The organism is Novosphingobium sp., from assembly GCF_032093395.1.
GTDB lineage: Bacteria > Pseudomonadota > Alphaproteobacteria > Sphingomonadales > Sphingomonadaceae > Novosphingobium.
Genome location: NZ_DAMDBA010000010.1, coordinates 1 through 98013, shown reverse-complemented (window position 1 = coordinate 98013; position 98013 = coordinate 1). Strand labels below are relative to the sequence as shown.

General features: G+C 65.2%; 80 protein-coding genes. 35 read left to right on the top strand and 45 right to left on the bottom strand.

Annotated elements, in window-relative coordinates; genetic code table 11:
- The 6 genes from RT424_RS05950 to RT424_RS05925 all read right to left on the bottom strand — a co-directional run.
- Positions 1-544 (bottom strand): TonB-dependent receptor plug domain-containing protein (locus tag RT424_RS05950; RefSeq protein ID WP_313435284.1); only part of this gene is annotated, 544 nt, incomplete at its 3' end.
- A 60-nt stretch (positions 545-604) separates the two neighbouring features.
- Entirely contained in the window at positions 605-1438 is an 834-nt protein-coding gene (locus RT424_RS05945; protein ID WP_313435282.1) for a fumarylacetoacetate hydrolase family protein, read from the bottom strand.
- Between the two features lie 48 nt (positions 1439-1486).
- Positions 1487-2371, bottom strand: a complete 885-nt coding sequence (locus tag RT424_RS05940; protein WP_313435280.1) for a VOC family protein — start codon at positions 2369-2371, stop codon at positions 1487-1489.
- A complete protein-coding gene (locus RT424_RS05935; protein WP_313435278.1) occupies positions 2368-2799 on the bottom strand; it encodes a heme-binding protein in 432 nt (143 codons plus the stop codon). Before RT424_RS05935 ends, RT424_RS05940 begins: the two co-directional genes overlap by 4 nt.
- Positions 2796-4319 carry a bifunctional 3-(3-hydroxy-phenyl)propionate/3-hydroxycinnamic acid hydroxylase gene (locus RT424_RS05930; protein ID WP_313435276.1) on the bottom strand — a complete coding sequence of 508 codons (1524 nt, stop codon included), beginning with the start codon at positions 4317-4319 and terminating at the stop codon, positions 2796-2798. Before RT424_RS05930 ends, RT424_RS05935 begins: the two co-directional genes overlap by 4 nt.
- A 27-nt stretch (positions 4320-4346) precedes the next feature.
- Positions 4347-5579 (bottom strand): amidohydrolase family protein, encoded by a 1233-nt coding sequence (locus tag RT424_RS05925; protein WP_313435274.1) that lies wholly within the window; start codon positions 5577-5579, stop codon positions 4347-4349.
- A 160-nt stretch (positions 5580-5739) separates the two neighbouring features.
- Here RT424_RS05925 and RT424_RS05920 point away from each other — a divergent pair, with 160 nt between their 5' ends.
- Positions 5740-6333 carry a TetR/AcrR family transcriptional regulator gene (locus RT424_RS05920; protein ID WP_313435272.1) on the top strand — a complete coding sequence of 198 codons (594 nt, stop codon included), beginning with the start codon at positions 5740-5742 and terminating at the stop codon, positions 6331-6333.
- A 92-nt stretch (positions 6334-6425) separates the two neighbouring features.
- Here RT424_RS05920 and RT424_RS05915 read toward each other — a convergent pair whose 3' ends face one another.
- From RT424_RS05915 to RT424_RS05905, 3 genes are all read right to left on the bottom strand, one after another.
- Positions 6426-8924: a TonB-dependent receptor gene (locus RT424_RS05915; RefSeq protein ID WP_313435270.1), complete on the bottom strand. Its 2499-nt coding sequence runs from the start codon at positions 8922-8924 to the stop codon at positions 6426-6428.
- Positions 8925-9113: 189 nt separating this feature from the next.
- Entirely contained in the window at positions 9114-10697 is a 1584-nt protein-coding gene (locus RT424_RS05910) for a cytochrome P450 (protein WP_313435268.1), read from the bottom strand.
- Between the two features lie 49 nt (positions 10698-10746).
- Entirely contained in the window at positions 10747-11067 is a 321-nt protein-coding gene (locus RT424_RS05905; RefSeq protein ID WP_313435266.1) for a 2Fe-2S iron-sulfur cluster-binding protein, read from the bottom strand.
- A gap of 473 nt (positions 11068-11540) precedes the next feature.
- Here RT424_RS05905 and RT424_RS05900 point away from each other — a divergent pair, with 473 nt between their 5' ends.
- From RT424_RS05900 to RT424_RS05885, 4 genes are read left to right on the top strand one after another with little or no spacing between them, the layout of a single operon-like run.
- The gene (locus RT424_RS05900; protein ID WP_313435264.1) at positions 11541-15035 is read left to right on the top strand and encodes a glycosyl hydrolase; all 3495 of its coding nucleotides are present in this window, start codon (positions 11541-11543) and stop codon (positions 15033-15035) included.
- Between the two features lie 46 nt (positions 15036-15081).
- Positions 15082-17763, top strand: coding sequence for a glycoside hydrolase family 2 TIM barrel-domain containing protein (locus tag RT424_RS05895; protein WP_313435262.1), 2682 nt, complete (start codon positions 15082-15084; stop codon positions 17761-17763).
- A gap of 36 nt (positions 17764-17799) precedes the next feature.
- Positions 17800-19320 (top strand): GH39 family glycosyl hydrolase, encoded by a 1521-nt coding sequence (locus RT424_RS05890; RefSeq protein WP_313435260.1) that lies wholly within the window; start codon positions 17800-17802, stop codon positions 19318-19320.
- Positions 19321-19355: 35 nt separating this feature from the next.
- Positions 19356-20126 (top strand): FadR/GntR family transcriptional regulator, encoded by a 771-nt coding sequence (locus RT424_RS05885; RefSeq protein WP_409521445.1) that lies wholly within the window; start codon positions 19356-19358, stop codon positions 20124-20126.
- A gap of 68 nt (positions 20127-20194) precedes the next feature.
- On the opposite strand, the gene RT424_RS05880 is transcribed toward RT424_RS05885, so the two are convergent.
- On the bottom strand, positions 20195-21007 hold the full coding sequence (locus tag RT424_RS05880) for an SDR family NAD(P)-dependent oxidoreductase (RefSeq protein WP_313435256.1): 813 nt from the start codon (positions 21005-21007) through the stop codon (positions 20195-20197).
- A gap of 151 nt (positions 21008-21158) precedes the next feature.
- On the opposite strand from RT424_RS05880, the gene RT424_RS05875 reads away from it, so the two are divergent.
- Entirely contained in the window at positions 21159-21911 is a 753-nt protein-coding gene (locus RT424_RS05875) for an SDR family NAD(P)-dependent oxidoreductase (protein ID WP_313435254.1), read from the top strand.
- Positions 21912-22192: 281 nt separating this feature from the next.
- On the opposite strand, the gene RT424_RS05870 is transcribed toward RT424_RS05875, so the two are convergent.
- The 4 genes from RT424_RS05870 to RT424_RS05855 form a co-directional block, all read right to left on the bottom strand.
- On the bottom strand, positions 22193-22537 hold the full coding sequence (locus tag RT424_RS05870) for a DUF2322 family protein (RefSeq protein WP_313435252.1): 345 nt from the start codon (positions 22535-22537) through the stop codon (positions 22193-22195).
- Positions 22538-22615: 78 nt separating this feature from the next.
- Positions 22616-24127 (bottom strand): S10 family serine carboxypeptidase-like protein, encoded by a 1512-nt coding sequence (locus RT424_RS05865; RefSeq protein WP_313435250.1) that lies wholly within the window; start codon positions 24125-24127, stop codon positions 22616-22618.
- Between the two features lie 31 nt (positions 24128-24158).
- The gene (locus RT424_RS05860; RefSeq protein WP_313435248.1) at positions 24159-25448 is read right to left on the bottom strand and encodes an aminotransferase class V-fold PLP-dependent enzyme; all 1290 of its coding nucleotides are present in this window, start codon (positions 25446-25448) and stop codon (positions 24159-24161) included.
- A 9-nt stretch (positions 25449-25457) separates the two neighbouring features.
- Positions 25458-25622: a hypothetical protein gene (locus tag RT424_RS05855; protein ID WP_313435246.1), complete on the bottom strand. Its 165-nt coding sequence runs from the start codon at positions 25620-25622 to the stop codon at positions 25458-25460.
- On the opposite strand from RT424_RS05855, the gene RT424_RS05850 reads away from it, so the two are divergent.
- The 5 genes from RT424_RS05850 (at position 25621) to RT424_RS05830 (ending at position 34303) form a co-directional block, all read left to right on the top strand.
- Positions 25621-27072 carry a S10 family serine carboxypeptidase-like protein gene (locus tag RT424_RS05850; protein ID WP_313435244.1) on the top strand — a complete coding sequence of 484 codons (1452 nt, stop codon included), beginning with the start codon at positions 25621-25623 and terminating at the stop codon, positions 27070-27072. The two genes, RT424_RS05855 and RT424_RS05850, sit on opposite strands and share 2 nt — an antisense overlap.
- Positions 27073-27221: 149 nt before the next feature.
- Positions 27222-30230, top strand: a complete 3009-nt coding sequence (locus tag RT424_RS05845) for a TonB-dependent receptor domain-containing protein (RefSeq protein WP_313435242.1) — start codon at positions 27222-27224, stop codon at positions 30228-30230.
- 85 nt (positions 30231-30315) lie between these two features.
- A complete protein-coding gene (locus RT424_RS05840) occupies positions 30316-31485 on the top strand; it encodes a pyridoxal phosphate-dependent aminotransferase (RefSeq protein WP_313435240.1) in 1170 nt (389 codons plus the stop codon).
- Positions 31482-33011 (top strand): S10 family serine carboxypeptidase-like protein, encoded by a 1530-nt coding sequence (locus RT424_RS05835; protein ID WP_313435238.1) that lies wholly within the window; start codon positions 31482-31484, stop codon positions 33009-33011. The genes RT424_RS05840 and RT424_RS05835 overlap by 4 nt, the downstream gene beginning before the upstream one ends.
- The gene (locus RT424_RS05830) at positions 33008-34303 is read left to right on the top strand and encodes an amino acid permease (RefSeq protein ID WP_313435236.1); all 1296 of its coding nucleotides are present in this window, start codon (positions 33008-33010) and stop codon (positions 34301-34303) included. The genes RT424_RS05835 and RT424_RS05830 overlap by 4 nt, the downstream gene beginning before the upstream one ends.
- 40 nt (positions 34304-34343) lie before the next feature.
- Here RT424_RS05830 and RT424_RS05825 read toward each other — a convergent pair whose 3' ends face one another.
- A complete protein-coding gene (locus tag RT424_RS05825; protein WP_313435234.1) occupies positions 34344-36428 on the bottom strand; it encodes an amidohydrolase family protein in 2085 nt (694 codons plus the stop codon).
- 2 nt (positions 36429-36430) lie between these two features.
- On the bottom strand, positions 36431-37396 hold the full coding sequence (locus RT424_RS05820; protein WP_313435232.1) for an ornithine cyclodeaminase family protein: 966 nt from the start codon (positions 37394-37396) through the stop codon (positions 36431-36433).
- A 145-nt stretch (positions 37397-37541) separates the two neighbouring features.
- On the opposite strand from RT424_RS05820, the gene RT424_RS05815 reads away from it, so the two are divergent.
- The 3 genes from RT424_RS05815 (at position 37542) to RT424_RS05805 (ending at position 40203) form a co-directional block, all read left to right on the top strand.
- Positions 37542-38021, top strand: a complete 480-nt coding sequence (locus RT424_RS05815) for an Lrp/AsnC family transcriptional regulator (RefSeq protein WP_313435230.1) — start codon at positions 37542-37544, stop codon at positions 38019-38021.
- Between the two features lie 89 nt (positions 38022-38110).
- Positions 38111-39820 (top strand): peptidase M61, encoded by a 1710-nt coding sequence (locus RT424_RS05810; protein WP_313435228.1) that lies wholly within the window; start codon positions 38111-38113, stop codon positions 39818-39820.
- A 128-nt stretch (positions 39821-39948) separates the two neighbouring features.
- On the top strand, positions 39949-40203 hold the full coding sequence (locus RT424_RS05805; RefSeq protein ID WP_313435226.1) for a hypothetical protein: 255 nt from the start codon (positions 39949-39951) through the stop codon (positions 40201-40203).
- Positions 40204-40207: 4 nt separating this feature from the next.
- Here RT424_RS05805 and RT424_RS05800 read toward each other — a convergent pair whose 3' ends face one another.
- Positions 40208-41137, bottom strand: a complete 930-nt coding sequence (locus RT424_RS05800) for a sensor domain-containing diguanylate cyclase (protein ID WP_313435224.1) — start codon at positions 41135-41137, stop codon at positions 40208-40210.
- Between the two features lie 250 nt (positions 41138-41387).
- On the bottom strand, positions 41388-42089 hold the full coding sequence (locus RT424_RS05795; protein ID WP_313435222.1) for a helix-turn-helix domain-containing protein: 702 nt from the start codon (positions 42087-42089) through the stop codon (positions 41388-41390).
- Positions 42090-42293: 204 nt separating this feature from the next.
- On the opposite strand from RT424_RS05795, the gene RT424_RS05790 reads away from it, so the two are divergent.
- The 7 genes from RT424_RS05790 to RT424_RS05760 all read left to right on the top strand — a co-directional run bounded on the left by RT424_RS05790 (position 42294) and on the right by RT424_RS05760 (position 50538).
- Positions 42294-45107, top strand: coding sequence for an EAL domain-containing protein (locus RT424_RS05790; RefSeq protein WP_313435220.1), 2814 nt, complete (start codon positions 42294-42296; stop codon positions 45105-45107).
- A gap of 130 nt (positions 45108-45237) precedes the next feature.
- The gene (gene cobA / locus RT424_RS05785; protein WP_313435218.1) at positions 45238-46008 is read left to right on the top strand and encodes a uroporphyrinogen-III C-methyltransferase; all 771 of its coding nucleotides are present in this window, start codon (positions 45238-45240) and stop codon (positions 46006-46008) included.
- Positions 46005-46301 (top strand): DUF2849 domain-containing protein, encoded by a 297-nt coding sequence (locus RT424_RS05780; RefSeq protein WP_313435216.1) that lies wholly within the window; start codon positions 46005-46007, stop codon positions 46299-46301. The genes cobA and RT424_RS05780 overlap by 4 nt, the downstream gene beginning before the upstream one ends.
- Positions 46301-47935: a nitrite/sulfite reductase gene (locus RT424_RS05775; protein ID WP_313435214.1), complete on the top strand. Its 1635-nt coding sequence runs from the start codon at positions 46301-46303 to the stop codon at positions 47933-47935. Before RT424_RS05780 ends, RT424_RS05775 begins: the two co-directional genes overlap by 1 nt.
- Positions 47928-48362: a DUF934 domain-containing protein gene (locus RT424_RS05770; protein WP_313435212.1), complete on the top strand. Its 435-nt coding sequence runs from the start codon at positions 47928-47930 to the stop codon at positions 48360-48362. Before RT424_RS05775 ends, RT424_RS05770 begins: the two co-directional genes overlap by 8 nt.
- Before the next feature lie 23 nt (positions 48363-48385).
- Positions 48386-49186, top strand: coding sequence for a phosphoadenylyl-sulfate reductase (locus RT424_RS05765; RefSeq protein WP_313435210.1), 801 nt, complete (start codon positions 48386-48388; stop codon positions 49184-49186).
- A gap of 143 nt (positions 49187-49329) precedes the next feature.
- Positions 49330-50538 (top strand): MFS transporter, encoded by a 1209-nt coding sequence (locus RT424_RS05760; protein ID WP_313435208.1) that lies wholly within the window; start codon positions 49330-49332, stop codon positions 50536-50538.
- Positions 50539-50596: 58 nt separating this feature from the next.
- Here RT424_RS05760 and putA read toward each other — a convergent pair whose 3' ends face one another.
- Positions 50597-54190 carry a trifunctional transcriptional regulator/proline dehydrogenase/L-glutamate gamma-semialdehyde dehydrogenase gene (putA, locus tag RT424_RS05755; RefSeq protein ID WP_313435206.1) on the bottom strand — a complete coding sequence of 1198 codons (3594 nt, stop codon included), beginning with the start codon at positions 54188-54190 and terminating at the stop codon, positions 50597-50599.
- 98 nt (positions 54191-54288) lie between these two features.
- On the opposite strand from putA, the gene RT424_RS05750 reads away from it, so the two are divergent.
- Positions 54289-54759 (top strand): Lrp/AsnC family transcriptional regulator, encoded by a 471-nt coding sequence (locus RT424_RS05750; RefSeq protein ID WP_313435204.1) that lies wholly within the window; start codon positions 54289-54291, stop codon positions 54757-54759.
- A gap of 165 nt (positions 54760-54924) precedes the next feature.
- Here RT424_RS05750 and RT424_RS05745 read toward each other — a convergent pair whose 3' ends face one another.
- Genes RT424_RS05745 through RT424_RS05730 form a run of 4 tightly spaced genes read right to left on the bottom strand, consistent with a single transcriptional unit; the run spans position 54925 to position 59754 of the window.
- Positions 54925-57651 (bottom strand): xanthine dehydrogenase family protein molybdopterin-binding subunit, encoded by a 2727-nt coding sequence (locus RT424_RS05745; protein ID WP_313435202.1) that lies wholly within the window; start codon positions 57649-57651, stop codon positions 54925-54927.
- Positions 57648-58136, bottom strand: coding sequence for a (2Fe-2S)-binding protein (locus RT424_RS05740; RefSeq protein ID WP_313435200.1), 489 nt, complete (start codon positions 58134-58136; stop codon positions 57648-57650). The genes RT424_RS05745 and RT424_RS05740 overlap by 4 nt, the downstream gene beginning before the upstream one ends.
- Positions 58133-59002 carry a xanthine dehydrogenase family protein subunit M gene (locus RT424_RS05735; protein WP_313435198.1) on the bottom strand — a complete coding sequence of 290 codons (870 nt, stop codon included), beginning with the start codon at positions 59000-59002 and terminating at the stop codon, positions 58133-58135. The genes RT424_RS05740 and RT424_RS05735 overlap by 4 nt, the downstream gene beginning before the upstream one ends.
- Complete coding sequence (locus RT424_RS05730) at positions 58999-59754, bottom strand: carbon monoxide dehydrogenase subunit G (RefSeq protein ID WP_313435290.1); 756 nt, start codon at positions 59752-59754, stop codon at positions 58999-59001. The genes RT424_RS05735 and RT424_RS05730 overlap by 4 nt, the downstream gene beginning before the upstream one ends.
- Before the next feature lie 102 nt (positions 59755-59856).
- Here RT424_RS05730 and RT424_RS05725 point away from each other — a divergent pair, with 102 nt between their 5' ends.
- The gene (locus tag RT424_RS05725) at positions 59857-60756 is read left to right on the top strand and encodes an SDR family oxidoreductase (protein ID WP_313435196.1); all 900 of its coding nucleotides are present in this window, start codon (positions 59857-59859) and stop codon (positions 60754-60756) included.
- Positions 60757-60789: 33 nt separating this feature from the next.
- On the opposite strand, the gene RT424_RS05720 is transcribed toward RT424_RS05725, so the two are convergent.
- From RT424_RS05720 to RT424_RS05665, 12 genes are all read right to left on the bottom strand, one after another.
- Positions 60790-61164 carry an EthD domain-containing protein gene (locus tag RT424_RS05720; protein WP_313435194.1) on the bottom strand — a complete coding sequence of 125 codons (375 nt, stop codon included), beginning with the start codon at positions 61162-61164 and terminating at the stop codon, positions 60790-60792.
- A gap of 126 nt (positions 61165-61290) precedes the next feature.
- Positions 61291-62013, bottom strand: a complete 723-nt coding sequence (locus RT424_RS05715; protein ID WP_313435192.1) for a hypothetical protein — start codon at positions 62011-62013, stop codon at positions 61291-61293.
- Positions 62014-62018: 5 nt separating this feature from the next.
- Entirely contained in the window at positions 62019-63233 is a 1215-nt protein-coding gene (locus RT424_RS05710; RefSeq protein ID WP_313435190.1) for a toxic anion resistance protein, read from the bottom strand.
- 90 nt (positions 63234-63323) lie between these two features.
- Positions 63324-64160, bottom strand: a complete 837-nt coding sequence (gene fdhD / locus RT424_RS05705) for a formate dehydrogenase accessory sulfurtransferase FdhD (RefSeq protein ID WP_313435188.1) — start codon at positions 64158-64160, stop codon at positions 63324-63326.
- A 38-nt stretch (positions 64161-64198) separates the two neighbouring features.
- Positions 64199-65128, bottom strand: a complete 930-nt coding sequence (locus RT424_RS05700; RefSeq protein WP_313435186.1) for a formate/nitrite transporter family protein — start codon at positions 65126-65128, stop codon at positions 64199-64201.
- Positions 65129-65179: 51 nt separating this feature from the next.
- Entirely contained in the window at positions 65180-66169 is a 990-nt protein-coding gene (locus RT424_RS05695; RefSeq protein WP_313435184.1) for an aldo/keto reductase, read from the bottom strand.
- A 2-nt stretch (positions 66170-66171) separates the two neighbouring features.
- Positions 66172-67128 (bottom strand): Gfo/Idh/MocA family oxidoreductase, encoded by a 957-nt coding sequence (locus tag RT424_RS05690; protein ID WP_313435182.1) that lies wholly within the window; start codon positions 67126-67128, stop codon positions 66172-66174.
- Positions 67129-67198: 70 nt separating this feature from the next.
- Complete coding sequence (locus RT424_RS05685) at positions 67199-68104, bottom strand: class III extradiol dioxygenase subunit beta (protein WP_313435180.1); 906 nt, start codon at positions 68102-68104, stop codon at positions 67199-67201.
- Position 68105: 1 nt separating this feature from the next.
- Entirely contained in the window at positions 68106-68531 is a 426-nt protein-coding gene (ligA, locus tag RT424_RS05680) for a protocatechuate 4,5-dioxygenase subunit alpha (protein WP_313435178.1), read from the bottom strand.
- Positions 68528-69553 carry an amidohydrolase family protein gene (locus RT424_RS05675; RefSeq protein ID WP_313435176.1) on the bottom strand — a complete coding sequence of 342 codons (1026 nt, stop codon included), beginning with the start codon at positions 69551-69553 and terminating at the stop codon, positions 68528-68530. Before RT424_RS05675 ends, ligA begins: the two co-directional genes overlap by 4 nt.
- Before the next feature lie 2 nt (positions 69554-69555).
- A complete protein-coding gene (locus RT424_RS05670; protein ID WP_313435174.1) occupies positions 69556-70419 on the bottom strand; it encodes a DUF1932 domain-containing protein in 864 nt (287 codons plus the stop codon).
- Positions 70420-70574: 155 nt separating this feature from the next.
- Entirely contained in the window at positions 70575-71729 is a 1155-nt protein-coding gene (locus tag RT424_RS05665; RefSeq protein ID WP_313435172.1) for a LysR family transcriptional regulator, read from the bottom strand.
- A 101-nt stretch (positions 71730-71830) separates the two neighbouring features.
- On the opposite strand from RT424_RS05665, the gene RT424_RS05660 reads away from it, so the two are divergent.
- From RT424_RS05660 to RT424_RS05645, 4 genes are all read left to right on the top strand, one after another.
- A complete protein-coding gene (locus tag RT424_RS05660; protein ID WP_313435170.1) occupies positions 71831-72904 on the top strand; it encodes a 4-oxalomesaconate tautomerase in 1074 nt (357 codons plus the stop codon).
- A 115-nt stretch (positions 72905-73019) separates the two neighbouring features.
- Positions 73020-73529, top strand: coding sequence for a cytochrome c (locus tag RT424_RS05655; RefSeq protein WP_313435168.1), 510 nt, complete (start codon positions 73020-73022; stop codon positions 73527-73529).
- Positions 73526-74197 carry a cytochrome b/b6 domain-containing protein gene (locus RT424_RS05650; RefSeq protein ID WP_313435166.1) on the top strand — a complete coding sequence of 224 codons (672 nt, stop codon included), beginning with the start codon at positions 73526-73528 and terminating at the stop codon, positions 74195-74197. The genes RT424_RS05655 and RT424_RS05650 overlap by 4 nt, the downstream gene beginning before the upstream one ends.
- A gap of 155 nt (positions 74198-74352) precedes the next feature.
- Positions 74353-74652, top strand: coding sequence for a GIY-YIG nuclease family protein (locus RT424_RS05645; RefSeq protein WP_313435165.1), 300 nt, complete (start codon positions 74353-74355; stop codon positions 74650-74652).
- 94 nt (positions 74653-74746) lie between these two features.
- On the opposite strand, the gene RT424_RS05640 is transcribed toward RT424_RS05645, so the two are convergent.
- Genes RT424_RS05640 through RT424_RS05630 form a run of 3 tightly spaced genes read right to left on the bottom strand, consistent with a single transcriptional unit; the run spans position 74747 to position 80056 of the window.
- On the bottom strand, positions 74747-76537 hold the full coding sequence (locus tag RT424_RS05640; protein ID WP_313435163.1) for an acyl-CoA dehydrogenase C-terminal domain-containing protein: 1791 nt from the start codon (positions 76535-76537) through the stop codon (positions 74747-74749).
- Positions 76538-76592: 55 nt separating this feature from the next.
- Entirely contained in the window at positions 76593-78923 is a 2331-nt protein-coding gene (locus RT424_RS05635; RefSeq protein WP_313435161.1) for a 3-hydroxyacyl-CoA dehydrogenase NAD-binding domain-containing protein, read from the bottom strand.
- The gene (locus RT424_RS05630) at positions 78920-80056 is read right to left on the bottom strand and encodes a thiolase family protein (protein WP_313435159.1); all 1137 of its coding nucleotides are present in this window, start codon (positions 80054-80056) and stop codon (positions 78920-78922) included. Before RT424_RS05630 ends, RT424_RS05635 begins: the two co-directional genes overlap by 4 nt.
- A gap of 186 nt (positions 80057-80242) precedes the next feature.
- Here RT424_RS05630 and RT424_RS05625 point away from each other — a divergent pair, with 186 nt between their 5' ends.
- The 5 genes from RT424_RS05625 (at position 80243) to RT424_RS05605 (ending at position 85079) form a co-directional block, all read left to right on the top strand.
- Complete coding sequence (locus RT424_RS05625) at positions 80243-80677, top strand: DUF2147 domain-containing protein (protein WP_313435157.1); 435 nt, start codon at positions 80243-80245, stop codon at positions 80675-80677.
- Positions 80678-80736: 59 nt separating this feature from the next.
- Positions 80737-82035 (top strand): porin, encoded by a 1299-nt coding sequence (locus RT424_RS05620; RefSeq protein WP_313435155.1) that lies wholly within the window; start codon positions 80737-80739, stop codon positions 82033-82035.
- The gene (locus RT424_RS05615; RefSeq protein ID WP_313435153.1) at positions 82035-83744 is read left to right on the top strand and encodes a long-chain fatty acid--CoA ligase; all 1710 of its coding nucleotides are present in this window, start codon (positions 82035-82037) and stop codon (positions 83742-83744) included. Before RT424_RS05620 ends, RT424_RS05615 begins: the two co-directional genes overlap by 1 nt.
- Positions 83745-83806: 62 nt before the next feature.
- Positions 83807-84214 (top strand): MerR family DNA-binding transcriptional regulator, encoded by a 408-nt coding sequence (locus RT424_RS05610; protein ID WP_313435288.1) that lies wholly within the window; start codon positions 83807-83809, stop codon positions 84212-84214.
- Complete coding sequence (locus RT424_RS05605; RefSeq protein ID WP_313435151.1) at positions 84207-85079, top strand: acyl-CoA thioesterase domain-containing protein; 873 nt, start codon at positions 84207-84209, stop codon at positions 85077-85079. Before RT424_RS05610 ends, RT424_RS05605 begins: the two co-directional genes overlap by 8 nt.
- A gap of 10 nt (positions 85080-85089) precedes the next feature.
- On the opposite strand, the gene RT424_RS05600 is transcribed toward RT424_RS05605, so the two are convergent.
- Both RT424_RS05600 and RT424_RS05595 read right to left on the bottom strand, forming a co-directional pair.
- A complete protein-coding gene (locus tag RT424_RS05600; RefSeq protein WP_313435149.1) occupies positions 85090-85491 on the bottom strand; it encodes a cupin domain-containing protein in 402 nt (133 codons plus the stop codon).
- Positions 85488-86786, bottom strand: a complete 1299-nt coding sequence (locus RT424_RS05595; RefSeq protein ID WP_313435286.1) for a pectate lyase — start codon at positions 86784-86786, stop codon at positions 85488-85490. The genes RT424_RS05600 and RT424_RS05595 overlap by 4 nt, the downstream gene beginning before the upstream one ends.
- A gap of 369 nt (positions 86787-87155) precedes the next feature.
- On the opposite strand from RT424_RS05595, the gene RT424_RS05590 reads away from it, so the two are divergent.
- The 3 genes from RT424_RS05590 to RT424_RS05580 are packed head-to-tail and all read left to right on the top strand — an operon-like array spanning position 87156 to position 92771.
- A complete protein-coding gene (locus RT424_RS05590; protein WP_313435148.1) occupies positions 87156-90044 on the top strand; it encodes a TonB-dependent receptor in 2889 nt (962 codons plus the stop codon).
- Between the two features lie 58 nt (positions 90045-90102).
- The gene (locus RT424_RS05585; RefSeq protein WP_313435146.1) at positions 90103-91104 is read left to right on the top strand and encodes an alpha/beta hydrolase; all 1002 of its coding nucleotides are present in this window, start codon (positions 90103-90105) and stop codon (positions 91102-91104) included.
- A gap of 23 nt (positions 91105-91127) precedes the next feature.
- Entirely contained in the window at positions 91128-92771 is a 1644-nt protein-coding gene (locus RT424_RS05580; protein ID WP_313435144.1) for a family 43 glycosylhydrolase, read from the top strand.
- 15 nt (positions 92772-92786) lie between these two features.
- Here the strand turns inward: RT424_RS05580 and RT424_RS05575 are convergent, their stop codons facing one another.
- From RT424_RS05575 to RT424_RS05555, 5 genes are all read right to left on the bottom strand, one after another.
- Positions 92787-93551, bottom strand: a complete 765-nt coding sequence (locus tag RT424_RS05575; protein WP_313435142.1) for a proteasome-type protease — start codon at positions 93549-93551, stop codon at positions 92787-92789.
- A gap of 72 nt (positions 93552-93623) precedes the next feature.
- A complete protein-coding gene (locus RT424_RS05570; RefSeq protein ID WP_313435140.1) occupies positions 93624-94475 on the bottom strand; it encodes a transglutaminase family protein in 852 nt (283 codons plus the stop codon).
- A 27-nt stretch (positions 94476-94502) separates the two neighbouring features.
- Complete coding sequence (locus RT424_RS05565; protein WP_313435138.1) at positions 94503-95450, bottom strand: alpha-E domain-containing protein; 948 nt, start codon at positions 95448-95450, stop codon at positions 94503-94505.
- Between the two features lie 28 nt (positions 95451-95478).
- The gene (locus tag RT424_RS05560) at positions 95479-96915 is read right to left on the bottom strand and encodes a circularly permuted type 2 ATP-grasp protein (RefSeq protein WP_313435136.1); all 1437 of its coding nucleotides are present in this window, start codon (positions 96913-96915) and stop codon (positions 95479-95481) included.
- Between the two features lie 326 nt (positions 96916-97241).
- Entirely contained in the window at positions 97242-97886 is a 645-nt protein-coding gene (locus RT424_RS05555; RefSeq protein WP_313435134.1) for an HAD-IA family hydrolase, read from the bottom strand.
- Between the last annotated feature and the right edge of the window lie 127 nt (positions 97887-98013).

The following is a 98013-nucleotide window of genomic DNA, read 5'->3' as shown; positions in this document are numbered from 1 at the left end:
CATAGCTCAGGAATGCCTTGCCGAAGAAGCGCGAGGCGTCCGGCTTCTTGGTGGTGATGTTGATCACGCCGGAAGAAGCGTTCTTGCCGAACTGCGTGCCCTGCGGGCCTTTCAGCACTTCCACGCGCTCCAGATCGCCCAGGCTGTTGATCGGGTTGCCGAAGGGAATGACCACGTTGTCGACCACGGTGCCGACGTTCTGCTCCGACGAACTGGAGAAGCCGCCCGCCGAACCGACACCGCGCAGACGGAAGCCGGAATCATTGGGTGAGGAACCGAACTGCACGCCCGAGAACTGATACTGGATATCGGTCAGCTTCTGGAAGCCGCTTTCGGTAAGCTGGTCTCCGGTGATGGCGGAAACCGCGATCGGCACGTCCTGGAGACGCTCGGCCCGGCGCGAGGCGGTGACGATGATATCGGTACCCGAAACCGACTGCGTTTCAGGCGCCGGCGACGGCGCCGCCTCCTGGGCCATGGCAGGCGCGCTGAAAGCGCCGAGGGCGATGCCGGAAAGCAGAGTGAACTTGCTGATGGTGTTCATGTTGATCTCTCCCCAAGTTGATTGTCTTTGCCGTTTTTTATGGCTGGTTATTGCGACCCGTCAGGCTTCGTCGATGACGGGGTTGGAAAGGGTGCCGATCGTGCCGATGGAGACTTCCACGGTATCTCCGGCCTTGAGGTAAAGCGGCGGCTTGCGCTTGTCGCCGACACCGCCAGGCGTGCCGCTGGCGATCACGTCGCCGGGCTTGAGGTCGGTGAAGGTAGAGCAGTAGGCGATCACGCTCGGGATATCCCAGATCATGTCCGAGACCGGCTGATCCTGCACCAATTCGCCGTTCACGCGGGTTTGCACGCGCTGCGAGGAAAGGTCTTCGACCTCCGAAGCGACGACCATCGACGGGCCGAAGCCGCCGGTGCCGGGCCAGGTCTTGCCCGGCGTGAACTGAATGTTGTGGCGCTGCCAGTCGCGGATCGAGCCGTCGTTGAAAGGCGCGAACCCCGCGACATGGTCCCAGGCGTCCTCGGGCGCGATGCGGCGACCGGGCTTGCCGATGATGACGGCGAGTTCGCCCTCGTAGTCGAAGCGCTCGCTTTCGGGCGGGCGGACCATGGGCGCGCCGTCGGCGATCAGGCTATCGGCCCAGCGGGTGAAGATCGCCGGGTGTTCCTTCTGCTCGCGGCCGGTCTCGGCAACGTGGGTGGCATAGTTGAGGCCGACGCAGAGGATCTTTTCCGGGTTCGGAACGACCGGCAGCAGCGTGACGGCATCGGCGGCGAACTCGCCCGTCGAGGGCAGCGCGGCAAGGTCGCCCGCCAACACGTCCTTCAGCCATGCATCCGCGCCGGATGCGCCGAGATCGATCACCTTGTCCTCTTCGAGGCGGCCGAAGCTCTTGCTGCCATCGGGACGTTCAAAGCTGATATAACGGTTCATGCGTAGTCTCCCCTGCCCCCCGCGTGTCGCGCGGTGGCGGTCAAATGGTCAAAACGGCGCGGCGTCCCAGTCGCGGCGGAAGCGGAAGCGTTCCTCGGCGCGGCGCAGGCCATCGAAATCCTTGTCGGAGATGCCCCACTGGTCGATGCGGCCCGCAGGCCAGGTCCAATCGTCCGGCGCGCCGACCTTGTAGTCGTCCGGCACTTTCTCCACGGCGGTCGAGAATTCGATCACCGGGCCGAACGGCGCGATGAAGTAGGCGTAGACGTTGGCACCGGGACCGTGACGGCCGGGGCCCCAGGCAGGTACCAGCGCATGGTCGCGCAACCGGCCGATGCCGCGCATCACCGCGTCCATGTCTTCCATCTCGAAGGCGACATGATTGAGCGAGGCGAAACCGGCACGGGCGAAGGCGGTGGAGTGGTGGCTGTCGTTGCAGCGCACGAAGACCATGCCCTTCGTCCGGTCGGACACGCGGAAGCCCAGCACATCTTCCACGGCATTGCCGCAGGCTTCGGCATCGGCCGCATTGAAGACGACATGGGTGAGCTTCACGGGCAGATCGCGCCCGGTAATCGGTTCGACTTCGGTGGCATCGACGAGGAAGCGCAGGATCGTGCCTTCGGGCAGTTCGACCAGCACACCCTGCCCGCCGCCGAGGTCGCGGCTGACGGTCGGGCTGGCGGTCCAGCCTGCGGTCGCTACACGCGCCTTCAAGGCTGCCAATTCCTCCGCCGTGCAGACGAAGGTGGTCGAGCGGACGAATTCGTCGTCCGACTTCTCGAAGGCGACGAGGTAGGGGAACGCGCCGGAACCGCGCAGGTAGTGCGTTTCCCCTTCGACGCCAGCGTCGGCCATGCCCCAGATTTCGGTCATGAACGCGGCGGCGGCGGCCGGATCGGGCAGCGCCAGTTCGATGCTGCGCAGTTTCATGGCTCTTGCTCCTGAAGAAGTCCCGCCGCGCGGATACCCGCTCGGGCGCAGTCGGCGTCGCACTCGCCGGTGTCACCGCTGACGCCGACGGCGCCGATCAGAGTGCCGGCGGCATCGCGGATCACCACCCCACCCGGTGAAAACGCGATGCGTCCGCCGACGGCAGCGGCAACGCTTTGAAAGAACACGGGGTTGCCCTTGGCCCGCTCGGCCAGGACGGCGCTATCCGCGTCCATGCCCACGGCGCCCTCGGCCTTGGCCCTGGCGATGTCGAAGCGATAGAGGCTGGCGCCGTCCTCGCGCGCGAAGGCAACCGGATGCGCGCCCGCGTCGAGCACGATCACTGCCAGCCTCTTTGCATCGCGGGCGCGCGCTTCGGCGAGAGTGCCGATGATTATGGTCTGGGCCTGAGCCAGAGTGAGAGTCATGCGGCAAGCTCCTGATGGCTGAAAAGCTGGGCCGCGCGGGCCGCAAGCAAATCCTCGGCGCTGTGACTGGCGGTGCCGAAAACGTAGTGGTCGGGGCGAACCAGCACGGCATCGACGCCATGCTCGTCCAGCCATGCGGTGATCGCGCCATCGTCCGGCAGGGTGTCTGCACCGATCCGGGGCACGCCTTCGGTGCTGCCCGGAACGGCGTCGTCGCGAACGAACAGGCGCCAGCCGCCGCCGGTCAGGTCGTCCAGCTTGCGGCCATCGCCCAGCACCGGCTGCACGAAGCGAACGCCCGCGCCGGAGGTGCCGGACAAGACCACGCCCTCGACGATCGCCGGGATCAGATCATGCGCGGTTTCGCCGGACTTCTGGCGCGCTTCCTCACGGATGCGGGCATCGCGCACGGCGGCTTCGGCAGGATCCAGTTCGCAGATATAGCGACCTGCGGCCACGGCGGCGCCGATCACGGCGCGGACGTGCGGGTCGCGCTCGGGTTGGTAGGTGCCCAGCACCGCAGCATCGGCGCCGTGGTTGGCCACCGCGTCCATCTTCCACGCCAGATTGGCGACATCGCGCAACCCATGGCACATGCCCTGCCCGAAGAACGGCGGCGTCTGGTGCGCGGCGTCTCCCGCCAGGAACACGTTGCCGACCTGCCACCGGTGGGCGACGAGACCGTGAAAGCGATAAGTCGCGGCGCGCACGATCCTGTGCGGTACCTCCGCCATCCACGCGCCAACCAGTTCGGCCACCTTCTCGGGCGCCGACATCGCGACATCGTCCTCTCCGGGAAGCAGCATGAACTCCCACCGGCGATGATCGCGGCGGCCGGGGACCACGGTGGCGGGCCGCGAGGGATCGCACATCATGACCGACAGGCGCTGGAGGTCGGCTCCCTCGGGCACGCCGGAGAGCGGCGGAAAGGCAACCGGTCCCTCGACTTCGGCATCGACTACCAGCCAGGGCTCCTCGAAATCGAGATCGTCCAGTTCGACGCCGAGCGCCTTGCGCACGCCGCTGCGCGCGCCGTCGCAGGCGATGACCCATCGGGCCCGCGCGGTGCGGGGTTCGTCCTGATCCAGATAATCGACCGTCACGCCGTCCGCGTCCTGCGTCAGCCCGGTGAAGCTGGCGCCCCGTTTCAGCGCGACGTTCGGCATCGCGGCAAAGCCTTCGCGCAAGTGCGCTTCGAGTTCGGGCTGGTAGAAGAAGTAGTCGTTGGCCCAACCGAACGGGCGCGGCTTGCCCACGGTGCCCATGTAGCGGATCACGCCATGGTCGGCGCCGACATGCAGGTGGCCGTCGGTGGCGATCATGTCGCCCTCCACCCGATCGATCACCCCGGCGGACTGGAACAGGCGCATCATCTCATGATCGAGATGGACCGCGCGCGGCAGCGGATAGTGTTCCAGTTCCCGTTCGAGAACCAGCACCTTGAGCCCTTTCAGGCCGAGAAGGTTCGCGGCCAGCGCGCCCACCGGGCCGCAGCCTACGACAACCACGTCGCACGACATCGATTTAGCCCCTAAAAAACCTGATCATTAACTCGGTTCGATTTCGGCCGGCGCCTTGTAGAGCGCGCCGCCCTTCATGATCATCTTCAGCCGATCCTTGTCCTGAAGGATCGCAACGTCCGCCGTGGGATCGCCGTCGACCAGCAGGAGGTCGGCCAACCAGCCTTCCTTCACCAGCCCGACTTCCAGCCCCATCAGCTCACCACCGTATTGGGTGGCCGAGCGCAGTGCCTCTGCGGGCGTGAAGCCGTAGTACTGAACGAAATGCTCCAGATCGCGGGCGTTGCGTCCGTGCGGATTGAACGGAAAGCCATAGTCGCCGCCGGTCAGGACGCGCACGCCGCGCGCCTTCAGTTCGGGCACCAGCTTGCCTTCCAATCCCATGCGGACATTGGCGCTGGCCTTCATGTGCGTCATGTCGATATGCGGCGGCGGACTGGCCTCGATCGCGGCGATCGATACGCCGGGGCCGGGCGCGTAGAAGAACTTGTCCCTGTCCGCCGCCATGCGCTCCACCGTCGCGTCGTCGGCGAAGGAACAGTGGTAGAGGATGCGCGCTCCGGCATCGAGGGCAAGGCCGATAGCTTCCGGCGAATAGGTATGCGCGGCGATCCACATCCCCGCCTCGCGCGTGGCTTCGCCGGCCGCGAGCATTTCCTCGCGGGTATAAAGCACATCCATCGCGGAATTCGGCTTCAGCGCATCCTCGCCGGAAACCACCAGCTTGATCGACTGGACGCCCTCGTCCCTGCAATAGGACACGAACTGGCGCATCGCATCCGGCCCGCGACCGTTGAACACGTCGCCGGTATCGACGCCTTCGTCGCCTTCCGGGCTGCGTTCCAGCGTGGAGGGCACCATGCGCGGCCCCGGCGTCTCGCCCGACGCAATGGCCTGAGCGAGTTCCGGCTCGATCATGTCGCCCAGCGCGCCGGCCGAGTAGATCGAGGTGAAACCATGGTCCAGCAGCACCCGCGCATTGCGCCAGGCGGCAATCTTCAGTTCTTCGGGAGGGAGGATGAACTGGTGGTAGATCTTCTCTACCGACGAGCCCCAGGTCAGGTGGGTATGCGCGTCCACGAGGCCGGGCATCAATGTCATGCCACGCCCTTCGATCACCACATCCGCATTCTCGCCGTCCAGCGCGTCTCCGCCGAAGGCGACGCGGACGATGCGCTCTCCCTCCACCAGGACCGCTCCGGCTTGCCGGGGGGAACCGCTACCATCGAAAATGGAAACCTGACGGATCAGGGTCCGCATCGCTCTCTCTCCCGCGCTCTATCGTTCGGCTTGAGTGCGATTTAACGCAGAACGGCATCATTCGTAAAATAATGATTATTGGATTTGCCATAGCCTCAACCTATGGACGTTCGACTATGAAGCCTTGCGATGGAAGGGGTTCCTGCGTCACATTGTCGCGATGACCGATACCGCCTTGCCTATCACGTCACCGCCAGCCTCGGCCGGATCGAAACATGCGCGCGCGCTCCGCTCCGCGCAGGCGCTTCAGGAAGCGATGTTGACGCTTCTGCAGAAAAAGCCGTTCGATCAGATCACCGTTCGCGACATCTGTGCGGAGGCGAAAGTGCATTACGCCACTTTCTTCCGGCATCATCAGACCAAGGAAGCCTTGCTGAACGCGATCGCCAAGGATGAAATCGCGCATCTCAACCGCTTGACCTTGTCCATTCGCCACGCCGAGGACTACGAGAGCGGCTTCCGTGCCCTCTGCCGGTACGTCGAAGACCACCGGCGGCTCTGGTCGATCCTTCTCAACGGTGGCGCCGGGGGAGCCATGCGCGAGGAATGGTTGCGCATTTCCATGATCGTGGCGCAGTCCGAAACACCGCTCAACGAATGGCTTCCGCGAGATCTGGGCACGATCTGCGCGGCAACGCTCATTGCGGAAACGCTGGCCTGGTGGGTTGGGCAGCCGGAAGGTGCCTATAGCGTGTCGGACGTCGCCAAGATCCTGTTCCGCCTGATTTCGACGTCGATCATGGCGCCTGATTGAGATTGCTCATTCCAAAAAAAGGGGTTGCAGGCGCCGGGCACCTGCAACCCTTCAGGTTCGGAGTTCTTCGGGGCACGCCCTAGGATCAGGCCCTAGCGCGAACCGATCGCCACGCGGAACGTCACGCCGAATTCGCGCGGAGCGGTGGCCGTCACACCGGCGTAGCGGCTGTTGTAAACGGTAGACCCGATACCCGTGACGCTGAAGGTCGGCGGCGCCAGGAACACATCGGTAACCGACGTGAACTGGGCCACATCGTCCTGGCTGAGCAGCTTGGTCGTCTCGAACAGGTTCTTGGCGTAAAGCGTGAACTCCCACGCGCCCGATGCCGAGCGCAGGCCACCGTAGAGATTGAAGAGGCCATAGGCGCCCACGTCGTCGAACCGATTGTTGGGATCGGTCTTGGACTTGCCCCGCCAACTGAACAGCCCGCGCAAGTAGGCATCCATGTCGTTTCCGACCGGCTGGTTGTATTCCGCACGCAGGACGCCGGTCCAGTTGGGCTGGAATGTCGCGCTCTGGCCGCCGCCGGGACACACGGCCAGACGCTCGTCGCCATAGGCCTGCTCCATCTGCCCAAGCGTGGGGGTGACGGTATCGGGTATGCCGTCCGAACCGACCGCGCCGGTCTGGTTGTTCAAGGCATCGGTACAGGCCAGCGACGCATTGCCGATGGTGCTCTTCGCGTAGTTGACGGTCGCACCGAAGCTCAGGCGGGGGGTTGGATTGAAGGCAAGCTCGGCCTCCACACCGTTTACCTTGACCGGCACGGCGCTCACGAAATTGAAGCTGCCCACGGTGGGCGCGCCGGCCGAATTGATGTTAATGTACGTGATGCCGGCACCGCCCGCACGGTAGGGATAGTTCTTGTATTTCTGGTGATAGGCGGTGAGATTGAGCGTCAGCTTATGATCGAACCAGTCCGACTTCACGCCGATTTCGTATGACTTCGAACTTTCGGAAGGCAGCGCGATATGGGCGACTTCGTTCGGCGTATAGGGGGCATTCGTGAAGTTGCCGACCGCGACCACGGGCGGTCGCCAGGAACTGCCGGTAGCCGCATAGACCATGAGCCCCGGCGTGAAGCGGTGCTTGATGCTGGCGCTGTAGATTGTGGTGTTTTCCTTGACGTCCGACTGCGTGCCATTCTGCCGCCGGCACGATCCGGCCTGGTACATGTCCGGCGTGCAGCCGATGAACAGGCCGTCGCGGAAGTCCGTGAAGTGGATGCGCCGCAAGCCTCCGGACAGTTCCGTCGCGTCGCCAAGATGCAGCGTCACGTTTCCGAAGACCGATTCCTCCTTGGGCGTGCCCTTGGGAAGATAGATCGGCGTGTCGGTCACGCTGGGGGCGGCGATCGGAATCCCCAACCCCGCCAGCCGCAACTGGGTGATGCTGCTGTCGTTCAGGATCGTGCGGGACGGAACCGCATACTGGAAATAGCCGACGACATAATCGAACAGACCGGCAATGCGGTCCTGGTTCTGCAGTCGAACCTCATGGCTGGACGTGGTTCCGCGCGTATCGGCTTCCTGTCCGATCGCCAGGGCGGGGAAGAAGTTGGCGAGATCGCGTACGCCGAAGCTATGATACTTCTGCGACGTGCGCGACCCGACATAGACGAGACGCTGCCCCAGAACATCCGCTTCGACATTCCAGTTGTAGAACTGAAACTTCTGCGAGACGGTGCTCGGCCTTGACTGCACCGACAGGTAGTCGTCCAGCCCGATCTCTCCGTAATCCGGCGCATTCGCCGAAGGTGTATAGGCGGGATTGTAGTCGCTTACGGAACGAACCTGGTCAAACCGCAGCGCTTTGCTCTGCATGCCTTCGTAGAGGAAGCCGAAGCGCAGCCATTGCGCCGGTTCGAAGCGAACCGTCGCGCGGATCGCATCGGTCTCGCTGCGCGGCTTCACATCGCTGTTGATGCTCGTCACGCGGTTGAGCCGGTCGAACTTATGCAATCCGGCTACCCGGATGCCCAGCACATCCTCCACGATCGGAATGTTCAGCGCGCCGTTGAGGTTCGAAGCCGACCCCGATCCGAAAGTGCCCGTTATGTAACCTCCGGGCTGGACCAGGTCGGGGAGCCGCGTGGTCGCGGTGATCGAGCCGGACGGTGTCGATCGACCACGCAGCGTGCCCTGCGGCCCGCGCAGCACTTCGATCTGACCGACATCGTACATGGTCTGGAAAACGAAGTTGGACGGTACAGGAGCGTCGTTGCGATAATACTGGATCGTGCCGTTCTCGGCACTGACGTTGACATCATGGTTGACGCCGCGGATCGACGATGAGGTTCCGATCCCGTTCGCGTTGGGCGTCAGTTGCAGGCCCGGCACGACTGAACCGATCTCGGTAAAGTTGCGAATGTTGAGCTTGTCGATCGTATCCGCCGTCACCGCATTGACGACCAGCGGCACGTCCTGAAGGCTTTCGTCACGACGACGCGCCTGGACGATGATCTCATTGGCGATCGATGCCTCTGTGCCCGCCGCGACCACAGGCGCCGCTTGCTCGGCCTGTTGGGCGTGAGCCGGTACCGACATGGCCGTCATACTGACCCCGGCAAGCACAAGACCCCTCTTCATGCGCATCGATTCCCCTTCCCGTGACTATTTTTTACACGCTTTTAATGCGACACTGTATCGCATTGGTCAAGCCGATCCCGCTTCGATCGGCTTGACCCTTCGCCCCGGCGAATTCTTTAGCTGGTTGGAGATCGGCACCGCCTCGCTTTGCGAACGGTGCCGGTCGTCGTGCCGAACTACAGTTCGCCTTTACTCGACGGGCAGGCCCGCCAGATCGCTGTCGACCGCGTCGAGCGCTTCGTTGGTGAACTGGCCGGGGGCAAACTTCTGGATCGCCCGCAAGGTCATCGATTTTGCCATGCCGATGCGCTTGTCCGTGGTGATGCCGGGGAAGTGCCTGTCGAGCACTTCCTTCGCCGCCGCGTCCTTGAGCAGGACGGCCAGCTTCGTTGCTGCGGTCGAATAGCCAGCAGAGGGTGCAGCGGCCGGCGACGAAGGCGGCACGGGCGCTTCGCTCTTCTGGATGATAGAAGGCCCGGTGGAGGCAAGATCGACGCCCTCGCCCGGGGTCAGCCTGAGGTGGAGTTCAGCAAGCCCACGGATGATGAAGCTCGGCTCGAAGACGAGCTTGCGGGCGCCGCGCGGTCCGTGGACGGCGGGATCGAGGTCGATGTCCGAGGTATACTTGAGCAGCTTTTCCAGGATCACCCGCACTTCCACGCGGGCCAGCGGCGCCCCCGCGCAGGTGTGGGCACTGCGACCGAAAGCGACATGTTCCCGGATCTTCGGACGATCGAGCTTGAAAGCCTTGGGATCTTCCCAACGCCGGGGGTCGCGATTGGCCGCCGCGATCGCCAGCATGATCTTCGTGCCGGCCTTGATCTCCAGATCGCCGATCCGGGTATCCCTGCGCGCCAGGCGGGCGGTTTGCTTGGTCGAGCCTTCGAGACGCAGGACTTCCTCGATCAAGGCCGGGATCAGCGACGGATCGGCGCGAAGGCGATCCTGCAATCCAGGCTGGTCGACGATGTAGCGCATCGCATTGCCCAGCAGTTTCGCGCTGGTATCCTGACCCGCGCCGAACATGAACATGCCGAGCTTGACGATAGCCATCTCGTCCGGAAGCGTGCCGTCCGGGTAGCGCGCGTTGGCCAGTTCAGAGAGGATGTCCTGCGTCGGGTTGGCGCGCCGATCCGCGACATATTGCGCGAAGTAGCCGCCCATAATCATGAAGGGGTGGTCTTCGGCGTCGAGATCGAGTTCGCCATCGAGGTTGCCGGGCGGCGGCGCGTTCTGGATGATGTCCATGAACTTCTGGCGATCCTCCGCCGGAATGCCCAGGAGATCGGCGATGACCAGGGTCACGAACGGCGTCGCGATCTGGCCGACGAGTTCGACGCCGCCGCTGGCAACCGCTTCGCGCGCCAGTTCGTCCGAATAGGCCTGGATGAATTCCTCGTTCGCCTTGAGCCGTGACGGCGTGAACAGCCGGTTGACCAGCGAACGAAGCTGGAGGTGCGCGTTGTCGTCCAGATTGACGAGCAGATCGCCGCCATGGAATTCATCGCGATGAGCTTCGATCTCGGCCGTGATATCGCCGCCCTGCGCTGCGAACGGCAGCGGAGCAGAGGCACCCTGAAGACCGATGATGGCCGAGAAATCTTCCGAGTTGCGCATGATTTCAAGGGTTTCCTCGAAACCCATGACCATCAGATAGTCCTTGCCCTTAGGCTGATAGATCGCGCCCTTTTCGCGCACGGCCTCGAAGTAGGCATAAGGATCCACCAGGATCTCATGGTCGGTGAAGTAATCCCGATCCGCCAGTTCAGTCATTGTTCCTGCTCCTTGCTGCCCCCAGCTTCCCGCAGGGGCTTGGTGTCTCTCAATCTTCGGGCGCGATCCTGACGCGCAGCCCGTCGAGCGCATCGGTGATCTGCAACTGGCACGAGAGGCGCGACCGGCCGTCCCGATGGTTGGACGAATCCAGCAGATCGTTTTCGTCGTCGCTCATCGCGCCCAGATCGAGCGCGCCCTGTCCCTCCTCGACATGGACATGACAGGTGGCGCAGGAGCAGCAGCCCCCGCACAGCGCCAGCAATTCATCGAAACCCGCGTCCCTTATGACTTCCATGACGGTCTGACCGGGCCTGGCCTCAACGGCCGTTTCCCCTCCGGACGCGCCCACAACGATAATCGATGCCATCTTCCAGACCCTCTCCTGCTCATGGTTCAGTTCTTGTCGCGGCTCGGCATCGGCGTGTCCGCCGCATTGCCGGTCGCGAGAAGCCGAGCCTCACTTTACGCGATACACTATCGCATACTTCTTGTCAGAGCGGTGCGTCAAGACTCACGCAAGAACGGCGTGCGATCTCAGCGACGAAAAACGCGCTGCCGGGCGGATGCGAAGCGCTGCTTCGACGCCTCTTCGTCCTGCATGATCGTGGAGACGCTATCTTGCCTGGCTAGCGGTTCCGCGCACCGTGAAACCTCAAATCCGTTGGACAGAGCCTGCTTTGCCGCCCCAAGCTGCCGGAGTGCGGCAGATCGCCGAGAGAAAGTGGCCGACCAAAATCGAGCATTGGATTGACAGGTCTGGAAGCAATATTTAAGCGCCAGTGAGTCGCACAAAGATGCGATTTGGGAGAAAGCGCGTGAGTGCCTGCGCAAGCGGCAGCCATGTCGCCCGAGGCATGCGAGGCAGGCATCACGATGATGGAAGCGACGTTCCGGCTCGATGGCAGTAACGTGAACCGGGCAATACTGCTTTCGGCTGCCCTATGCGCCGTGCCTGCGCTGGGTCAGGATGCCGCCCCGACCAGGCATGAGGCTCCCAAGCCGGAAATCTCGGACAATCTGAAAGAGGCGTTCACCAACCCTCCCATGGAGGCACGGCCGCGCGTCTGGTGGCATTGGATCAACGGCAATATAACCGAAGACGGTCTTCTCAAGGATCTCGCCTGGATGAAGCAGGTCGGGATCGGCGGTGCCCAGACTTTCGACGTCAACCTGCAAAGCCCCCAGATCGTCGACCAGCGGCTGGTCTACATGACCCCGGCCTGGAAAACGGCCTTCAGGTCTGCGGCCAGAGAAGCCGACCGGCTGGGCATCGAACTGGCGATCGCCTCTTCGCCGGGATGGTCGGAAACCGGCGGCCCTTGGGTACCCCCCGCGGACGGGATGAAGAAACTGGTCTGGAGCGAAGCCACGATCGAGGGCGGCAGTGCGTCCTTGCACAAGCTCCCGTCGCCGCCGTCCGTAACCGGCCCGTTTCAATCGATCGCCGCGATGTCCGGCACCAACTCCACGATCAACGAAAAGGCGCCGCCGGTTCCATCGCCGTTCTATCGGGACGTCGCGGTGCTTGCCTTTCCCGCTGACGGAAGAGGCAACCCGTCGTCGCCATCCTACGTCGATGCAACCGGCCAGACCATCGCGGGCGAGCCGCTCACGGACGGAAACCTGGAATCCGTCGTGGAGCTTCCCAAGGCAGCAAAGGGCACGACCTTCCTGCAAATGGACTATGCGCGCCCGCGCACCATGCGTTCGCTGACACTGTTCGTGCCCGATGGCGCGGGCAAGTTCATCGGCGCCAATCTCAAGGCAAGGCTGGAAGCGAAAACCCGCCATGCTGAGTGGACATCCATATCCGAAATCCCGCTGGCACGGGTGCCTACGACGGTGGCCTTCCAGCCGGTTACGGCCAGCAGCTTCCGTATCGCATTTCAGGAATCGAGCAGCCTTCCGAACATCGCACCTCCTCCGCCCGGCGTCGATCTCTCCGCGCTGGCCGCGGGGTTTTCCGGGAGCAAGCCGGCAAAGACCATCCGCATCGGCGAACTGGCCCTTTCCGAGGTCGATCGCGTCAACCGCGCCGAGGCCAAGGCGGGCTTCGACATCGTTCCCGATTACTACACCCTCGACAAGGGCCTCGCGGACGTGGCGGGTACGCCTCCAGGCAGGATCCTGGACCTGACCGGACGCCTTCTCGCCGACGGCACGCTCGACTGGTCCGCACCGAAAGGGCGATGGCATGTCATCCGCTTCGGCTATTCCCTTGTCGGCACGATGAACCACCCCGCCCCGTTGGAAGCGACGGGGCTCGAAGTGGACAAGTACGATTCCGCCGCGGTGCGGCGCTACATGGATCACTATCTCGCCACCTATCGGGAGACGGTCGGTCAGGAACTGACGGGGGCGAGAGGGATTCGCGCCATCCTGACCGACAGCATAGAGGTGGGCGCCGCGAACTGGACGCCGGGCATGATCGAGCGCTTCACCCGTTTGCGCGGATATGACCCCCTCCCCTGGTTGCCCGCTCTCACCGGCTGGATCGTGGGATCGCGCAGCCAGAGCGAACGCTTCCTCTACGATTTTCGCCGGACCCTGGCGGACCTGCTCGCCAGCGACCATTACGGCACGATCGCGAAGGCGGCCCATGACAACGGCCTCATCGTCTATGGCGAGGCCCTGGAGGATCATCGCCCGCAACTTGGCGACGACATGGCCATGCGCAAATCGGCCGATGTTCCGATGGCTGCCATGTGGTCCTTTCCGCGCGCCGGCGGACCCAAGCCGAGCTATCTCGCCGACATGAAGGGGGCTGCCTCGGTCGCGCATATCTATGGCCGAAAGTTCGTAGCGGCAGAGTCCCTGACGTCGATGCTCTCGCCCTGGTCCTACGGTCCGGCGGAACTCAAGCGGATGATCGACCTGGAGTTCGCAACCGGCATCAATCGCCCGGTGATCCATACTTCGGTCCACGTCCCGGTGGACGATCGCAAGCCGGGGCTGCGCCTGTCGATCTTCGGGCAGGACTTCAATCGCAACGAAGCCTGGGGCGCTCTCGCGCGTCCTTGGATGGACTATATCGCCCGCAACGCGCTCCTCTTGCAGCAGGGCAGGAACCTTGCCGACATCGCCTATTTCCATGGTGAGGAAGCACCGCTGACCGGCCTGTTCGGAGACAAGGTCGTATCCGGCATTCCCGCCGGCTATGCCTTCGACTTCGTCAACGCCGACGCGCTTCGGGAAGCGCTGGACAACGACGGCGCGGATATCGTCAGCTCCGGCGGCGCGCGCTACCGGGTGCTGTTCCTGGGCGGCTCATCCAGCCGCATGAGCCTGGCCGTGCTCGAAAAGATCGCCAGCCTGGTGGAACGGGGCGCCACCGTCATCGGCCGGCGTCCCAGCGGCGACCCCGGCATTGCAGCGAACCCCGAACGCTACACCGAGCTGCTGGACCTGCTCTGGCCGGGATCGTCCGACACCGGGGCGGGGCCTGCTCGCGTCGGAAAGGGCCGCGTCATCGCCACGGACGATCTGGCATCGGCATTGGCGCAGATCGGTTTGGACCCAGACCTCCGCATCACCGGCGCGCAGGCAGACAGCGAGCTCCCCTTCGTTCATCGCAAATTGCCCGATGGAAACCTCTACTTCATCTCCAACCAGAAGGACCGCGCCGAGACGATCGAGGCAAGCTTCCGGATGTCCGGCAAGATCCCGGAACTCTGGCACGCGGAGACGGGGCGGTCCGAACCGGTCAGCTATGAAATGCGGGGCGGCAGGACGCATGTTCCACTTACGTTGGCACCGGACGAATCCGTTCACGTCGTCTTCCGGAAAGACACCGCCGAGACGCACGGGAACATCGCCCCCGTCCAGCTCGTCGAGCAAGCCGTTCTGGCAGGGCCGTGGGATGTCGCGTTCGAACCGGGGCGCGGGGCGCCGGCCACGACGCGCCTGCCCCGGCTTGCCCCCCTCAATGACAATCCCGACCCGGCCATTCGCTACTTCTCGGGGCTGGCAACCTACACCAAGGACATCGACGTCCCGCGCGGCTGGAAGAAGGGTTCGCCGCTCTACCTGGACCTTGGCGACGCCCGCGAGATAGCGGAAGTCAGCATCAACGGGCAGCTTGCCGGCTATGCCTGGCACCGCCCCTATCTCGTCGATATCGGCGCCGTGGCGAAGCCGGGCGGGAACCGGCTGCAAATCCGCGTCGCCAATCTCTGGGTCAATCGCCTGATCGGCGACGCGCAAGCCGATGCAAGTGCCGGGACGCCGAAAGTGACGTGGACAGCCACACCTACCTATCGAAAGGACGCGCCCTTGCGCCCGTCCGGGCTGATCGGCCCTGTCCGTCTGCTGCTGACACGGCGGACCGGTGAATGACCAAACCAGTCCGCAGACGGATGCAAGGTATTCGGGAGAGCAAGAGATGAGCGAATTCAAACGGGCAGCCGCGGCCATCCTCTGCGCGGCGATGGCGGGAAGCGTGCTCGGAGCCGCGCCGGTGGCGGCCGCGCCTGCCGAAACCAACGCCAGGCCGGACTCCACGCGCGCGACGATGGACCTGTCGCAAGGCTGGCGGTTCCGCTTCGGAGACGAGAGCTTGCAGGTGACCGACGCTGCTTTCGACGACAGCGCCTGGGACAAAGTCTCCGTCCCCCACAGCTGGAACCACATCGGCGCCTACGCGCTGAGCCGCGGCGACGAGACCGACAATCGCCAAGGCGTGGGCTGGTATCGCCTCTGGGTCCAGGCCCCGAAATCGCGGACCGGGGACAGGCAGTATCTGGATTTCGCGGCCGTCGGCAAGATCGCCGAAGTGTGGGTCAATGGCCGTCAGGTCGGCACGCACAAGGGCGCGTTCTCGCGCTTCCGTCTCGACGTGACCGATGCCTGGAAGCCGGGCGAGCGCAATCTCGTGGTGGTCCGCGCGGACAATTCCAAACCCGAACCGGGCAGTAGCACCTCCGAGGTCATTCCGCTTTCGGGGGACTTCTTCGTGCATGGCGGCATCTACCGCGAGGTATCGCTGCTCCAACTGCCCGCGGCATCGATCGACCCCCTCGATTTCGGCGGACCCGGCGTCTACGCGCGGGCAACCGAGATCACCGACAGACAGGCGACCGTCGAAGTGCTGACGCGGCTGCGCAATGCCGGAGCCGCGCGGGGCCGCCTATCGCTATCCACCGAGATCAGGGACGCCAACGGCAAGATCGTTGCCCGTACGAAGCAGCCGGTAGCGCTGGCATCCGGCACCGGCGAAGCGAAAGCACGGCTTGCCATCGCCCGCCCGCACCGCTGGGACGGACGAACCGATCCCTACCTCTATTCCGTGACGGCCACCCTTGCAGACGGAAAGACGATCCTCGATCGCGTCTCGCAGCCGCTCGGGCTGCGCACGTTCCGCTTCGATGCCGATGCCGGCTTCTCGCTCAACGGCCGCCACGTCAAACTGCGCGGGGTATCGCGCCATCAGGATGCGCTTGGCTCGGGCTGGGCGCTCACGCCGGCGCAACATGCGCAGGACATGGCCCTGATCGAGGAACTCGGCGCGAACACCATCCGGCAGGCGCACTACCAGCATGCCGATCAATGGTCCGATCTGGCCGACAGGGCCGGGATGGTGGTCTGGGCGGAACTGCCTTACGTCACCGCGCCCAGTCTTTCCGGCGGGCAGGGCTCGCCTAGCCTCTGGGCCAATGCCGAACAGCAGCTTCGCGAGCAGATCCGCCAGAGCTACAACCACCCGGCCATCCTGATGTGGTCGGTGGGCAATGAAGTGGATTCCGCCAAGGGATTCGGCGTCAAAGGCAATCCACCCAAGCCGCTCGCCCTGCTCCGGCACCTCAATGCGATCGCCAAGCAGGAAGACCCCGATAGGCCCACCACTTTCGCGGACTGCTGCGAAGGCCTCAGCCTGGTGCAGACCGCCGGCGAGAAGCTGGCCGGAACCACCGACCTGATCGGCTACAATCGCTATTACGGCTGGTACTATCCCAATCCGCTGGAAGCGCGGAAGGATCTTGGCGACACGCTCGACACGTTCCACAAGGCGCACCCCGCCCTGCCACTATCGCTGACCGAATATGGCGCGGGCGGAGCGATCAGCCAGCATAGCGACGACGTGCTGAACGGTTTCGTCAACTTCGTCGGCCGCCCGCACCCGGAGGAATACCAGGCCTGGGTGCATGAGCAGGTCTGGCCCTCCATCGATAGCCGCAACTTCGTCTTCGCGAGCTGGGTCTGGGCCATGTTCGACTTCTCCAGCGACCTGCGCGACGAAGGCGATGCCGTGGACCTCAACGACAAGGGCCTGGTCACGGCCGACCGCAAGACGCGCAAGGACGCATTCTGGTTCTACAAGGTCGCCTGGGGAGACAAGCCCGCCATCCGTTTCGCCGGCACCCGCTATGCCGATCGCGCCTACCCGGTGATGGACGTGAAGGCCTATTCCACGGCCCCCGCCGCCACCCTCACCATGAATGGCAAGACCATCGGCGAGACGCCTTGCCCGCAGTTCGTCTGCGAGTGGAGGAACGTGGCGCTGCGCCCCGGTGCCAATGCCGCGACGGTTTCGGCCGATGTGGCCGGCCAGACCGTTCGCGACGAAACCTCGTGGAACGGGCCGGACCCGGATCGCACGGGTCTGCGCATCAATGCCGGCAGCCTTGCCGGGCTCGAACTCGGCGCACGGCATTTCGGATCGGATACTTTCGTGAAGGGCGGCAAGCCGGTGGTGCTCAACCTCGTCGGCTTCGGCGGACGCTCTATGGCCCCGATCCGCAAGGTGGAGGCCACCGATCCGGCGCTGTTCGAATATTGGCGCGACGGCAGCGCCTATGCCTACGACATCCCGCTGCCGAACGGCCGCTGGACCGTGACGCTGCGCCTGTTCGAACCGCGAAAGACGCCCTCGCCCGAACAGGCGCTGACCGTCACTGCCAACGGCCAGGTGGCGATCGCGGGCATCAACCTGCTGAAGGCAGCGGGCGTACCGCTCAAGGAAGTGGTGCGCAGTTTCCCGGTTATCGTGACGGACGGACGGCTCAAGCTCGATTTCGCCAGCGTTTCCGGCAACGCCGCGCTGGCGGCCATCGAAATCGCACACTGATCCATCCGCGCCTCGGGCAAATTCCTGGAGAAAACCATGTTCGATCGACGCACGTTCCTTGCATCGGGCGCTGCCGCAGCAGCCCTTTCCACCGGCAGCCTACGTGCCGCCGCCGTTGCTGCGGAAACGGTTCGGGTCGACACCCGCGTCGTCATGGGCGCCCTTCCCCACGTCTGGGAGGAATCGGTCGGCTCGGACCGTGCCGCGATCACCATGCGCGAGGAATGGCGACAGGACATGCGGATCGGCCTTGCCGAGGCGGGCTTCAAGCGGGCGCGCTTCCACGGCATCTTCAACGACGAGCTTGGCGTGTTCGGCAAGAGCATCCTGGAAATGCGGCGCAATGGCGGGCCGAACTGGCTCAACGTCCACCGCGTCTATGACGGCCTGCTCGACATCGGCGTCAGCCCCTATGTCGAGCTGAGCTTCATGCCGGGCAGGCTGGCTTCCGGCAAGACGCAGTTCGGGTTCTACGGCGGCAACATCACCCCGCCCACCTCCGATGCCGAATTCGCGGGCTTTCTCAAGTCGTTCACGGCCGCCATGGTCGATCGCTACGGCATCGACACCGTCCGCACCTGGCCGTTCGAAGTCTGGAACGAGCCCAATCTCTCGTTCTTCTGGACGGCGGACAAACAGCGCTACTTCGACATGTACAAGGCCGCCGCAGTGGCCATCAAGTCGGTCGACCCGCGTATCCAGGTCGGCGGCCCGGCAACTTCGAAGACGGCGTGGATCGGCGATTTCGCGGAGTGGTGTGCGGCGAACAACGCCCCGGTCGATTTCTTCGCGACCCACGTCTACGCCGGTGACGACCAGAGCGAGGTGTTCGGCAAGGACGCGCCGCGCCGCAACGTCAACGACGTGATCCCCGATGCCCTGGCCAATGCGCGCCGGACCATCGATTCGGGTCCGCAGGCCGGCAAGCCGATGTGGCTGTCCGAATGGTCGTCGGACAGTCCGGCGATGATCGCCCATGTCATCGCGCAGGGCATGGCGCATTGCGCGGGCATGTCGCAATGGACGCTCAGCGGCATGTACGAGGAGCTGGGCGTGGACGACTACATGCTCAAGGAAGGCTCGATGGGCTGGAGCATGATGATCGACGGTATCGCGAAGCCCTCGTTCAACGCCTATCGGCTGCTGCACCGTCTCGGCACCGAGCGTCTCGCCGCGCAAGGCCCCGCGCTGGCGTCGCGCGACAAGGCAGGGCGCATTTCCGTGCTCGTGTGGAACCTTGCGGAAGTGGACCAGCCCGGCGGCATTCCGGGCATGACCGCCGAGCGCAAGATACGCGGCGCATCGAAGCGCATCACGCTGGCGCTGGACGGCATCAAGGGCCGTAGGAGCGCGGAGGTGCGCTATGTCGACTGGGAGCGCGGCTCGCCCATGCCGGCCTGGCGCGCAATGGGCTCGCCCCAGTATCCCTCTCGCGCGCAAGTGGCGCAATTGCGCAAGGCTTCGCTTCCCGTGGTAGAGCGACGGCGCCTCGAAAGCGACGGCACGCTGACGCTCGACCTCCCGCCGGAAGGCTTGGCGCTGGTCGAAGTGATCTGAAGTTGGTCAGGGAACAGGGCAAAGGCGTGGACATCATCGGCGCGAAAGACTCCAGCCCCCATGACTTCGCGGCCGATGAATCGCGGCTATACAGACGCGTGGCCCGCGCCCTGATCGACGACCTGCAATCCGGCACCTACACCGTCGGAGATCGCATGCCTGCGGAGCGCGATATCGCTGCCCGGCTGGGCGTGAGCCGCCCGGTCGTGCGCGAAGCGATGCTCGCGATGGAAGTGCTCGGTCTGGTGGAAGCCCGGCTGGGATCGGGAACTTTCGTGATCCGGCTGCCCGGCGACCGGGAGGAACCTGCGTTCACGGTCAGTCCGTTTGAACTGGTGGAGGCGCGGCTGCTGTTCGAGGGCGAAGCCGTGGCCCTGGCGGCCCAGCACATCAGCGATGACGAGGTTCAGCGCCTGGAACGTCTGGTATCCGCCATGCAGCATGAGAATGCGAAGGAAGACGGCGAAGAGAACGCCGACATGGCTTTTCACATGACGATCGCGCGGGCAAGCCGGAACGCCGCCGTGGAACGGACCATCGAGCAACTCTGGCTGCTGCGCTCGACCTCGCCCGAGTGCCGCCTGCTTCTGGAAAAGGCGCGGACCGCGAACGTGCGCCCGGTCGTCGAGGAACATGCGGCTATAGTCGCAGCGCTGAAAATGCGCGATCCCGCCGCGGCCAAAGCGGCCATGCACGCGCATTTGGGCGCCGTGCTACAACACCTGCTGTTCGCGTTGGAAGAAGAAGCCGTGGCTGCGGCACGCCAGTCGGTCGAGGCCACCCGGCAGCGCTTCCAGCGTCCATAGATGGGCAACGCCCAGGGGGCGTGGACCAGACGGCACACGCCCCCTCCCCCTGTCTATCAGGGCGTCGATCAGGCGGCGATGCCGCCATCGAGAAGCAAGGTGCTGCCCGTCATGAACATCGACAGGTCCGAGGCGCAGAACAGGATCGCGCGGGCGATATCGTCGGCCACGCCAACCCGGCCCAGCCGGCTCGCGCCGATGCCGGGAATGGGGCAGTTCCTGATCGTCTCCTCATCCCACTCCGCGATGAACATCGTCTTTTCCGTCAGCGAGAATCCCGGCGCCACGCCCAGGACGCGAATGCCGTGCCCGCCCAGTTCGATGGCAAGCTGCTTCGTAAGCCCGACGACGCCATGCTTGGATGAGCAATAGGCCGCCTGCCCTTCGGAAATGCCCATGACGCCGGCGAGCGAGGCGACGTTGACGATCACCCCGCCCTGATCCGCGGCGATCATACGGCGAGCCGCTTCGCGCGCGCCAACGAACGCTCCGCGAAGATTGATCGCCAGGACGTTGTCGAACTCTTCCTCGTCCAGGTCGAGCAGCGGGGTGAACGAAGGGATGCCCGCATTGTTCACCCAGATGTCCAGCTTGCCGAACTTGCTCTCGGCAAGGTCCGCCACCGCAACGATGGAACCGCTGTCCCCGGCATCGAGCCGCGTGGATGAGACATCGGCGGAATAGCGTTCGGCAAGCTCCCGGGCGGTCGTGGCAGCGGCCTCTTCGTCGATATCGGCCACGATCACGGCGGCGCCTGCTTCGGCCAGGCGCCTGGCGGTGGCTTTCCCAAGGCCCCAGGCCGCCCCGGTCACGACCGCGCTCCTGCCCGCAAGGGAAATCAGCTCGCTTATGGAGCGGCTGGAGACGTCCGGAACTGGCATTTTCACTCTCCCATATCGGTCGCGCGATCCGAATCGCGCGCTTGCCCCCTGCCTATCCAGACGCTGGACACGGCGCAAGTTATGCGCCACATAATCGCACAAATGACAAGCCCGGGCAAAGCGACGGGCCAAGGAAAATGGGAGAGTGCAAATGGTTGCCAATCGCGTGGTCGTGGTCACGGGCGGAGCTTCGGGTATCGGCCTGGGCGTGTGTCAGCTGTTCGCCCGCAAGGGACATCCCGTTGCGATGCTGGACATCCAGGAAGAAGCGCTGGAGCGGGAAAGCGCCGCGCTGCGATCCGAGGGCGCTCGGGTAATGGCGCGCCGGGTCGACGTTTCCGATCGGGACGACGTGGAGGCCGTCTACTCGGCGATCCGGTCCGAACTGGGGCCTATCGCCATCGTCGTGGCCAACGCGGGCATATCCGAAGGAATCCGCTTTCTCGACGTCACCCTTCCGGTCTGGCAGCGCATGATCGACATCAACCTGAGCGGAGTCTTCCATACCGTGCAGGCCGCCTTGCCGGACATGGTCGCGGCGAAATGGGGGCGCGTGATCACGATCTCCTCTCAAGCGGCGCAATCGGGCGCCACCGATCGCGCCCACTATGCGGCGGCCAAAGGCGGCGTGATCGGCCTGACCCGCGCGCTGGCCCGAGAGTTCGCGGCAGACGGCATCACCGTCAACACGATCCCGCCCTCGGTCGTGGCCACGCCAATGGCCGATCAGGGGATAGCGGCCGGAACCTTCCCGCCTCTGGACGTGATCGCCCAGCATATACCGATCCCGCGTGCCGGCACCCCCGAGGATATTGCCGCCGCCTGCGAGTACCTTGCATCGGATGGCGCCAGCTACGTCACCGGCCAGGTTCTGGCCGTAAACGGCGGCATGTTCATCGGCTGATCAGCTCAACCGCCGGATGCGCGGATGCTCCGGGGATACGCACCACGGCATGCCCTGAACTTTCACGCCGTGGATGGCCGGCACCGGCCATCGCCGCGCCCCGCCTTCCAAGCGCCGCCAATGCCCAAAAAAAAGCCAGCCACGGGGGCCGGCTGGGATAGGTTTTGGGAGAGGATGCCTGAAAGGCAAGGGCGATATGGTTCTACCGAGCCGCCGATGCAATTGTGGATTTTGCAACAACAATTGCCTTTTCGGTGCCGATTCCCATGCGCCCGGCGCAATCAGGATTGCAGCGCAACGATTTCCAGCCGCAGCGAAAGCGCGCCCCCGGCAATGGCCAGCAGACGATCGATGTTCGGATGTGCCCCCGGGCGCTGCCGTGCATCCGCCGTATGCTCTGCGAACACCAGAAGACCATGCTCGGCCGCTTCCCGGTCCAATACGCCAAAGCTCTGTTGCAGATACTGGTAGACCGCCAGCGAGCCTTGCTTGCCGGGCTGATTCTCGATGCTGTCGATCACCGTGCCCTCCGCGTCGATCAGGTGAAGGCGTTCGATGCCTTCGATGGTGGGCAATTGCTGGAGATTGTCCTTGAACGTGGGCAGCGGCAGAATCTTGGCGAGCATGTCTCGAAATCCCGTGTGAATGACGGGGCGCCGCGTAACACTTGCCGCAGCGCAGGCAAAGATGGCAGCGCGGCCTGTTCAGTGGCGCAGTTGCCCTGCCCATTCCCGCATGTCCGCCGCAAAGCGCGCCAGCTGGCTTTCGTCCTCGAAAACCGAATGCCCGGCTGCGTAGGTTTTCGAAGTCCGTCGGTCCGGCCCGATCCCGGCATGGTCCAGCGCGAACTGTCCCGCCGCGACCGGCGTGGTGATGTCGTAGTAGCCGCCCACCGTCATCAGCTTCATGCCGGGCTTGTCGGCCATGGCCTTGGCCAGGAACGGCGCGAAGCGAACGGTGCGATAGACCTCGCCGCGGCCCCAGTCCCACTTGAAGTTGATGCCGAGATTGAGCGTGCGGTAGGGGCTGGGCAAGGCATAGCCCAGATCCTTGCCGATGTAGTCTGCAATGAGATGGCCGGTCTCTCCGCCCAGCGTCATCGAAGGATCGTCGAACGGAGGATGCATGTTCGATTCCTTGATCGCGCGGGTCGCGCGCCCATCGAGTTGCCCCGTCCGCAGGCCCTTGCCCGATAGCAGGCCCAGCATGAAGGCCTGCCGGTCGAGTTGCAGCCCGTCCTTCTCCAGTTCCGTCGCCAGGAGACCGATCAACTCGCTCATGCGCGCCGCTACCCTGGCCCGCTCGTCTGCGGAAAGCGAAGCGCCGGCAATCAGCGCGCGGGCGTAGTCGCTCTCGGCAAAAGCGCGCGCTTCGGCAAAGTGCTGCTCGACGGATTTGCCCTTGCGGTCGATAGCCTGATGATACCACGCGACGGCGGCCAGAGTGGGCAGCAGCGAGACATCCGAGATAACCGGTCCGTCGCTGTCGCCCAGCGAGAGCGAGAACAGCGCCACCCCAGCAGGCAGCGGCAGCTTCGCCTTGCTTTCGGCATCGAGCATGGCGGCGGCCCGCGCCGTGCCATAGCTTTCGCCCACCAGCGCGAAAGGCGCATCGTCGCGGCCATTGGTCCGGCGCCAGCGCTGCACCACTTCCGCCACCGCCGCCGCGTCTCCCGAGACCGAGAACAGCCCGGATGCGTCGGCGCCCTTGATCGGCATCGACGCCCCCGTTCCCGGAGGATCGATGAATACCAGATCGGCCACGTCGAGCAGGCTGTGGGGGTTGTTTTCCAGCCGTGCGGCATCGCCCTTGCCGACGATGCGGCACGGGCCGAAAGCGTTCATGTGCAGCGGCGAGGAAGAGGCGCCCGGCCCGCCGTTGAAGAAGAACAGCACGGGCCGGCTGGCTCCACCCGGAACACGGGCGACATAACCGTAAGTGACCACGACCGCTGCCGCCTGCCCCTTGGCGTCGGCAACCGGGGTCTCGGTGACGATGGCATCATAGGCCAGCCTCTTGCCGCCGAAGGTGCCCTTGTGGTGCGTCAGCACGACCTTGTCGCTGGCGGCCGCGCGCTCCACCATCGGCTCCATGGCCTTGAGGAACACCGGCGGCATCGGCAGGCTGTCATCCTGGGCCAGCAGCGGCGCCACAGGCAGGAGAGCGGCAAGGGCGAGCAGGCTGGAACGTGCGAAAACGGTCTTCTTGGCGGACATTGCGTCTGTTTCCGATCAGGAGGAGGCAGGCTCAGGATAAAGCGGGAAGGGCAGCGATCAGGCGCTCGATATCGTCCATCGCGTTGAACCATGAAGGGCAGATGCGGAAGCGGTTGCGGCTGAGCGTGATCGCCACGCCCGCCCGGTTCAGCGGTTCGGACAATTTCTTGTGCGCATCCGGAAGGACGCAAGTCAGCAATGGAGTGCGAGAATCCGGCGGCGTCACCACCTCGTAGCCCTTAGCGCGCAAAGCCTCATGCAGCCGGCGCAGCATCGGCTGCCGATGCGCCATGATGTTGTCGATGCCGAGTTCCAGCAACTTCGCCAGCGACCAGTCGAGTTGCGCCATCACCGCGTGGGAATGGGTGCCCATGGCGAACATCCCCTCCGCATCGGCGCGCGGGTCCATGTCGGCTATGGTGTCTCCCGGCGCGTCGTAGGGATAGACGTGCGGCCTGAAGCCTTCGAGCTGATAATAGCCGAAGCGCTTGCGCTTGAGCCGCGCCAGCCGATCGGGGCGGACATAGAGAAAGCCCAGTCCGAAATCCCCCATGAGCCACTTGTAGCTGGCCGTTGCGGCGAAATCGACGCCGCTGGCCTGGACGTCGATCGGCACGGTGCCGGCTGCATGGATGATGTCGGCATAGACCAGCGCCCCGCGCGCATGGGCGATCTCGCAGATGCGCGTCAGGTCATGCTCGAAACCGTTGTAGGTGGAGACCAGCGAGAGGCTGACCAGACGCGTGTCGGGACCGATCGCCTTTTCGTAGGCGTCGGGATCGATGCGCCCTTCCGTCGGGCGGATCCAGCGCACGTCCACGCCCTGCTTGCCGAGTTGATCGTAGAGCCAGAACGAGCCGAAGAAATGCAGCGTATCGGTGACGACGCTGCCCTTCGCGGCAGGCAGATCCAGCGCATCGACGATCGACTGTTCGCCGGCGGTCGTGCTCTGGACAAAGGCAAGATCCTTCGGCGCGGCATTGATCAGGCGGCCGAACGCGGCCTTGATCCGCATCTCGGTGTCATGGCTGGACCATTCGCGCATTTCCGCCCGCGACTGGTAATAGGCATCGACCGCCGCCTTGGCGGGCAGGGGCACCGGATGCATCGTGCCAGAATCGAGGTAGACCTTGCCCATCGGCGCGAAGTCACCGGGCCGCGCCAGCGATGACGCCTGCCACGCCAGCGATGCATTCGCAGCCGGGGAAGCGGCGAGCGCCTCTCCCGCGATGGCCGGAGCCAGCGGCAGAAGGGCCGATCCGCGCAGCAGGGTGCGGCGGGAGAGTGCAGGTTTCAAGGGCGAATCATGTCGCTGGTTCATTTACGCATCCTAGGCAAAGGCTTGCGCATAAGAATTGCGCATTTTCAGCTCGAGCGCCTCGATGGCGAGTTCGGCAGCGAACGCCGCGCGCGCTTCCGGCTTCTTTCGCGCATAAACTTGCCTCTGCAACTCGGCTAGGGTGGTGGAAACGCAGACCCAGGAAAGACCGCCCATGCCCCCGAAGTTTACGCGCCTGCTTGGAGCCGCGCTGACTCTCGCCGCGCTCGCTGCTTGCCCGCAGGCGCTGGCGCAAGCCGCGCAAGGGCTCTGCACGCCGGACGAAGCCGCCGTTTCGGCCCGGCTGGGCGAACTGGACTACGCCGCCTGCGCCGGTACACTGCCGATCAGCGACGACCAAGGCGCCAGGCTGGCTGATCTTTTCTACACGGCCTACTTCGCCCATACCGCGCATTCCGGAACGCGGCCCATCGCCTTCGTCTGGAACGGCGGTCCGGGCGCGGACTCCCGCCTGCTCCAGTTCCGCGCCCTCGGTCCGAGGACGCTGCACGGAGGCGAACTGGGGGACAACGCCAACAGTGCCTTGCCCGCCGCCGATCTGGTGTTTCTCGACCCCGCCGGAACCGGCTTCAGCCGTGCGGCGACAGAAGCGGCGGCGAAGAAGCTCTACTCAACGACCGGCGATCTTGCCGCGACGGCAACCTTCATCCGGAACTTCCTCAAGAGCCGTGGACGGGAAGCTTCTCCCCTCTACCTGGTCGGCGAGAGCTTCGGAACCTGGCGCGCGGCCGGCGTGGCGGAAGCCTTGATCGAGGCCGGGCAACCGGTGGCGGGCATCGTGCTCATCTCGGGCGGAATTCCGATGGGCGAGGAGCGCGACCGAGCCCTGGCGCGCGCGCTGACCCTGCCCAATCGCACGGCGACGGCACTAGCGCTCGGCAAGCTTGCCCCCACTCTCTCGGCGAATTCAGCCCAGACCCTTGCCGACGCCGAGGCATGGGCGCGCAAGGTGTGGTATCCCGCGCTCTCCCACCCGGACGCTCTCGACGACAAGGCCCGTGCCCGCGCGGTGACCGGGCTAGCTCGCTACACCGGCCTTGCACCTGCCGCGATCGATGCCAAAACGCTCTGGGTTTCCCCCCGCGACTTCCGCACCAAACTGCTCGCTTCGGAGGGCAAGACGCTCGGCATCTTCGACATGCGCCGCACCGCGCAGCCTGCCGACGAGAAGGCTGGGGATGCCGCCGTCCTGCACTTCTACCGCTCCACACTGGGCTATCGCGCGGGACAGTACGCCGGGATCGAGATTCCGGATCTGTCCGTGGGCAACGACTGGCAATACGACCAGTCACCGATCACCCCGGAATCGCTGGCCCGTGCGATGGCCGGCGAAGGGCCGCCCAGCGCCTCGCAGCCCTGGGTCATGCGCGCCATGGAAAAGGCGCCGGCGATGCGGGTCATGGTGGCCACCGGGCTCTATGATTCCCTCAACGGCTGCGCCGCGATGCGGCAGGCTGCAGCGGACTTTCCGCAGGCACTCTCGCAGCGGATCACCACGCATTGCTACAGGGGCGGACACATGATGTACGAGGAGCCCGCCGAAGCTACGCAATTCGCCAAAGACCTTTCCAACTTCTTCGACAATTCGCCAACTCGGAAGCCGTGAGGCTAAAAATTCCACCGTCTGGCGGAATTGTGAAATTTCAATTCAATCGCGGCTTGTGACGCCCGTCACAACGCAACCCTCTTCCAGCCTGTCTGCGCTACCTTCTCCTCAGGGATTGAAAACGTAGACAGAACATGAGGGGTAGTTCGATGATCCAGTCACGCATGGAGAGGGCCGGCCTGGCGGCTCTCATGGTTTCCACGGCTGCCGCTGCACTGCTGGCCACGCCGGCCCTGGCACAGGACAGCGCACCCGCCGCCGATGACAGCGCCGCCGCGGTGGACATCGTGGTAACCGGATCGCGTATCCGCCGTGATGCTTCGGACGAGACCGCCCCGCTCAATGTCGTGGACAGCCAGACGATCTCGGATCGCGGCTATATCAGCGCCTCGGACGCGCTGAACCAGCTCACTTCGAATAGCCCGATGCTGAATCAGGCAGACGGCAGCGGCGAAGGCAGCGGCTCCGGCCAGCAGTTTCCCAACCTCTTCGGCCTTGGTGCCGGTCGCACGCTGACCCTGCTCAACGGCCGCCGCATGGTGACGAGTTCGTCGGGCCTGGGCGATGCGCAAGTCGATGCCAACATCATCCCGCTAGGGCTGCTGGACCGGGTGGAAGTGGTTCAGGGCGGCGGCGCGGCGGTCTACGGTTCGGACGCCATCGCCGGTGTGGTCAACTACGTGCTCAAGGAAAGCTTCGAAGGCCTCGAACTCGACGGCCAGAACGGCATCTCCTCGCGCGGCGACTACCACACCTACAGCCTGCGCGGCACGGCGGGGAAGAACTTCGCGGACGGCCGCGGCAATGTCGCCATCGACCTCAACTACGCCAAGTCACCGACGCTGATGTTCGCCGCGCGCCCGCTGTCGGCGCTCGGCCGCCTGACCGTCAGCAATCCGGACGACACCGGGCCGAACGACGGCATCCCCTCGGTGAAGGAACTGTTTGACGCGCACTTCTGGGAGTTCAACTCCAACGGCGTGCTGTTCAACACGCCCGCGCCTTTCACGCGCTTCCTCACCCAGTCGAACGGAGTGCCGCTTCAGTTCGATCCCAGCGGCAATGTCGTGTCCTACGATCCCGGCACCCAGGTCGGCATTCCTTTCTCCAGCGGCGGCCAGGGCTTCGCCTATCGCGACCTGGCCGGCCTGCGCACCGGACTTGAGCGCTTCACCGGCAACCTGATCGCGCATTACGACCTGACCGACGCGATCACCCTGCGCACCGAACTGCTCTATGCCCATACCGAGGGCACCGAGATTCCGCAGGGCCAGAGCCGCACGATCCTGAACTTCGGCACTTATGCGGGTCCGGTGATCTTCACGATCGACAACCCCTACCTCACCGACCAGGCCAAGGCCGCGCTTTCCGCCGCGCGTCCCGCCTTTGCCGCCGGCGCGCCGCTGTTCCTGTCGAAGTACTTCAACGACCTGACGCCGGACAATCTTCAGCGCTACAAGACGGACACCTACCGTGCGCTCCTCGGCGTCGACGGCGATTTCTCGGCGGGCAGCCGCAACTTCTACTGGTCGGTTTCGGGCAGCTATGCCCGCGTCGAAGGCTCGCAGCGCCGCTGGGAAGTGGACAACGCCAAGTACGCGAACGCCATCGACGCCGTGCTCTCCGGCAACCAGATCGTCTGCGGCATCAATGCCGACGCCGATGCCACGAACGACGATGCTTCCTGCGCGCCGATCAATCCCTTCGGCAACGGCAATGTCTCCAGCGCCGCGCAGAAGTATGTCAGCGTCCGCGCCGGATTGGACTATCGCAACGAGCAGACCGACTTCCTGGCCACGATCGGCGGAGACGTGGTCCAGCTGCCCGGTGGCACCGTCAAGTTCAGCCTCGCCTACGAGCACCGCGACGAGCAGGTGTCCTACACCCCGCTCGCGGCCAACCGGCAGGGTCTGTTCGGCGGCGGTACGCTGGAAGTGGCGCAGTCGGCCGGTTACAACACCGATGAACTTTCCGGCGAACTGCTGATCCCGCTGATCGACAGCGCGATGAACGTGCCGATCGTGCGGATGCTGGAAGCCAGCGCGGCAGGCCGCCTGGTCGATAACTCGATTGCCGGCAAGGAGCAGGTCTGGGATCTCGGCCTGCGCTGGCAGCCGGTGGACGGCGTGACCCTGCGCGCCAGCCGCAGCCGCAACTTCCGTGCTCCGACACTGGCGATGCTGTTCGCCCCGACGACGACCTCGCTCGGTTCGGTGGGCTACGACCCCTGCGATGCCGACCGCATCAACAGCGGCGCCAACCCTTCGGTCCGCTATGCCAACTGCCTGGCAGCCTTCACCGCGAATGCGAACTACGGCGTCGAAGCGGACGGCACCAATGCCGGGCTCAGCCCCGCCGAACGCCTCGCCCGTTTCCAGGATCCGGCCGAAAACTTCGAGCGCGCCACCATCACTACGGGCGGCAACCCGAACCTGCGCAACGAGATCTCGGATACCTTCACTTACGGTATCGTTATCCAGCCGAAGTTCATCCCCGGCCTGACGATCAGCGCAGACCGCATCGAAATCGACCTCAAGGACGGCCTCTCGGCCTTCACCACCGAGGACTTCACCGCCACCTGCTACGACAATACCAACCCGGATCCGGCGGTCTGCAATGCTTTTTCGCGCATCGCCTCCTCGGACGGCGTGAGCCCCGGCGGCACGATCCTGGCGGGGACGACGACGACCTTCAACGCCGGTGTCGTCAAGTATCGCGGCGAAGTCTACGCTATCGACTACAGCTTCGAGCCGGGCCGCATCGGCGCGTTCCATGTCGGCGTGAACGCCACGCACAACACGCTGCTGACCACCTCGGTCACCGGCGAGAACTACATCCGCACCGACAACACTTACGAGAAGCCCACCTGGGAAGGCCGCTTCAACCTGGACTGGACCAAGGGCCCGGTGCGGGTGAGCTACCAGGCCTATTATCTCGACAAGACCCGTGCCGCCTATGACGCCACGATCGAAACCAACCCCAACCCCATGCTGGACAGCAACCTGACGCACTCGATCTCGGCCCAGGTCGAAGCGGGCGCCATCACATTCCGCGCCGGCATCGACAACTTCACCGACGAAGCACCTTCCTACCCGCAGATCGCCTATGGCGACATCCTCGGCCGCCGGTTCTGGATCGGCGCCAAGCTGAAGATGTGACGGGGTACGGCGGCGCCGGGAAACATTCCCTTCCCGGTGCCGCCGCCACCCACCGCACTCGGCACAATCCGGCAGATACGAGACAATGGCTTCCCGCCCAGACGACCAGACTTCGAAGTCCTATGCCCAATGGGTAAGGCGCTCGATCCTCCGGAACAGCAATTCCCGCAGCCTCCTCGTCAGCCTGTTCGAAAGCTCGGTGCCCGAGCCGCAAGACCTGCTTCGCGAGGTGCTCATGGAGGGCTTCGCGGACGGGGTGACATCCCGCTACGCCAGCACGTTCGTGAAGGGCAATCCCTACCTCGTCGCCGCGCTGGCCCGTGACTACGGCGTGGGCGAGGAACAGATCCTCACCACCACCGGCGCCACCGGCGCGCTTTCTCTGATCTACCGCGCCCTCCTTTCGCCGGGAGACCGCGTGCTGGTGGAGAACCCCAGCTTCGAACTGTTCGCCAGCCTGGCGCAGGCCAGCGGTGTCGGCGTGGACACCTTCGAACGCCCGGCTCCGCGCTTCACGATCGATCCCGCGAAGGTGGAAGCGAGCCTCCGCCCCGAGACCCGGATGATCGTGATTTCCAACCTCCACAACCCGTCCGGCATGGCGGTGGACGATGCCACGATCGTCGCCCTGGGCGAAATCGCCGACCGGCACGACGTGATCGTCGTCGTCGACGAGGTCTATGCGCCCTACGCCGGCGACCGCCTTCGCCCGGCGGCCTCGCTGGGCGCCTCCAAACGGCTCGTCTCGGTCAACAGCCTGACCAAGATCTTCGGCCTGAGCACCTTGCGGTGCGGCTGGATCGTCGGTGACGAAAGCGTGGTCACGCCGGTCCGCGAACTGGCGCAGGAGGTGGATTTCGCGATCTCCAACCTCGCCCATGCGGTGTCCGCGCTGATCGTCGAGAACCCCGCGCGTTTTCGGGAGAACACCTTCTCCGTGCTCACAAAGGCGCGCCCGATCATCGAATCCTACCACGCCTACTGGCTTGCCGAAGGACTGGTCGAAGGCGATCTGCCAGATAGCGGCTGCATCGCTTTTCCCCGTCTGGTCGGAATTGGGGATACCGAGCGTTTCTCCGGCTGGCTTTCCGATCGCTGCGGCGTACTGGTGGCGCCGGGGGAATACTTCGGCGCGCCCGGACATGTCCGCCTCGGCTTCGCGATGGAGCCGTCGCGCCTCGATTACGGCCTTCAGGCCCTGACCGACGGTCTCCTTACCTATCGGGAAAACCACAGGAAGCTGGAAACCTCATGACTTTCACGCCGCTGCAGCCCTTCGGTCGCAAACAGAAGTCCTCGCTGCGCCTAAGGGTGCTGACGGGGATCGCGCTTGTCGCGGCGTCAACCGGGCCCCTTCAGACACGTGCGGGCGAACCGCCGGCAGAACGGGTGCTCATCGATGTGCGGGTTTCGAAACCCGATCCCGCGCATCCTGTCCGCGCCGAGCTGGGGCTTGTCCCTGTCTCGGCCGGCGCGGACAGTCCTCCGGCCAATGCCGGCTATCTTTCCTACACCCGCAAGAACGCGGCCCCCGACCGGCCGGTGATCTTCGCCTTCAACGGCGGCCCCGGCGCCTCGGCCGCCTACCTGCACATGGGCTTGCTCGGCCCCGAGCTTGCCCATGTGGCGCAGGATCCGGCCGACACGGGCGGCAAGAGCAGCTCCATTCCCGGCCCCCGCCGGATCTACGATCTTGCCGACGTGGTCTTCATCGATCCGCCGGGCACCGGCTTTTCCCAGCGCCCGACAGGCCCGGAAGCCGCCGCCTACAGCACCGTCGGTGGCGACGCGAACGCAGCCGCCGATCTCGTCCGCCAGTGGCTCTCCGTCCACAAGCGACTTGCCGCGCCCGTCTACATCCTGGGAGAGAGCTACGGCACGATCCGCGCCGTAGCCATGCTCGATGCGCTGGAGAAGCAGGGCCTGGCCGCGAACGTGCGTGGGGTCGTCCTGCTCGGGCAGGCGCTCAACATGATCGAGACGTCGCAGCGGCCGGACAATGTGGTGACGTACGCCGTCTCGCTGCCCACGCTGGCGGCCATCGCCTGCTATCACGGCATGGTGAAGGCGCCCTGCACTGCCGAAAGCGTGACCGAGGAAGCCGCTAGCTTCGCCCGCGAGGACTATCTTCCCGCCCTCTATCGGGGCCGCGACCTGTCCTTGTCAGAGCGCACGCGTCTCGCCGCGCGCCTTGCGGAACTGACCGGCATCCCCGCCGCATTCTACCTCGCCAACGACCTGCGCATTTCCAAGGAGCGGTTCCGCGTCGAGCTGCTGCGCGAAAAGGGCAAGGTCATGGGCCGCTACGACGCGCGCTACCTGGCCGACCGGCCCGCGAACGTCACGACCATGATGCCCGGCGATCCGTCCTCCTCGATCTCCGACGCGTTCGGCAAGGCGATGACCGGATATCTCGCAAACACGCTCAAGGCTCCGAACGCCGACGCTTACAAGGTGATCGCGCGCTTCGAAGGCGGCTGGAGCTATGGCAGCGAAGACTCTCCCTTCGCCGACTGGCCCTTCATGGCAACCGTCGAGCGTCACGCGGCCGCCAACGCCTGCCTGCGCCTGTTCGTCGGCACCGGGATTTACGATACGACGACCACCATCGGCGCTGCCGACTACCTGTTCGCGCAGTCGAATCTGCCAAGGGACCGTTACCGCAACGAACGCTATGTGGGCGGCCACGTCTTCTACTCCGACGACGGCAGCCGCGCGCGGTTCCAGTCGGATCTCGTCGATTTCATCAAGGCGGACAGCTGCCAGGGGGCAAGCAAGTGAGCGATGCGGAACAGGCCCTGCGCAAGGGCATCGGCCTTTGGGGCGTCATCTCGCTGGGCCTCGGCACGGCGGTGGGCGTCTCGATCTTCTCGGCAGTATCGCCCGCCACCGCCCTGGCCGGGCCGGGAATGCTGCTCTCGGTCGTGATCGCAGCGCTGCCGATGTACCTCATTGCCGTAAGCTACGCCTACCTCGGCTCGGCCGATCCGGTGTCTGGCGCCAGCTTCGTCTGGCCTTCGCGCTACCTGCACCCAACCTTGGGCTTCTTCATCGCCTGGATGCGCATCATCGCCAACATGGGCGCGATGGTGGTGCTGGCGCTGGTGCTGGTCCGCTACGTCTCCATGCTGGTGCCGCTGCCGGTCAAGCCGACGATGTTCGCCGTGCTGCTGCTGGCGCTGCTTGCCAATCTCGTGGGCGTGGGCGTGGCCGCCCGCGCGCAGACGGCGATGGTCGCCGCGCTGATCCTGCTGTTCGGCCTCTTCGTGATCTGGGGCGGCGCCACCGTATCGGAACCGGCGCGTCTCGAACCCTTCCTGCCCAAGGGCCTTCACGGCGCCCTTGCCGCAGCCCCGCTGCTGATGGGCCTGTTCTTCGGCATCGAGGCGGCGACGGAGGCGGGCGGCGAAGTGGCGAACAGCCGGCGGAACATTCCGGTGGGCATAGCGGTCGCCATCGGCTCGGCCACCGTTCTTTACGTCGCCGTGGCCTTCGTGGCGCTCACCGTGCTCGGTCCGGAGGCTTTGGCCGGTAGCGAGGCGCCCATACTCGATACCGCGAAGCGCTTCATGGGGCCGCTTGCCGTGCCGGTGATCGTGCTTGCCGCCATCGCCGCCATCGGCACCAGCCTCAACTCGATCTTCACGATGTTCAGCCGCAGCCTCTTTGCCATGGCCGAGGCAGGCGTGCTGCCCCGGTTCATCGCGCGCGTCCACCCGCGCTCGCACGTCCCGCACATGGCTCTGTTCACGGTCTTCGGCATCGGCTGCGTGGGTCTACTGATGCCCATGGAACTGACGTTCCTGTTCCTGGCCGTGAACATCCCCAACCTCGTGAAGTACGGCAGCATCTGCCTCTCCGCCGCAAGGGTTGCCCATGGCCATCCGCAGCTCCACGAAGGCGCGGGCTTCCGCCCCGCCCGCGCGACGATGATCACGCTGGGCATTGCCGGAGCGATCTGCGCGATCGGCCTGATCGCGCTGGGGCTTGAGGCGGACTGGCGCCCTTATGTGCTGCTGCTGGTCTGGGGCAGCCTGGGCGCGGTCTGGTACTTCGTCCGCCGTCGCCCGTAAACGAACGGGGCAGGAGCCCGACGCCCCTGCCCCTTTTCACTCAGAAGGCGAAGTCCTCGTGCGCCTCGGCGCCCGAACCGCCCGTCAGCGCCACCGGCTTCGGCCCGACTTTCGGCACCACGACCTCCGGCGCCTTCGCGAAGGGCTTCACGCCCACTTCGCTCCAGATCTCCGAGGGGAAGTAGACCGTTCCGCCCTTCACCACCATCGCCATGCGGTGGAGCGCGGTCATGTCCTCCAGCGGGTTGCCGTCAAGCAGTACGAAGTCGGCATACTTGCCCTTTTCGACCGAACCGTAGGACTGGTCGCGGTGCATGTAGCGCTCCGGTCCGAGCGTGCCGATCTTCAGCACATCCGCCTTGGGCAGCCCGGCCTCGGCATAGATCTGCAACTCGCGGTGGACCGAGAGGCCGGTGGCGTCGTCGGTTCCGGGCAGCAGGGTGATGCCGCGCTTGTTCATGTCCAGCAGCAGCGCCTTGATCGTGGCGAAAGCGCCGTCATAGCCCGCTGCATCCTCGGGTGTCTTGATCGGCGCGATGCCCTGGCGGCGGTTGCGCTGCACGCCGACCGGCAGATGGTCGAAATATCCCGCCACCGCCGGGCTGATCCTGCCGTCGCGGCTCATCATCAACAGTTCGAGGGTCACCGCCGTGGGATCCAGCGCGATGTGCTTCGTCTGCATCGTATCGAGCGTGGCCGCGACGCGCGGCGCGGCGAGGTCCAGCCCGGCGGTGCGGCGCATGGCGGTGAGGCGCAGCGGAGTGCGAGTATCTTCCTTGGGATCGAGCACCCAGCCCAGCATCAGCTGGTTGATATGCGTCACTTCGTCGTAACCCGCCGCGATCATGGCATCGGCATTGGTGAAGGCGGGAATATGCCCGGTCACGCCCATGCCCAGCCGCTTGGCCTCCCGGACCACGCCCGGCACCCACGCAGGATTGAAGCTGTTGTAGATCTTCACCTGCCAATAGCCACGCGCGCCGTACCAGCGCACCGCGTCCAGCGCTTCCGCCTCGCTGTCGGCGATGAAGCCATTGCGTGAGCTGTACGGGCTGCGGCCTTCGAGGAACCCGTTGCGCACGATACGCGGCCCGGCCACCTCGCCCGCGTCGATGCGGCGGGTCAGGTCGATCAGGAAGGCGTTCTCGTTGCCCATGTCGCGCACGCTGGTCACGCCCGAGGCGATGTAGAGCAACGCGGACTGGAGCGAGACGTGCGCGTGCATGTCATGCAGGCCGGGAATGACCACCCGGCCCGCGCCGTCCACGGTCACTTCGCCGGGTGAGGCCGGGCTGTCCAGCGGCTCGACCGAGGCGATCCTGTCCGCAAAGACGACCACGGACACCGGATCGCCCAACGTCCCGCTCCCCGGGTCGAATACCCGCACGTTGCGGATGCGGATCGGCAAGTCGTAATTGTGCGCGACCTTCTTTTGGATCGCGGCGAACCGCTCCGCCGAGCGGGTCGCGGCGATCCCGGCCAGTTCGCCGGCGTGGGAGGCCAGATCCTCGCGGACCGTGGCATTGGTCGGCGAATAGGCCGCGACCAGGGCCCCCTTGTCATCGAGCAGGATCGCGCTCGGCGTCAGGCCGATACCCTTGACGAGGAAGGCGCGGTAAGCCGTGCCGCCCAGTGTGACCGGGGCTTCCTCTTCCAGCGACAACGTGCCGCCCGGCGCTGCCGCCAGCACATGGTCCGCATCGGCCAACAAGGCGCGCGCATAGATCCCGAGCGAGAACGGGCTGCCTTCCTGCGCCACGTAGAGCGTCGCCGCCTTGGCCTGCATCGCGCCCTTGCCGGTCGTATCGACCCAGGATAGCCGCTTGCCCTTGGCCGTGAACCGTTCGTCCACCTTGTTGCCGAAAGTAGAGGTGCCTTGCAGCGTCCAGCTCGTCGGCAGGCCCTGGTTACCCAGCACGATCGTCTCGCGCATGGTCGGGCCGCGGCCGTTGCTCTTCACGTCGTGATCGATCGAGACGGTATCGCCCTGTACGTCGACATAGACGTGGCCGACGTTCTCGCCGTTATCGATCACCGCGAAGCGCTGGCTTTCAGCGTGAAGCGTGGCGGCGGACAGGGCAAGCGCCGAACAGGCGATCCAGCGCAGGGCTGCGGTTCTCTTCATCGTCATCCGTTCCGGGCCTTATGCGTTTCGTAGATATGGGCGGCCGAGGCGAGATCCTGCACCGCGTGACCGAGCGACTTGTAGGCGGTGATCTCCTCGGCGCTGCAGCGGCCGGGGATGCGGCCCAGCAGGACCTCCCCGATCTCTGCCACGATATGATCGTCGCCCACGACGCCCGCCGCCTTGGCAACCAGGAATTCGGCTGCCGCATCGAGAGCGGAAGCCTTGCTGTCGGCAATGAAGCGGGAGGCGAGCACCAGCGCGTTGTCCACTTCCACCGGCCCCGGACCGCTGGAACCGACGATATTGACGTGGGTTCCCGGATTCAGCCACGCGCCGAACAGGATCGGCTGGCGCGCACCGGTAAGCGTGCAGATCACGTCCGCCTCGCTCACCGCAGCCTGAGCATCGGGCGCGGCTTCCACCGGAAGACGATCCCGCCAGGCTTCCACCACCTCGCGCACCTTGGCGGGATCGCGACCCCATATCAAGATCCGCTCGAAGCGGCGGACCAACGGCAGGGCTTCAAGGTGCGAATGCACCTGCCCGCCGGTTCCCATCAGCAGCAGGACCCGCGCGTCCTGGCGGGCCAGCGCATCGGTAGCGACGGCCGTGGCGGCGGCGGTGCGAATGTGGGTGATTTCCTCGGCATCGGCCACGCAGACGGGGCGCCCTTCCACCGGCTCGAACAGGGAGACGATGCCGCGATGGCGGCGCACGCCGGGATTATCGGGCTCCGCGAAGACGCTGATCATCTTGGCGCCGAACATGCCCCGGTCGGAGAGGGCACCGGGCATCTGCGCGAAAGTCCGCCCCTCCCCCATGTGGATCATCGTGCGCAGCAATTGCCGCGTCTCGCCCAGCGAAAGCGCCTTCATCGCCTCGCGCACGACGGCGATGCAGGAAGGATAGTCAAGCAGCGCGCGCACGTCCTCCGCGTCGAACACCGCCAGTTCGCTTCGTTTCATATGCCGACCCGTCCCTGTTGCCGTTCATGGGTTTTCTTCGAGCATCGGTGATAGCGCCCTATGGCAAAATATCTCCGCCTTTGTTGCGCGCTGTCGCTTCGTTGTGGCATGTTCAAACCAACAAACCATAACAGGGAGCATAATCTTGCCCGCCGAATTGGACCGGCTCGACATGAAGATCCTCGATCGCCTCCAGATCGACGCCTCGGAATCCTCCAGCGAAATCGCCGACCGCGTCGGCCTGTCGCAGTCGCCCTGCTGGCGGCGGATGCAGCGCCTGAAGGAGGAGGGATACGTGCGCCACACCGTGGCCGTTCTCGACCGCGAGAAGTTCGGGGAGAGCATGTTCATCTTCGCGCAGCTCAAGATGTCGCGCCTGTCCGACCAGGAGCGCGACCGCTTCGTCCACGCCGTGGAGGCGACGCCGGAAATCCTGGAGGCCTACACGCTGTTCGGTGAAATGGATGTAATGCTCAAGGTACTCGCGCCGAACATCGCCTGGTATCAGAACTTCACGTTCCGCACGCTGCTGCGCCTGCCAGGGGTAGAGGACGTACGATCCACCGCGACCCTGTCCGAACTGAAGTGCACGCATCGGCTGCCGCTGCCCTCGCTCCCGGCCTGATCGGCCCGAGCATATTTCATGCGCGCCGCCCGCTTCCCGCGCGGTTCTTTGCACAATCTCCTTCGAAACGGACTGTTAGCCTTCCGATCATGACATCGCATCGCACCGCCTTGCTCGCCGCGCTTCTTGCCGCGGTTCCGGCAACCGCCGCCCATGCGGCCGAGACGCCGGACATTTCCGTCGCCCTCGCGCCGGTGGCGGACGCAGGCGGAGCGCTCACCCGACTGAACGTCGCGGTCCGCTTCGAGGCGCCGCCGCAAGGGGATGTCCTTGCCGCAATGGCGGTGACCTCGAACACGGTCGAGACTTCGGCCAGGAGCATGGAAGCACTGGTGTTTTCCGACGCCAAGGGCGTGCTGCCGGTGAAGGCTGAAGACAAGGCCAGGGACGGAGACAATCTGGAGCGGACGTGGAAGCCGCTGCGCGCGGTGGAAGGCCCGGTAACCGTGGCCTATCGCGTGTCGATCGACCCGGCCCAACCGGAACAGGCCAAGCCCCAGTACGAACTGCGCGCCAGCGACGGCGGCCTCTCCGGCGCGGGCAACGCCTTCCTCGTCCTGCCGGCCGACGAACTGCCCCGCGACCTCTCGGTCCATTGGGATCTCGCGCGCGCCGGAAGCGAGGCGCGCGGCGTTTCCAGCATCGGCGCAGGAGATCGCCGCAGCAGCCGCCCCCTGCGCGCCAACCAGATCGGCGGCAGCTACTTCATGGCGGGGCGGGTCGGAACCTACACCAAGGGCACTTTCTTCGGCACCTGGCAGGGCCGCTTCGGCTTCGACGGGCCGGAACTGATGGACTGGGCCGCCCGCCTTCAGAGCTTCTACGGCACCTTCTTCGACCAGCGTCCGGCCAGCTTCGGTGTCTTCGCCCGCACCAACCACCTCAATCCGGGCAGCGGCATCGGCCTCACCGACAGCTTCGCCTTCACCTTCAGCGAAAAGACGCCCATCGCCGACCTGCAAAGCCTGTTGGCGCACGAGATGGTTCATGCCTGGATCAACTCGCTGAGCGATTCCATGGACGCGCCCGGCGGGCTGGGGCTGTCGTGGTTCGGAGAGGGGCTGGCGGTCCACTACCAGCGCATGCTGCCCTGGCGCGCGGGCCTGATCTCTCAGCAGGCCTTTCTGGACGATCTCAACGCCACGGCCGGCCGCTATTACACCAATGCCATGATCGCGACGCCGAACGACCGGATCGCGGAAGGGTTCTGGAAGGACACCCGCATCCGCGTGCTCCCCTATGATCGGGGATCGCTCTACTTCGCCACGGTGGATGCCCGGATTCGCGCGGCTTCGCAGGGCAAGCGCTCTTTGGACGATCTGGTCCGGCGGATGCTGGCGGAGCGCCGCGCGGGCCACCCGATGGACTTGCCGCTCTGGAAAGCGCTCTTGGGCAAAGAACTCGGCGCGCAAGGTCTGGCGGATTTCGACACGATGTTGGCCGGCGGCACGGTCCTGCCGCCTTCCGATGCTTTCGGCCCCTGCTTCCAGCGAGTGGTCAAGCCGCTGAAGCGCTTCGATCTTGGCTTCGATCCGCTCATCCTCGTGACGCCCGACCGCATCGTCAAAGGGCTGAAGCCCGGTTCCGCTGCCGAAGCGGCGGGCTTGCGCAACGGCGACCGCGTGCTCAACCGCTTTCCGCAGGATGCCTTGCAGGGAGATCAGAACGCCCTCGTGAAACTCGAAGTGGACCGGGGCGGTCAGAGGCTGAACCTCACCTACAAGCCGCGCGGCGCGACGGTCGATGCCTATCAATGGCAGGCCGTCACGCAAGAGAAAGCCTGCGGAAAAAGCCGATAGCGGCGCAAACGGGATCCCTGCCGACGTTCGCAAGGGTTCATCAAGAATTCAGTGGGATAAGCACTCGGACTTGAAGGCCGAAATCGCCGCGTCGCGCGGGGATCACGCCATCGTGAAAGGTTTGAGCGATGCCCACATTGCAGGACAAGCGGCAGGATTTTCTCTGGCTCGTCCAGCTCTGGATGCAGCGGGAGCGCGACATTGCCGGCTGGACGGCAACGTGCGGCGATGCCATCGCCGCCAGTTACCGTATTCCCGAAGACATGACGGCGCGCGACGCCGCATGGGACTTCCTGTCGTTCAACAGCGAAGCCTTTCGCGGCGAAAGCGAGAACAAGTGCCCTGAATGGATGCGCAACCTTCAGGAACCCTGCTACGAATAGCTCCTTACACCGGGAGACGGCGGGGTTTTTCCATCTCCAGCCGATTGCGGCCCTTGGCCTTGGCGCAGAACAGCGCCAGTTCGGCCCGCTCTATCGTTTCGTCCATACTCTGCGCGATGCGGGCGACACTGCCGCTGGTGGTGACCGCCACGCGGCTGTCGCCCACCTTCTGGCGCAAGTCCGCCATGGTCGTGACCACGCGGGCGCAGATCGCCTGGGCCTGCTCGGGCGTGGTGCGCGGCAGCAGAACCGCGAAGCGTTCCGAACCGATGCGCGAGATGATGTCATCGGACCTCAGCATTTCGCGCAGGAGATCCGCAAAGACGCGTAGCACGTCGTCCCCGGCGGTCTGCCCGTACTTCATGTTGATCGTACGGAAGAAATCGATGCTGAACATGGCCAGGCAGCCTTCCATGCCTTGTGCGATCATGTGTTCCAGCATGGAAATGAAAGCGGCGCGGTTGGTGAGCTGCGTCAGGGGATCGGTGTAGGTAGCGGCGAACAGCTGCTCGCGCAGGCTGCGCCGATCGTCGATCGTGCGCATCAACGCCAGCGAGCCGTAGACCGCCCCGCCCTCATCCGTCAGCGGCCGGATGCGGATCTCGAACCAGCTCTCGCGCGCGTCGGTGGTGATGGCGGGAAATTCGACCCATTGCGCACCGGACTGCCCGCCCAGCGCGGCGTCCAGCGCTGTCGCTACGGCCGCACGGCCCGGTGCCGCCACGAGATCGAGCAGATGCGGTCCGGCTTTCGTCTGCACCTGCACGCCCAGCCTCCGAATACCGGGCGAGGCATGGACGATACGGCCTTCCAGGTCAGTCTTGACGATGACGTCTGAGGAAGTCTCCGCCAGCAGCCCGTATAGCGCGGAGCTTTCCTGAACGGTGAAATTCATGCCCATCTTGGTAATGCCCCGAATCAGAGTGATCGCCATGCGATCCGACGAGTAACCGGTGCTCGATTCGAAATGCGTTAGCAGACACATGATCGCTCATGGACGATAGCCAAGCATTGCAACTTCCGATTTCCGGCAACCCTAACAGTAACCACGATCAAGATTAATTAGCCCTGTTATCTAACAATCTTGACCGCAAGTTATTGTTATTAATGTGTTTACCATCGCCAATTTGAGTCGTGAAGAGGATTTGCCGGCAACACCCCGATAGAAGCGCATACCGTGTCTTTTAAAGCTCGATCATGATCCTGATCTTGTCGGGGCTCGTTTCCACGGCTGCGGCGATCTGGTCGCGGCAGCGGGCGATGAGTTCCGGCAGTCCGGCCACGGTCCGCCCGGGGCGAAGTTCCGCCGCCGTGACGCCCAGCTCCTCCGCGATCGCGTCCAGCCGTTCCTCGATCGGCCTGGCGCGGCCCTGCTCCCAGGCCCAGACCGTCGGCTTGCTGACACCGAGGCGCGAGGCAAGTTCGCCCTGGGTCAATCCTCGTAGCTTGCGGAGACGATGGAGGCGCTCTCCGAAACTTTCACCGCCGATCGCGGCAGGCGCGGCGACGGCAGGAGCAGGCGCCAGGTCCACCTCCTGAACGACGCTGCGCAGCTGCGCGGCGCTGAGAACGGCGGGATGAAGCGGGGTTTCGAAGGCGCAGCCGTAAAGCAGACCGCTGGCCCATACCACGCGGGCACGGGTAGGACCGGCCTCGGGAAGCTCGACGTCGAGCGTTTCCCCGATCTCCATGTCCACCCGCGTCTCCAGCAGGATGCCCGTTTCGGAGAAATTGTGGATCGTCACAGGCGCCTCGACGCCGGAAGGCAGCGAGCCCTGCGTCTGGATCATCAGCCGCCTGCGCGCAGCGCGGGGCTTATCGGCCGACAAGTCGGCGGCATGCCCGTTCTGACCGGGCTTTTCTTCAAAGTGTGCCGCAATCGGCATGGCGCAACCTCCAGGAGAATCGCACCCTGTCCCACAGGGATTAAGAATCGGTTAGCATGTCGGCTAATTTTGCCCGCCGCACTATTCGCAAAAACCCTCATGGGGAGCGTAACATCTTCCCATCCCGAAATCACAATGAAATCGCCGTTAATCACTTTCTAACCCATTTATCCGTAGCTTTCCGGAGCATTATACGGGGCCGCAGTGTTCGACATCTATCTTTGCATTCGCGACGGGCATGACCTGAAGTTCGTCCTGCTCGCCGGATTGATCTGTCTGCTTTCTTCGCTGACGGCACTGGCGTTGTTGCGGCAGGCGACCGCTTCCCGCGGGGCGACGAGGCGGCGCTGGTGGTTCACCGCCGGTGCCGGCGCGGGTTTCGGCATATGGGCCACCCATTTCGTGGCGATGCTCGGCTATGCGCCCGGTGTCGTGGTAGGCTTCGAGCCCGGCCTGACGCTCGCCTCTCTCCTCATCCCGATCGTGGCGCTGACCGTCGCCTTCGGTGTAGCCGTGGAAGGTCGTGGACGTGCCGCGCTGGTGCTTGCCGCCGTTCTGGCCGCGGGCGGCATCTCGGCCATGCATTATACCGGCATGAAGGCGCTGGAGGTGCCCGCCGATCTCCACTGGCGGATCGGCTTCATTGCCGCCTCGGTCATCCTGGCGTTCCTTCCGCTCTATCCCGCTTTCACGCTGGCGCTGCGATCGCGACGCCTGCGGACCCTTCTGTACGCGAGCGGCCTGCTGACCGCATCGGTCGTTGCGCTGCACTTCACCGGCATGACCGGCCTCACGCTTACCCCCGACCGTCTCGATGCGCCCGAACAGCTGATTTCTCCGCGCGAAATGGCCGTTGCCGTTAGCGCCGTCACTTTCCTGCTGATCGCCCTCTCCACCATTTCGCTGGTGATCACCCGCCGCACCGCCGCCACGGTGGCCATGAGCGAGCGCAACTTCTCTTTCCTCGTGCGCGGGATTTCCGATTGCGCGATCTACATGCTCGACCTCGAAGGCCGGGTGGTAAACTGGAACGCCGGCGCTCAGCGCCTCAAGGGCTATGCCGAAAGCGAAGCGCTGGGGCTTCACGTATCGAGTTTCTACACCCCGGAGGACCGAGAGGCCGAGCGCGATCGCAGAGCGCTGGAAACCGCAAGGACCGAGGGCCGCTACTACGGCGAAGGCTGGCGTGTGCGTCGGGACGGCACGCGGTTCTGGGCCCACATCACGATGGAGCCCATGCTGGACGAGCAGGAGCAACCTATCGGGTTCGCCAAGATCACCCGCGACATGTCGCGCTTCAAGGAAGCGCAGGATCGCATCGCCGAGGCCAGCCGCCAGCGTGACGCCGCCCTTGGCCACATGCACCAGGGCCTGTGCCTGTTCGATGCCGACGAGCGGCTGGTGCTCTCCAATCCGCGCTATCTGGAGATGTATGGGCTGGCCCCGGATGCGCTCACGCCGGGGATGCCGCTTGCCGAAGTGATCCGCCGCAGCAATGCGCGACGTTTTGCGCCGGACGTGATCGACGAGCGCGTCCGGACCTCGCAGCAGGCGATCCGCGACAACCTGGCGACCGCCTCCCACCCGCCGATCCTGGCCGAGTACCCGGACGGAAAGGTCGTTTCCATCGCCAGCCGCCCGATGGCCGAAGGCGGCTGGGTATCGACCTTCGACGACATCACCCGCCAGCGCGAAAGCGATGCGCGCATCGCGCACATGGCGATGCATGACGGGCTGACCGGCCTGCCCAACCGCACGCGCTTCAACCTCTGGATCGACGAGATGCTCGACCAGGCCTGCCGCAACGGCAAGCGCCTGGGCGTGACCGCCATCGATCTCGACCGGTTCAAGGAGATCAACGACACCTACGGCCACTCCTGGGGAGACGTGGTGCTGGCGGAACTCGCCGACCGGCTCCAGGACATCATCGGAGAGGACGAAATCGCCGCGCGTCTCGGCGGAGACGAGTTCGGGATCGCCAAGCTGTTCGAAACCGAGGACCAGCTTGCCGACTTCCTGGCGCGAGTCGAAGCCTGCTTCCACATGCCGGTGATGCACCAGGGGCAGAAGCTCAGCTTCGGCGCCAGCCTGGGCGTCGCCGCCTTCCCCAACGACGGCAGCGACCGCGAGACCCTGCTCAACAATGCCGACCTCGCCATGTACCGCGCCAAGACCCAGATCGGCGAGCGCATCTGCTACTACGAGCCCGGCATGGACGAGACCGCCCGTGCCCGCCGCCAGCTTGCCAACGACTTGCGCCTGGCGATCGAGCGGAGCGAACTGGTGCTGCTCTATCAGCCCCAACGCCACCTGCGCAGCGGCGAGCTTTCGGGCTACGAGGCGCTGGTGCGCTGGAATCATCCGGTGCACGGCCTGGTCCCGCCCGACCAGTTCATTCCCATCGCCGAGGAATCCGGCGCGATTCTCCCCATCGGCGAGTGGGTGCTGGAACAGGCCTGCCGCGAAGCGGTGAACTGGCACATCGACCAGCGCGTGGCGGTGAACGTGTCCCCGATCCAGCTCGTGCAGCAGGATCTCGCGCCGATGGTGGCGCGCATCCTGCGCGATACCGGCCTCGCCGCTGGCCGTTTGGAACTGGAGATCACCGAAAGCGCCATCATCAGCGACAAGGGCCGCGCCTTGCAGAACCTGCGCCAGCTCAAGGCGCTGGGCGTGGCGATCGCCATGGACGACTTCGGCACCGGCTATTCCTCGCTCGACACGCTGCATTCCTTCCCGTTCGACAAGATCAAGATCGACAAGTCGTTCCTGCTCGAATCGGACGGCAACGAGCAGGCGCGCGCGATCATCCGCGCCGTACTGGCGCTTGGGCAGTCGCTGCGGATTCCGGTCCTTGCGGAAGGCGTGGAGACGGAGAGCCAGTTCGATCTGCTGATCCGCGAAGGCTGCGAGGAAGCGCAAGGGTATTTCCTCGGACGTCCGGACCAGGCCCCCAGCACTAAAGCAAGCAGCACGAAGGCGGGCAGCAACGAAAGGCGTCAGGAGGAACTTGCCTGACCGAGAGAACGCGTGGGCGCCGCCAAAGTCGCCCGAAGCGGCTTTCAGGACCGACCGCTAAAGCCTCCCTTGCCCCGGACAAAGCCAATATCGCTGGCAATCCGGGGCCCGGAGGATCATTTGCGCCATCATGCAAGCGAATCCCGCCTCTCCTGGCCGAGTCTATCTGGTCGGTGCCGGTCCCGGCGATCCCGATCTTCTGACCCTGCGCGCCGCGCGGCTGCTGATGAATGCCGCACTTATCGTGCATGACGGGCTGGTCGATCCGGCTATTTTGTCCATGGCAAAGCCTTCGGCGCGCCTGGTCTCGGTGGCCAAGAGCCGCGCTCGTCACACGCTGAAGCAGGAAGAGATCAACGCCCTCCTCGTGCGCGAGGCTCTGGCGGGCCATGACGTGGTGCGCCTGAAAGGCGGCGATCCCTTCGTGTTCGGCCGTGGCGGCGAGGAAGCCGAAGCCTGCCATGCCGCCGGCGTTCCCGTGGACGTGGTGCCGGGCATTTCCTCGGCATTGGGCGCCTCTGCCGCCGCGCAGATTCCCCTCACCCACCGCGACCATGCCTCGATCGTCACCTTCGTGGCGGGCCAGTGCAAGGGGCTGACCGACCAGGACTGGTCGGGTCTCGCCGGCAAGGGCCGCACCCTGGTGATCTTCATGGGCATCGCCACCGCCGCCCAGATCGCGGAAAAGCTGATGGCCGACGGCCTCGCGCCCGATGTGCCGGTGGCGGTGATCGAGAACGCCACGCGTTCGGCCATGCGCGTGCTGCGCGGGCCGCTCGCCGGACTTGCAGACCTTATCGCGGATGCGAAGGTGCAAAGTCCCGCGCTTATCGTTATCGGGCAGGTCACCGCAGAACCCGACAACACCATTCGCGCCCTGGCGCTGGAGGCAACAAAGTGAAGATCCTGACGGGCAACGACCTGAAGACCGGAGCGGTCATCTGGTGGACCGGCGTGGGCTGGTCGCTCGACGTCAACGAATCCGCAGACGTGGGCGAGCATGGCGCCGCCCTGGTGGCGCGCGAGGAAGGCGCCCAGCACGTCGTCGCCGCCTATGTCGTCGACGGCGAGAAAACCTCGGAAGGCATCCGTCCGGCCCATATCAAGGAGCGCATCCGCGCCCTTGGGCCGACGGTGCGCCTCGACCTGACGCCGAAAGCCTCCGACCCCGCAGCCGCAGACTGGGTGATCTGATGTACAAGTACGACGAATACGACCAGGAGATGGTCGACACGCGCGTCGCGGAATTCCGCGACCAGGTCCGTCGCCGCCTTGCGGGCGACCTGACCGAGGACCAGTTCAAGCCGCTGCGCCTGCAGAACGGCCTCTACCTCCAGCTTCACGCCTACATGCTGCGCGTCGCGGTGCCTTATGGCACGCTGAATTCGGCGCAGATGACGCTGCTGGGCGACATCGCGGACAAGTACGACCGCGGCTACGGCCACTTCACCACGCGCCAGAACATCCAGTACAACTGGATCAAGCTGGAAGACACGCCCGACATCCTGGCCGAACTCGCCAAGGTGGAGATGCATGCCATCCAGACCAGCGGCAACTGCATCCGCAACATCAGCTCCGACCAGTTCGCCGGTGCCGCTGCCGACGAGATCGTCGATCCGCGTCCTTATGCGGAACTGCTGCGCCAGTGGTCGAGCTTCCACCCGGAATTCCTGGTGCTGCCGCGCAAGTTCAAGATCGCCGTCATCGCATCGGAAACCGACCGCGCGGCGATGCGCCTGCACGATATCGGCATCAAGATGGTCCGTAACGACGCCGGCGAGATCGGTGCCCAGTTCTACGCCGGTGGCGGCATGGGCCGCACCCCGATGATCGCCCCGCTGATCCGCGAATTCGTGCCGCTGGACCAGCTGATCACCTTCTCGGAAGCGTGCCTGCGCGTCTACAACCGCTACGGCCGCCGCGACAACAAGTACAAGGCGCGCATCAAGATCCTCGTCCACGAACTGGGCCGCGACGAATATGTCCGCCAGGTCGAGGAAGAGTTCGCGCACCTGCTGACCCAGCCGATCGAGCCGCCGCTGGCCGAGCTGGAGCGCATCAAGGCGCACTTCGTCGATCCCGGCTTCGATGCGAACGCTTCGGACGATCTGGACCTGACCGACCCCGACTTCCGCCTCTGGGTGGAGCGCAACACGCACGCCCACAAGCAGGCCGGCTACGTGATCGCGACCGTCAGCCTCAAGCCCGTGGGCGGCATCCCCGGTGACGCCACCGCCGACCAGATCCGCCTGATGGCGCAGCTGGCAAAGGACTACAGCTTCGACGAACTGCGCGTCACCCACGCCCAGAACATCGTCTTCCCGCATATCCGCAAGGCCGACCTCTACACCGTGTGGAAAGCGCTGGACGATGCCGGCCTCGCCACCGCCAATCTCGACACCGTGGGTGACATCATCGCCTGCCCCGGCCTCGACTATTGCAGCCTTGCCAATGCTCGCTCGATCCCGGTCGCGCAGAAGATCTCCGAGCGGTTCGGCAGCGCCCAGCGCCAGGCCGAGATCGGTGAGCTGAAGCTGAAGATCTCGGGCTGCATCAATGCCTGCGGCCACCACCACGCCGGCCACATCGGCATCCTTGGCGTCGACAAGAAGGGCCTGGAAAACTACCAGCTCCTGTTCGGCGGCAGCGAAGGCGCGGATACCTCGCTCGCGAAGATCATCGGCCCCGGCTTCACCGAGGACGGCGTCGTCGACGCGATCGAAAAGGCCACCGAAGTCTATCTCGCCAACAAGCAGGGCGAGGAACGCTTCCTCGACACCTATCGCCGTATCGGCATGGACCCGTTCAAGGAGGCCATCTATGGTTGACGTCCAGTTCCGCTTCCGTGACGACGAAACCGTCAACGACCCGGCCGTCACGGTGGATTCGTTCTCCGAACAGTCCAACGCCACTGCCGTCCGCCTCGAGCCGGGCGACGATGCCCGCGACCTTCTGCCCTATCTCGACCGGCTCTCGCTGGTGGAAGTGAGCTTTCCGGCCTGGACCGACGGGCGCGGCTATTCCTCGGCCCGGATCCTGCGCGAAGCAGGCTACCAGGGCGAGATGCGCGCCGTGGGCGATCTCGTGATCGACATGCTCCACCACCTGCGGCGCAGCGGCTTCGATGCCTTCGCGCCGGAAAAGGCCCTCAACGAAGAGGACGCGCGCAATGCGTTCGCTCGCTGGGAAAACGTCTACCAGGCCACCGTCGTCGACGGGCGCCCGGCGATCTGGGCGAAGCGCCACCCGGCGTAAGCGTCCACCGGAAGGGAATAGAAATGCCCCATACCGAAGCTGCACGTATCCGCGACCTGATCGACACCGGCCCTCGTTTCGACGAGGCCGATGCCGTGCGCCTGAACCGCCTGTTCCGCGGCACCGAAACGAGCGAGATGCTCGAAACGGTGCTCAAGGAACGCATGGTGGGCGATATCGCGATCGTGTCCAGCTTCGGTGCGGAATCGGCGGTGCTGCTGCACCTCGTCAGCCGCGTCGATGCGAACGTGCCGGTGCTGTTCCTCGACACCGGCAAGCATTTTCCCGAGACGCTGGACTACCGCGACCTGCTGGTGAAGCAGCTTGGCCTCACCAACCTTATCAATCTCGTGCCCGAAGCCGAGGAATTGGCGAAGAAGGACGAGAATGGCCTGCGCTGGTCCTACGACCCGGACGGCTGCTGTGAGATCCGCAAGGTGAAGCCGTTGGAAAAGGCGCTGCTGGGCTACGACGCCTCGTTCAGCGGCCGCAAGGCGTTCCAGGCCGCGACGCGCGCCACCCTGCCTCGTTTCGAGGTGGATACCGCCGACGCGCAAGGCCGCCTCAAGGTCAATCCGCTGATCGACTGGTCGCCGGAGCGCATCGCGGCCTATATCGCGGAGCACGACCTGCCGGCGCATCCGCTGGTCGCGCAAGGTTATCCCTCGATCGGTTGCATGCCCTGCACCAGCAAGGTCGCGGAAGGCGAAGACCCGCGCTCGGGCCGCTGGCGCGGTTGGAACAAGACCGAATGCGGCATCCACGTCGCCACCCACTCCGACTACACCACCAAGAACGCGCCGGAGTTCGATCCGGGGCTTTAAGCAGACGTTGATTTAACGTCGGGTCTTAATCAGCCACGCATTGCAACAAACAAGACCGCGAGTGCAATTATTGCACCTTCCGACGGGTTGGCATGGCGCAGTGGTCCACTAGATCGCAAGTGCCCCCAATATTGCAGTGCAACATGACCGATCAGCAAAAAGCCCATACCCATCCCGCGCTCGTCATCCTCGCCTTGGCGATGGGTGCCTTCGCCATCGGTACGACCGAATTCGCCGCGATGAGCCTTGTGCCCTATTTCGCGCGCGACCTCGGCCTGACCGAGCCCGAGGCGGGCCATGCCATCAGCACTTATGCGCTGGGCGTGGTGGTCGGCGCGCCGATCATCGCCGTTCTGGCGGCCAAGCTGCCAAGGCGGGCCTTGCTGATCGGCCTCATGGCGCTGTTCGCAGTCGGCAATGCCCTTTCGGCCATGGCGCCGACATATCCGCTGCTCTTGCTGTTCCGCTTCATCAGCGGCCTGCCCCACGGCGCCTACTTCGGCATCGCCGCGCTGGTCGCCGCTTCGATGGTGCCTGCGAACAAGCGGGCGCAGTCGGTGGCGTTGGTCATGTCGGGCCTGACCGTGGCGACGATCATCGGCGTGCCGCTGGCCAACTGGCTGGGACAGGCGTTCGGCTGGCGCACCGGTTTCGCGATCGTCTCGGTGCTCGCGGTGATCACCATGGCGCTCGTCGCGCTCTATGCCCCGCACCAGAAGGCAGCCGAAGGGGCCAGCCCGATGCGCGAACTGGGCGCGCTGCGCCGTCCGCAAGTGCTGCTCACCCTGCTCACCGGCGCCATCGGCTTCGGCGGCCTCTTCGCAGTCTATACCTATATCGCCTCGACCATGATCGAAGTGACCAAGGTTTCCGAGCATCTCGTGCCGGTGGTCCTGGCGGTCTTCGGCGTGGGCATGACGGTGGGCAACCTGTTCTGGGCTTGGGCGGCGGACCGCTCGCTGAACAAGGCCGCGATCGGCGCGCTGCTGTTCAGCGCCTTCGCCCTTGCGCTGTTCCCGATGGCAGCCAGCAACGTCTGGACGCTGAGCGTGGTGGTGGTGATGATCGGTTTTGCCGGCGGCCTCGGCACGATCCTCCAGACCCGCCTGATGGACGTGGCGGGCGACGCGCAGGCACTGGCGGCGGCGGCGCACCACAGCGCCTTCAACATGGCCAATGCGCTCGGCCCCTGGCTCGGCGGTCTCGCCATCTCGGCAGGCTACGGCCTGACCTCGACCGGCTGGATCGGCATGTGCCTCTCGCTGGGCGGTCTGGCGATCTTCCTGGTAACGCTGAACCTGCACAAGCGTGAAGACGAATTGAGCGGAACGGCGGTTCCCGCCTGCGGCTGACGTTTCGAACAGCCAAGCAAAAAGGCCCGCGAGTTCGTCACTCGCGGGCCTTTTCGTATCAGCCGATCATCATCAGGCTGGCATTGCCGCCCGCCGCCGTGGTGTTGATCGAAGTCGAGACTTCTTCCAGCAGCCAGACCAGGTTCGGCCCGGCCGTGACGTGGACCGGCACGATCGGCCCCGGCAGGTCCGCCACCGCCTTGCAGGCCGCGCGCACCGCCTCGGCATCGCCTTCGACGAGACAGGCCGCGAAATGCTCGCCCGCATCGGGCGCGAAGCGTGCCGCCACGGCGTCGGGCAGTCCGGCCGGAAGCGCCATGCCCTCGACCGTCGCGGTATTGCCGCTGGCCAGCACCGCCGCCATCTGTCCGTAAAGCCCTTCACGGGTCGCCGGACGCAGCAGCACCCGGCCCCGTGGATGGAGGGCGTAAAGGTTCGTTTCGCCCACCGGACCCGGCAGGGCGAGTTCGAGGCCCAGGCCCGAACTCGCGGCCATGGCCCGTGCCGCCGCCGCCGAGGCGGCATCGCCCTGCCCGCTCAGCCAGTTCGCGAAAGCCTCTACCAGAGGCGCGACCTTGGCGGGGGCATCGAGCACTTGCGGTGACTTTCGTGCCAGACGGCCGAGATAGAGCGGACCGCCCGCCTTTGGCCCCGTCCCCGAAAGCCCGCGCCCGCCGAAGGGCTGGACGCCGACGATCGCACCGATCGTGTTGCGGTTGACGTAGAGATTGCCCGCACGGATCGCCGACGTCACCTGCTCCACCGTGGCGTCGAGCCGGGTGTGAAGGCCGAACGTCAGGCCATAGCCGGTGGCGTTGATAGCCTCGATCAGATCGGGCAGTTCGTCGCGCTTGAAGCGCACGACATGGAGAACCGGGCCGAATACCTCGCGTTCGAGCTGCGCGATCGTCGCGATCTCGACGATCGTGGGCGCCACGAACGTGCCCGCTTCACAGGCCGCGGGGATCGCCACTTGCTCCACCTTGCAGCCGCGCGACTTCATGCGGGCGACGTGGCCGTCGATCATGCCCTTGGCCTCGGCGGTGATGACCGGGCCGATGTCCACCGCGAGTTCCTGGGTATTGCCCACGCGCAGTTCGGCCAGCGCGCCCTTGAGCATCGTCAGGGTGCGATCGGCCACGTCTTCCTGAAGGCAGAGTACGCGTAACGCCGAGCAGCGCTGTCCCGCCGAATCGAAGGCCGAGGCGATCACATCCGCCACCACCTGCTCCGCCAGCGCGGAGGAATCGACGATCATGGCGTTCTGGCCGCCGGTTTCGGCGATGAACGGGATCGCGTGATCATCGGCCGAGACGCGGCCCGCAAGCTGCTTCTGGATCAGGCGCGCCACTTCGGTGGAGCCGGTGAACATCACGGCGGCCACTTGCGGCGCGGCGACCAGCGCGGCGCCGAGCCTGCCCTCTCCCGGCAACAGTTGGAGCGCATCCTTGGGCACGCCCGCCTCGTGAAGCAGACGCACGGCCTCGGCGGCGATCAGCGGGGTTTCCTCGGCGGGCTTGGCCAGCACCGGGTTGCCCGCCACCAGCGCAGCGGCGACCTGCCCGGCGAAGATCGCGAGCGGGAAGTTCCAGGGGCTGATGCAGACCACCGGCCCCAGCGGCACCTGATCGGCACCGAAAGTCTCGCGCGCCTGCTTCGCGTAATAGCGCAGGAAGTCGATCGCCTCGCGCACTTCGGCAATGGCATTGGCGGCGGACTTGCCCGCCTCGCGGATGACGAGGCCCATGAGCAGGCCGATCCGCGCCTGCATGGCATCGGCAGCGGCATCGAGCATGGCCGCGCGCTCGGCCACCGGCACCTGGCTCCAGCGGCTGATCGCGGCGCGGGCGACCGCAACGGAAGCGGCTTCGGGCGCGACTTCGATCACCCGCCCCACGATGTCCTCATGGTCCGCCGGGTTCAGCACGGCGCGCGCCTCGCCCTGCGCATTGGCCGGCATGGCGAACCATTCGCGCGCGGCCGAGCGGCGCAGGTCCTCCGAGAGCACGGCCAGCGCCGTCTCGTCGGCCATGTCGATGCCGTCGGAGTTGCGGCGGCCGGGATAGAGGTCCGCAGCCAGCGGGATCAGGTCGTGGCGGGCGCCGGGGTTGGGCATGGCCCGCACGACATCGACGGGATCGGCCACCATCTCCTCCACCGGCACGGCGGGATCGGCGATGCGGTTCACGAACGAAGAATTCGCGCCGTTTTCCAGCAGGCGGCGCACCAGATAGGCCAGCAGCGTCTCATGGGTGCCGACCGGTGCGTAGATGCGGCAGGGACGGTCGAGCTTGTCCTTTCCAACGACCTGCGAATAGAGCGGCTCGCCCATGCCGTGAAGGCACTGGAACTCGTAGCGGCCCACGGCGAAATCCGGCCCGGCCAGATGATAGATCGTCGCCAGGCTCTGCGCGTTGTGCGTGGCGAACTGCGGGAACACCGCGTCCGGCGCCGCCAGCAGCTTCTTCGCGCAAGCGATGTAGGACACGTCGGTGTGGACCTTGCGGGTATAGACCGGGAAGTCCGCCAGGCCGTCCACCTGGGCGCGCTTGATCTCGGCATCCCAATAGGCGCCCTTGACCAGACGCACCATCATGCGGCGACCGGCGCGGCGGCCCAGGTCGATGATCCAATCCAGCACGAAGGGGCAGCGCTTGCCATAGGCCTGCACCACGAAGCCGAGGCCGTCCCAGCCCTTGAGGTCCCGATCGAGCGCCAGCGCTTCGAGAAGATCGAGCGAAAGCTCGAGGCGATCGGCTTCCTCGGCATCGATGTTGAGGCCGATGTCATAGCCCTTGGCGAGCACCGCCAGCGCTTTCACGCGGGGCAGCAGTTCGCCCATCACGCGGGCCGCCTGCGCGCGGCTGTAGCGCGGGTGGAGGGCGGAAAGCTTGATCGAGATGCCCGGCCCTTCGTAGATGCCGCGCCCTGCGCTTGCCTTGCCGATCGCGTGGATGGCGTTGATGTAATCGGTGTTGTAGCGATCCGCATCGGCGGCGGTGGTCGCCGCTTCGCCCAGCATGTCGTAACTGTAGCGGAAGCCCTTTTCCTCAAGCTCGCGCGCGCGCTTCACCGCCTCGTCGATGGTCTCGCCGGTCACGAATTGCTCGCCCATCAGGCGCATGGCAAGGTCCACGCCGCGCCGGATCACCGGCTCGCCCGCACGGGCCACGAGACGCGTGAGCGCCGCCCCCAGGCCCTTGTCGTCCACCGAGCCGACCAGCTTGCCGGTCACCACCAGGCCCCAGGTGGCGGCATTGACGAACATCGACTTGCCGCCGCCGAGATGCGCGCTCCAGTCGCCGTCCGAGATCTTGTCGCGGATCAGGGCATCGCGGGTGGCATTGTCGGGAATGCGCAGCAGCGCCTCCGCCAGGCACATCAGCGCCACGCCTTCCTGGCTGGACAGCGAGTATTCCTGAACCAGCCCTTCCACGCCGGTGCCCTTGTGATCGGCGCGCAGCTTGGTGACGAGCGCGCTCGCGGTCTTGCGCACCGCCCCGCGCTGCGCCTCCGGCAGCGTCGCAGCTTCCAGCAAGGGTGCCATGCAAGCGGCCTCGTCACGCCGGAAGGCGTCGGTAATGGCGCGGCGGAGCGGCGTCGGCTGGCTGACGGCGGGGGCGAAGGCGGCGAAGGGCGAGGTCTGGGTCATGAATCGCCAATATCCCAAGCTGGCTTGGCAATCTGTCTTTTCGCAGGCACAAGACGATCCATTCGGACTTATCTTGGCTTCACCGGCAGTTCAAACGAATGGCAAAACGCACCGATCCGGTCATTCTGGACGACTACGACCGCAAGATCGTCGCCGCGCTGCGCGAAGACGGCCGGATGAGCGTCACCGATCTCGCCAAAGTGGTCGGATTGTCCAAGACCCCCTGCCAGGTGCGCCTGCGCCGCCTGACACAATCCGGCGTGATCCGAGGCTTCCGCGCCGTCATCGATCCGGTTGCTCTGGGCCTCGATCATGTGGCCTTCACCGAAGTGAAACTGTCCGACACCCGCGAACAGGCACTGCGGGAATTCAACGCCGCCATCCAGCGTATCCCCGAGGTGGAGGAGTGCCACATGCTCGCCAGCCACTTCGACTATCTCCTCAAGGTCCGCACCCGCGACATCCATCGCTACCGGGCGGTGCTGGGGGAGAAACTCTCCAGCCTGCCCCATGTATCCAGCACCTCGACATATGTGGCGATGGAGACGGTGAAGGACGCCAGCAGCTGAGTGGATTCAAAGTTTTCGCTCGCCCGTCTTACGTCGCACCGCCGCTCTGACGTCACCCTGAACTTGGTTCAGGGTCCATTTCGCCACTCGGCGCCTCGCCGTGATCGGCACCATGGATGCTGAAACAAGTTCAGCATGACGACTCGCGGGGTATCGCAGCGCGCTCTACCCCGCCCGTTCGCCGGTAACCTTGGCGGAACCGAACATGCCCATCTTGCACTTGCCCAGGATGGCGTCTCCGCTGACCTCCAGATCGTACTTCAGCGTGATCTTCATCGGCTTTTCCACCTTCAACTCGAAGCGCAGTCGCTGCCCTTCCACTACGCCGCCGCCGAATTCCTGCTTTCCCTCGGGCGACGAGAGATAACCGCTGAGCGCCCCTCCCTCGACGTCGAAGTGCGCGAGCATGGCCTGCGGCCCCATCGGCGTCTTCAGCACCATGTTCCAGTCGCCTTCGGGCCCGGCTGACGAGACGGCCTGCGACACCGTTTCCACCGGAGCGGCGGCGGGTGCCTGAGCAAGCGGCTGCATCGGCACGGGAGCCGGAGCGCGAAAGCCCGAAACGTCGCGTTGCTCGATGACGTCGAGAATGCGGGCCGGGGTCAGCGGCAGGACGAGATCCTCGATCTCTCCGAACGGTGAAAGGGCATCGGCGATGGCGTTCACCAGCGTGGGCGGGCCGATGATCGCGCCGCCCTCGCCCACGCCGCGCATTCCGCCGATGGTCTGGGACGGGGTATTGGCGTGGACGAATTCGAACACCGGCACATCGCCGATTGCCGGCAGAAGGTAGTCCTTGAACGTGGCCGCCTGAGGATTGCCGCGCGCGTCGTAAGGCATGTCCTCCAGCAGGACCATGCCGATGGCCTGCGCCAGACCGCCCGAAATCTGCCCTTCCACGACGGCAGGGTTGATCACCGTCCCGCAATCCTCGCTGGATATCCAGCGCAGGATCTTCACGAAGCCGGTCTCGGCATCCACCTCCACCACCGCGAGATGGGTGGCGCTGGTGAAGGTCATCGGCGGCGGTTGGTAGCGGAACTGCATTTCCAGCCCGGTTTCCAGCCCCGGCGGCAGGCGGTCGGGCTCGCCATAGGCGATCGCCGCGATCTCCGCGAGCGGCCGCGCCATTTCGGGGGCGCCCTCCACCCGCACCATGCCTTCGTCCAGTACGACGCTTTCGGCGCTGGCATTGAGCAGATGCGCCGCCACCTTGCGCACCTTGTCCGCCAGCAGTTCCGAGCAACGGATCACCGCGCCACCTCCGATCACGCCCTGCCGACTGCCCGCCGCCCCCGGCCCGAAGCCACCGCGCGAACTGTCGCCCTCGAACACGGTCACGTCCTCATAGCGCACGCCCAGTCGATCGGCGATGCACTGGGCCATGGTGGTGGCCGTGCCGTGTCCCTGCGAGTGGGTGGACATCGTCGCGGTGACCTTGCCCGTCGGCTCGATCCGCACTTGCGCCAGTTCGCCGGTCATCGGCGCCATCGAGCCTGCCGATCCGGTAGGCTCCACATAGGACGCCAGCCCCACGCCGATGTAGCGCCCTTCCGCCCGCGCTTTCGCCTGCTCGCGCCGGAACTGCGCCATGTCGAAGTATTGGAGCAGCTTCTCCAGACACTCGCCCGGCGTGATGTCCTGAAGCGGAATGCCCATGCTGGATACGGCGGGCTGATCGGTCAGGTAGACGAGGTTGCGCCTGCGGATTTCGACCGGGTCGATCCCAAGCTTGCGCGCGGCTTTGTCGAGCAAGGTTTCGCGCACCAGAGACTCCATCGCCCAGGGGCCGCGATAGGCGGCAAGGCCGTTGGTATTGGTGTACCAGCCACGGGACACGAAAGCGTATGCGGGCTGCCGGTAGGCGGCCCAGACGAACATGTGCACGGCAATATTGCTGTCCGCCCCCTGCGGGAAAGCGCCGTTGTTGCAGTCGTAAACGCCATGCGATCCGGTGAGCCGCCCTTCGGCATCGAACCCGGCCTGCAAGGTCATTTCGGCCTCACGCGCCTGGTTGGACGCGGTGAGCGCTTCGTAACGGTCCTCTATCCATTTCAACGGCCGCCCGAGCAGCAGGGCGGCGACGATGACCGCGCATTCCTCCTTCCACGGATGGTTCTTCAGCCCGAAGGCGCCGCCCACATCCTTGGCGATCACCCGGATCGCACTGTCCGGCAGCCCCAGCGCCACACTGACCCAGCGCGCGACGAGGTGCGGGCTCTGGCAGGTGATCCAGAGCGTCAGTTCATCCGGCCCATCGCGCGAGGCGACCACCCCGCGCGTTTCCATGGGCGACTGGGAAATGCGCTGGTGGACGACCTTCTGGCTGATCCGCAGCGCCGATGCGGCAAGTGTTTGTTCCAGCTCGTCGTCGACTTCCTCGTCCCCGATCTCGGCGGCGACATTGCTGTCCAGGCCCGGATGGATCGGATCGCCCGCTCTGGCCTGCGCGATGGTGACGATCGGCGTGTGCTCCTCGTAGGCGATCTCCACCAGCGCGGCGGCATCCTCGGCCATCGCCCGCGTCTCGGCCACGACCATGACCACCGGCTCACCGACATAGCAGACATGGCCATCGGCCAAGGGCGTGATCGCGATCTCGGCGTCGGTGAAGAAGAACGAAATCATGCGGATCGGCCGCGCGGCCAGATCCTCGGCCGTCAGCACCGCGTGGACGCCGGGCATGTCGCGCGCGACATCCAGATCGATCGAGGCGATCCGCCCCCGCGCCACGCTGCTGCGCGCGAAGGCGACGTGAAGCATCCCCGGCAGCACCACGTCGTCCACGAACTGGCCGCGCCCGGTCAGCAGCCGGGGATCTTCCTTGCGGGGCACGCGCTTGCCGATCCAGCGGGTAGCGCCAAGGCCGGACCCTGGTGTTTCGGCATTCATGCCGCGTCCTCCCGCGATGCCGAACATGCCAGTGCCCTCGCGGCGCGGCGAATGCCCTGGTAGCCGGTACAACGGCACAGATGGCCGGACATGGCGGCGATCATCGCCTCCTCACCGGCTTTCTCCTCACCGGCCGTCAGCGCCGCGAACGTCATCAGCACCCCCGGCGTGCAGAACCCGCACTGAAGCCCGTGCGCATCGCGCATGGCCTGCTGCACCGGGTGGAAAGTGCCGTCCGGTGCCGCAAGGCCTTCCACGGTCGTCACCTCAGCCCCGTCCGCCTGAACCGCCAGCATGAGGCAGGAGCGTACGGCGCGGCCATCGACGATCACGGTGCAGGCGCCGCAGACGCCATGCTCGCAGCCCAGATGCACGCCGGTGCAGCCTGCCGCCAACCGCAAGTGGTCGGCCAGGCTGGTGCGCGCCTCCACCCGGTCCTGCCGGCGCTGTCCGTTGACGGTCCATTCGATGGCGTGTTCGCTCATGCCGCCTCCCTCAGGTCGAACGCCTCGCGCAAGGTGCGGGCGAAAATGCGGCGGCCCACGGTGCGGCGATATTCGGCGCTGGCGTGGTGATCGTCGAACGGCGCGGCATCGGCCACGGCCAGCACCGCCAGCGCCTCGGCATCGATATCCTTGGGCATCCGTCCCGAAAGCGCGGCCTCGGCCTGGCTCATCCGGATCGGCGTCGGCCCCATGCCGAACCAGGCCAGACCCGCCCGCGCCACGACGCCGCCTTCCAGAACCGCCATGCCGACCATGCCGACCAGCGCGAAATCCCCGGCGCGCTGGGCAAGTTCGCGGAACAGGACCAGGTGTCCCTCGGGCAGGTCCGGGTAAGTCACGCCGACCAGCAGTTCATCGGGTTCCAGCACCGTCATGTAGGGGCCGATATAGAAGTCCGCAGCCGCGACCTGCCGGGTGCCGCGCACCGAGGCGATCTCCATCGTCGCGCCCAGCGCCACCGCCGTGGCCGGCATTTCCGCCGCAGGTTCTCCCAGCGCGATCGAGCCGCCCAGAGTGCCGCGATTGCGCGTCTGGTAATGCCCGACATGGCCGAGCGCCGTCACCAGCGCCGGAAGCCGCGCCGCCAGCAAGGCGTCTTCCAGAGCATCGGCCTGCCGCGTCATCGGTCCGATCCGGACACCGCCGCTTACTGCCGAAATGCCCTGAAGTTCGGAAATGCCGCCGATATCCACCAGAACGAAGGGCTGGCTCATCCGCAGGTTCAGCAAGGGCATCAGCGTCTGGCCGCCCGCGATCACCGTGGCGCCGCCTCCGGCCTCGGCCAGGATGCGGCACGCCTCCTCGACACTGCCGGGCCGGACATAGTCGAACGGAGCCGGCTTCATCGCTTGGTTCCTTGGCCGGTTCCTTGCCCGCTGCGCGAACTTCGGCCCATTTCGAAGGCCGCAAGCGCCGTCACCACCAGCAGGACGGCGACGGCCAGCATTTCCGTCTGCATTCCCCGCGCGCCGAGCAGGAAACCCGCCACCAGCGCCAGGACGAGCGCGGCGGCCCACCCCCAGATCGCACTTCGCTGCGGAACCGGCGCGAAAGCGGGCGATGCATTCGAGGCGACCGCCGATGCGCCATGGCCGGCGCCGGCTGTCTGCTCCCCCGCGACAGCCGACGCCGGTCCACCCCCCCGGTCTTGGCCCGAATCCTCCCCCGTGACCGCCTCCCCAAACCGGGTGAAGAACTTTCCCGCCAGGTTTCGCGCGGTAGCGTCGATTATGGGGCCGCCAAGCTGCGCCATGCGGCCGCCCACTTCGGCTTCCACCTCGTAGGCGACCAGCGTGCCCCCGCCATCGCTGTCACTGAGCCGCACTTTCGCGCCGCCCTTGGCAGTACCCGCAATGCCGCCGTTGCCGGTGCCGGTGATCGTGTAACCGTTCGGCGCATCGAGGTCGGACAGTTGCACCTGCCCCTTGAAGCGCGCGCCGATGGGGCCGATCCGCACTTCCGCGACGGCGGAGAAGCGGTCTTCCCCCTCCTTGTCCAAACTCTGGCAACCGGGGATGCACCGGGCAAGAACGGCCGGATCGTTGAGCGCTTCCCACACCTTCCGGCGCGGCGCCGCAACCTGCTGCTCACCCGTCATCAGCAATGCCGTTCTCCCGCCCTATCCGCCGTCCTGCCTGCAGGCCGTGTCGCGGCCGATGAAACGACGGGACGGCTCGCATTGCAAGCGCTATGAGCGATAGTGGCTCTTATTCCCCCCGGCGATGAGTCCGACCTCGGCTGGCGGCATGGCGGAACCCCGGTTACCGTTCCGCACGAAAGCCCGATCAAGGGACGTGAAGGAGAGGACATGAGCGGAACCGTCATCGTTACGGGAGCGGCCGGAGGCATGGGGCGCCCCGTTGCCGCTCGCTTCGCCGCGCAAGGCCGGCCGTTGTTGCTCTGCGACATGAACGCCGAGAGGCTGGAGGCCGTGGCCGCCGAACTGCGCGAAGGCGGCGTCCGGATCTCCACGCTGGCGGGGGATATCGCCGCGCCGGAATTCCCGCAGCAGTTGCTCGACGTACTCGGCGATGCCGCGCTGTTCGCGCTGGTCCACACCGCCGGCCTCTCGCCGACGATGGCGGAGGCACCGCGCATTCTCGAAGTCAACTACTTCGCCACGGAAAGGCTGGTGGCGGCGCTGCTCCCCCGCTTCGAGGAAGGCGGCTGCGCCGTGCTGGTCTCGTCGATGTCGGCCTATCTCATGGCCGATGCCGCCATGGTCGCTGCCGTGCAGGATCTCGTCGGGGGGAACGGGCGCGAGGGCGTGGACCGGTTCGCCACCAATCCGGGCCTCGGCTATACCCTGTCGAAGCGCGCCGTGATCGGCCTGGTCGGGCGCGAAGCCGCCGCCTTCGGCGCGCGTGGCCTGCGTATCACCTCCATCGCGCCGGGCTTCATCGATACCGAAATGAGCCGCGCCGAAGCCCGCGCAAGCGAGCAGATGGTGCAGATGATGGGCATCACGCCACTGGGCCGGCAGGGCCTTGGCGACGAAATCGCCTCGGTCGCGGAATTCCTCTGCTCGCCGGGCGCGTCCTATGTCAGCGGATGCGACATCAAGGTCGATGGCGGAATACTGGGTCGGCTGGGGCTCTGAGGATCTCGGCTCGGTACTGGAACGGCGGCATTCTCAGCCCGACAGCCGAACGCCGCTTTCGCACTCCACCACCGTGGCGATCCGGAACGACGCGCGATCGAACAGGTTGCGCTCGTCCGCCACGATCTCGTCCGGCATCAGGCTTGTGGTGATATAATTCAGGGTGGCGCGATAGACGGCCTCGTCCTCGAACCACAACTCGGTGATGACGTCCGGAGCATCGAGGAATTCACCGGTTTCCGGATGCGGTTGCGGGTCGATGTAGCGGCGAAGGTAACGGCTCACGCCGCGCGAGTAGCGCTCGGCTAGCGGCGCATGGCGTGTCTCGTAGTACGTGCGGAACTGTTCGATGGTAAGGTCCGGCCGCCGCTTCATGAACAGCAGGATCTTGTAAAATCGCAAGTCCATCGCGTACCTCTCCCTCGCACCGGCCAAGCGGCCAAGCGGCCAAGCGGCCAAGCGGCCAGACAAACCGCCAACCGCGTCGACCGCATCGTTGCTGCCAACCGCCGTGGCGATGACAGCATCGAGGGTTCAGGCGTCGTCGCGCGCGTCTATATATTTGGTTTCCAGGAACCGTCCGCGCGTCGCCAGCGCGTCGAGATCGTTGCGCGACAGGTCGAGGCTCATCGCTTCGATCTGCCCGGCAATGACGTTGAGCCCCTCCACCAGTTGCTGGGAAGGCGTGGAACCGCCTGCGTGGGGCTTGTTGCGCAGTTCGGCAGGGATCCGGGCGTAGCTGTCCACCAGCGACGGCAGATGTTCGGACAGCAGCTTGCGCACCTCGCGCGCGGCGGGGCCGGTGTCTTCCAGCGTGGCGAGTTGCGGGGCAAGCTGTTCGAGCCGCACGCCGATCATGTCCACGGCATCCACGGCGGCGTTGGGCAAGGCGCGTCGCCGGTTTTCCAGCCAGATCTCGGTGGAGCCCGCCAGTTCCGGAAGGCTGGCGCTGCCGAGATGCTCCGCGCGCAGCTTGGGCGTGGAAGGATAGATCGAAAGGACGATGAACACCGCGAAGGCGAGCAGCGTGGTCAGCACGGTGGTGGCGAAGGACAGACCACCGAAGATCAGCCCCGCCGTCAGGGCGACGATGAATATGCCGAACAGCGCCAGGAACGCCCGGCGCAAACGCCGCCAGCGGAAGCTCCAGCGCTCCTTGCGGGCGTTGTAGAGCCGCGCGGCGCGCTGGCGGCGCGCGGCGCGGATGATCTCCTGGTTCAGGGCGCTGCGGTTTCCGGTCGTGGGAAGCTGGGCCATGGCGGTCAGTCGAGCGCCTCCAGCATCGCCTTTGCCGTCTTGTCGCTACCCAGCGCCGTGCCCTCGGCCTGGCCCTGGGCGCGGGCGATATAGGCCTTGGACTTGGTGACCTCTCCCTCCAGCGACTGCACCGTCTGCTTCATGGAATCGAGCGCCTGCATCTTGAAGGTGTCGATCGAGTCCATCGTATCGTAGATGTTCTGGAAGGCGCGGCTGAGCGTCTCCAACGGGATCGTGGAGTTCGCCGCCTGTTCGTGGATGCGCGCGGTGTTGTCCTTGAGCATCTGGCCAGTGCCGTCGATGATCCGGGCGGTGGTGGTGTTGAGCGCGGTGATCTGGTCCAGCACCAGCTTCTGGTTGGCCATCGCCTGCGCCACGGTGACGGCCGTACGCAGCGCGCCGACAGTGGTGGTGGAGGCGCGATCCACACCCTTGATCAGTTCGACGTTGTTTTTCTTCACCAGATCGAGCGCAAGGTAGCCCTGCACCGAAACCGCCATCTGCGTCAGCAGGTCCTGCGTACGCTGGCGCACGTAGAACAGCGCGCTTTCGCGCACGGCCTTGGCCTTGGCGGGATCGACATGATCGAGATCGGCGGCCTTCTGCTCCAGAGTCTCGTCCAGCGCCTTCGACATGAAGATCATCTGTTCGAGCTTGCCCATCGCCGCCCAGAGGTTCTGACGCTCCACGTCGATGGAGGCATTGTCCATCAGCAGTTCGTCCTTGCCGCCCTGGAGCCGGGCGAGGATCGCGCTGATGTGGCCCTGAGCGCTCTGGTAGCCGTCGAAGTAGTTGCGCAGCTTGTTGCCCATCGGGATGATCCCGAAGATCTTGCGGCGCGACAGCAGATCGCCCTTGGTCGAGGGGTCGAGATCTTCCACGGTGCGGCGCAGTTCGGCAAGGTCCGCGCCAACGCCGGCGTCCTTGTCCATGGCGCGCACCGGCCGGTCGAGGAAGCGGTTGGACTGGCCCGACGCCTCGGAGATTTCCTTGCGGCCCATATTGGTGATCTGGTCCACGCGCCGGCCGAACTCAGGCGAGTTCACGTCCTGCGAAACGAGATCCTCGACGAATTCATCGACGCGGACCTGCAACTTGGACCTCTGCTCGTCGCCGATCGGCACCAGGCCGGCGGCCTTTTCGGGCTGGACCACCGGCACGGGATCGGGAGGCGTCAGCTTGAGTTCGCCAGCGGTCGCCTGATCGGTCATGGTGGCCATCGAGGAAAATCCCGTCCTTCAAAAATGATGTCGTCGTTCGTGAATCTAGGTTTGCGAGAGAATACTGCAAGCAAAACAGGAAGGCACGAATTACGGTTCGACGAGGGCGGTGGCCCTTTCGTCGGTCCCGGCGCGTTCCGGCGTGGTCAGCATCGTATCGTCCCGCGCCACGAAGCACAGCTTCAAGCCCGCAGCCTGCGCACGATGGACCGCCAGGTTCGTCGGCGCGGAAATCGCCACCAGCAGCGGACATCCGGCGCGCGCGGTCTTCTCCACCAGTTCGTAGGAACAGCGCGAGGTGACGATCATGAAGCCCTGCCCCGCGTCGATGCCCTGGCGAGCCAGCGCGCCGACCAGCTTGTCCAGTGCATTGTGGCGCCCCACGTCCTCCCGCACTGCCACCAGACCGCCGTCCTCGTTGCAGAAGGCGGCGGCATGGGTCGCGCTGGTCAGGCGGCCCAGATCCTGTCCGCCGCGCAGGCCATCGAGGCCACGGCGGATGGCCTGCGGCGTCGCCCCGCTCTTGCGAAGCAGCGAAGGCAGCGGGCGCAGCGCGGCTTCCACCCCCTCGATCCCGCAGATACCGCAGGAACTGTCGCCAACCCGGCGGCGCGCCCGTTCGAGCACCGCGCCCAGCCTTTCGGGCGGAAGATTGACGCGCGCGACGAAGCCCCGGCCCCAGTCTCCGTTCTCCACTTGGTGAACCGCAACGTCGCCAATGTCTCCGGCCTCGGCCAGCCCTTCCGCCATGAGAAAGCCGGTGACGAAGTCCTCTATGTCCTCGGGCGTCGCCATCATGACGGCATAGGCGATCCCGTTCGTTTCGATGGCGATGGGCGCCTCGGCAGGGATGGCCATCGGCTCGGATTGATGGACCTGGGCGTCATAGGAATTGCGCCGTACCGTAATCGTCTCTGCACCGTTCATCCCGCCCTCCTACTCCCGGCCGGCCGTGAAATCATCCATCAGATCTCGGCCTTGATCTGCCCGAATGCGAGCAGTGCGAAGAGCCCGGTGCCGCCGATCACATTGCCCACCAGCGTCGGCGCAAGGTGCAGCACGAAGGCGTCGAGAACCGGCATCTCGCCGTGGAGGACCAGCAGGAACATCTCCGTAGATCCGGCTACGACATGGGCGAAGCCGCCCGCCGCGATCAGCCAGGCGAACAGCCCGACCACGAAGATCTCGAAGCCTTTCGAGCTGGGCAACATCCACACGAAAGCGGCGATGAAAAACCCGGCGGGAATGCCGTCCAGCAGCGCGGTCCCGCCGCTCGCCTGGGCGGCCTTGCGCGATACGTCCAGCATCCCCGCAACGGTGGGATGGGTCGGGTCGGCGAAGACGTCTATCAGCAGGGCGGTCAGGAACGTGCCGACGAGATTGGCCGCCAGCACGATCGTCCACAGGCGCGCCGTCCGCCAGAGACGCTCCAGGTTGGGCCCGGCAAGCAGGGGCAGGACCGCCGTCAGCGTATTTTCCGTAAACAGTTGCAGGCGTGAAAGCACCACGAGCACGAAACCCATGGCATAGCCGAAGGCCGCGATCAGTTCGCGCTGGGGGTGGGTCTGGAACGATTGATGAAGCAGGCCCTGCGCGAAGACCGAAGTGGAAATGCCGATCCCCGCGGCGATCCCGGAGAACCAGAGCGACATCGCCGGCCGATGCAGCTCCTCCTCGCCCTCGCGCCGGATCACCGAGAAGACGGTGATCGCGGATAGCCGCAGGTTGTCCTTGATCTGGCCGCGTTCGTGGCCGGTCAGACCGGATTCGTCCCGCTCGATATCGCGATCGGTTTCCTGCCGCTCGGGATCGTCGTGCGAGAGATCGCGTTCGTCGTCCACTTCGGCGTCGTCCGTGCCTGGGGCTTCGGGGTCGGTTGGGGCGGCATTGTCCATGCCGTCAGAACCGCCCCGAAGGCCCTATGTTCCGTCAGCGAGGAACACGTTTCAGACGTAGTCCTCGGTATCGATGCTGGGCTTGATCATGTCCGGGTAGCGGTGCCCGGCAATGGTCTGCTGGTTCATCAGCGCGCCGGCCTGCTCCAGCACTTTCGCGTCGATCGCGAGATCTGCGGCGGCATGGTTCTGGTCGAAGTGCGGGATCGAGCGGGTGCCCGGAATCGCATGGACGTGCTCGCCCTGTGCCAGCACCCAGGCGAGCGCAAGCTGCGCCGGGGTGGCGTTGACGGAGGCAGCGAGCGCGTTGAACTGCGCGATCAGCGCGAGGTTGTGCGCCCAGTTCTCGCCCATGAAGCGTGGGAAATTGCGCCGCAGGTCTTTCTCGGTAAGCGTGTTCACATCGGTCAGCTCACCGCCCAGCGCCCCGCGCGCGACCGGCGAGAAGGCGACCAGCGCGATCTCCAGTTCGCGCGTGGCGTCCATCACGCCCAGCTCGACGTTGCGGGTCCAGAGCGAATATTCGGTCTGAACCGCCGCCACCGGATGCACGGCATGGGCCTCGCGGATATGCGCGGCGGACCATTCGGACACGCCATAGGCGCCGATCTTGCCCGCCTCGATCGCGCGCACCATGGCGCCCACCGAGTCGGCGATCGGCACCTTCGGATCGAAGCGGTGCATGTAGAACAGATCGATATGATCGGTGCCCAGCCGCTTCAGGCTGGCGTCGAGCGAGGCGGTGATGCTCTCCGGCGCGCAGTCGATGCCGCGGCGGGCGCCGTCGATCAGGATGCCGGTCTTGGAGGCCAGCAGGAACTCCTCGCGCCGATCCATGATCGCTTCGCCGAGGATCTCCTCGCTCAGCCCCATGCCGTAGATGTTGGCGGTGTCGAAGTGATCGCAGCCTGCATCCAGCGCATGGCGGAACAGACGGGCCGCCTCCTCGCGAGACGGCGGATTGCCGTAGGCCCAGGCCACATTCATGCAGCCGAGACCGACGGAATGGACCAGACGGCCCGCGAGGAGGCGCTTTTCCATGATCAGGACCAGCCGTCCTGCGCTTCGAGGCTCTGGGCCAGTTCGCCGATCACGCGGTAGCAATCGAGCACCTTGCCGACCGACGAGTTGGGCTCACGCCCTTCGCGGATGGCGGCGACGAATTCGCGGTCCTGAAGCTCGATGCCGTTGTTCGACACGGTTACGCCCGTCAGGTCGATCGGCTCTTCACGGCCGTTCACCAGATCGTCGTAGCGCGCGATGTAGGTCTCGCTGTCGCCGATGTAGCGGAAGAAGGTGCCGAGCGGGCCGTTGTTGTTGAAGGAGAGCGAGAGCGTGCAGATCGCGCCGGTCTCAGCCTTCAGCTGGATCGACATGTCCATGGCGATGCCCAGTTCCGGGTGCTTCGGGCCCTGGAGCACGTTGGCGGCGACGATCTTGCCCGACTGGTAGGCGAACAGGTCGATCGTATGCGCGGCGTGGTGCCACAGCAGGTGGTCCGTCCACGAGCGCGGCTGGCCCTTGGCGTTCATGTTCTTGCGACGGAAGAAGTAGGTCTGCACGTCCATCTGCTGGACGTTGAACTCACCCGCAGTGATCTTGTTATGCACGTACTGGTGCGAAGGATTGAAGCGGCGGGTGTGGCCGACCATGCAGACGAGGCCCGTTTCCTTCTGCTTGGCGACGACTGCCTCGGCATCGGCCCAGGAGTCCGACAGCGGAATCTCGACCTGAACGTGCTTGCCGGCGTTCATGCAGGCGATGGCCTGTTCGGCGTGCATCTGCGTGGGAGTGCAGAGGATCACGGCATCGACGTCCGGCAGCGCCAGCGCTTCGGCCAGATCGGTGCCGGAGTGCGGCGCGCCGTACTTGGCGGCGACTTCGGCAGCCTGCTCGGCCGAGCGGCTGATGACCGAGGCTATCTCTACGCCGTCGATGTTCTTGAGGCCGTCGAGGTGCTTTTCACCGAAAGCGCCGGCGCCTACGAGGGCAATACGCATGGGAATCTCCTTGGGGTGTCTGTCAAAGACAAAGGGCGTGCCGGCGTCAAGCACCGGCACGCGGAATGGATCAGTCGATCAGGCTTTGCGCGGCGGCATTGTTGCCTTCGATCGTGGTGGAGGGCGGCACGTCGCCGTTCACCGGCTCCAGCACGATGTGGCCGACCGCCGTGTTGCTGGCGGGCACATGATAGAAGCGCCGCAGTTCACGCGTTTCCTTGCCGAGGGCGCCGCGCATGATCAGCCACATGACCATCTCGATGCCCTCGCTGCCGGTTTCGCGCAGGTATTCGATATGCGGGATATGCCGCAGTTCCTGCGTATCGCCAGAGAGCTTGTCGAGGAACATGGTGTCCCACTCGCGGTTGATGAGGCCGGCGCGCGGCCCCTGGAGCTGGTGGCTCATGCCGCCCGTACCCCAGACCTGCACGTTGAGATCCTCGTCGAAGCTCTCGACGGCCCGCGCGATCGCTTCGCCCAGCGCCCAGCAGCGGTTTCCCGACGGCGGCGGATAGGTGACGACGTTGACGGCGAGCGGGATCACCTTGACCGGCCACTTCTCCGGCTTGCCAAACATCATCGACAGCGGAACGGTAAGGCCGTGGTCGACGTCCATCTCGTTGATGATGGTCATGTCGAACTCGTCGAGGATCAGGCTCTGCGCGATGTGCCAGGCAAGGTCCGGGTGACCTTCCACGTCGGGCACCGCGCGCGGGCCCCAACCCTCGTCCGCCGGCTTGTAGTTTTCGCCGCAGCCGATCGCGAAGGTGGGGATGATCTTCATGTCGAAGGCCGATGCATGGTCGTTGTAGACCAGGATCACGACGTCCGGCAGGTTCTCGGCTTCCCACTTCTGGGTGGGTGCGAAGCCCTGCTCGATCGGCTTCCAGTAGGGATCTTCCCACTTGTCGAAGTCGGACGCGACGCCGAGCGCCGGGATGTGGCTACAGGCGATGCCGTGCGTAATGCGGGCCATCTCAGCGGTGCTCCTTGATCGACCGCACGCCTTCGGGCGAGCGGCCCCCGGCGATCATCATCGCTTGATAATCCTCGACCGACATGCCGGTCATCGTCGACACGGCCTGAAGGAAGCTCAGGCCATCGGTCGAGAAGACCTTGGCGAGGAAGTAGATGTTGCCGCCCAGGTCCAGCAGGCGGTTGTAGTCGCGGGCGAGAACGGCCAGCTTCTGGTCCTCGGTCATTGGCCATTCGTCGAGATAGGCGCGCTCGTCGGCCTTCCAGCGCTCGCGGTTTTCGGCCTTCATCAGGCTCATCGCGAACTGGTTGAGGTGATAGCCCTGCCTTGCGCGCTTGGCCGTGTAGACGCGCGTGCCCGGAATATCGTCGAACTCACCGAGATAGGCGTGGATGTCGGTTGGGCCTTGCGTGTTCTTGTCCGTCACAGGCCGCGTTCCTTCAGCTTGGTGTCGAGGCGCGGGAAGACCTTGCGCACGTTGCCTTCGAAGATCGCGTGGCGCTCCTCATCGGTAATGTCGAGCGCATCGACATAGCGCTTGGTGTCGTCGAAGTAGAAGCCGGTCTGCGGATCGATCCCACGCACCGCGCCGACCATTTCGGAGCCGAACAGGATGTTCTTGTTGTCGATCACGTCGGCCAGCAGGTTCACGCCCGGCTGGTGATAGACGCAAGTGTCGAAGAACACGTTGTTCATGATGTATTCGTCGAGCGAAGGCTTCTTCAGCATGTCCGCGAGGCCGCGATAACGGCCCCAGTGATACGGCACCGCGCCGCCGCCGTGCGGGATGATGAAGCGCAGCTTGGGAAACTTCGCGAAGAGATCGCCCTGCATCAGCTGCATGAAGGCCACGGTGTCCGCCGCGATGTAGAAGCCGCCGGTGGCATGCATCGCCGGGTTGCACGAACCCGAAACGTGGATCATCGCCGGAACGTCCAGCTCGCTCATCGCCTCGTAGATCGGGAACCAGTACTCGTCGGTCAGCGGCGGATGCTCGAAGTGGCCGCCGCCGGGATCGGGGTTGAGGTTGCAGCCGATGAAGCCCAGTTCCTCGACGCAGCGGCGCAGTTCCTTCACCGAGGCGGAAAGGTCCGCCTTGGGGCTCTGCGGCAGCATGCACACGCCCACGAACGTCTCGGGGAACATGTTCACCACGCGGGCGATAAGATTGTTGCAGTGAACCGCCCATGCCTCGGACACCGCCTGATCGCCCACGTGGTGCGCCATGGCGCTGGCGCGCGGGCTGAACACGGTAAGGTCGGCGCCGCGCTCCTTGATGAGGCGAAGCTGGTTGTCCTCGATGGTCTGGCGGATCTCGGCGTCCGAGATTTCCGGGTAGGGCGGCGCTTCTTCACCGGCCTTGAAAGCGGCGATCTGCGCCTCGCGCCAGGCGTCGTGCGCCTTGGGCAGGACGGTATAATGTCCGTGACAGTCGATGATGAGCGACATGCTCAATTCTCTCCCTTGAGTACGCCCGCCGCGACGGCTGCCGTCAGCTTGGCTTCGAATCCTTCGGGCGGCGGCACGATGCCCAGCGCGCCCAGCGCCTGCTGCCAGGCGACGGTATTTTCGGTCATCAGCGGCGGAATGCCCAGCGAACGCAGCATTTCCGCGGCCTCGTCCATCTCGGCGGCGCGGCGGCGGCCGTGGACCAGCATGCGATCCAGATTGTAATCCGCCCGCTCCGCCCAGGGAATGGTCTTTTCGCTGGCGTCCAGCGAAGCCAACACTTCGTCCGCCACGCCCTCGGCAGCGGCGGCCATCATCATCTCGGCGGTCAGCGCCTCAAGCCCCTTGACCATGACCGAGCGCACCAGCTTGATCGCCGAAGCGCGGCCGACATCGGCACCGACCGTGCGGACATTGGCGAAGCCAACTGCTTCAAGAGCGGCCTGCGCCTCGGCGGCGTCGGGGCCGGAAACCAACAGCGGCACTTTCATGCGCGCGGGATTGACCGGCGCGAGCACGGCCACATCGACATAACGCCCCTTTCCGGTGGCGATGGTCTTGGCGGCGGCGCGCTTGGTGCCCGGCGCGACCGAGTTCATATCGCAGAACAAGACACCCTCGCCCAGCAAGGGCGCGACGGCTTCCGCCACCTTCGGCGCGGCGTCTGCGGTGACGAGCGAAAGCACCAGCGAGGCGCCCGAAAGGGCCTGCTCCACGCTGTCGCAGGCGGTGATGCCGAGTTCGGCCATGACCTCACGGCGTTCGGGAAGCACATCGAAGGCACGAGCCTGTCCGGCCCAGTCCCCAGCTCCCGCAAACGTCGATCCGGCCTCTCCGAACCCGATAAGGGCGATGGACCTGTTCATGATTGCAGTCTGCCCCGATCGGCCGAAAGCCGCCAATTGGAACCACCCGGAAGCTATAAGCTTCGCGTAATAAGAGGTCGTTGCCGTCCAACCATGCACGGCCTGACACCCCCCGCGCAAGAACGGGGCCTATTCGGGCCATCAGAGCGGAATTTCTACCGCGAAACCTCCCGCGCCGCCCATTCGAGATCGGCGAAAAACTCGCTCTGCACTTCTGTCGGCCGCAGCGAAGCACGGGTGGTCATGCCGATATGACGGGTGAATTCGGCCGGAAGCCGCGATAACGCGCAGAGCCATCCGGCCTCCACCTCCACCGTCACCTGATCGGGGGAAAGCACGGTGAGGAAATCCCCGCCCATCATCACCTGACGGATCATCATCACCGAGCCCGATTCCACCGGCACTTCCGGAAGCGGCACCTCGTGCTCGCGAAAATAGCGCTCGAAACTGTCCCGCAGCGGCGTGCCGCGTGGCGGCAGGGTGAATGGATAGCGAGCGACATCGGCCGCACCGGGGTTCGTGCCTTCCAGCGGGTGCCCCTTGCGCCCGTAGACCGCCGGGCGATCCTCGAAGAGCGGATGCTGCACCAGATCGCCCTCGACCAGCGGATCGCGCAAGGCGCCGACCATCAGGTCTAGCGTGCCGTTACGCAGCGGCTCGACCAGTTCGGCGCGTGAACCTTCGACGATGGTGAGCTTCACCCTGGGCCGCCGCGCCAGGAACCGCGCCACGGCGGCCGGGAGGATGCGGGCACGCGACAGCGGCATGGCGCCGATGGCGATGCGCCGCGTTTCAAGGCCCCGCAGCGCTTCGACTTCGGACAGGCCGGCCTCCAGCTCCACTTTCGCCAGGCGAAATTCGCGCGCGAGCTGGGTTCCAGCCTCGGTGGTGATGACGAACTTGCCCTGCCGCGCCACCAGCGGACGGCGCAGCGCCAGCGCCAGATCGTTGACCGCGCGATGGATCGAGGGAAGCGACAGCCCGGTTTCCTGCCCGGCCCCGGCATAGCTGCCCGTCTCCGCCAGCGCGAGCAGCGCCCGGAGGCGCGACATGGTGACGTGCGGGCTCTGGATATGGGACAACGCGGCGCCGATGCGCGGCGCAAGGATCTCTCCGGCGCGCGTGGGAATCATCCCGTCGTGACGGCGCTCGAACAAGGGCAGGCCGATCATCGCCTCAAGCCTGCCAAGCGCCTGTGTTATGGCGGGCTGACTGAGGTTTACAGCCAGCGCGGCGGCGTTGACCGTCCCCAATTCGGCAATCTTGGCGACTGCGCGCAAGTGCCGAAGGTTGAAGTTCCAGATGTCCATGGAAACACTCTTAGCCAAATCCTATCGCAGTTCCAAAGTTTCTCTTTCCCCCTGTCCTCTCGCTTGGGCAGGACACAGGTTGCGGGAAAAGGAGATCTGCGATGAGTGCCACCGAAGCGAACCATGAAGGCGTACGCTGCATGTGGATGCGCGGCGGCACCTCCAAAGGCGGCTATTTCCTCAAGAGCGATCTTCCTACCGACACTGCCGAGCGCGATGCTTTCCTGCTTTCCGTCATGGGCTCGCCCGATCCGCGCCAGATCGACGGCATGGGCGGCGCCGACCCGCTGACCAGCAAGGTCGCGGTCGTAGCCAAGTCCGAGCGTGAGGGCATCGACGTCGACTACCTGTTCCTTCAGGTCTTCGTCGATCAGGCGCTCGTCAGCGACCAGCAGAACTGCGGCAATATCCTTGCCGGGATCGGCCCCTTCGCCATCGAGCGCGGATTGATCGCGGCCAAGGGAGAGGAAACCCCGGTCGCCATTTTCATGGAAAACACCGGGCAGGTCGCCGTCGCCACCGTGCAGACGCCGGGCGGAACCGTCTCCTATTGGGGCGACGCCGCGATCGACGGGGTGCCGGGCACCCATGCACCGATTCCGCTGGAATTCCGGGACACCGCCGGTTCCTCGTGCGGCGCGCTGCTGCCCAGCGGCAATGCCGTGGACGAGGTGAACGGCGTGCGCGTCACCCTGATCGACAACGGCATGCCCTGCGTGGTCATGAAGGCCGAGGATGTCGGAATCACCGGCTACGAGGACCGCGACAGCCTGGACGCAGACACCGAACTCAAGGCGAAGATCGAGGCCATCCGCCTTGCCGTGGGCGAGCGGATGAACCTGGGCGACGTCAAGGACAAGTCGGTTCCCAAGATGATGCTGGTCGCCCCGCCCCGTAAAGGCGGCGCGGTGACCGTGCGCAGCTTCATTCCCCACCGCGCCCACGCCACGATCGGCGTGCTCGGCGCAGTCTCGGTGGCGACGGCCTGCCTGATCGAAGGCTCGCCCGCCGCCGAGGTCGCCCAGATCCCCGAGGGTCGCCGCAAGACGCTGTCGGTCGAACATCCGACCGGCGAGATGTCCTGTGTCCTCGAAACGGAGGAGGGCGGCGCCGTCAAGAGCGCCGCCCTCCTTCGCACCGCCCGCAAGCTGATGGATGGGGTGGTTTTCGGATGATGGCTTAAAAACCATTCGCTGCATGGCAACGACAGCGGTTATCAAGAGCTTGGGACCAAGGCCGACGGGCAAACAGGACGGCCTCCCGCTCAAGATAACTGCCAGGAGCAGCGACATGGCATCGAAGACATTCGTGACCACCACCCTAGCCGCCTTTGCGCTCGTAGCCGCCGTGACCGGCTGCAAGGGCTCAGAACCCGCCGCAACCACGACAGGCGCCTCGGGCGAGCCGGTTTCGGTTTCCGAAACGATCGAAGCACGCGAGGCCAATTTCAAGGCGATCGCCAAGGCCAACAAGGCCGCCAAGGAAGCACTGGAAGATACCGCGCCGGATTTTGCGGCCGTAGGCGCCTCCGCCACCTCGATCCAGACCGATGCGGGCAAGATCCTCGGCCTGTTCCCCAAGGGCAGCGGCAAGGAATCGGGCGAGAAGACCGAGGCGCTCCCCGCGATCTGGGAGAAGCCCGCCGAGTTCAAGGCGGCGGCAGACAAGCTGGCCACCGCCGCCGGCAAGCTCAAGACCGCCGCGGATGCCGGGGATGCGGCTGCCGCCAAGCTGGCGATGGGTGAGATCGGCGGCGCCTGCAAGGGTTGCCACGAGACCTTCCGCGAGAAGAAGCAGTGAGCAGGCGCGAGGGTGCGGAGATCGTCCGCACCCGCCTGTGGGACTGGCCGGTCCGCGTAATCCACTGGAGCTTCGCGGTGCTGATCCCGGCGCTCTGGTGGACGGCCGAAAACGGCGAGATGGGCTGGCACACCAGCATCGGCACGATCCTGATGCAGCTACTGGTAATCCGGATTCTATGGGGTTTCGTCGGCAGTTCGACGGCGCGGTTTTCAGGCTTCGTGCGCGGTCCCGGCGCGGTCCTTGAACATCTGCGGGCAGCCGCTCACCAACCCTCGCTCGGCCACAATCCGGCTGGTGGCTGGAGCGTGCTGGCGATGCTGGGCCTCATGGCCTTGCAGGTTTCACTGGGTCTCATATCGGGCGATCCCGACGACGGCACAACCGGGCCGCTCAATCACTTGGTGTCCTCAACGACAGCCAGTCGCGCGACGCAGCTGCACGGCGTGGTGTTTTACTTGATCCTGGCGATGATCGCGCTGCATCTTGCGGCCATCGTCTATTATCGAGTGGTCAAACGAGACGACTTGATCATGCCGATGATTACCGGGGCACGCGCCATGCCGGTAGGCACGGCGGGGATAGTGAAGGCGCCGCTGTGGCGGCTGATCGCCTGCATCGTTGCCGCGTGGCTGGTGGGCTGGGTCGTCTGGAGCGGGGCAGGTTGAGGTTCAGACGTTTCGCTCAGCCGCTCTGGATTGCTTCGCTGCGCTCGCAATGACGAATGTTTGGGGGTGATGGCCAAGGCATGAACTGAGCCATGACAATATTATAACCCCCCTTCGTCATTGCGAGGAGCGCAGCGACGAAGCAATCCAGAGCGATGCAGCGCGACTTCCAGCCAGCCGTCTACATCGTCGCAAGTGCCCGCAACGGCACGCTTTATGTGGGCGTAACATCCGATTTACCCAAACGCGTATTCCAGCATCGCGAAGGCGTGATCGACGGGTTTTCCAAGCGCTACGGCTGCAAGCGCCTCGTTTGGTTCGAACTGCATTCGACGATGGAGCATGCCATCCTCCGCGAGAAGCAACTCAAAGGCGGCTCCCGTAAGCGAAAGACTGCGCTGATCGAGGCGGAAAATCCGCTTTGGGACGATCTGTTCGAGAGCATATGCGGCTGACGAAGCTATCCGTGGGCGGTGCTGTGCCGCTCTGGATTGCTTCGTCAACTTCGCTTCCTCGCAATGACGAGGGCTGGGCCGAGTAGAGCCCGCCTCAGAACATGTCCACGTCCAGCGCCATCATCGAGGCCTTGCCCGACTTGATGGCCAGGAATGCGGCGGTCGCCTGCGGCAGCAGACGGTCGAAGAAGAACCGCGCGGTGCCGATCTTGGCGGTGTAGAACGCGGCGTCCTCCGTGCCCTCGTCCAGCCTGGCCTTGGCGATCAGCGCCGCCTTGGCGAATGTGTAGCCCATGGCCACAAGGCCGATCAGGCGCAGGTAGTCGGTCGCGGCGGCACCGGCTTCCTCGGGGTCCTTCATGCCCTTCTGGGCAATCGTGCCGGTGGAGAGCTGAAGGGCGCCGAAGGCCTTTTCCAGCCCTTCGATCATCTTGCCGAAAGTCTCGTCCGCCTTGTTCGCCTCGATGAAGTCCGACACGGGATGGAAGAACGAGCGCAGATAGCGGCCGGCATGCGCGGGCATCTTGCGGCCGACGAGGTCGAGCGCCTGAATGCCGTTGGTGCCTTCGTAGATCATGGCGATGCGGGCATCGCGCACGAACTGTTCCACGCCGCTTTCGGCGATGTAGCCGTGGCCGCCATAGACCTGCACGGCCAGATTGGCGCTTTCATAGCCGCAATCGGTGAAGAGCGCCTTCACCACCGGGGTCATCAGCGCGATGAAGTCTTCCGCGCGGGCCTTCACGGCCGGATCGGTCGCGTGCTTTTCGGCATCGAGCGCACGGCTGACCCAGGCGCCGACAGCGCGGCTGCCTTCGTTGTAGGCGCGAGCAGTCATCAGCATGCGGCGCACGTCGGGGTGGACGATGATCGGATCGGCCGGGCCCTTGGGGTTCTTCACGCCCGAAAGCGAGCGGCCCTGTACGCGGTCCTTGGCGTACCACACGGCCGACTGATAGGCCGCCTCACCCACGCCAAGGCCCTGGATGCCCACCGAGACGCGTTCGGTGTTCATCATCTTGAACATGGCTTCCATGCCCTTGTTCGCGGTGCCGACCAGCCAGCCGATCGAATCGTCGAAGTTCAGTTGGCAGGTGGCCGAGGCCTTGAGTCCCATCTTGTGCTCGATCGCCGCCACCGAAACGCCGTTGGAGGGGCCGGGCGTGCCGTCTTCCTTGGGCAGGTACTTCGGCACCAGGAACAGGCTGATCCCCTTCACGCCTTCCGGCGCATCGGGAAGCCGCGCGAGGACGAGGTGGATGATGTTCTCGGTCAGGTCGTGCTCACCCGCCGAGATGAAGATCTTCGCGCCGGAGATCTTGTAGCTGTCATCATCCTGAGGCACGGCCTTGGTGCGCAGCATGCCAAGGTCGGTGCCGCAGTGCGGTTCGGTAAGGCACATCGTGCCCGACCAGGTGCCCTCGACCATCTTGGGCAGGTAGGCTTGCTTCAGCGCGTCGCTGGCATAGCCTTCGATCGCGGTGGTCGCGCCGTGGGTCAGGCCGGGATAGAGACTGAACGACAGGTTGGAGGAGCAGATCATCTCCTCGGTCAGCTTGTTCAGCGCCTCGGGCAGGCCCTGGCCGCCCCATTCGGGGTCGGACGCCAGCGCGCACCAGCCGCCTTCGCGGAACATGTCGTAGGCTTCCTTGAAGCCCTTGGGGGTGCGGACCACGCCGTTTTCCAGCGTGCAGCCCTCGATGTCGCCACTGCGGTTCAGCGGCAGCAGCACTTCCTGCGCCACTTTGGCGGCCTCTTCCAGCACCGCGTCCACCAGATCCGGCGTGAATTCGGCCAGGGCTTCGAGATTTCCGAAGCCGTCATCGGTGTGGAGTTCGTGGAGCACGAACTTCATGTCGCGCAGGGGCGCTTCGTAGACTTGCATGTCACTCTCCTCGCGCGCGCCGCCGGATCACCGACGGGCGCGCATTCATACCTTATCAGTTGCGAAGCGGCTTGCCGGTTTCGAGCATGTGCTCGACACGGGCGACCGAGCGGTCGTCGCGCAGACGGCCCATGAAGGCATCGCGCTCCAGCTTGAGCAGTTCGCCCTCGCTCACCGTGTCGACGAGATCGAACTCGCCGCCGCCGGTCAGCACATCGGCCAGCACGCCGGAAACGACCACGTCGTAGTCGGTCGCCATGCCGCGCCTGTGGAAGCCTTCCACCGCAAGGCCAAGCGCCGTGCGGCCACCCGCGCCGGGCAGCTTGAACTCGGGTGCTTCGGGCGGGGTATAGCCTTCCACCAGCGACAGCGCCTTCTGCTTGGCGTCGTAGAGCAGGCGATCGCGGTTCATCGAAATGCCGTCATCCCCCCGCAGGATCATCATCTCGCGCGCCTGCTGGGCAGACTTGGAGACTTGCGCGGTGGAGACCATCTCGAACACCTTGGCCACTGCCGGCATCGGGCCCTTGGGCATGCCCGGAGCGTTGCGCCAGCGGTCGATCATCTCGCCATTGCCGCCCCAGCCCGGAACGAGGCCGACGCCGCATTCCACAAGGCCGCAGTAGAGTTCGGCATGGGCCTGGATCGCGTCGCAGTGGAGCAGGATCTCGCAGCCACCGCCAAGCGCCATGCCGGCCGGAGCGCCCACCACCGGGAACGGCGCGTACTTCAGGCCCTTGTAGGCCAACTGTCCGCCCGCCACGAGCTTCTCGATCTCGCCCCACGCCGCGATGTTCACCGCGAAGAGTGCGAGGCCGAGGTTGGCGCCGGCCGAGAAGGTATCGGCATCGTTGTAGACGACCAGCGCCTTGTACTGCGCCGCCACCAGCGGGATGGCCTGCCCGATAAGCTTCATGACTTCGCCGTCGAGCGCGTTCATCTTGCCGGTGAATTCAAGGCAGACGACGCCGTCGCCGATGTCCCAAAGCGCCGCCGAGGCGTTCTTGAGGATCGGCTTGGACGAAAGCTTCACGTCCGCAAGGCGCATCACGCCTTCGGGGCGGACGATGTCGCGATATTCACCGTCAAGGCCGAGGAACTGGCGCTTGCCGTTCTCGATCCGGTAGAACGTGCGGTCGCCCGCCACGGTCAGTATCTCGGGCACGGCCTTGCCTTCGGCGGCGAGGCGTTCGGCAAGGTACTTGGCGCCCAGCTTGTCGATCATCTCGAACGGGCCGGCCTTCCAGTTGTAGCCCAGCTTCATCGCATCATCGACGGCAACCACGTCCGACGCGGCATCGGGCACAAGGCTGGCGGCATAGGCCAGCGTGGCGCCGAGCACGGCCCATGCGTAGGCGCCGATGTCACCCTTGCTTTCGACCAGCGCCTTGAGGTCGCCCCGCGAAGCCGCGCCGCGCGGGCCCTGTGGGGTCACGGTCGGGCGGTATTCGCCGGTCTGGAGGTCGATAGTCTCCTTGCGGCGACCAGCTTCCTTGTTGAGGCGATAGAACCCGCCCTTGCCCTTGCGGCCGGTGTAACCCTCACCGATCATCTTATTGATCAGCGGGATGTCGCGGGCGATGCCGTGATAGAGGTCGCCTGCGGGCAGCGTCGAGGTGAGGCTGGCCTGCAAGTGCGGCATCAGGTCTATGCCGACCAGATCGACCAAGCCGAAGATGCCGGTCTTGGGCACGCCCATCGGCTTACCGGCAATGGCGTCGGCCAATTCGACGGTGATGCCCATGTCAAACGCGGCGTTGAGGCCGAGCTGGATCCAGTAGGTGCCGATACGGTTGGCGATGAAGCCCGGCGTATCCTTGGCCTTGACCACCGTCTTGCCCAGCGACACGTCGGCGAATTGCTCGACCTTGGCGGCAACGCCGACATCGGTCGCGGGACCGGTAACGATCTCCAGCAGGCGCATGTAGCGTGGCGGATTGAAGAAGTGCGTGATCAGGAAGTCGCGCTTGAACGCGTCCGAACGCCCTTCGACCAGATTGGCGAGCGGGATCGTCGAGGTGTTCGAGGAAACGGCGGTGCCATCGCGCTTCACCGCTTCGAGCTTGGCGTAGAGGCCCTGCTTGATGTCGAGACGCTCGATCACCGCCTCGATCACCCAGTCGCACTCGGCAACCTTGCCCAGATGATCTTCGATGTTGCCGGTCTCGACCAGCTTGGCGGCGGACTTGCTCATGAACGGCGCAGGCTCGGTCTTGAGCATCTTAGCCACCGCGCCTTCGGCCACGACGTTCCTATTGCTCGCGTCCTTGGGAACGATGTCGAGCAGCAGCACCGGCACGCCGGCATTGGCGACCTGAGCGGCGATCCCGGCACCCATGGTACCGGCGCCGATCACGCAGACTTTTTTGATAGTATTTTCGCTCATTCCACCGACTCCAGGATCGTGGCGATGCCCTGACCGCCGCCGATGCACTGGCTGGCGAGCGCGTACTTGCCGCCTTCGCGCTTCAGCAGCGAGGCCGCCTTGCCGACGATGCGCGCGCCGGTGGCGCCCAGCGGGTGGCCGATGGCGATCGCGCCGCCGTCGATGTTGACCTTGGCCACGTCGAGGCCGAGGTCCTTGATGCAGGCCAGCGCCTGCGATGCGAAGGCTTCGTTCAGTTCCACCACGTCGAGATCGCCGGCGGCGATGCCCGCGCGCTCAAGCGCCTTCTGGCTGGAAAGGATCGGGCCAAGGCCCATGGTTTCCGGCGCGCAGCCCGAAATCGCGACCGACTTGATGCGGGCCAGGATCGGCAAGCCGTGGGCGCGGGCATAGTCCTCGGTGGTGACGAGCACGGCGCTGGCGCCGTCGGTCAGCGGCGAGGAAGTGCCGGCGGTCACCGACCCTGCGGCATCGAACGCGGGCTTCAGGCCGGCAAGGCCCTCTGCGGTGGTTTCACCGCGGATGGTGCCGTCTTCGCTGACGATACCGGCCTTGGTCTGGATCGGCACGATCTCGTCGGTCAGTTTGCCGGCGTCACGCGCGGCCGAGGCCTTCTGCTGGCTGGAGACGGCAAGCGCTTCCTGGTCGGCGCGCGAAATCTGGTACTTGGCGGCGACGTTCTCGGCCGTCTCGCCCATCGACATGTAAGCCGCGCTCTTCGCGGCCAGCGCCGGGTTGGGCAGCGGGTTGAAGCCCATCATCGGCACGCGGCTCATCGATTCGACACCCGCGCAGACGAACACTTCGCCAGCGCCGATGGCGATCTGGCCCATGGCGTAGTGGATCGAGCTCATCGAAGAGCCGCAGAAACGGTTCACGGTCATGCCGCCCACCGAGATCGGCAGGTCCGCCAGCAGGCCGACGAGGCGCGCGATATTAAAGCCCTGCTCGCCTTCGGGGAAGGCGCAGCCGACGATAACGTCTTCGATATCAGCAGCTTCCACGCCGGTCTTGGTGATAAGTCCGCGAATCACCTGAGCGGCCAGATCGTCGGGACGGACGCGGGCCAGCGCGCCCTTGTTGGCCAAGTGGAAGGGCGAGCGGGCGTAACCCGCGATCACGACACTTTGCATGCACTCTCTCCGTGGGCGGACGCGCCTTGGGCTTTTCCCGAGGCTGCGTCGTCGTCTTCCCTAAGGGTGCAATTCTTTCCCTATACGTCAAGCAATTTTTGGGTTACGAGAAATCAGCATCCCACCGTAAGGGCCTCGACCCGTTGGTGAGAAGATGTCCGTTTGGAGACGATGGAGAGGTCGCTCATGAAACAGTGGAAACCCGCAGCGCTGGCTTTGGTTGCCGGAACAATGCTCGCGAATCCGGCATTCGCGGCCGGAAACGATTCCGTCGTCGGCAAATGGCGCACGCCGTCCAAGCACGGCGTCGTCGAACTGTCCCGCTGCGGCGAATCGGTCTGCGGACGGCTCGTCGATTCGGACGGCCTGAAGGCCAATCCCGACCTGCGCGACGTGAACAACAAGGACACCGCGCAGCGTGGCCGCAAGATCAAGGGCCTGCAAATTGTCGGCGGATTCAAGGCCAAAGGGAACGAATGGGTCGAAGGACAGATCTACAATCCTGAGGACGGCGGCACCTACAAGGCAACGATAACGCCTTCAGGGGCAAACAGCCTCAAGCTCAAGGGCTGCATCGTCTGGCCCTTGTGCAAGACCCAGACCTGGACGCGCATCCCCTGAGGCGCACCGGGAAAACGACAAAGGTTCAGGGCATAAGAGAATTAAGGGAGTTCAAGGATATGAAACGCACTTCGGGCCGCATTCTTCTCGCGGGCACCGCATCGGCAATCGTGTTCGGCTTTGCCGGCTCGGCACATGCTCAGGCCTTCTACCTTCAGGAACAGTCGGTACGCGCGCAGGGACGCGCCTTCTCGGGTGAAGCCGCCGATACCGGCGTCGACTCGCTCTGGTGGAACCCGGCCGCGATCGGCGGCCTCGAAGGCGGGCAGGCGTCGGTCCATGCCAGCGTCATCCTGCCGCGCGGCAAAGTGGTGGACAACGGCACGGTCATCGTCCGCCCCGGCCAGGCGCCTGCTCCCGTAGGCGGCAACGGCGTTGCCAAGAACCCCATCAACAACGGCGTGCTGCCCTCGGGCGCGATCGCCTACGGCACCGGCAAGTTCGCTTTCGGCCTGACCGTCACCTCGCCTTATTCCTTCACCACCGACTACGATTCGGACAGCTGGGCGCGCTACTCGGCCGACAAGACCAAGCTGCGCACCATCGACATCCAGCCGAGCGTGGCCTTCCAGCCGTTCGAGGGCTTCTACGTCGGCGCCGCCGCCAATATCGAATATGTCGATGCGGCGCTCGGCAACTACCTGCCCAACCTCTCGCCGCTGCTGGCGGACGGCCACCAGAACCTCAAGGGCAATGGCTGGGATGTGGGCTGGTCGGTCGGCGCGCAGTATCACAACGGCCCGGCCTCGATCGGCGTCGCCTACAAGTCGGCGGTGAAGCACAAGCTCAAGGGCACGCTGACCATCGACGGCCTGCTCGGCCCGCTCGCCGCGCAGAACCGGACTCTCGACGCCACCGCCGAGTTCTCCACCCCGTGGCAGGCGATCATGTCCGGCCGCGTCAAGGCGACGAACCAGTTGACCCTCAACGCCCAGGTCGTGGCCTATGGCTGGAGCAAGTTCGATTCGATCGATCTCGGCGCGCCGATCAACCAGTCGCTGCCCGAGAACTACAAGGACGGCTTCTCCTACGCTTTCGGCGTGGACTATGACGTCAACCCGAAGTGGACGGTGCGCAGCGGCATCCAGTACGGCGAAACCCCGACCTCGAACGGCAATCGCGATGCCCGCGTGCCGGACAGCAACCGCTGGAACTTCTCGGCAGGCACGACCTACAACATGAGCGAGAAGATCGCGATCGACGCGGCGGCCTCGTACATCACTTTCAAGGATGCACCGGTCGACCGCATCACCGCCGCCTTCCCCGGCACTGCCGCGCAGACCCCGGTCATCACCAACGGCAGCCTCCAGGACGCGTCCGCCCTGGTGTTCTCGCTCGGCGCACGGGTGGCCTTCTGATGGGCGCCGCGGCGACGATCGGCGGCCACTCCGCCCAGGAAACCTCCTCCTTCATCCCGGAAGAGATGCCGCCGATCGCGCCGCGGTTGCTCACCGACCTGCTCGACCATGCCGTGGAAGCCCACGGCGCCTGGCCGGCGATAGACTTCATGGGCCGCAAGTGGACCTATGCCGAAGTAGGCGACCTGTCGCGCCGTGCCGCGCGAGGGCTACAGGATCTAGGCGTAAAACGCGGAACGCGGGTAGGCCTGTGCCTGCCGAATACGCCCTATTACGTCGTCTGCTACTTCGCGATCCTGCGCATCGGCGGCATCGTGGTGAACTTCAACCCGCTCTACACCGAGCGTGAGATGACGCACCTGGTGGACGATTCCGGCGCGGAATTCATCGTCGCCTCGGACCTTGCGCTCTCGCTTCCCAAGATCGAGCCGCTGGTCGGAAAGGGCGCTCTGCGCCGGGTGATCGTCTGCCCGATCGCCGATGCCCTGCCCAAGCTCAAGGGCCGCGCCTATCGCCTGCTCAAGCGCAAGGACATAGCGCATGAGCCGCATGACTTGCGCTTCCTGCGCTTCGCCGACCTGATCGCCCGCGATGCCGATCCCGATCCGGTCGAACGCTCGCCTTCCGACCTTGCCGTGCTGCAATATACCGGCGGCACCACCGGGGTGCCCAAGGGCGCCATGCTCAGCCACGCCAATCTGGCGGCGAACTCGGCGCAGATGATCGCCCATGTCGGCCACATGCCCGAACAGCAGGAGCGCACCCTTGGCGTGCTGCCGCTGTTCCATGTCTTCGCGCTGACGACGGTGCTCAACTACTCGGTGGACACGGCCGCCGAGATGATCCTGCTGCCGCGCTTCGAGATGAAATCTTTCCTGGCCACTGCCAAGCGGACGAAGCCGACGCAGTTCTTCGGCGTGCCCACGCTCTACACCGCGCTCAACAACAAGGACCTGCACGGCGAGTTCGACAATGTGCGCGTCTGCATCTCGGGCGGCGCGCCGCTGCCGCTGGAAGTGCGCCAGAAGTTCGAGCAGCGCACCGGCGTGCGCGTGGTCGAGGGCTACGGCCTGTCGGAAGCCTCGCCGATCATCGCCTGCAACCCGCTGGAAGGCGAAGTGAAGGACAATTCCTGCGGCCCCGCCTTCCCGGGCACCGTGCTGGAAATCCGCGATCCCGACAATCCGCACCGGGTCATGCCGCAGGGCGAGCGCGGCGAAGTCTGCGCGCGCGGGCCTCAGGTCATGTCCGGCTACTGGAACCGGCCCGAGGAATCCGAAAAGACCTTCATCTACGGCGCCCTGCGCACCGGAGACGTTGGCTATCTGGACGAGGACGGCTATCTGTTCCTGGTGGACCGTATCAAGGACATGATCCTGTGCGGGGGGTACAACGTCTATCCGCGTACCATCGAGGATGCGCTCTACGAGCATCCCCAGGTTCACGAGGCGATCGTGATCGGCGTTCCCGACGCCTATCGCGGCCAGGCGCCCAAGGCATTCGTAGCGCTTCATCCCGGGGATGTTCTGGACGAGGAAGCGCTGATGGCCTTCCTCAAGGAGCGCCTCAACAAGATCGAGATGCCCAGCAGCATCGAGTTCCGCGACAGCTTGCCGAAAACACTGGTCGGCAAGCTCTCCAAGAAGGAACTGGTCGAGGAAGAAAACGCGCGCCGCGCCGCCGGCCCCGCCGAAGGAACCCCTGCGTGAGCGGCACGGGCGCAGCCCTGACACCCAATGAGGCGCCCCTCGCAATCGATGCGCGGGGCGACATGCTCGGCATCCAGGAAGCCGCCACCGAACTGGGCGTGACCATGCGGACCCTGCGCTTCTATGAAGACAAGGATCTGATCGCGCCGCAGCGCATCGGCACCATGCGCATCTATTCGAAGCGTGAAATGGGGCGGATGCAACTGATCCTGCGGGGCAAGCGGCTGGGGTTCTCGATCCGGGAGATCAAGGAATTCCTCGACCTTTACGATGTCGATCCGGAACATCACGAACAGGTTCGCGCGCTCCTGACCAGGGTCACCGACCGCATCGACGAACTGCGCCAGCAGAAGACCGCGATCGAGCAGACGCTGGAAGAACTGCTGTCGATAGAGCGCCAGTCGCTTGCCTGGCTGGGCCGGACGCCCGCCGAGCCGACCACCTCCAACGAAAGCCATGCCGATGACTGAGACCGCCCACGTCGCCGTCGAGGAACTGCACGCCTTGCTCACCGTGGAAGAGATCGACACCGGGATCTTCCGCGGCATCGCATCAGCAGAACAGCCGGGACGCGTCTATGGCGGCCAGGTCGTGGCCCAGGCGCTTGCAGCCGCCGCACGGGGCATCGATCCGAAGCGGCAGGCCCATTCGCTCCATGCCTATTTCCTGCGCGCGGGCGATGCCACGCGCCCGATCATCTACCGCGTCCTGCCGGACTTCGACGGCGGCAGCTTCTCCAACCGCCGCGTCGTCGCCATGCAGGGCGGCAAGCCGATCCTCAATCTTGCCGCCTCGTTCCACCGGCATGAGGAAGGCCTATCCCACGCCGTGCCGATGCCCGAAGTGCCCGCGCCGGAGCAATGCCCGGGCTTCCAGGAGGCACTCGCCGCCGCCGGACAGAAACTGCCGCCCTTTCTGCTTGAGCGCCTCGCGGCCTTCGAGATTCGCCCCTGCCCTCCCGTGCGAAACGGCGACCTTCCCCAGCGTCATCAATGGTTCCGGCTGGCCGCTCCACTGTCAGCCGCACTGGCGGCGGATGCCGTCATGCAGCGCGTGATCCTGGCCTATGCCAGCGACTTCGCGCTCGTTTCCACGGCGCTGATGCCGCAAGGCTTGGGCTTCTTCTCGCCGGGCGTCACCGGCGCCAGCCTCGACCATGCGATGTGGTTCCACCAGACCCCGCCGCTCGACGACTGGCTGCTCTACAGCATGGACAGCCCCTGGTCGGGTCATGCACGCGGCTTTGCGCGGGGCGCGATCTATTCCCGCAACGGCGACCTGGTGGCGAGCGTCGCCCAGGAAGGCCTGCTGCGGGTCAAACCGCAACAGGCCTGATCCTGAAAGGCTATTTCCCTGTAGCAGCCGGCGGATTGGGATAGGCGATGATCAGCGAGAGCGGCTCCTCTCCCTGTTGGCGGATGCCCACGACCGCGCCGTTGTAGAGGTAGGCCGTCATGCCTTGGCGCAGCATGGCGCGCTTCCCATCGGAGACGACTTCGCCTTCGCCCGAGAGAACGTAATAGACCTCGTCGTGAGCGATGGGATGCTCGCCGATCGCCGCGCCCTTGTGCAGGACACGGCGGCGGAATTCCATGGTGCGCGGAGCGGGCGCGGCATCGGAAATGCGATAGGCCGTGCTCATGCCGATGGCACCGTGCGGAGGGGCTTCCTCGCGCAGAGTGTCCCTTTCGTCGATCACGGCCATTGGCGGCGCGGCGGCGGCCATCAGCAACAGACCTGCAATCATTTCCTCATCTCCTGATCCCGCCGGGAAAGCTTTTCCTGGGCCCCGGCCTTCTGTCCCGGATAGAGGCCCGACTTCGGCGTCATGGTGCCCAGATTCCAGTCCTTCTCCACGAAGGCCGCGCGGGTCGGTGCCGGATGGGGATAGCCGCCGACCACCTTTTCGTCGTCGATGATCTCGCCCCGCCCTTCGGCGATGAAGAACAGCACGCGGATGTCGTCGGACGCGCGATCCCAGGGGCGCGCGCCGACCGAGGCCAGCAGATCGGTCTCCAGCTCGGCGGCGGGCACGACCTTGTATCCGGCCAGGCTGGCGAGCGGGGTCTGCGATTCGATGAGCTTGGCCCCGGTCACGCCATAGCGCCCGAACATCGGCGCCGGGTTGCCCCAGCGATCGACATTGACGTTGTCCTTGCCGAACCACGCCAGGTCGCCGTCGCCGCCAAGCGTCAGGAACGGCAGTCCCGATGCGGTCGAATTGCCGGCGCGCATGACGTTGCCGACCGCCGTGATCTCGCCGGTGACGTAGGGCTGGCCTTCCCATTCCAGGGCCATGAGGTTGTAGTGTACCGCGCGGTTGCCGGGGTCGTAGATCATGTTGTTGACCATCAGCACTTGCGCGCCGCCTTTCACCAGCGGCGAGCGCTCCATGTTGTGCGCCCAGACGTTGCGGTAGAATACGATACCCGTGGCATTGTCATGCACCAGCGAGCCCTTCGAATGCTCGCCCTTGGGATGGCTGGCGTCGGCCAGGCCCTCGGCCGCCAGGTTGTCGCGGAACACGATGTCGTGGCTGGTCGCCGCGCGCCACTCCTTCACGGTCTTGCCGTTGAAGCGCGGGCCGGAGGTCGACATGTTCTCGTCGATCGCCCAAAGGAAGCTGCAATGCTCGACCACCACGTTGTGCGCGGCAACGGTGGAGAAGGCATCGGCCTCCCAGCCGGACAGCTTGGGCTGGCCGTCCACGCCGGTCATCACGCGGATATGACTGATCTTGACGTCGTGCCCCTTGAGATCGATCCCGCCGCGAACGATCGTCACGCCGGGGGATGGGGCGGTCTGCCCGGCGATGGTCAGGTACGGTTCGTCGATCTCCAGCACCGAACGCTGGAAATCGATCACGCCACCCACTTCGAATACGACCGTTCGCTTGCCCTTGGCCTCGACCGCCGCCTTCAGCGATCCCGGACCGTCCTTGGCAAGCGTCGTCACCCGGATGATTCGGCCGCCATCGCCACCTTTGGTAGGGTCGGCCGTCTGCGCTTCCGCCGCCAGCGGGATTGTCAGCTGCGCGAGGATAACGGCCGAAACCGCAAGATTGAACCGGCTGAACTGCCTCTTTACTTGCACTGTGCTCTCCCGATGGCCCTGCTTATCTCAGGGGTTCTTGACAGGGTGCCCTCCCTGCGGCAATAACTAATGACACCGGTTACCAAAACCGGCAAGAACGAACTGACGATCGCACGAGAAGACGAAACGCAGTAAGAACAAGCGCCCGCCAGGGCGCTGGAGGAAGCGCCGAAAGGTGCTGGGAGCAGGTGCCGGACGAAGGAAGCGTTTCAAGCGCGACCACTTCTGACACCGGTATCAATGGGCCGTAAAGGCCCAAGTCTAAAAGACCGGGTCTACAAAGACCGGGTCTATAAAGGCCAAAAAGGGGGAGTGATCATGCGCCTGAACAATTCCAGGGTCCGGGTTTCGAGGATTTCGCTGCTGCGGACAGCGCTTGTCGCGGGAAGCGCGCTGGCATTGCCACAGACGGGCTTCGCGCAAGACACAGCCGGTGCCGCCGATCAGGCCGCCACCAGCGATACGGCGGCACAGGAAATCATCGTCACCGGCTTTCGCCAATCGCTTGAAGCCGCGCTCAACGTAAAGCGCGAGTCGATCAGCGCAGTCGATGCCGTCGTCGCGGAAGACATGGCCAAGTTCCCTGACCAGAACCTTGCCGAATCGCTCCAGCGCATCCCCGGCATCTCGATCCAGCGCGACGGCGGCGAAGGCCGCGCGATCACCGTGCGCGGCCTCAGCGCCCAGTTCACCCGCGTCCGCGTGAACGGCCTGGAAACGATTGCCACCAGTTCCGACGGCGCCTCCGCCAACCGCGATCGTTCCTTCGATTTCAACGTCTTCGCCTCGGAACTGTTCAGCAGCCTGGTGGTCCACAAGACCGCCGAGGCCAGCCTCGACGAAGGCTCGCTGGGCGCGGTGGTGGATCTCAACACCGGCAATCCGCTCACGGGCAAAACCGGCCTTTCCGCCGTGCTCAACGTGCAGGGTTCCTACAACGACCTTTCGGACAACGTCGGCCCGCGCGTGGCCGGCCTGCTCTCGTGGAAGAACGACGCAGGCACCTTCGGCGTCAACGTCTCGGCCGCCTACTCGCACACCAACACGCTGGAAACCGGCAACAACACGGTCCGCTGGGCTCAGGCCTATTTCAACTCGGTCAACGGCACGCCCTGCTTCTATTCGAACGTCGGACCGACCGGCGGCACGCCCGTCAACTCGGGCGGCGGCTATCGCCCCTCCCCCGTTTGCGACGCGGCCTCGCTCTCGTTCCACGCGCGCATTCCGCGATACGGCGTGGTCGAGCATGATCGCCGCCGCCTTGGCCTCACCGGCACGATCCAGTTCGAACCGACCGACCGCACCAAGATCGCGATCAACGGGCTCTATTCCTCGTTCAAGGAAGACCGCGCCGAACAGTGGCTGGAAGTACTGGCCCGGTCGAACGAGCGCCGCTTCAACCTCGTGAACCCGGTCTACGACGACAAGGGCACGATGATCGCGGGTACTTACGACAACACCTGGGTCCGCACCGAAAGCTATCTGCGCAAGTCCGAGACCGAATTCTACCAGGTCGGGGGAACGTGGGACCAGGAGGTCACGGACACCTTCCGCTTCACCGCGCTGGGCGGGTTCTCGCAGTCCAACGCGGATATCCCGGTGGAAACGACGTTCGCCTACGACAACCGCAACGCGAACGACTTCAGCTTCGACTATTCCGACATGAAGTCGCCGGTGCTCAACTACGGCCTCGACGTGACCAACCCGGCCAACTTCCAGCTGGCCGAAATCCGCGATCGTCCTTCGTACGTGAAAAACCAGTTCAAGACCGCTCAGTTGCGCACCGAGTGGGACATGACGGATGACTTCACGATCAAGGCCGGCGCCGTCTGGAGGCGCTATGACTTCCGCACGCAGCTGTTCCAGCGCGACACTGCCGCCTGCGCCGCCAATGGCAGCCGCGACCTGATCCTGGGCCAGGTCACCTGCTCGTCAAGCGTCTACGGCCTGCCGGTCTCGGCCGACTTCTCGCGCCTTGTCGATCTGGGCGATGCCGGGCAGCCGAGCGGAACCACCAGCTCCTGGCTCGTGGCCGACATCGACAAGGCGGCGGACTATACCAAGCTTTATGCCCGCACCGCGGTCGAGGATTTCGGCAACAACCGCCGCGTGCGGGAGGAAACCTCGGGCGGCTATGTCCAGTTCGACGTGAAGGGCGAGATCTTCGGGCTTGAATTCGCCGGCAACGCCGGGATGCGCTATGCCCACACCAAGCAGACCTCGACCGGCTATACCGCAGGCGTCGCCGCCACCGTCGAGCGCAGCTACGACGACTGGCTGCCGGCCATGAACATCGCGTTCTATCCGCACCGCGACGTGATCGTGCGCGGCGCGATCGCCAAGGTCATCACCCGTCCCTCGCTGGGGAACCTCAATCCCGGCGGCTCGGTGGACGGCTTCAACTACCGCGTGACCTTCGGCAACCCATTCCTCGATCCTTTCCGCGCGACGAATTTCGACGCTTCCGTGGAATGGTACTTCGCCCCGCAGGCGCTGCTTTCGGTGGCCGGGTTCATCAAGAAGATCGAGAGCTTCCCGGTGGCCGGCACTTACGTCGCCACCCTGCCGCAGCTCGGTCTGGGCCGGGACGTGCTGGGCACCAGCACGCCTGCCTACCTCAACTACGATCCCAACCAGGAATACGTCGTCTCCTCGCAGGTCAACGGCCAGGGCGCCACGCTCAAGGGCGTGGAAGTGGCGCTGCAACTGCCCTTCACCTTCCTGCCCGGCTTGCTCAGCCACACCGGCTTCCAGGGCAACGCCACCTTCATCGACAGCAGCGCGGACTACCAGATCAGCGGCCCGGCCGTTTCGGCCTGCACCCGCAACCCGACGACCAACGCCTGCGGCCTCACCGGCATTTCGGCCATCTACAACAACACCCTGCTCGGCGTATCCGAGCGGGCCTGGAACGCCACGCTCTACTATGACGACGGCAAGTTCAGCATTCGCGGCTCGGTCAGCTATCGCGGCCCGTTCAGCGACGCCACCAGCGCCACCGGCAACATCTTCGAAGGCTATGGCTCCTACACCAGCGTCGATGCGGCAATCCGCTACCAGGCCACCGAATGGCTGGAACTCTCGATCGACGGCAACAACCTGACCGACGAATACCGCTACCGCACCAACGACATCTATGCGCAGCGCAATTACGAGAACAACCACTTCGGTCGCACCATCCTGTTCGGCGCGCGGGCAAAGTATTGACCCTGACGGGAAAAACCTGCCGAATAGCGTAAGCTGAAACAAGAAAGAGGAAGCCGCCATGACCATCGACCGCCGATCGTTCATGGCGGCTTCCCTGTTGTCAGGCCTGATCTCCGGCGAAGCCCTGGCCCAGACCGCAGCGCCTGCCGACCCAGCCAAGGCGGCCCCGCCCGGCCTGCCGGAGCCGATCGAGACCATCGATCTCTGGCCGCGCGGGGCGCCGGGAATGCCCGCCGCATCGCCGGTAGAAACCGTGACCGAGCGCTCCACCACCACGCAAGTCAACGACCGTTCGGTAACCGGCATCGCCCGCCCGCGCATGGTGGTGTTCCGGCCGGACCGCCCCAACGGCGCCGCCTTGCTGATCGCGCCGGGTGGAGGCTATCGCCTCGTGGTGATCGACAAGGAGGGTTACGAGATGGCCCGCTGGCTTGCCGCGCGCGGCTTCACCGCCTTCGTCCTGTTCTATCGCCTGCCGGGAGAAGGCTGGAAGGAGCGGCAGGACGCGCCTCTGGCCGACGCCCAGCGCGCGATGCGCCTGATCCGCCACCGCGCCAAAAGCTACGGCATCCAGCCCGAGCGTGTTGCCGCCATGGGTTTTTCGGCGGGCGGACACGTCTGCGCCAGCCTCTCCACCCGTTTCGACGCCAAAGTCTACGCGCCTGTCGATGCGGCGGACAGGCTTTCCGTCCGGCCGTTCTGCGCAGCGCCGATCTATCCGGTGATCTCGATGGACCCCGCCATCGCCCATGCCGGTTCGCGCGACCTGCTGCTTGGGTCCACACCTTCGCCGGAGATGGAAGCCACCCATTCTCCCGACCGCACCGTGCCCAGGGACGCGCCGCCCCACTTCCTGCTCCACGCGGAGGACGATCCCGTCGTTCCGGTGGAGAACAGCCTGCGCCTGCGCGCTGCCCTGAAGGCGCAGGGCGTGCCGGTGGAGACACATCTTTTCGCACAAGGCGGCCACGGGTTCGGCCTGCGCGGCACGATCGGCAAGCCGGTCGAGGCTTGGCCCGATCTCTGGCGTGCCTGGGCGCGTTCGGTGGGCCTCGGCTGAAAACCTCGGGACGGAACGACAGGATGACGATGGACAGACGCGACGCACTCAAGACCGCCCTGCTCGGCGGCATCGGCCTTGCGGCACCGACCCTCGCGGGAGGAGAGGCTGTCGCAAAGGAGCCCGGGCCGAGCAAAGCTTCTCCGCCTCCCGCCCCCGCTCCCGCACGCAACTGGAAACGCGGGTTCGACGCGCAGCGCATCGCCGATCTCGGTGACGGCACGATGCTCAACCCGGTGCTCTCGGGCGATCGGCCCGACCCGGCGATCCTCAAGGACGGCGAGGACTATTACCTCACCTTCTCCAGCTTCGATTCCTATCCCGGCCTCACCATCTGGCACAGCCGCGATTTGGTGAACTGGCAGCCGCGCAAACCCGCGCTCACGCGCAACATCGGATCGGTCTGGGCGGTCAGCCTGGAGAAGCACAAGGGGCGCTACTTCCTCTACATCCCGGTCAAGGCAGAGCCCAACGAGATCTACGTGATCTGGGCCGATAGCATCGACGGCCCCTGGAGCGACCCGAAGCCGCTGGGCCTTCACGACCATATCGACCCCTGCCACGCCGTGGGCGAGGACGGCTCGCGCTGGCTGTTCCTCTCGGGCGGGGACCGGGTGCGCCTTTCGGAAGACGGCCTTTCGCTGGCCGGCAAGGTCGAGCATGTCTACGATCCGTGGCACTATCCGGATGACTGGGACGTGGAAGGCTTTTCCCCCGAAGGCCCCAAGATCCACCGCCACGGCCAGTGGTTCTACATGCTCACCGCCGTCGGCGGCACCGCCGGACCGCCGATGGGACACATGGTGATCGCCGCCCGCGCCCGCTCGATCCACGGTCCTTGGGAACAGCATCCCGACAATCCGCTCGTCCGTACCGAGAACCAGTCCGAAGCCTGGTGGTCGCGCGGCCATGCCTCACTGGTCGAGGGGCCGGACAGGAAGTGGTACACGCTTTACCACGGTTTCGAGAACGGCTTCTGGACGCTCGGTCGCCAGTGCCTGCTCGACACCATCGAGTGGACCGAAGACGGCTGGTTCCGCATGACCGGTGGCGATCTCTCGCAGCCTTTGCCGGTGCCCAAGGTGGCGAAACCACTGCCCCACGGCATGCCGCTTTCGGACGACTTCTCGAAACCGCTCGCCATGGGTTCCAAGTGGTCGTTCTTCCGCCCTGCTCCGGACGAAGCCGATCGTCTGCGTGTGGCGGACGGCGCGCTGCACTTTGCGGGCAAGGGCCTCGCCCCGTCCAGCGGATCACCGCTGCTGCTGATCGCGGGAGACACCAGCTACCGGTTCGAATGCGACATCGAGCTGGCGCCGGGAGGCACGGCCGGCCTCGTGCTGTTCTACGACGACAAGCTCTATGCCGGGCTGGGCTTCGACGAGACGCGCTTCGTCACCCACCAGTACGGAATAGAGAGGGGCCGCCCCGCCAATCCGCACGGCCGCCGCATGAAGATGCGCCTGACCAATCGCCGGCACATCGTCGCCTTTCACACCTCGGGGGATGGCGGGAAAACGTGGAAGCGGTTCGATCGCGGCATGGAAGTTTCCGGCTACCACCACAATGTGCGCGGCGGCTTCCTGATGCTGCGGCCGGGCCTCTATGCAGCAGGTCCGGGCGAGGCGAAGTTCCGCGATTTCCGGTTCACGGCGCTTGAAGACTGACGGGGGAAGGCGACCTCAACTCCCCGAGGTATCCAGCTTCGTCTCCATCCGGTAATCCGGAAGGGAATCGAAAGCCTGTCGCAGCGCCTCTCCCCATCCGTCTGAGATGGACTGGAAATAGGTGTCCCCAATCTCGATGCGCCGATCATGGAGGGGGGTGAAGCGGTCCTGTTCCAGCACCAGGAGATCGAGCGGCAACCCTACGGAAAGGTTCGCCTTCACCGTGGAATCGAAGGATACGCAAAGCAGCTTTACGGCCTGCTCGAACGTCATCTTGCGATCGTACCCGCGAATCAGGATCGGCCGGCCGTACTTCGTCTCGCCGATCTGAAAGAAAGGCGTGTCGAAACTGGCCTCGATGAAGTTGCCTTCCGGATAGATCATGAACAGGCGCGGTTCCTGCCCCTTGATCTGTCCCGCCACGATCATGGAAGCGCTGAACGTGCTTGAAGCCGCCTTCTGCCCGTTGTCCGATGCGCGCGCGTGAATGATGTCCTGGAGAAGATTGCCGACGATCGTGGCCGCCTGGAACATCGTCGGCGCTTCCAGCAGGGTGTTGTGCCGATCGGCCGGCGCCTTGTTGCGCTCTTCCAGCTGGCTGATCACCGCCTGGGTCGTGGCGAGATTTCCCGCCGTCATCAGGGTGATGATCCGCTCTCCGGGAATCTCCCAATGATACATCTTCCGAAAGGTGGAGATGTTGTCGACGCCCGAATTGGTGCGGGTGTCGCTCATCAACACCAGCCCGCGATCCAGCATCATGCCTACGCAATAGGTCATGGAACGAAAACCCCTGCAATCCTTCGCCCCGCGCGACCATGTGCGGGGAGGCGGCTGCTTGGGCCGCCGTCTCTATTGTTGCTGCCCGCCGCTTGCGGACTGCGTTTGCCGCTGACCTAGCAGATTCTCGCTCACCGACAAATGCACGTCGAGTCGGGTTTCCCCCGCCCCCGTCGCAATACCGGTAATCGGCGCCGCCTCTGCATAATCGGAACCGCTGGCGACGCGAATATACCGTTCATCCGGGGAGATGGCATTGGAAACGTCGAAGCCCACCCAGCCGAGCCCCGGAACATGCGCCTCGGCCCAGCCATGGCCCGCCTCCTGGTCCACCCGGTCGTTCATGCGCAAGTACCCGCCGACATAGCGCATCGGAATGTCGAGCAGGCGACCGGCGGAAATGAACGCGTGGGCGTGGTCCTGGCAGACGCCCTTTCCGGCCGCCAATGCCTGCTCGGCGGTAGTCTTGGCGTCGGTAGCGCCGGGAACGTACTCCACTTGCGCTGCCACCGCGCTGGACAGGGCGTGGAGGAAGCCCAGCGTGTCCGAACGGTCCGCATCCACGGACGCGATCAGCGCGCGCACGCGGTTGCCCGCCTGGGTCAGCGCGGTCGGTCGCAGGAAGCACCACAGCGGCATATGCCCCCCATGCGCGCCGGTAATGCCGTTGTTGTCGCTGGTCCGCACGTTGCCACGGCACGTCACCACGACCTCGCGCGCGCCGGGCTCGATCGAAACCAGCGCGGTATGGTTCTGGTGATGATCGTCATAACCGGCCTCGCCGCGCGCGCCGGTCAGCTCCATGTGCCAGTCGAGCACCTCCTGCCCATGCGTGGTCTTGGGCTTCAGCCGCAGCCGCTGCAACCCATGGGCGACCGGGTCGGCGAAAACGTAGCGGGTGGTGTGGCTGACGGTCAGCAGCATGGAAAGCCGTCCCTCTTCGATGAAGCGCTATTCGATGAAACGATAATCGGCGGCGATGGCATTGCCGAGGTGCAGCGTCTCGCCGAGAAAATCCTGGAGGAATTCGTGCAGGCCCATCTCGAAGATGTCTTCGATGGTGGTGCGGTGCAGGCGCTCGCCCGTTTGCCGCAGCAGGGCATGCGCACCGGTTTCCTCGCCATATTGCTTGGCAAGGCCCGCCATGTTGCTGGCGATCTTTTCGTAGCAGAACACCAGCGAGCGCGGGAACTGGCCGTCCAAAATCAGGAACCGGGCGATGCCGCGCGCATCCATGGCACCGGCATTGAGCCAGGAATAGGCGCGATTGCCGGCCACGGAGCGCAGCAGGGTGTCCCACTGCGCATTGTCCAGGCTGGACCCGACCCACGCCGCCGAGGGCAGCAGCACATAGTACTTCACGTCCAAAATGCGCGCCGTGCTGTCCGCCCGCTCGATGAAGGTGCCGATGCGCGCGAAGTTGAACACTTCGTTGCGCAACATGGTCCCCTCCAGCGCGCCGCGCACCAGGGTGACGGTGCGGCGCACCTGGCCGAGCACCTCCCCCAGGTTGGTTTCCCGCGCCGGGCGCGAAAGCAGGTCGCGCAAGTGCATCCAGCCTTCGTTGGTGGTTTCCCAGACGGCATTGGTCAGACTGTTGCGGACCATGCGCGCATTGGTGCGCGCGTTCTCCAGCATGGCTAGCACGGAGCCGGGATTGTCCCTGTCGCGCAGCATGTAGTTGAACACTTGCGGCCCGGTGATCTCGGCATGTTTGGCGCGATAGCTTTCGAGCTGGCCGGTGGTCGTCAGCACCGACTTCCATTCCTCGTCCTGCGAATGCCTGTTGCCCCGCGTCAGCGCGAGATGAAAGCCGACGTCGATCAACCGCGCGCTGTTTTCCGCGCGTTCGAGATAGCGGCTCATCCAGTAGACGCCGTTGGCGGCCCGTCCCAGCATCAGTGCGCCCTCACCCGTCCAGAACCCATCATTCGTCCAGCACCCAAGAGTCCTTGGTCCCTCCACCCTGCGAGGAATTGACCACCAGCGACCCCTTCTTCAGCGCCACCCGCGTCAGCCCGCCCGGCGTGATGTCGATCCCTTGCGGCGAAACCAGCACGAAGGGCCTCAGGTCCACATGGCGCGGTGCCAGCCCTTCCCTCCCGAAGATCGGCACGGTGGAGAGCGAAAGCGTGGGCTGGGCGATGTAATTGTCGGGCCTTGCCTTCAGCTTCGCCTCGAAATCGGCCAGCTCCCTTTTCGAGGAGGCCGGCCCGATCAGCATGCCATAGCCGCCCGATCCGTGGACTTCCTTGACCACCAGCTCCGCCAAATTGTCCAGCACATAGGCCAGCGCATCCGGTTCGGAGCATCGCCAGGTCGGCACGTTGGAAAGGATCGGCTTCTCTCCGGTGTAGAACTCGACGATCTCGGGCATGTAGCTGTAGATCGCCTTGTCGTCGGCGATGCCGGTGCCCGGCGCATTGGCGATCGTGATGCCGCCTGCCCGATAGACGTCCATGATCCCGGCCACGCCCAGCACCGAGCCGGGATTGAAGCTGAGCGGATCGAGGAAATCGTCGTCCACGCGGCGATAGATCACGTCGATGGCCTTGTACCCCGTGGTCGTGCGCATCGCCACGCGCCCGTTGACCACCCGCAAGTCCCTGCCCTCGACCAGTTCCGCGCCCATCTGGTCTGCCAGGAAGGCATGTTCGAAGTAGGCCGAGTTGTAAATGCCGGGCGTCAATACCGCCACGGTGGGGCGGCCGGAACCCTTGAAAGCCGGCGGTGCACAGGCGCGCAGAGAGCGGGCAAGCCGGCGCGGATAGTCGGAAACCGGACGCACCGGAATGCGCGTGAACAGTTCAGGAAACATCGCCATCATCGTTTCACGGTTTTCGAGCATGTACGAGACGCCGGAAGGCGTGCGCGCATTGTCTTCCAGCACCATGAATTCGTCCGGCCCGGTGCGCACCAGGTCGATGCCGACGATATGGGTATAGACGCCGCCCGGCGGCGTCATGCCGATCATCTGCGCCAGGAATGCCTCGTTATTGCGCAGCGCCTCGATCGGCAGGCGGCCTGAGCGGATGATCTCCTGGCGATGGTAGAGATCCTGGAGGAAGGCGTTGATCGCCCTCACCCTTTGCTCGATCCCCAGAGTCAACTTGCGCCATTCCCGCGCGGTGATGATGCGCGGGATCATGTCGAAGGGGATCAGCCGTTCCTCGGCCGCATCATCGCCATAGACATTGAACGTGATGCCGATGCGGCGAAAGAAGCGCTCTGCCTCGGCATCCTGGCGCTTGAGCCAGGCCTTGTCCTGAGAGTCGTACCACTTCCTGAAGTCGGCATAGGCAGGCCTGACCGACCCATCCTCGTTGAGCATTTCGTCGTAACTGGTTCTGCCCGTAGCCGTCATTGTGACTCCCGTTTGTCCATGTGATGCAACACGGAAACGGACTTGCCAAGCGGCTATGCTGCAAGCGCGAAGAAAAATTCTGGCGCGAGAGCGGCGCCAAGCAACCAATTCGGTCGTGAGAGCTAGCCCCTGAGCAATTGCAGTGCGCACGCTGGCTTGCTGCGGAGGCGAAACAACGTCGTCGTCCCGGACTTGATCCGGGACCGCTGGCCGAGACCAACCCATCTTTCGGCGGAGCTTTGAGCTGCAAGATCGCGCCTGAAGAATTGCCAGCGGTCCCGGATCAAGTCCGGGACGACGGCCTCCTCATCGAAGCGGCGCCAGTATTACGCTTTCACCAGCCCCCGAGCAGTCAGGTCGGCGCGCAAACCCTCGGAGCCAAGGAAATGATGCACCTGCCAGCCGAGTTCGCGGGCCGAGGCGATATTGGCGGCATTGTCGTCGATGAACAGCATCGCGCCGGGCTCATGTCCGAAGCGGCGCGCTGCCAGGTCGAAGATGCGGCGATCGGGCTTGACCAGTTTCTCGTCGCCGGAAACGACGATGTCGCCGAACAGGTCGAACAGCGGCTCCGTGGCGCGATATTCCCGCCAGAAAGGGCTCGCGAAATTGGTGATCGCAAAGAGCGGAACGTCGCGCGCGGCAAGCTCGCGCACGATCTCGTGGCTGCCCGCCACGTTGCCCGGGATCGTTTCCAGGAACCGCGTCGCATAGGCATCGATCAGGGCATCGTTGCCCGGATAGGCAGCTTTGCGCTCGGCAACCAGTTCCGCAAGATCGCGGCCCGCGTCGTGCTCGAAATGCCATTCCTCGGTGACGACGGTGGCGCAGAACCAGTCGAGCCGCTCAGGCTCGGGAATCAGCTTGGCGAACAGCAGCCGCATGTCCCATTCGACGAGGACGCGGCCGACGTCGAAGACGACGGCGTGGACCGGCGCTTCGGCATGATGGTTTTCGTGGACAGTAGACATGACAAGACCCCCGCGCATGGCGGGGGCCTCATGTCGTCAGACGCAATCGCCCGTCCGCCCAGATCATCCCCGCCCGGTGGCGGGGACAGGCAGACGAATCAGCCCTGGCGGGCCTTGAAGCGACGGT

Bases quoted from the DNA above. Each gene is read 5' to 3' on its own strand.
- RT424_RS05565 (WP_313435138.1), bottom strand. From the start codon at position 95,450: ATGCTGGGACGGGCCGCCAACGGCGTCTACTGGATGAGCCGCTATCTC.
- RT424_RS05665 (WP_313435172.1), bottom strand. From the start codon at position 71,729: ATGGACATCTGGAACTTCAACCTTCGGCACTTGCGCGCAGTCGCCAAG.
- RT424_RS05735 (WP_313435198.1), bottom strand. From the start codon at position 59,002: ATGAAGCCGGCTCCGTTCGACTATGTCCGGCCCGGCAGTGTCGAGGAG.
- RT424_RS05905 (WP_313435266.1), bottom strand. From the start codon at position 11,067: ATGGCATCGATTATCGTTGTGGGCGCGTCCGGAGGGGAAACGGCCGTT.
- RT424_RS05855 (WP_313435246.1), bottom strand. From the start codon at position 25,622: ATGGGCGGTCTTTCCTGGGTCTGCGTTTCCACCACCCTAGCCGAGTTG.
- RT424_RS05640 (WP_313435163.1), bottom strand. From the start codon at position 76,537: ATGCAAGTCTACGAAGCGCCCCTGCGCGACATGAAGTTCGTGCTCCAC.
- RT424_RS05895 (WP_313435262.1), top strand. From the start codon at position 15,082: ATGAGCGAATTCAAACGGGCAGCCGCGGCCATCCTCTGCGCGGCGATG.
- RT424_RS05810 (WP_313435228.1), top strand. From the start codon at position 38,111: ATGACATCGCATCGCACCGCCTTGCTCGCCGCGCTTCTTGCCGCGGTT.
- RT424_RS05560 (WP_313435136.1), bottom strand. From the start codon at position 96,915: ATGACGGCTACGGGCAGAACCAGTTACGACGAAATGCTCAACGAGGAT.
- RT424_RS05795 (WP_313435222.1), bottom strand. From the start codon at position 42,089: ATGCCGATTGCGGCACACTTTGAAGAAAAGCCCGGTCAGAACGGGCAT.
- RT424_RS05860 (WP_313435248.1), bottom strand. From the start codon at position 25,448: ATGAACCAGCGACATGATTCGCCCTTGAAACCTGCACTCTCCCGCCGC.
- RT424_RS05610 (WP_313435288.1), top strand. From the start codon at position 83,807: ATGCTCGGCATCCAGGAAGCCGCCACCGAACTGGGCGTGACCATGCGG.
- RT424_RS05945 (WP_313435282.1), bottom strand. From the start codon at position 1,438: ATGAACCGTTATATCAGCTTTGAACGTCCCGATGGCAGCAAGAGCTTC.
- RT424_RS05835 (WP_313435238.1), top strand. From the start codon at position 31,482: ATGACTTTCACGCCGCTGCAGCCCTTCGGTCGCAAACAGAAGTCCTCG.
- RT424_RS05710 (WP_313435190.1), bottom strand. From the start codon at position 63,233: ATGGCCACCATGACCGATCAGGCGACCGCTGGCGAACTCAAGCTGACG.
- RT424_RS05625 (WP_313435157.1), top strand. From the start codon at position 80,243: ATGAAACAGTGGAAACCCGCAGCGCTGGCTTTGGTTGCCGGAACAATG.
- RT424_RS05890 (WP_313435260.1), top strand. From the start codon at position 17,800: ATGTTCGATCGACGCACGTTCCTTGCATCGGGCGCTGCCGCAGCAGCC.
- RT424_RS05925 (WP_313435274.1), bottom strand. From the start codon at position 5,579: ATGCGGACCCTGATCCGTCAGGTTTCCATTTTCGATGGTAGCGGTTCC.
- RT424_RS05655 (WP_313435168.1), top strand. From the start codon at position 73,020: ATGGCATCGAAGACATTCGTGACCACCACCCTAGCCGCCTTTGCGCTC.
- RT424_RS05875 (WP_313435254.1), top strand. From the start codon at position 21,159: ATGGTTGCCAATCGCGTGGTCGTGGTCACGGGCGGAGCTTCGGGTATC.
- RT424_RS05865 (WP_313435250.1), bottom strand. From the start codon at position 24,127: ATGTCCGCCAAGAAGACCGTTTTCGCACGTTCCAGCCTGCTCGCCCTT.
- RT424_RS05570 (WP_313435140.1), bottom strand. From the start codon at position 94,475: ATGCTGCTGACCGTCAGCCACACCACCCGCTACGTTTTCGCCGACCCG.
- RT424_RS05720 (WP_313435194.1), bottom strand. From the start codon at position 61,164: ATGGACTTGCGATTTTACAAGATCCTGCTGTTCATGAAGCGGCGGCCG.
- RT424_RS05715 (WP_313435192.1), bottom strand. From the start codon at position 62,013: ATGGCCCAGCTTCCCACGACCGGAAACCGCAGCGCCCTGAACCAGGAG.
- RT424_RS05800 (WP_313435224.1), bottom strand. From the start codon at position 41,137: ATGGCGATCACTCTGATTCGGGGCATTACCAAGATGGGCATGAATTTC.
- RT424_RS05605 (WP_313435151.1), top strand. From the start codon at position 84,207: ATGACTGAGACCGCCCACGTCGCCGTCGAGGAACTGCACGCCTTGCTC.
- RT424_RS05615 (WP_313435153.1), top strand. From the start codon at position 82,035: ATGGGCGCCGCGGCGACGATCGGCGGCCACTCCGCCCAGGAAACCTCC.
- RT424_RS05850 (WP_313435244.1), top strand. From the start codon at position 25,621: ATGCCCCCGAAGTTTACGCGCCTGCTTGGAGCCGCGCTGACTCTCGCC.
- RT424_RS05630 (WP_313435159.1), bottom strand. From the start codon at position 80,056: ATGCAAAGTGTCGTGATCGCGGGTTACGCCCGCTCGCCCTTCCACTTG.
- RT424_RS05775 (WP_313435214.1), top strand. From the start codon at position 46,301: ATGTACAAGTACGACGAATACGACCAGGAGATGGTCGACACGCGCGTC.
- RT424_RS05760 (WP_313435208.1), top strand. From the start codon at position 49,330: ATGACCGATCAGCAAAAAGCCCATACCCATCCCGCGCTCGTCATCCTC.
- RT424_RS05600 (WP_313435149.1), bottom strand. From the start codon at position 85,491: ATGATTGCAGGTCTGTTGCTGATGGCCGCCGCCGCGCCGCCAATGGCC.
- RT424_RS05880 (WP_313435256.1), bottom strand. From the start codon at position 21,007: ATGCCAGTTCCGGACGTCTCCAGCCGCTCCATAAGCGAGCTGATTTCC.
- RT424_RS05730 (WP_313435290.1), bottom strand. From the start codon at position 59,754: ATGACGGGTGAGCAGCAGGTTGCGGCGCCGCGCCGGAAGGTGTGGGAA.
- RT424_RS05700 (WP_313435186.1), bottom strand. From the start codon at position 65,128: ATGGACAATGCCGCCCCAACCGACCCCGAAGCCCCAGGCACGGACGAC.
- RT424_RS05820 (WP_313435232.1), bottom strand. From the start codon at position 37,396: ATGAAACGAAGCGAACTGGCGGTGTTCGACGCGGAGGACGTGCGCGCG.
- RT424_RS05580 (WP_313435144.1), top strand. From the start codon at position 91,128: ATGACGATGGACAGACGCGACGCACTCAAGACCGCCCTGCTCGGCGGC.
- RT424_RS05910 (WP_313435268.1), bottom strand. From the start codon at position 10,697: ATGACTGAACTGGCGGATCGGGATTACTTCACCGACCATGAGATCCTG.
- RT424_RS05740 (WP_313435200.1), bottom strand. From the start codon at position 58,136: ATGAGCGAACACGCCATCGAATGGACCGTCAACGGACAGCGCCGGCAG.
- RT424_RS05935 (WP_313435278.1), bottom strand. From the start codon at position 2,799: ATGACTCTCACTCTGGCTCAGGCCCAGACCATAATCATCGGCACTCTC.
- RT424_RS05765 (WP_313435210.1), top strand. From the start codon at position 48,386: ATGCCCCATACCGAAGCTGCACGTATCCGCGACCTGATCGACACCGGC.
- RT424_RS05690 (WP_313435182.1), bottom strand. From the start codon at position 67,128: ATGCGTATTGCCCTCGTAGGCGCCGGCGCTTTCGGTGAAAAGCACCTC.
- RT424_RS05745 (WP_313435202.1), bottom strand. From the start codon at position 57,651: ATGAATGCCGAAACACCAGGGTCCGGCCTTGGCGCTACCCGCTGGATC.
- RT424_RS05825 (WP_313435234.1), bottom strand. From the start codon at position 36,428: ATGAAGAGAACCGCAGCCCTGCGCTGGATCGCCTGTTCGGCGCTTGCC.
- RT424_RS05660 (WP_313435170.1), top strand. From the start codon at position 71,831: ATGAGTGCCACCGAAGCGAACCATGAAGGCGTACGCTGCATGTGGATG.
- RT424_RS05675 (WP_313435176.1), bottom strand. From the start codon at position 69,553: ATGTCGCTCATCATCGACTGTCACGGACATTATACCGTCCTGCCCAAG.
- RT424_RS05635 (WP_313435161.1), bottom strand. From the start codon at position 78,923: ATGAGCGAAAATACTATCAAAAAAGTCTGCGTGATCGGCGCCGGTACC.
- RT424_RS05685 (WP_313435180.1), bottom strand. From the start codon at position 68,104: ATGGCCCGCATTACGCACGGCATCGCCTGTAGCCACATCCCGGCGCTC.
- RT424_RS05645 (WP_313435165.1), top strand. From the start codon at position 74,353: ATGCAGCGCGACTTCCAGCCAGCCGTCTACATCGTCGCAAGTGCCCGC.
- RT424_RS05590 (WP_313435148.1), top strand. From the start codon at position 87,156: ATGCGCCTGAACAATTCCAGGGTCCGGGTTTCGAGGATTTCGCTGCTG.
- fdhD (WP_313435188.1), bottom strand. From the start codon at position 64,160: ATGAACGGTGCAGAGACGATTACGGTACGGCGCAATTCCTATGACGCC.
- RT424_RS05845 (WP_313435242.1), top strand. From the start codon at position 27,222: ATGATCCAGTCACGCATGGAGAGGGCCGGCCTGGCGGCTCTCATGGTT.
- RT424_RS05750 (WP_313435204.1), top strand. From the start codon at position 54,289: ATGGCAAAACGCACCGATCCGGTCATTCTGGACGACTACGACCGCAAG.
- RT424_RS05940 (WP_313435280.1), bottom strand. From the start codon at position 2,371: ATGAAACTGCGCAGCATCGAACTGGCGCTGCCCGATCCGGCCGCCGCC.
- RT424_RS05620 (WP_313435155.1), top strand. From the start codon at position 80,737: ATGAAACGCACTTCGGGCCGCATTCTTCTCGCGGGCACCGCATCGGCA.
- RT424_RS05770 (WP_313435212.1), top strand. From the start codon at position 47,928: ATGGTTGACGTCCAGTTCCGCTTCCGTGACGACGAAACCGTCAACGAC.
- RT424_RS05575 (WP_313435142.1), bottom strand. From the start codon at position 93,551: ATGACCTATTGCGTAGGCATGATGCTGGATCGCGGGCTGGTGTTGATG.
- RT424_RS05805 (WP_313435226.1), top strand. From the start codon at position 39,949: ATGCCCACATTGCAGGACAAGCGGCAGGATTTTCTCTGGCTCGTCCAG.
- putA (WP_313435206.1), bottom strand. From the start codon at position 54,190: ATGACCCAGACCTCGCCCTTCGCCGCCTTCGCCCCCGCCGTCAGCCAG.
- RT424_RS05915 (WP_313435270.1), bottom strand. From the start codon at position 8,924: ATGAAGAGGGGTCTTGTGCTTGCCGGGGTCAGTATGACGGCCATGTCG.
- RT424_RS05920 (WP_313435272.1), top strand. From the start codon at position 5,740: ATGACCGATACCGCCTTGCCTATCACGTCACCGCCAGCCTCGGCCGGA.
- RT424_RS05555 (WP_313435134.1), bottom strand. From the start codon at position 97,886: ATGTCTACTGTCCACGAAAACCATCATGCCGAAGCGCCGGTCCACGCC.
- RT424_RS05585 (WP_313435146.1), top strand. From the start codon at position 90,103: ATGACCATCGACCGCCGATCGTTCATGGCGGCTTCCCTGTTGTCAGGC.
- RT424_RS05695 (WP_313435184.1), bottom strand. From the start codon at position 66,169: ATGGAAAAGCGCCTCCTCGCGGGCCGTCTGGTCCATTCCGTCGGTCTC.
- RT424_RS05900 (WP_313435264.1), top strand. From the start codon at position 11,541: ATGTCGCCCGAGGCATGCGAGGCAGGCATCACGATGATGGAAGCGACG.
- RT424_RS05930 (WP_313435276.1), bottom strand. From the start codon at position 4,319: ATGTCGTGCGACGTGGTTGTCGTAGGCTGCGGCCCGGTGGGCGCGCTG.
- RT424_RS05840 (WP_313435240.1), top strand. From the start codon at position 30,316: ATGGCTTCCCGCCCAGACGACCAGACTTCGAAGTCCTATGCCCAATGG.
- RT424_RS05870 (WP_313435252.1), bottom strand. From the start codon at position 22,537: ATGCTCGCCAAGATTCTGCCGCTGCCCACGTTCAAGGACAATCTCCAG.
- RT424_RS05670 (WP_313435174.1), bottom strand. From the start codon at position 70,419: ATGAACAGGTCCATCGCCCTTATCGGGTTCGGAGAGGCCGGATCGACG.
- cobA (WP_313435218.1), top strand. From the start codon at position 45,238: ATGCAAGCGAATCCCGCCTCTCCTGGCCGAGTCTATCTGGTCGGTGCC.